Raw genomic sequence first — 115,343 nt, forward strand, 5'->3', positions numbered from 1 at the left:
CACCTCCCTGTATCTTCCCTCATCGTCAGTACGCAACGATTGCCGGGGTGATCCACTTTTGACTCAGGCACTCCCAGCCCTGTCGTTGAAGCGAAGCCCGATATTGGATAGTTTCCCGTTAGCACATTTTGAAAATAGTGAAGTGTCCGTCACGCACTGCGCAATAAAACCTGGCAGATGACGAATCAAAGTTTTTGATTGGAAGCAGAAGGAGGTTACTACAAGGAGGAGCGTTATGGAGGCAACCCCACCAGCCACACCCCGGCACACAATGTTCCCGCTGTGGCTGCTGCCTTCCGGCTCTGACCAGGTTCACGGGTAATCGTTGCGGGGGGACCGATGGGGTCACCATAACGACGCTGGCCTCTCGGCAAGCCGCGCCATTGTACCGATCTGATCGGAAGTTACAACCGTTAGTGCGGGATTAAAAAATGAAGAGGTTCAAGCACTTGCCCTAACCGCCCGGATCTCTCCTTCATGCCTGTGCCTGCAGGGCCTCATCCGCCCTGCCGCCCTCTTCCTGGATGACCAGGTGAATGAAGTGCAGCTTGGCGATCACTGCCGGTGGCAGTACGAAGGGGTAGAAATCCGGCTGGCCCATGGCGCGGGACAGTTCGTTGAGCATGCCGGCCAGTTCGATCCAGGCGTTGACGAATGACAGGAACGCCGCGCCGCCGGGGTGTTCGGGGTCGTAGAGGGTGGTGCGGGGGAACGGCTGGTAATCCAGGTCCATTTCGCGGGCGCTCATGCCGAAGCCCAGAGCGGTGTCGACGGCGTCCATCATGTGCAGGTAATGCGCCCAGGTTTCGGCCCAGTCTTCCCAGGGGTGCATGGTGGCGTAGGCGCTGACGCAGGTGTGGTGCCAATCCGCGCGCGGGCCGTTCTGGTAGTGCTGGTCGAGGGCGTCGGCGTAACTGGCGCGTTCGTCGCCGAACAGGTGGCGAAACGCTGGAAGCCAGTGGCTGTTGGCGATCAGCCGATCCCAATAGTAATGGCCGACTTCATGGCGAAAGTGGCCGAGCAAGGTGCGGTACGGTTCGCGCATCTGCACGCGGATTTTTTCGCGGTGGGCGTCGTCGGCTTCCTTGATGTCGAGGGTGATCAGGCCGTTGGCATGGCCGGTGGTCGGCGCATTGCCTTCCAGGTCGATGCCAACGAAGTCGAAGGCCAGGCCGTTGTCTTCGTCGACGCTTTTGGGCACGACCTGCAAACCCAGGCTGATCAGTTGCGCCACCAGCCGGCGCTTGGCGGTCTCGACCTTGCCCCAGCGCTCGGGGTTTTCTGCGATCGACAGGTCGGGAATGGTGCGATTCAGGCTGCACGCCACGCACAGCGCGGCGGTGCTGTGGGCGGGAATCAGCCAGTTGCAGGCGGCCGGGCTGTCGAGGTTGGCGCAGCGGCGGAAAGCGCCGGCGTCGGGGTTGTCGTCCAGCAGCCAAGTGTCGACGACCGGGCCCGCGTGCAATGAAGACAGGCGGCTTTGTTGCGGTGGGTAGCCGAGCAGCGCCGAGCAGGCCAGGCATTGGCTGTTGCGAAAGAACAGCGACTGGCCACACCGGCACTGCCAGACCTTGCTGTTGCGCGAGGATTCGGCCATGAACGGTGCGGCGATGCGCGAACTGAGTTGCTCGAAGAAGCGGTACATGGCGATCTCTCCCGGGGTGACGAAGACTAGATCATTTCGCGCCCGGGATCGTTCCACTTTCTTCGAAGGGCCGCTTCGCAGCCCAGCGGGAGCAAGCGCCCGCGCCACAAGAAGTTGTCAGACAGTGATGTTGTGCCGAGCCAGAAAGTCCACGAAGGCGTCTTCGTCCAGAACCTTCAGGCCCAGTTCGCTGGCCTTGGCCAACTTCGAACCGGCACCCGGCCCGGCCACCACGCAATAGGTTTTCGCCGACACCGAACCGGCCACCTTGGCGCCGAGGCTTTCGAGCTTGTCCTTGGCCACGTCGCGGCTCATCCGCTCCAGCGAGCCGGTCAGCACCCAGGTGTGCCCCGCCTCCGGCAAACCTTCGATCACTTTTTTCGCGCTCTGCCAGTGCATGCCGAATTCCTCGAGTTGCTGCTCGATGGCCAGGGCACGCTGGGCGTGGTCGGGGTTATCGAAGAACTCGCGCACGGCCTTGGCCTGCTTCTCGGGCAGCGCCTGGCGCATATCGAGCCAGTCGGCCTTGATCACGCCTTCGAGGGAGCCGAACTTGTCCGCCAGTTTCTGCGCGGCGCCGGGGCCGACGCTGGGCACGTTGAGTTTGTCGAGCAAACCGCCGAGGGTGGTGCTGGCGGCGAACTCCGCGCTCAGGTCGCCTTGGTCCTGCAGTTGCAGGCCGCACTTGTCCGGCGCCAACAGCGCGCCGATCACGTCCTGGTTGTGGCGGTCTTCAAAGAAGCTGTGGATCTCGTGCGCCACTTCCAGGCCCACGTCCGGCAGGTACGTCAGCACTTCCGGCAAAGCGCGCTGCACGCGCTCCAGGGACGCCAGGGAGCGCGCCAGCACCTTGGCGGTCTCCTCGCCCACGTCGGGAATGCCCAGGGCGTAGATGAAACGTGCCAGGGTCGGCGTCTTGCTGTGTTCGATGGCGCTGATCAGCTTCTTGCTGGAGACATCGGCGAAGCCTTCCAGGTCGATGATCTGTTCGTACTTGAGCATGTACAGATCCGCCGGCGAGGCGATGAGTTTTTCGTCGACCAATTGCTCGATGGTCTTGTCGCCCAGGCCGTCGATGTCCATCGCCCGGCGCGAGACGAAATGGATAATCGCCTGCTTGAGCTGCGCCCCGCAGGCCAGGCGACCGACGCAGCGGTACACCGCGCCTTCGCTGACGGTTTCCTTGCCCTTGCTGCGCTTGACCAGTTGCGTGCGCTCGACGTGGGAGCCGCACACCGGGCAGCTTTCCGGAATATGCACCGCGCGGGCGTGTGCCGGGCGGCGCTCGGTGACCACCGAGACGACCTGCGGGATCACGTCCCCGGCGCGGCGGATGATCACAGTGTCGCCGATCATCAGGCCCAGGCGCGCCACTTCATCCATGTTGTGCAGGGTGGCGTTGGACACGGTCACACCCGCGACCTTGACCGGTTTCAGACGCGCCACCGGGGTGACGGCGCCGGTGCGGCCGACCTGGAATTCCACGTCGAGCAGCTCGGTCAGCTCTTCCATGGCCGGGAATTTGTGCGCGATCGCCCACCGCGGCTCACGAGCGCGGAAACCCAGTTCGCGCTGGGAGGCAATGCTGTTGACCTTGAACACCACGCCGTCGATTTCATAGGGCAGGTTACTACGCCGCTCGCCGATATCGCGGTAGTAGTCCAGGCATTCCTGGATGCCCTTGGCCAGTTTCAGCTCATGACTGATCGGCATGCCCCACTTCTGCAACTGCTGCAAATTGCCGATGTGGGTGTCGCTGATATCCGCCGTCACCTGGCCAATGCCGTAGCAGCAGAACTCCAGCGGGCGGCTGGCGGTGATTTTCGAATCCAGCTGGCGCAGGCTGCCGGCGGCGGCGTTGCGCGGGTTGGCGAAGGTCTTGCCGCCGACTTCCAGCTGCGAGGCGTTCAGGCGCTCGAAACCGGCCTTGGACATGAACACCTCGCCGCGCACTTCCAGGGTCGCCGGCCAACCACTGCCGTGCAGCTTCAACGGGATATTGCGCACGGTACGCACATTCACGCTGATGTCTTCGCCGGTGGTGCCGTCGCCCCGGGTGGCGCCGCGCACCAGTTCGCCGTTCAGATACAGCAGGCTGACCGCCAGGCCATCCAACTTCGGCTCGCAGCTGTATTCCACCGCAGCACCGCCGCCAAACAGGTCGCCGGCCGGCAGGTCGAGGCCTTCGGTCACCCGGCGATCGAACTCGAGCATGGTGGTTTCATCAAAGGCGTTGCCCAGGCTGAGCATCGGAATCTCATGCTTGACCTGGGTGAACGCCGACAACGCCGCACCGCCGACCCGCTGCGTCGGCGAATCACGCGTGACCAGCTCCGGATGCTCGGCCTCCAGGGCCTTGAGTTCCTGGAACAAGCGATCGTACTCGGCGTCCGGGATGCTCGGCTCGTCGAGGACGTAATAACGGTAGTCGTGCTGATCCAGTTCAGCGCGCAATTCGAGGATGCGGGTGTGGGCGGCGGTCATGGGTGTTCTCTCATAAAGCAAAAGAGCAGCCGAAGCTGCTCAAATGTTGGTGCGCTTATTCTATCGACAACGCTTGAGGCCAAACCTCAGCGTTTCTGTGTCAGGGCGCGACGCTCGAACTCGACGATGCGCTGACGGTAGTGTTCGATGGTCTGGGCGGTCAGGACGCTGCGCTGATCGTCCTTCAGTTCGCCGTTGAGCTCCTGGGACAGCTTGCGCGCTGCGGCAACCATCACGTCGAAGGCCTGTTTCGGATGACGCGGACCCGGCAGGCCGAGGAAGAAGCTCACCGCCGGGGTGCTGAACAGGTCGATGTCGTCCAGGTCGAAGGTGCCCGGCTTGACCGCGTTGGCCATCGAGAACAGCACTTCGCCATTACCGGCCATGCTTTCGTGGCGGTGGAAGATATCCATCTCGCCAAAGCGCAGGCCGCTTTCCAGGATGTTCTGCAACAGTGCCGGGCCCTTGAAGCCAGCGGCGTCGCGGCAGATCACGCTGATCACCAGGACTTCTTCGGCGGCCGGCTGATCGTTCACCGACTGGCGCGGCGCACTCTTGGCCGGGCTCTCGTCAGGGAAATCGTCATCGCGGCTGCTGAAGCTCGGGCCGTCGTCCACGCCCAGGTTCAGGTCGCCCTGATGCGGCTCGGCGGCGGCGGCACTGCCACGTTTGCCACGCTTGGAAGACGGCTCGCGGGCTTCGCGCACAGGGGCGCTCATGGACGGCAAGTCATGTTCGTCCAGTTGCGGTTCCTTGTGGGTATCCAGCACACGGGGCGGCCCCAGCAGCTCGGCGCTGCCGTCGTCGTCGGGCAAGTTGGACAGGTTGCGGTCCAGACGGAACTTGAGCTTGCCCTTGCCGCCGCGCATACGGCGCCAGCCATCAAAAAGAATACCGGCAATGACAATAATGCCGATGACGATCAGCCACTCGCGCAGACCGATTTCCATGTAATCCCGTGCCTCTAATAAAAAATGCTGAAAAATAAGGGGTTTAGCACCGTGCAAACCGCTTTAAAACGTGGCGCCAACTCTATGTTCTGACTGACGTTTTGCCCACGCATACGAAAAATTGACATTAAACTAGCACGACCAAAGATAACTTTACACCGTCTGTCAAAATGCCTTGAACAAATATGCCAATTTGCCACTTTCGTCAGACCGGTAAACCGCCCTACATCGCGCTGATAATCTTCGTTGCCGGCATGGCTCAGGAATCCACCATCGCCATCGCCTCTTCGACATCCACCGCCACCAATCGCGAACAGCCCGGCTCGTGCATCGTCACCCCCATCAACTGATCCGCCATTTCCATGGCGATCTTGTTGTGGGTGATATAGATGAACTGCACGGTCTGGGACATCTCTTTGACCAGGCGTGCGTAACGTCCAACGTTAGCGTCATCCAGTGGCGCGTCAACTTCATCGAGCATGCAGAACGGCGCCGGGTTCAACTTGAAGATGGCAAACACCAGGGCCAATGCGGTCAGGGCTTTTTCGCCGCCGGACAACAAATGGATGGTGCTGTTCTTCTTGCCCGGAGGCCGCGCCATGATCGTTACCCCTGTATCGAGTAGATCTTCGCCCGTCAGTTCCAAGTAAGCGCTGCCGCCACCGAAAACTTTTGGGAATAACGCCTGTAAACCGCCGTTAATCTGATCAAAGGTATCTTTGAAGCGGTTGCGGGTTTCCTTGTCGATCTTGCGGATCACGTTTTCCAGGGTGTCCAGGGCTTCCACCAGATCGGCGTCCTGGGCGTCCAGATAACGTTTACGCTCGGACTGTTGCTGGTATTCGTCGATGGCGGCGAGGTTGATCGCACCGAGTCGCTGGATACGCGCGGCAATCCGCTCAAGTTCTTCTTCGGCGTCTTTCTCGTTGGCCTGGGCGGTCAGGGTGTTGAGCACCCCGTGCAGGTCGTAGCCGTCTTCGAGCAGTTGGTCCTGCAGGGTTTTGCGGCGCACGGTCAGGGCCTGCCATTCCATGCGCTGTTGCTCGAGCTGGCCGCGAATCAGTTGGGATTGCTGCTCGGCCTGGGTGCGGCGTTTTTCCGCGTCGCGCAGTTCGCGGTCGGCGTCTTCCAGGGCGATTTGCGCGGTCTTGAGTTCTTCGTCGACGGTCATGCGCTTGTCGAGCAGTTCTTCGAGCTTGAGCCGCAACTCTTCCAGGGGCGCTTCGCCCTCCTCCAGGTTGAGGCTCAGTTGCTCACGCTTTTCGGTCAGGCGCTCGGACTGCATCTCCAGGCGCTCCAGGGCCTGGCGCGTGGAATCGTGCTGGGCGCGCAGGGAGCCGAGGCGCACCGCCAACTGGTGGGCATGGTCCTTGTGCTGGCGCGCTTCCTGGCGGACCCGGTCGAGGCGTTCGCGCAGGCTGTCGCGCTGGGCCAGCAGCAATTCGCGCTGCTCGGTGTCGACGGCCATGCTGTCGAGGGCTTCCTGCAATTGCAGGCGCGCCTCGCCGATCTGTTCGTGTTCGAGGGCGCGCTGCTCGCCCATCTCGGCCACTTCTTCGTCGAGGCGAGTGCGGCGCAGGGTCAGTTGCTCGACCTTGGCCTTGCTCGCCGACAACTGGGCTTTCAATTCGCCCTGCTGGCGCGCTTCGTCCTGCAACAGGCGGCGCAGGTGTTCGCGGCCGGTCTCTTGCTGGCGCTGGGTGGCGCGCAGGGTCTGCAGTTCGGTTTCCAGGCTTTCCAGGGTGGCTTCGCGCTCTTCACGCTCGGCGATCAGCTTGACGATTTCCTGGCCACGGGCCAATACGCCACTTTCCGCCTCACTGGCGCGGCGCACCCGCAGGAAGTGGCGGCCGACCCAATAGCCGTCGCGGCTGATCAGGCTTTCGCCGGCGCCCAGTTGACCGCGCTGGGCCAGCGCCTGCTCGAGGGATTCCACCGGTTTGACCTGGCCCAGCCACGGCGCCAGGTCAAGCGCCGCCTCGACTTTATCCAGCAGGCTACCCGGCACGCGCGCGCCATCGGCGGCGGGGCTGAGCAAGCGCAGATCGCCCTGGGCAAAACCGGCCAGGTCGAAGCCGGCAAAATCATCCACCAGCACCGCTTGCAGGTCGGCGCCGAGCACGGTTTCCACCGCCAACTCCCAACCGGCCTCGACCTTCAAGCCCTCCGCCAGACGCGGGCGTTCGGCCAAGTGCTGGTCACGCAGCCATTCGGCGGTGCCGGTGCCAGGGTCCAACGCGGCCTGCTGCAAGGCTTCGAGGGACGCCAGGCGCCCGTTGAGCCGCTGCAGATCGCCTTGGGCCTGTTGCTGGGCCTGGGTCGCCTGTTGCAGTTGCTGACGCAATTGCTCCAGGCGCTCCACTTGCTGTTCTTCGCTGGCTTCCAGCTCTTCGAGGGTCATTTCGCTTTCGGCGAGTTGCTCGCTCAGCTCCAGGATCGCCGCGTCTTCCGGGTCGGCGGCGAGCAGCACGCGCTCTTCCTGCAAGCGACGCTGGCGCTCGGCCAGGCGCTCCATGCTGGTTTCCAGTTGCTGGATGCGCGACTGCTGCACCTCAGCCTGGCGGCGCGGTTCGGCGGAGCGCAGGTTAAAGGTGTCCCACTGCTCCTGCCAGCCGTGCATGGTGGTCTCGGATTCTTCCAGAGTGGCGGCGGCTTCTTCGGCAGCAGCGCTGGTGATTTCCTGTTCGGGGGTGAGCATGTCCAGCTCTTCGCCGAGGGTCAGCAGCAAGGTGCGGTCGTGGCCGAGGTGGGACTCGGTCTCCAGGCGCGCGCGCTCGGCTTCCTTCAGATCGTCCTGCAACTGGCGCAGACGTTGCTGGCCGTGCTGGATGCTCTGCTCGACCCGGGCGATGTCGCCGCCCACCGAATAGAAGCGGCCCTGCACCAGATTGAAGCGCTCGGACAGGTCATGATGCCCGTCGCGCAGGCGCTCGATGCTGGCGTCGGCGTTGCGTTGTTCGGCCACCAGGGCTTCGAAGCTGATTTCCTGGGTGCCTATGATCGCTTCGCGCTGGCCGACCTGATCGTTCAGCGCCTGCCAGCGCAGGGCCGACAGTTGTGCCTTGAGCTGACGCTCTTCGCCCTTGTATTCCTGATACTTCTCGGCGGCCTGGGCCTGGCGGTGCAGGCGCTCCAACTGGCGCTCCAGCTCTTCGCGCAGGTCGGTCAGGCGGGCGAGGTTTTCATGGGTGCGGCGGATACGGTTTTCGGTCTCGCGACGGCGCTCCTTGTACTTGGAGATGCCGGCAGCTTCTTCGATAAAGTTACGCAGGTCTTCGGGCTTGGCTTCGATCAGCTTGGAGATCATGCCCTGTTCGATGATCGAGTAGCTGCGCGGGCCAAGGCCGGTGCCGAGGAAGATATCGGTGATGTCCCGACGGCGACACTTGGTGCCGTTGAGGAAGTAACTGTTCTGGCTGTCGCGCGTCACTTTGCGGCGGATGGAAATTTCCGCGTAGGCCGCGTATTCGCCGACCAGGGTGCCGTCAGAGTTGTCGAACACCAGTTCGATGCTGGCCTGGCTCACCGGCTTGCGACTGGTGGAGCCGTTGAAGATGACGTCGGTCATCGACTCGCCACGCAGGTTTTTTGCCGAGCTCTCGCCCATCACCCAGCGCACGGCATCGATGATGTTCGACTTGCCGCAGCCATTGGGCCCGACCACCGCCGCCATGTTACTGGGGAAGTTCACCGTGGTCGGGTCGACGAAGGATTTGAACCCCGCCAGTTTGATGCACTTGAGCCGCACGCTTAGGCGTCCGCCAACGCAGCGATCACCAGCGAGCAACTGCGCTGGCCGTAGGCCGACAGCACCAGGCGAATCTGCGGCAAGTCACGGGCGAGCACGGCGGCGAGCAATTGCTCGAACAGCGCGAGGTATTCGCTCATGGAAGCCTTGCGTTGATCCAGGGCCAGGTAATAGGCGCGGTTCATCGCCGGCTGCAGGTTCTCGACGGTTTCCTGCAAATACGGATTGTTGGCGAAGGGGTACGCGGCACGCATCACATTGAAGCTTTCTGCGACGAAGGCGCGGATGTCCTGGCGTTCGAAATTGCTCACCAGGCGCTGCTGGATCTGCACGAACGGCGCCATGTCGGCCTGGGTCTGCCAGCCCTGCGCCACCGCATTGCCGAGCAGGATGTACAGCTCGGCCATCAACGTACACAGGCTCTGCACCTTGTGCGCGGTGAGTTCGGTGACGTGGGCGCCACGGCGCGGCAGGATCGCGATCAGGTGGCGACGTTCGAGGATCAGCAAGGCTTCACGCACGGAACCGCGGCTGACATTGAGTGCCAGCGTAACCTTCTGTTCCTGGATCCGTTCCCCAGGCTTGAGATCGCCGCGAATGATACGTTCGGCGAGGTGGTGAGCGATTTGCTCGGCGAGACTGTCCGGCGCCTTGAACGTCATGTTTTCCCTTCAAAATCTTCTATCGATACAAGCGCGCCAGTGTAGCGCAAATGCCCGCTGATGGCGCTCGGCCCACCTTCAAGAATTTGGCATGAAATAAGCAGCGATGAACCGCCAGAAGCCCCCAAAAACGCCGGTTCCAGAAGACTGGACCATAATTGATAGGGTTGTGACCGCATTTTCTTGACCCTTAGGTCAGAAAATCATTGACCGAAAAGTCAGACATGACTAGATTCGGCGCAAAGCGGTTAACAACAATAATGAGTCTGTGAGGCCTTCCGTGATCCAGTTTTTACTTAACCAGGAACTCCGTAGCGAGCACGCCCTGGACCCCAACCTGACCGTGCTCAACTACCTGCGCGAGCATGTGGGCAAACCCGGCACCAAGGAAGGCTGTGCCAGCGGCGATTGCGGCGCCTGCACCGTGGTGGTCGGCGAACTGCACAGCGATGAGCAGGGCGAGCGGATTCGCTATCGCAGCCTGAATGCGTGCCTGACGTTCGTGTCGTCGTTGCACGGTAAACAGTTGATCAGCGTCGAAGACCTCAAGCACCAGGGCCAACTGCACAGCGTGCAACAGGCGATGGTGGAGTGTCACGGTTCGCAATGCGGCTTCTGCACCCCCGGTTTTGTGATGTCGTTGTTCGCCCTGCAAAAAAACAGCGATGCGCCCGACCGCGACAAAGCCCATGAAGCCCTGGCCGGCAACCTGTGCCGCTGCACCGGCTATCGCCCGATCCTCGCCGCCGCCGAACAGGCCTGCTGCAACAAACCCCAGGATCAGTTCGACAGCCGCGAGGCCCAGACCATCGCCCGCCTCAAGGCTATCGCGCCGACGCACACCGCTGAACTCAACAGCGGCGACAAACGCTGCCTGGTGCCGCTGACCGTCGCCGACCTGGCCGACCTCTACGACGCCTACCCCCAGGCCCGCCTGCTGGCCGGTGGCACCGACCTGGCGCTGGAAGTCACGCAGTTCCACCGCACGCTGCCGGTGATGATCTACGTCGGCAATATCGACGAGATGAAGCGCATCGAGACGTTCGACGATCGCCTGGAAATCGGCGCCGCCACCGCCCTCTCCGATTGCTACACCGCGCTGCGCCACGAATACCCGGACTTCGGCGAACTGCTGCAGCGCTTCGCCTCCCTGCAAATCCGCAACCAGGGCACCCTGGGCGGCAACATCGGCAACGCCTCGCCGATCGGCGATTCGCCGCCGCTGCTGATCGCCCTCGGCGCGCAGATCGTGCTGTGCAAGGGCAACGTCCGTCGCACCCTGGCGCTGGAAGATTACTTCATCGACTACCGCGTCACCGCACGCCAAGACAGCGAGTTCATCGAGAAGATCATCGTGCCCAAGGGCCACACGGGGTTCCGGGCGTACAAGGTATCCAAGCGCCTGGACGACGATATTTCCGCGGTGTGCGCGGCGTTCAACCTGAAGATCGACGACGGTGTGATCAGCGACGCCCGCGTCGCCTTCGGTGGTATGGCCGCCACGCCCAAACGCGCACAACACTGCGAAACCGTGCTGATCGGCGCGTCCTGGAATGCCGCCACCGTGGAGCACGCCTGCGCCGCCCTGGCCGAGGATTTCACCCCGCTGTCGGACTTTCGCGCCAGCAAGGAATACCGCCTGCTCAGCGCGCAGAACCTGCTGCGCAAATACTTCATCGAGCTGCAAACGCCGCACATCGAAACTCGGGTGACCGCTTATGTCTAACCATCACGCCGTGGCAAAAAACCAGGCCGAACTGGCCGAGCTGTTTTCTCAGGACCTGACCTCCGGCGTCGGCCGCAGCGTCAAGCACGACAGCGCCGCCAAGCACGTATCCGGCGAAGCGCAGTACATCGACGACCGCCTGGAATTCCCCAACCAGCTGCACCTGTATGCGCGCCTGTCCGACCGCGCCCACGCCAAAATCCTCAACATCGATACCGCGGCCTGCTACGCCTTCGACGGCGTGCGTATCGTCATCACCCACGAAGACGTGCCGGGGCTCAAAGACATCGGCCCGCTGCTGCCGGGTGATCCGCTGCTGGCCATCGACACCGTGCAGTTCGTCGGCCAGGTGGTGCTGGCCGTGGCCGCCCGCGACCTGGAAACCGCACGTAAAGCGGCGCTGGCCGCAGTGATCGAATACGAAGACCTGGAGCCGGTGCTGGACGTGGTCGAGGCCTACCGCAACCAGCATTTCGTGCTGGACAGCCACACCCATCAACGCGGCGATTCGGCAACGGCGCTGGCGGCCGCGAAGCATCGCATCCAGGGCACGCTGCATATTGGCGGCCAGGAACACTTCTACCTGGAAACCCAGATTTCCTCGGTGATGCCCACCGAAGACGGCGGCATGATCGTCTACTGCTCCACGCAAAACCCCACCGAGGTGCAGAAGCTGGTGGCCGAAGTGCTCGACGTGTCGATGAACAAGATCGTCGTCGACATGCGCCGCATGGGCGGCGGTTTCGGCGGCAAGGAGACTCAGGCCGCCAGCCCCGCGTGCCTGTGTGCGGTGGTCGCGCGCCTTACCGGGCAGCCGACCAAGATGCGTCTGCCGCGCGTCGAAGACATGCTGATGACCGGCAAGCGCCACCCCTTCTATATCGAATACGACGTCGGCTTCGACGACAGCGGGCGCTTGCACGGCATCCAGCTGGAGCTGGCGGGTAACTGCGGCTGTTCGCCGGACCTGTCGAACTCGATTGTCGACCGCGCCATGTTCCACGCCGACAACGCGTATTACCTGGGCGATGCCACGGTCAACGGCCATCGCTGCAAGACCAACACCGCGTCCAACACCGCGTACCGCGGCTTCGGCGGCCCGCAAGGGATGGTCGCCATCGAAGAAGTCATGGACGCCATCGCCCGTCATCTGGCCCTCGACCCGTTGGCGGTGCGCAAGGCCAACTATTACGGCAAGACCGAGCGCAACGTCACCCACTACTATCAGACCGTCGAGCACAACCTGCTCGAAGAGATGACTGCCGAGCTTGAGGCCAGCAGCCAATACGCCGAGCGCCGCGAAGCGATCCGCCGCTACAACGCGCACAGCCCGATCCTGAAAAAAGGCCTGGCGCTGACCCCGGTGAAATTCGGCATTTCCTTCACCGCCAGCTTCCTCAACCAGGCCGGCGCGCTGATCCATATCTACACCGATGGCAGCATTCACCTGAACCACGGCGGCACCGAGATGGGCCAGGGCTTGAACACCAAGGTCGCGCAAGTGGTGGCCGAGGTGTTCCAGGTGGACATCGACCGTGTGCAGATCACCGCCACCAACACCGACAAGGTGCCCAACACCTCGCCGACCGCCGCCTCCAGCGGTGCCGACCTGAACGGCAAGGCCGCGCAGAACGCCGCCGAAACCATCAAGCAACGCCTGGTGGAATTTGCCGCGCGCCACTACGCGGTGAGCGAAGCGGACGTGGCATTCCACAATGGCCATGTGCGCGTGCGCGAGCAGATACTGAGCTTTGAAAGCCTGATCCAGCAGGCGTATTTCGCCCAGGTGTCGTTGTCGAGCACCGGCTTCTACAAGACCCCGAAAATCTTCTACGACCGCAGCCAGGCGCGCGGTCGGCCGTTCTACTACTTCGCGTTCGGCGCGGCCTGCTGCGAAGTGATCGTCGACACCCTGACCGGCGAATACAAGATGCTGCGCACCGACATTCTCCACGACGTCGGCGCATCGCTGAACCCGGCCATCGACACCGGCCAGGTCGAAGGCGGCTTTATCCAGGGCATGGGCTGGCTGACCATGGAAGAGCTGGTGTGGAACGACAAGGGCAAGCTGATGACGAACGGCCCGGCCAGCTACAAGATTCCGGCCGTGGCCGACATGCCCTTGGATTTGCGCGTGAAGCTGGTGGAAAACCGTAAGAACCCGGAAGACACGGTGTTCCATTCCAAGGCCGTGGGCGAACCACCGTTCATGCTCGGGATTGCCTCGTGGTGCGCGATCAAGGATGCGGTGGCGAGCCTAGGTGACTATCGCCACCAGCCGAACATCGATGCGCCGGCGACGCCTGAGCGGGTGTTGTGGGGCTGTGAGCAGATGCGGAAGTTGGGGGCTGCGAAGGCGGTTGAGGCTGAAACCGAGATGGCTTCGCTCTGAATCGAGGCGCTGCCATCGGGGGCAAGTCGAATCGTCGCACCGCCCCTCCCACATTTTTGATCTGTGAATACATTCAAGTATGGGAAGGGGCTTGCCCCTCCCACATTTTTGATCTGTGAATACATTCAAGTGTGGGAGGGGGCTTGCCCCGATGACGGTAGAACTGACAACAGAAATGTTGAGGTAGACATGAACAACTGGATCAGCGCCCTCGCCAACCTGCAAAACCAGGGCGAACCCTGCGTGCTGGTGACCATCATCGAAGAGCTCGGCTCCACGCCGCGCAATGCCGGTTCGAAGATGGTCATCAGTGCCGCACACACGTTCGACACCATCGGCGGCGGGCACCTGGAATACAAAGCGATGCAGATCGCCCGCGACATGCTCGCCCGCGGCCAGCAACACACCCATCTGGAGCGCTTCAGCCTCGGCGCGAGCCTGGGCCAGTGCTGCGGCGGCGCGACCGTGCTGCTGTTCGAACCCATGGGCCAGGTGCAGGCACAGATCGCCGTATTTGGCGCCGGCCACGTCGGCCGCGCCCTGGTGCCGTTGCTGGCGAGCCTGCCGTGCCGGGTGCGCTGGATCGATTCGCGCGAGCAAGAGTTCCCGGAATACATCCCACAAGGCGTGCGCAAAATCGTCAGCGAAGAACCGGTCGACGAAATTGCCGACCTGCCCGTAGGCAGTTACTGCATCGTGATGACCCACAATCACGCGCTGGACCTGGAACTCAGCGCCGCCCTGCTCAAGCGCAATGACTTTGCCTACTTCGGCCTGATCGGTTCAAAGACCAAGCGCGTCAAGTTCGAGCACCGCCTGCGGGATCGCGGCGTCGACGCCGCACAACTGCAACGCATGCGCTGTCCCATGGGCCTTAGCGAAGTGAAGGGCAAATTGCCGGTGGAAATCGCCATCTCCATCGCCGGCGAAATCATCGCCACCTATAACGCCCATTTCGGCCAGCACACCGCGAGCGCCGAACCCATTGCCCAACTGCTGCCGGCTTCGCGTCGCAGCCAAGCTATCTAAATTGAGATCACCATGCCTTCGACTCGCAAAGCCTACCGCGCCGCCATCCTGCACAGCCTCGCCGACCCCGCCGAAGTGGGGATTGAGGCGTCCTATGAGTATTTCGAAGACGGCCTGCTGGTCATCGACAACGGCCGGATCAGCGCCCTGGGCCACGCCCACGACCTGCTGCCGCACCTGCCCGCCGAGGTCGAAATCACCCACTACCAGGACGCGCTGATCACCCCCGGGCTGATCGATACGCATATCCACCTGCCGCAAACCGGCATGGTCGGCGCTTATGGCGAACAGTTGCTGGACTGGCTCAACACCTACACCTTCCCCTGCGAGCGCCAGTTCGCCGACAAGGCCCATGCTGAGGACGTCGCGGAGATTTTCATCAAGGAACTGCTGCGCAACGGCACCACCACCGCGCTGGTGTTCGGCAGCGTGCATCCGCAATCGGTGCAGGCATTCTTCGAGGCCGCCGAAAAACTCGACCTGCGCATGATCGCCGGCAAGGTGATGATGGACCGCAACGCCCCCGACTACCTGACCGACACCGCCGAATCCGGCTACCAGGAGAGCAAGGCGCTGATCGAACGCTGGCACGGCAAGGGCCGCCTGCACTATGCGGTGACGCCGCGCTTCGCACCTACCAGCACGCCGCAGCAATTGGCGCTGGCCGGGCAACTGCTGGGCGAATACCCCGACCTGTACATGCAGACGCACATCAGTGAGAACAAGCAGGAAGTCGAGTGGGTCAACGAGCTGTTCCCCGAGCGCAGCGGCTACCTGGATGTGTACGACCACTACCAGCTATTGGGCGAACGCTCGGTGTTTGCCCACGGCGTGCATCTGTGCGATGACGAATGCGCGCGGTTGGCGCAGACCGGCTCGGCAGTCGCATTCTGCCCGACCTCGAACCTGTTCCTCGGCAGCGGGCTGTTCAACCTGCCGATGGCCGAGAAGCACAAACTCAACGTGGGCCTGGGCACTGACGTCGGCGGCGGCACCAGCTTCTCGTTGCTGCAGACGTTGAACGAAGCCTACAAGGTCATGCAACTGCAAGGCGCGCGACTGAGCCCGTTCAAGTCGCTGTACCTGGCCACCCTGGGCGGTGCGCGGGCGCTGCGGTTGGAGGACAAGATCGGCACGTTGCAGCCGGGTACCGATGCGGACTTCCTGGTGCTGGATTACAACGCCACGCCACTGCTCAGCTATCGCATGAAGCAGGCCAAGGACATTGCCGAGAGGTTGTTTGTATTGATGACGTTGGGGGATGACCGGGCGGTGTTGCAGACCTATGCGGCCGGTAATCTGGTCCACCAACGCTAATTTCAGATATGCCACAAACCCAAATGTGGGAGGGGGCAAGCCCCCTCCCACATTTTTTGATCGGGCTTAGAGTTTGACCGACGAACGCCCCGGCTTCTTGCTCTGCAACAAATGCGAGAACACCGCATGCAAATCATCCGACGCGCTTTCCTCGTCGAGGTTGAGCTTGCTGTCGATATGATCCATGTGATGCATCATCAAATTCACTGCCAGCGCCGCGTCTCGGGCTTCGATCGCATCAATCAACTGACTGTGTTCATCGTAGGAACAGTGCGAGCGGTTGCCGCTTTCGTACTGCGCGATGATCAATGAGGTCTGGGACACCAGGCTGCGCTGGAAGCTGATCAGCGGCGCGTTCTTCGCCGCTTCGGCCAGCTTCAGATGGAATTCGCCGGAAAGGCGGATACCGGCACCGCGATCGCCGCGGGAGAAGCTGTCGCGTTCGTCGTTGACCATCTGCCGCAACTCGGCCAACTGCTCCGCCGTGGCGTGCTGCACCGCCAGCTCCGTGATCGCCCGCTCGACCAGGCGCCGGGCCAGGAACACCTGGCGCGCTTCTTCGACACTCGGGCTGGCCACCACCGCGCCGCGATTGGGCCGCAGCAGTACCACGCCTTCATGGGCCAGGCGCGACAGCGCGCGGCGAATGATGGTGCGGCTCACGCCAAAGATTTCGCCGAGTGCCTCTTCGCTCAATTTGGTACCGGGTGCCAGGCGTTGTTCGAGAATCGCCTCGAAGATATGCGCGTAGACGATATCGTCCTGGGTTCCGCTGCGGCCGGTCTTGCTGGCTCGCGGTTGTTTCTTGAGAGGTTGCAACTGTTCGTTCATGGGCACTCGGATCGGGAGAACGGCGGCGAATTAACGGTAATACGGCAACAAAGAGGCGCTGGCAAGTATCAGCTAAAATCAGCGCACATTGTACACAACCCCATGCGCCAACACACTGTACGGCTGTTTGCGAGCCCGGCTGTATTGCAATGAGTCGTTACGTTTGAGTTTAGGCTTGAATCTGCGCCTTCACTGGCAAACTCCCAGGTAAAAGGAACACCTCGCCATGACCGACGCCACCCAAGCGCCCTTGCGCCCACTGGCCGACACTTCTCCCTCGGCCATCGTCGCCGGTTTCATCGCCATGATGACCGGCTATACCAGCTCCCTGGTGCTCATGTTCCAGGCCGGCCAAGCCGCCGGTTTGACCAGCGCGCAGATTTCCTCGTGGATCTGGGCGATTTCCATCGGCATGGCGGTGTGCAGCATCGGCCTGTCCCTGCGCTACCGCACACCGATCACCATTGCCTGGTCGACACCCGGCGCAGCGCTGTTGATCACCAGCCTCGGCGGCGTCAGTTACGGCGAAGCCATCGGCGCCTACATCACCTGCGCGGTGCTGGTGACGCTCTGCGGGCTGACCGGCAGCTTCGAAAAACTGGTCAGACGCATCCCGGCGTCGCTGGCGGCGGCCTTGCTGGCGGGGATTCTGTTCAAGATCGGCAGCGAGATTTTCGTCGCCGCGCAGCATCGCACCGGCCTGGTGCTGGGGATGTTTTTCACCTACCTGCTCATCAAACGCCTGTCGCCGCGGTATGCGGTACTCGCCGCGCTGGTGATCGGCAGCGTGCTGTCCGGGCTGATGGGGCTCCTGGATTTCAGCGGCTTTCACCTGGAAGTGGCAACGCCGGTCTGGACCACACCGCACTTCTCGCTGGCGGCGACCATCAGCATCGGCATCCCGCTGTTCGTGGTGGCGATGACCTCGCAAAACATGCCGGGCGTCGCAGTGTTGCGCGCCGACGGCTATAACGTGCCAGCGTCGCCGCTGATCACCGTCACCGGCCTGGCCTCGCTGGTGCTGGCGCCGTTCGGCTCCCACGGCATCAACCTGGCGGCGATCAGTGCGGCGATCTGCACCGGACCCCACGCCCATGAAGACCGTAACAAGCGCTACACGGCGGCAGTCTGGTGTGGCGTGTTCTACGGCATTGCCGGGGTGTTCGGCGCCACATTGGCGGCCTTGTTCGCAGCATTGCCCAAGGAACTGGTGCTGTCGATTGCGGCATTGGCGTTGTTTGGCTCGATCATCAATGGCTTGAGCATCGCCATGAATGAGCCGAAGGAACGGGAAGCGGCGCTGATCACCTTTATGGTCACCGCGTCAGGCTTGACGTTGTTTTCCATCGGGTCGGCGTTCTGGGGGATCGTGGCGGGGGTGTTGACGCTGCTGATTCTGAACTGGCGCAAGGCATAAAAAAACGGCGACCCTCAGGTCGCCGTTTTGTTTAGTATCACTTAGCCGCGTTGATCGGCTTTTCCGGATACCACACGTCCATCAACGGGCTGACTTCAGCCTTGGTCAGCTCGGAACGGGTTTTCAGCCAGGCGTCAACGGCAGCACGCTGCGCTTCGGAGACCGAGCCACGCTTCTGCAGGCAAACCAGACCGTAGTCATCGCCGCCGACATAGCCCAGACCGTTGGCTTCCATGGCTTCTTTGATGAATGCTTCGAGGAAAGCGTCGATAGCTTCTTCACTCAGGCCTTCGTTGAAGTCCAGGTTCAGTTCGAAACCCAGCTCTTGAAATTCATCAACGCACAGTTTTTTGCGCAGACGCTGGGAACGGTTAGTCGCCATTGGAACAATCCTCATAAGTAATAACGGGCGGCACTTTAGCAGCTTAAGGCAGCGATTGCCCGACTCTCTGGGACAGGCGGCGAAATGCCTGGAAAAAAAACCCCGATTAGCAGCTATCGTTCAGCTACAAGTGGTTCCAGCTTGGGGCATAATGCCGACACTTTCATGACTACTGAGGGATTTTCTTACATACCCCTCGCCTTTTTCACCCTCCTCAGCAGTAGGGTTTTATTCCTTATGATCAAATCTTTGCGTCCATTGCTCCTTGCCGGCGTTCTCCTGCCGCTGGCTTTTTCCGCCACCGCCGCCCCGATCAATAACACCCTGCCACCCAACGTTGCACAGGCCCTGCAGAAGGCCAAGTTGCAGAACACCGCATTGTCCCTGGTGATGCTGCCGTTGAACGGCCCCGGCCCCCCCACCGTCTTCAATGCCGACGTCTCGGTGAACCCGGCCTCCACCATGAAGCTGGTCACCACCTACGCAGCCCTGGAAATGCTCGGCCCCAACCACCAGTGGAAGACCGAGTTCTACACCGACGGCACCCTCAGCGGTGGTGTATTGCGCGGCAACCTGTACCTCAAGGGCGGCGGCGATCCCAAGCTGAACATGGAAAAACTCTGGCTGCTGATGCGCGACCTGCGGGCCAATGGCGTGCAGCAAGTCACCGGCGATCTGGTGCTGGACCGTAGCTTCTTTATCCCGCCGCAACTGCCGGAATTCAATGACGACGGCAATGACGAGAACAAACCGTTCCTGGTCAAGCCCGATGCCTTGCTGGTCAACCTCAAGGCCCTGCGCTTCGTGACCCGCAACGATTCGGGACGCGTGATCGTGTCGGTCGAGCCGCCGATCGCCAGCATTCGCATCGACAATCAGGTCAAGGCGTCCAACGCCAAGCAATGTACCGGCGACGTGCGCTACAACCCGGTGACGGCGGCGGATGGCAGCATCACCGTGACCGTCAGCGGCCAGTTGGGCGATGGCTGCAGCTCGCAGACCTACTTGTCGTTGCTCGACCACGCCACGTACACCGCCGGCGCCGTGCGGGCGATCTGGCAGGAGTTGGGCGGCACCATCCAGGGCCGTGACATCCAGGCACCGGTGCCCAAGGACGCCAAGGTACTGGCGCGGGCCTTCTCGCCGGACCTGGCGGAAATCATCCGCGACATCAACAAATACAGTAACAACACCATGGCCCAGCAGTTGTTCCTGAGCCTGGGCGCGCAGTTCCGCAACGACGCCGACGGCGACGATGCCAAGGCCGCGCAACGCGTGGTACGCCAGTGGCTGGCGAAAAAAGGCATCACCTCACCGCACCTGGTGATGGAGAACGGTTCGGGCCTGTCCCGTGCCGAACGCGTCAGCGCGCGTGAGATGGCAGCCATGTTGCAAGCCGCGTGGAGAAGCCCCTACGCCGCGGAATACATCAGCTCGATGCCAATCGCCGGCACCGACGGCACCATGCGTAAACGCCTGAAGACCACCGCCATGCGCGGTGAAGCCCACGTCAAGACCGGTACCTTGAACACCGTGCGCGCCATCGCCGGGTTCAGCCGCGACAACAACGGCAATACCTGGGTGGTGGTGGCGATCCTCAACGATCCGAAGCCGTGGGGTGCGTCGTCGGTGCTCGACCAGGTGCTGCTGGACCTGTACCGCCAGCCGAAGCTGGCGGCAGCGGCGCCAGTCCTCTAGACACCGCCACAACCTGTGGGCAAACCCGCGCCCACAGGTTGTGTACGACGTCGACATTCACACCGGCAAGCGTTCCGCTTCGACCCGATCCCTGCCCGCCTGCTTGGCCACGTACACCGCCGAATCCGCGCGCAGCAGTAACCCGTCGATCCCCTCATCGACCCGCCAACTGGCCACCCCGAAGCTGGCGGTGACGACTCCCACCGTCCCCATCGGCGCATCGCGCAGCGCCCGCCATAGCTCCATCGCCAAACCGTAGGCCTGGGCGCCGTCGGTGTTGGGGCACAACACCATGAACTCCTCGCCACCCAGGCGACAGAACACATCGGAGCGGCGCAAGCGCTGGCTGATGCGCTTGCACAGTTCCTGCAACACCCCGTCGCCGACCGCATGGCCGTACTGGTCGTTGATACGCTTGAAGTGATCGATATCCAGCATGATCACCGACAACGCCCCCGAGGTGCGATTGAGGCGGACCATCTCAGCCTTGAGACGATCCTGGAAATACCGACGGTTATGGATCCCGGTGAGGGCATCGGTGATGGACAGCGCGCGCAGTTCTTCTTCCACGCGCTTGAGATCGGAAATGTCCGACACATAGCCATGCCACAGCGTACCGCCGCCCGGCAGTTCTTCCGGCGTGGCCTCACCGCGAATCCAGCGCAGGCCCCGTTGCGGCAATTGCACGCGGTACTCTTCGCGCCAGTGGCTCAATTGCAGCGCGGATAAGCGGATCGACGCACGCACCCGCTCGACGTCCAGCGGGTGGATGCGCTCCAAGACCTGCGTTGCATCCCGTTGCAGCACCCCTGTGTCGATCTCATAGATATCGCGCATGCCATCACTGGCGTAGACAAACCGCCACTTGTCCTGGGGTTCCAGAGTGAATTGGAAGATCCCGCCCGGGACATGGGCGCTGAGCTTTTTCAGCAGACGGTCGCGCACGGCCAGGGCCTCGTAGGCGCGTTTTTGCTCGGTGACATCCAGGTACATCGCCAGGTGCCCGACCCATAAGCCATGGTCATCCAGCAACACGGTGCCCAACATATTCACCGTCAAACGGCTGCCATCCTCGCGCACCAAGGTCCACTCGCGCGCCTCGTGCGGGCTGCCCGGGCTTTCCACCAGCATCGCCTGGCTCGGCGGGATTCGCCGGCCCAATGCAATGCTCAGACTCGCCGCACGCACATCCAGCTCCGCCGCCACATGCAGGCTCTCCAGGGTCGAGCGGCCGAGTATGTGCTCGGCCTTGAACCCCAGCATCTGCTCGGCACCGGCGTTGAAGGTGTTGATCACGCCGTGCAAGTCGGTGGCAATGATCGCAACCTGCGTCGCGGCGTTCAGCACACTGCGTAACTGGCCATGGGCGCTGCGCAGTTCCTGCTCGCGCAGGCGTAGCTGCACGGTACGCTGCTCCACCAGTTTCAAGGCGCGCTGACGCTGGCTGACCAACATATAGAGCAAGACACTGAGCAACAGGCTGAAGAGCCCGCCCACGGCCAGGATCGGGACCAACGACGAGCCGTTGCCCTGTTCGAACACCTGGCTGGGGCGCAGGTTCAGGGCGTAGACATGATCGCCGAGGGTGAGGCGACGCGCGGCGACCAGATCGCTGTCGGCCAGGGCATTGCTGGATTCGTACAACAGGCGCCCTTGCTGGTCGGAAGTGTCGACGATCTGCGTCACCAGATTATCGCGATCCGACTTGGGCAAGCCGTCGGCCATCAACTGGCGCATGCTGATCACGGCCATCACAAAGCCGTAGGGTTCTGTTCCGCCCGGGGAGACGACCGGCGCGACCAATAACACCCCGGTGGCATAGGCCGGTTCCACCCCCACCAACTGCATGGGCTGGGACACGGCCAGCTTGCCGCTCGCTTGTGCGCGCTCCAGGGTCGAGCGCCGCAGCGGCTGGGCCAGCAGGTCAAAGCCCAGCGGCGAACCGAGCAGGCTTCGGGTCTGGCTGTACAGGACCGGCACGTATTCATCGCGCTCCACCGCCGGGGCCAACTCACCGCGTGAATTCAGTTCCCGTATGCTGAACGGCAGACCGCGCTGGCGCGATACGTCCTGTTCAAACTGAGCGCGCTGATCACGCATAACCCGCGGCGCCCAGGCGTAGGCCCGGGAACGCAGCAGCAAAGGCTGGGCGAAACCGTCGAACTCGTCGCGGGACACATCATTGGAATTGACGAAGAAGCGTTGCAGGCTGGTCAGGCGTTGCTCCTGATCCTCGAAACGCTCCTGCAGACGGGTGAATCGCTCATTGACCAACAGCTGGAAACGCTGGCGCCCCTGCTGTTGATAGAGGTCGGATGTCGCCCAGGCGACGATGATCGTCAAGGCGCTACCGCCCAGAAACACCACCAATGCCATCAACCAAGCCGATACCTGCTCATTGATAAAACCTAGGATCTTCGGGCGAACGGCTTGCAACGGCATAGGCAACACTCACAACGCCAGCGTGTGGGGGGATCACTTTGGCCGGACATTTAGTTATAGCGAGCGGCCCTCCGTTTGACCAGCGTAAAAAAGCCGCAAGACCGGATAATTCCAGGCTTGCGGCTGATGGGTGGAGCAATCAGCGAGCAGTGATTTTCCAGGCCCGATGGATCTTCGCGTTACGCGCAAAATCCGGGTCGAGGGTCTTGTCGCTGATCTCCTCGACCGCGTAGCGTTCGCTGAGGTTGTCCTCAAGCACGAACTTGCGGAAGTTGTTCGAGAAGTACAGCACGCCGCCCGGTGCCAGGCGCGCCATGGCGAGGTCGAGCAGTTGCACGTGGTCGCGCTGCACGTCGAAGATCCCTTCCATGCGCTTGGAGTTGGAGAAGGTCGGCGGGTCGATGAAGATCAGGTCGAACTCATCGCGACTGGCTTCCAGCCACGCCATCACATCACCCTGCTCCAGGCGGTTCTTGTCGGAGAAACCGTTGAGGGAGAAGTTGCGGCGCGCCCAGTCCAGGTAGGTCTTGGACAGGTCGACGCTGGTCGTGGTGCGCGCGCCGCCCTTGGCCGCATGCACGCTGGCGGTGGCGGTGTAGCAATACAGGTTGAGGAAACGCTTGCCGGCCGCCTCTTTCTGGATACGCATACGCATCGGCCGGTGGTCGAGGAACAGGCCGGTGTCGAGGTAGTCGGTGAGGTTGACCAGCAGCTTCACGCCGCCTTCGCTGACCTCGGTAAACTTACCCTGGGCGCTCTGGCGTTCGTACTGCTTGGTGCCGCTCTGACGCTCGCGGCGCTTGACCACCACGCGGCTCTTGTCGATGTTCAGCGCCTGGGGAATGGCCGCCAATGCGTCGAACATGCGCGCGGAGGCTTTTTCCGGGTCGATGGATTTCGGCGCGGCGTATTCCTGCACATGGACCCAATCGTGATACAGGTCGATGGCCATGGAATATTCCGGCATGTCGGCATCGTAGACGCGGTAGCAATCCACGCCCTCACGCTTGGCCCACTTGCCCAGTTGCTTGAGGTTCTTTTGCAGGCGGTTGGCAAACATCTGCCCGCCTTCGCTCAGGCGCGCCTGTTCGACCACAGGGGCCGGCGCCGGTGCAGGTTTGATCGGGTTGCCGTTCTTGTTGTACTGACGCTCTTGCGGCTCGGTCGGGGCCTGGTCGTAGGCGGCTTGTTCACGTTCGGCCTGGCGCTGCTCCGGGGTGCGGCGCTCGCCGGTGACGAACTGGTCCGGGTTGACCTTGATCAGCAGCAATTTGCACGGCAAAGCGCCGTTCCAGAACGAATACTGCTTGTGACTGCGGATGCCCATGCGCTTGCCCAGGTCCGGCGCGCCGGTGAATACCGCCGCCTCCCAGCCCATGCATGCCTGGCGCAGACGCTCGCCGAGGTTCTGGTAGAGGTACAACAGGCTCGCTTCGTCGCCCAGGCGCTCGCCGTAGGGCGGGTTGCAGATCACCAGGCCTTTCTGGTTCTGGTCCGGGCGCGGCTCGAACGTGCCGACTTCGCCCTGGTACACCTTGATCCAATGGCTGAGACCGGCACGCTCGATGTTGTTGCGAGCAGGCTGGATCAAGCGCGGATCGGCTTCGTAGCCACGAATCCACAACGGCGGCTTGTTCATGCCGATGGCAGCGCGCTCGCTGGCCTCGGTGTGCAGTTTCTTCCACAACGCCGGGACGTGACCGAGCCAGGTGGTGAAACCCCACAGTTCGCGATTGAGGTTGGGCGCCATATCGGCGGCGATCATCGCGCCTTCCACCAGGAAGGTGCCGACGCCGCACATCGGGTCGGTCAACGCGCCGCCTTCCGCAGCGATGCGCGGCCAGCCGGCACGGATCAGGATGGCTGCAGCGAGGTTTTCCTTCAACGGTGCCGCGCCCTGCTGCAGGCGGTAACCGCGCTGGTGCAGGCTGTGGCCGGACAGGTCGAGGGAGAGAATCGCTTCGCCACGGTCCAGGCGCAGGTGGATGCGCAGGTCCGGGTTGATCTTGTCGATGGACGGACGCTCGCCGGTCGGGGTGCGCAGCTTGTCGACAATCGCATCCTTGACCTTCAGCGCGCCGAAGTGGGTGTTGTCGATGCCCGAGCCGTGACCGCTGAACTCCACCGCCAGGCTGCCGTCCGGGACCATGTGATCGGCCCAGTCGATATCCAGCACGCCATGGTAGAGGTCTTCGGCGTCCTTCATCGGGAAGCGCTTGAGGACCAGCAACACGCGGTTGGCCAGGCGCGACCAGAGGCACAGGCGGTAGGCGGTTTCCATGTCGGCCATGCCGCGCACGGCCGAGGTGTGCTCGCGGGCTTCCTCAAGGCCAAGCCCGACGGCTTCCTCGATCAGCAGGCCTTCGAGGCCCTTGGGGCAGGTGAGGAAGAGTTCAAAACGGTCCGACATGGGCAATCCAGGCTTTTCAGCAATAAATGAACGGGCGACGCATCGCCGGCTCGGTTTTCAATCAAGCACTTTTCTTGAAGAGTGCCCGCGTGGCACGAATGTGCCGTCCCACCCCGTCTGGCGGGCCTGTGGGCCTTGATTGACGGGGCAGAGAGATAAGTTATGCAACAAAAAGAAATATTCAGACCCTTCGTCGAATAATAACCGACTGCAACGGGCGGGCTTTTTCAGCAAGGGATTAAGCCATTCTCTTCGTAAGGCACATCATAGCCGGCTTTGCCCAATAAAAGGGGCGAAAAGCCATCCCAGCTTATGGCTATAACATCGTTATTGTTACGTGCTTATGACAAAACGATCATTGAATCCATGTGACCTATTGGTTAGAACTCAACACAGGTCAGCGCCACAACGGCACTGGCACATTGGCTCGCCACGCCGGCAGCGGGCCGCACCAACGGCAGAAAAACTCTGCCCGGCCTCAGACGAGGCCGAAGGATATCAAGACAGTCAACAAGTGAGGGAAACACCCTATGAGAAGACTTAAGCGTGATCCGTTGGAAAGAGCATTTTTACGCGGATATCAATACGGCGTTCATGGCAAATCCCGTGAGCTTTGCCCATTTACTCTACCGTCGGTACGCCAAGCCTGGATCAACGGCTGGCGAGAAGGACGCGGCGACAACTGGGACGGTATGACAGGCACTGCGGGCATCCACAGACTCAACGAACTTCACGCGGTCGGCTAATCAAGGGCATTCAATTCCGACACCAGCACGAATATAGCTAACGACTTAACCACGCACGCCCTATCCAGGCGGCGGGCTTCGGCCCAGGGGCTCCTCTTGAGGAGCCCTTTTTATTGGGCGTGTGTCAGGCCTTTTTGGGCAATGCCGCGATCGCGTCCACCGCCTCGCGAATCAGCGCCGGGCCTTTGTAGATAAAGCCGGAATACAGCTGCACCAGGCTCGCACCAGCGGCGATCTTCTCGGCCGCGTGCTTGCCTTCGGTGATACCGCCGACCGCGATGATCGGCAAGCGCCCGGCCAGCTCGGCGGCCAGCACCTTGACGATGTGCGTGCTCTTGTCACGCACTGGAGCGCCCGACAAGCCGCCCGCCTCGTCGCCATGGGCCAGGCCTTCAACGCCGACACGGCTGAGGGTGGTGTTGGTGGCAATCACCGCATCCATGCCTGACTCTACCAGGGCCTGGGCGACCAGCACGGTTTCTTCATCCGTCATGTCCGGGGCGATCTTGATCGCCAACGGCACACGCTTGCCATGGCGCACGGCGAGGTCTTCCTGGCGCAGGCGCAAGGCTTCGAGCAATTGCTTGAGGGAGTCACCGAACTGCAGGCTGCGCAGGCCCGGGGTGTTGGGCGAGCTGACGTTCACCGTGACGTAGCTGGCGTGGGCGTAGACCTTGTCCAGGCAGATCAGGTAGTCATCCACCGCGCGCTCCACCGGCGTATCGAAATTCTTGCCGATGTTGATCCCGAGGACGCCCTTGTACTTCGCCGCCTGGACCCGCGACAGCAGGTGATCGACACCGAGGTTGTTGAAGCCCATGCGGTTGATGATCGCCTCGGCCTCCGGCAGGCGAAAGATGCGCGGCTTGGGGTTGCCCGGTTGAGGGCGCGGGGTCACGGTGCCGATTTCGACGAAACCGAAACCCAACTGCGCAAAGCCATCGATGGCCGTACCGTTCTTGTCCAGGCCGGCAGCCAGCCCGACCGGGTTGGGAAAGTCGAGCCCCATCACCGAAACCGGCATTTTCGCCGGTGCCTTGCATACCAGGCCATTGAGCCCCAGGCGGCCACCGGCACCGATCAGGTCCAGGGACAGATCATGGGAAGTCTCCGGGGAGAGTTTGAACAACAGCTGGCGGGCCAGGGTATACATGGGCGGGCTAGACTCGGATGGCGGCGATAAGTGGCGGCGATTATAGCCGGGCTGGCGGCCTGCGTGCGAGGCGTGCCGCCCAATCGTCAGTAGCGATGCGCGACCAACGCTTCGTAACGGGCCCAGACCTTCTGTGCGTACTGCAAGCGCAACGCCTCACGCTGTGGACCCGGCCCCGGGCCTGCGTTGTAGGCGCCGATGGCCGTCCAGTTATAGCCGAAGCGCTGAACGAACTCGGCAAGAATCGAGGCCCCGACCTCTATTGACAGGCACGGCTCACTCAACAGCCGGTCTTCGGTGATGCCTAATTTGAGCAAGCGGGGCAAGTGAACGCTGTTGATCTGCATCAGGCCGATATCGCGGGAGCCGTTGCGATTGTTGTAATTCATCGCGCCCGCACGGTAACCCGACTCTACGGCGGCAATGGCCTGCAGCAATTCCGGCTCAAGATCGTAGCGACTGGCCACCTCGTCCCAACAATACGCCAGCGCCTTATTGCTGCCCATCAGCACCACCAGCAACAGGCCCTTGCGCCACGCATTGCGCATCCCGGGGCTACCTGCCACAGGCCGAACAAACATCGATAGGCTGCAACGAGGCGCGCTCGGCTGGCCGCACCGGGCATGTAAAGCGATAGCCCCTGCCATAGATCGTCTTGATAAACCCTTTGTCGGCGCGCAGATGTTTACGCAACGAATAAATGCAGCGTGTCAGCGATTCCTCCGACACCTCCCCCTGGCGCCAAGCCATTTCAAGCAAACAGTCTTTGGTCATCAGCGCACCACCGGACACCAACAACAAGCGCAGCACTTGCCATTCCTTGGGCGGCAACTGGATATCCGCGTCCTCGCCGGTCAAGCGTCCATCGCCATGCAGGGTCCAGCGGCCAAAGACCAGGGAAATCGTCATCCCTCCATCATTCACCACGGCCATACACACCTCTGCATCCAACCACTGACATTGAAATCCTGATTTCCAGAAATGGCGCATACGCCGACTGCACGACTATAAAAAAAGCCTCCCCGAGCCACCCTAGGAGAAAGCCCATATCAGCAGGGCTTTCCGGAATCGCCTTGTAAGAAATCTCACTGGAACTGATAACTAAGGCGATACCCACTCCTGGTAGACCTCAAGCAGCTCAACCCCCAGGCGGTCTTCCAACTGCACCAGCTCGCCCAGAGCCAGTAACTGACCGTTGACGCGCACTTCCACGCAATGGATGACCTCCGGTGCCAGCGGCAGCACTTTCCCCGGTGCAAACAACGCCAGCCGCTTGCGCGTGATCAGTTGTTCCTGCAAAAGAATTTCCAGATGCATGACGAGCGCCTACCTCATTGATCGACATCGCGAATCGACCGCGCAAACGCACGGTGCACCCGTTCGTATTGCGGCTGAGTCAGCGGTGGCGGCCCGACGGTGCCATCCAGGGTCTTGAGCTCGTTGCCCACGGCCCGGGCCTGAATCACAAACAGCCGTACTTCGGCACGCTGGCCAGGCGCAGTGGCACGCCCCTGCGCATCAACATCCCGGCGAAACCCGCCCAACCACAGGCGTTTCCCCTGTGGCATCCGAACGACACTGCTGACGCTGACCCGCCCGACTGCGGTCATTTTCTGACGCCGCCCCGCCTCGCCCATCTGGCGGTCATCCTCAAGGCTCAGCAGCATCTCGATCTCGTTCGCCTCGGCAAACCGCGGCAACGCGCTGACCTGGGTGCCATAGCGTATGGGTTTCCAGTCGGTGCGAGCGGCGGCGGGCCCCGGCACGTAGAGTGTGTGGTTATCCTGGAACACCGCAGGAACGTTCTCCTGGGTGAGAATCACCGGCAGTGTCACCACCCGCGCGCGCCGTCGTCGCTCCAGCACGGCGATCTGCGCCATCAGGCGATTGTCCTCCAACGGCTCCAGCACCCGGGTCGCCGAAGTTGATGTGTGGGTTTCCTCGGCCCAGGCCTGGTCGATTTTCTTCAGTTCGTCACGGTCCACATCCACCAGCCACAGCGAAACCTCGATCGCGCGCTTGGGCACATCCAGCTCCGCCACCAATTGCTCGATAAAACGCACCTGGGCAGGCTTGCCCTTGATCAGCAGGCTGTTGGTATCCGGGTAAGGAATCACGGCCAGGCTCTTGTCGGCCAGCAAGCCGGGCGGCCGTTGCGCGGGCGCCTGTTGTTCGCGGGAAAGCACGGTCTCGATCAGCGACGCCATGCCCGGCACATTGACCTTTTCCTCGCCCATGACGTACTCGCGGTCCGCCACATGGGTATTGAGCACCTGCACCACGCCAAACGCCTGCTGGCCCACACGGAGCGCGGCCCGCTGGCGGTCCATCAATTGCGTAAGGTGCAGCACCTGGTCGACATAGTTCGCCGGCCCGGACACATAGAACATCCGGCCCCCGCTCTCCCGCAGCGGGTAGCGGGACTCATCGAGCCCCGAGCGACGCATGAACTCGCGCAGCCTTGAGACGGAAATATGCCGCAGCGTCACCGCCGAGCTCTTCGCTTCATCTGCTGCGTAGAGGTAGAGCACCTGCCCGTCGCTGTACCAGATCAGGTGATGCTGCTCGGCTACCGCCTCCAGCACCTGCTGTGCCCGGCTGAAATCGTAGGTTCCGTCTACGCGTTGCCGAGCCGCCGCCCGGCTGACAACGACCGGCAGGCCGAGAGGCAGCGACAACGCGCTGAAAAACGTGTGCAGGCTTTCGTCCCGCGCCTGGTAAGTCTCACCCCGGGCAGACGCACAGCCCAGCATCAACACCGCGTAAAACAGCCAGCGGCACAGCCGATGGGCGGCCATCGTTGTCGGAGAATCAGCGTACACCGTGGGGTTTCCTGGGCAGTCTGGCATAGGGAAGCGGCCATACTGAAAGCCTGTGGCGTTTCAATCTTGATGGAAAGTTGACGGCGTAACACGCCGTTCCGCCCGTGGCATGTGCCTTGCTATGCACTCTGTATCAGAGCGCGCGCCAACGTCGGAGCGGGCTTACGGACAAAGGCGTCGTTACCCGCAATGGCTCGCGCCGCCATCTGAGGGAGCGACGCTTTTTTTTGAACGAAAAGGTAGGTGTTGATGAACGATTCGGACGGCAACAGCCCGATAAACGACCCGCTGGCCTGGGTCAACGGCAGTGACGCCCCGGAAAAGAGCAGCCTCGACCTGGGCTTCATGGCCTTGAGCGATTGCGCCTCGCTGGTGGTCGCGGCCACCCAGGGCTTCGCGCAACCCTATGGCTTGACACTGAACCTCAAGCGTCAGTCGTCGTGGGCCAACCTGCGCGACAAACTGGTCAGCGGCGAACTGGATGCCGCCCACAGCCTGTATGGGCTGATCTACGCCGTACACCTGGGCATCGGCGGCGTGGCCGCCACCGATATGGCGGTACTGATGGGGCTGAACCAGAACGGGCAGAGCATCAACCTGTCCCACGACCTGCAACAGCAAGGGGTGGTCACTCCTGAGGCACTGGATCGCCACGTGCACCAAAGCCGAACAAAACTGACCTTCGCCCAGACGTTTCCCACAGGCACCCACGCCATGTGGCTGTATTACTGGCTGGCGAGCCAAGGTATCCATCCATTGCAGGATGTGAACAGTGTGGTGGTACCGCCACCGCAAATGGTGGCGCACCTATTGGCCGGGCGCATCGACGGTTTTTGTGTCGGCGAACCCTGGAGCGCCAGTGCGGTGAAGCAGAACCAGGGCTTCACCCTGGCAACCAGCCAGGCGATCTGGCCGGACCACCCGGAAAAGGTGCTCGGCTGCACCCAAGCGTTCGTCGACCAATACCCCAACACCGCCCGCGTACTGGTGATGGCGATTCTGGAGGCCAGCCGCTTTATCGAGGCGAGCCACGAAAACCGCCGTTCCACCGCGCAGCTGCTCAGCGCCCGCGAGTACCTCGACGCGCCACTCGACTGCATAGAGCCGCGTCTGCTCGGGACTTACGACGATGGGCTTGGCAACCAGTGGCAAGATCCCCACGCACTGCGCTTTTTCGCCGATGGCGAGGTGAACGTGCCCTACCTCTCCGACGGCATGTGGTTCATGACCCAGTTTCGCCGCTGGGGCCTGTTGCGCGAAGACCCGGACTACCTCGGCATTGCCCGCCAAGTGCAGCAACTGGAGCTGTATCGCCAGGCAGCCGATGCCGTCGGCGTCACCGCGAACGTCCAGGACATGCGCAGCAGCCAACTGATCGACGGCAAGATCTGGGATGGCTCCGCCCCCGCCGCCTACGCCCGCAGCTTCCGCCTGCATGCCCTGGCTGACCACACCAGCCGCCACGCCTTGCGCTGACAGGAGGACCGATATGTTGCGAATCCTGTTGATCAACGACACACCGCGCAAGGTCGGGCGCCTCAAGGCGGCACTGACCGAGGCCGGGTTTGAGGTGATCGATGAGTCGGGCCTGACCATCGATCTGCCTGCGCGCGTCGAAACGGTGCGGCCGGACGTAATCCTGATCGATACCGAGTCACCCGGCCGCGATGTGATGGAGCAAGTGGTGCTGGTCAGCCGCGACCGACCGCATCCGATCGTGATGTTTACCGACGAGCACGACCCGGACGTCATGCGCCAGGCCATCAAATCCGGCGTCAGCGCCTACATTGTCGAAGGTATCCAGGCCCAACGCCTGCAGCCGATCCTCGACGTGGCCATGGCCCGCTTCGAAAGCGACCAGGCCCTGCGCGCCCAGCTGCAGGCCCGCGATCAACAGCTGGCCGAGCGCAAGCGCATCGAACTGGCCAAAGGCATGCTGATGAAAATGAAGAACTGCAACGAGGAAGAGGCCTACACCCTGATGCGCCGCCAGGCCATGAGCCGCCAGCAGAAACTGATCCAGGTGGCGGAGCAGATCATCGCCATGAGCGAGTTGCTGGGCTAACCCTCCTCGACAGCGGCTACGGCAGATTGGCCCAGGACTTGCTAAGTATTCAACACAGGTAACCAACGGCGGTTGCCCCTTCACGACAAAGACGTCGCACACCCGGTTTGCCCTCGCGAACCCGGTGGCGGCGTTTTTTTGTTTTGGCCCTTTGACACGGGGCCGGTGGGGCGGCCGTAGCCGGCTGTTCCATCACCAGGCCTTCTTACAAGACTCCCAACCGTTGAGGTGCGTGATGAAATCAAGCTTCTGGAAATCCGGGCACACCCCGACCCTGTTTGCCGCGTTCCTGTATTTCGACCTGAGCTTCATGGTCTGGTACCTACTGGGCCCGCTGGCGGTGCAGATCGCCGCCGACCTGCACCTGACCACGCAACAACGCGGCCTGGTGGTGGCGACCCCCATCCTGGCAGGCGCAGTGCTGCGTTTTCTGATGGGCATGCTGGCGGACAGACTCTCGCCCAAGACCGCCGGGCTGATCGGCCAGGTGATTGTGATCGCCGCACTCTTCGGCGCCTGGAAACTCGGCATCCACAGCTATGAACAAGCCCTGTTGCTGGGGCTGTGCCTGGGGATGGCCGGAGCGTCCTTCGCGGTCGCCCTACCGTTGGCGTCCCAGTGGTATCCCGCGGAGCACCAGGGCAAAGCCATGGGCATCGCCGGCGCCGGCAACTCGGGCACTGTGTTCGCAGCCATATTGGCACCGGTGCTTGCAGCGGCGTTCGGCTGGAGCAATGTGTTCGGTTTCGCCCTGATTCCGTTGATCCTGACCCTGATCATCTTCGCCTGGCTTGCGCGCAATGCCCCCGAACGCCCGAAGGCCAAATCCATGGCCGATTACTTCAAGGCCCTCGGCGACCGTGACAGCTGGTGGTTCATGTTTTTCTACAGCGTGACCTTCGGCGGCTTTATCGGCCTGGCCAGCGCCCTGCCCGGCTACTTCAACGACCAATACGGCCTGAGCCCGGTGACCGCCGGCTACTACACCGCCGCCTGCGTGTTCGGCGGTAGCCTGATGCGCCCACTCGGCGGCGCCCTGGCCGACCGATTCGGCGGGATTCGCACGTTGCTGGGCATGTACAGCGTGGCGGCGATCTGCATCGCTGCGGTGGGTTTCAACTTGCCCAGCTCCTACGCGGCCCTGGCACTGTTCGTCTGCACCATGCTCGGCCTTGGCGCCGGTAATGGCGCGGTGTTCCAGTTGGTGCCCCAGCGTTTCCGCCGTGAGATCGGCGTAATGACCGGCCTGATCGGCATGGCCGGCGGTATCGGCGGCTTCGCCCTGGCGGCGGGCATGGGTGCGATCAAACAAAGCACCGGCAGCTATCAACTGGCCCTGTGGTTGTTCGCCAGCCTCGGCGTACTGGCCTGGTTCGGCCTGCACGGCGTCAAGCGCCGCTGGAGAACCACCTGGGGCTCGGCTGCCGTGACCGCCGCGCGCGTCTGATGAGCCTGCACCTGAGCGTCGCCCAGGCCAGCGCCATCGGCCCGCGCGCCGAGAACCAGGACGCCCTGCGTGTGGTCACGCCCCTGGCGGAGCTGGCCGCGAGCAAGGGTTACCTGTGCGCCATCGCCGACGGTGTCAGCCAATGCGCCGACGGCGGTCTGGCCGCACGCTCGACCTTGCAGGCGCTGGCCCTGGACTATTACGCCACGCCGCAAACCTGGGGTGTGGCCCAGGCGCTCGAACGTCTGTTGCTGGCGCAGAATCGCTGGCTGCGGGCCAATGGCGGTGGCCAGCCGTTGCTGACCACCCTCAGTGCCCTGGTGTTTCGCGGGCAACGCTTCACCTTGGCCCACGTCGGCGATTGCCGGGCGTATCGCTGGCTGGACGGCGAATTGCAGCGCATCAGCGAAGATCATGTATGGGAACAGCCGGGCATGCAGCATGTGCTCAAGCGCGCGCTCGGCCTGGATCAACACCTGGTGCTGGATTTTCTCGACGGCCAATTGCGCGAGGGCGAATGCTTCCTGCTGCTCAGCGACGGTGTGTGGGCGACTTTGGGTGATCACAGCATCAGTGCGATCCTGCGCGAGCAGACCGACCTCGATCTGGCGGTACACACCCTGGTCACCGCCGCACACCTGGCCGGCAGCCAGGACAACGCCAGTGCCCTGCTGGTACGCATCGATAAACTCGGCGCCGCGACCCTGGGCGACGCGCTGGTGCAATTGCAGCAATGGCCGCTGCCACCCGCGCTGAAAGCCGGGCAACAGTTCGAAGGCTGGCAGGTGGAAAGCGTATTGGCGCAAAGCCGCCAGTCGTTGCTGTACCGGGTCCGCGATGCCCAGCAGCAACCCTGGTTGCTGAAAACCCTGCCCCTCAGCCGTGACGATGACAACGACGCCGGTCAAGCCTTGCTGTCGGAGGAATGGTTTCTGCGGCGGGTGGCCGGGCGCGCGTTTCCTGAAGTCCACGCGGCCAGCGGGCGTCAGCACTTGTACTACGTGATGCGTGAATATCCGGGGCAAACCCTGGCGCAATTATTCCTGCAACAGGGCCCATTGCCCCTGGCGCAATGGCAATTCGTGGCCGAACGTTTACTGCGGGCGGTGGGTCTGTTGCATCGTCGGCAAATACTGCACCGTGACATCAAACCGGAGAACCTGCTGCTGGGTGACGATGGTGAGTTGCGCGTACTGGATTTCGGCCTGGCCTACTGCCCGGGTCTCTCCGAGGATCGCGCGCATGTACTGCCCGGCACACCAAGCTTTATCGCGCCCGAAGCGTTCCAGGGCGACCGTCCCACAGCCCAACAAGACTTATACAGCGTAGGTGTCAGCCTCTATTACTTGCTGACTGGGCATTACCCCTACGGTGAAATTGAGGCTTTCCAACGGCCCAGATTCACCCAACCGGTCAGCGCCAGCCGCTACCGCCCCGACCTGCCGGACTGGTTACCGCTCAGCCTCGAGCGCGCGGTGGCGGCTCAACCTGCACAACGCTATGAAACCGCCGAAGAATGGCTGCTGGTGCTGGAGCAGGCAGACCGACGGGAACTGAGTGTCCGCCCCCGGCCGTTGTTGGAGCGGGAACCCTTGAAGGTCTGGCGCACCCTGGGGTTGCTCTCGATGCTGATCAATCTGACGCTTCTTTACTTACTCTTTCACCGCTGACGTCATCTCTAGACGAGGGAAAACACATGAACGCAAAAGTCTGGCTGGTGGGCGCGGGCCCTGGCGACCCGGAGCTGTTGACCCTCAAGGCGGTTCGGGCGATGAACTGCGCCGATGTGGTGCTGATCGATGATCTGGTCAACCCGCAGGTACTGGAACACTGCACGGCAGCGCGGGTGATCACCGTCGGTAAACGTGGGGGCTGCCGCTCAACGCCGCAGGACTTCATCCACCGCCTGATGTTGCGCTACGCCCGCCAGGGCAAGTGCGTGGTACGGCTCAAGGGCGGCGACCCGTGCATTTTCGGGCGCGGTGGCGAAGAGGCGATGTGGCTGCGCGAACGCGGCGTCGAAGTCGAGTTGGTCAACGGGATCACAGCCGGGCTGGCGGGCGCGACGAACTGCGCGATTCCACTGACCTTGCGTGGTGTCAGCCGCGGCGTGACGCTGGTCACAGCGCACACCCAGGACGACAGCAGCCTTAATTGGCGCGCGCTGGCGGAAGGCGGGACGACACTGGTGATCTATATGGGGGTGGCGAAGCTGGAAGAGCTTCGTCAGCAGTTGCTGGAAGGCGGGATGGCCGCGGATATGCCCGTGGCAATGATCGAAAATGCCTCATTGCCGCAGCAGCGGGAGTGCCGTAGCCATTTGTCGCAGATGCACGAGGATGCACAGGCGTTCGCCCTGAAGAGCCCGGCGATCCTGGTGATCGGCAGTGTCGCCGCCACCTCGCAAGCAGCGAGCGTCGCAGCGGCAGCCAGCGCCTGAGGCAAACCCCAGGCGAAAAAAAACCCGGCCGAAGCCGGGTTTTTTTCTACTACTCAGTAATTACTGAGCAGCTTGAGCTTCAACAGCAGCTTCTACGCGACGGTTGATAGCGCGGCCAGCTTCAGTTGCGTTGTCAGCAACTGGGCGGGATTCGCCGTAACCTACCGAGCTAATGCGGCTAGGAGCTACGCCGTCTTTAACCAGGACTTGCTTAACAGCGTCAGCACGACGCTGGGACAGCTTCTGGTTGTAGGCGTCTGGGCCCACGGAGTCAGTGTGACCAGCCACTTCTACGTGGGTAGCTGGGTACTGCTTCATGAAGTCAGCCAGGTTTTTCACGTCGGCGTAGCTGTTAGGCTTAACCACGGACTTGTTGAAGTCGAACTTAACGTCCAGCTCAACACGAACAACGTTGGCAACCGGTGCTTCTGGCTCTGCAACTGGCTCTGGAGCTGGTGCTGGGGTAGGAGCTGGAGCAACTGCGCCAGCGTTACCGCCGAAGTTCACACCCAGGCCGACCAGTGCGGAGTAATCCCACTTGCCGTTGTCCAGTGCGTAGTCAGCTTCAACACCGGCACGAGCGTACAGGTTGTTGGTGAAGTAGTACTTCACGCCAGTACCAGCGATGAGCTGGGTAGTTTGGTCGCGACCGCTGTGGCCGTCAGCACGAACGTTGCCACGGCTCTGGTGACCGACACCGCCTTCTACGTATGGACGCAGGGAGTCGACGCCAGCTTGACCGAAGTGATACTGGGCCACGAGGCTGGTGGTATCGCCTTTGATCTTCTGGCTACCGGTACCGTCGTTCGAACGGGTGTGGTTGGTCTTGTCGTAGGACAAGTCCAACGACAGGTCGTCGGTCAGGAAATAACCAATGCGAGCGCCTGGGTTGAAGCCGTCTTCGATATGATTGACGCTATCGTTGTACTGCTTCTTGTAGAACAGCTCGCCTTCAACTGCGCCTTGGCCTTGTGCCAGAACGCCGAAAGAAGTAGCGGCAATAAGAGAACCAATGGCCAAGCCCAAGGTGTTTTTCAGTTTCATCCGTTAAATCCCCATCTGGTGATTGTAAAGCAGTCCCACAAACCGGGGGACAACTCGGCGACAAGTCTAACAGAACTTGCCTACACGTAAGAGATATTTGCCACGCACTAAGTTTCAGTCTCGCCCGCAAATTTCTCACGTAATTTATCAAGAGCACGTTTGTAACGCATTTTTGTAGCACTCAAACCCATATGCATGATGTCAGCGATTTCCTGAAATTCCAGCTCTGCGACAAAACGTAGCACCAGAATTTCGCGGTCAATCGGGTTCACATGCACCAACCAGCGATCAAGTCCGCCCTTCTCCTCGGGTGCCGGCGTCTTTTCTTCAGACGCCTCCTCAAGGGGGTCCAGACTCAAGGCGTCCATCAAGCGACGCTTTCGCCGTTCCTTACGATACTGCGTGATGCACTCGTTGTACGTGATGCTGTAGAGCCAGGTCTTGAACTTCGATTTGCCCTCGAAGTTCTTCAGGCCATACAACACCTTGAGCATCACTTCCTGACAGACATCATCCGCATCTCTATCGTTCCCTAAATACCTTGAACAAACGTTGAACAGAGTGCGTTGATATCTGCGCATCAATTCTTCATACGCGCGTGTTACGTGAAACAGCTCCGTGTGCGAGCGCGCGACCAACTCCTCATCAGAGAGCTCACGGGGGTCATAGCGCGTGGACAGCGTTTGGGCTTTATTCAAAACAAGTCGTGCCGACAGTCAGGTCAATGTCCGCCACAGCCCGGTCACCCGGGTTCGCGGCGGCGTACATTAGCAGGGTTTGCCGGGTTAGCGGCTACTGACCTGCTGCTCCAGGAGAATCCGATTGGACAGCGACACCAGATCGCCGTCATCGGTCAGCACAGTTGTCTTGACCGTACCGATCTCCTCGATTTGCCCCTCGACCTCGCCCACACGCACGTGCTGCCCTACCTGATACAACTCACGCACATAGATTCCCGCCAGAATCTGACCGGCAATTTCCCGACTTCCCAGACCCATGGCCAGCGCAACGGCCAGACCAACGGTAATCAAAACAATCACAATCACGTGGTTGAGCAGGTCAGTCTTGACCTCCAACTGGCTGATCGCGACGGAAATACTGATGATGATCACGAGCCCCTGGGCGATTCGCCCCAGGCCTGCCGCGTAGTCCAGCCCGACCCCTTCAGCGGCCCCGCGTACCAACCCGTTGGCTAATTGTGCGAGCAAAACGCCGACGAGAAGCACCAGCGCGCCGCCGAATACCTTCGGCAAATACAGTGCCAGCATGTCCAGCGTAGCTGAAACTCGCTCAAGGCCAAGGGATTGAGCCGCAGAAACCAGAAAAATCAACAAAACGAACCAGTAAACGATCTTGCCGATCAAGGTCGAGATCGGCACTTGCAGCCCGGCGCGGCCGAGCAGCTTGGTCAGGCCGGTGCCTGCCATCAAACGGTCCAGACCGAGTTTGGCGAGCAGCTTGGACAGCAGGGTGTCGAGCAGCTTGGCCACGACAAAACCCAGCAATACCAGGACCAGCGCCCCAAACAGGTTGGGAATGAAATTCGCCACCTTGGTCCACAATGCGGTCATCGCGGTGACCAGGCTCTGGGTCCAGAGATCAAGTTCCATATTCAATCAGCCTTATCAGCAGTGCGAGCAAGAGGTTTACGACGGGAAACCGGCGAGACGTGGGCCGAACCATTGTTCAGGGCCATCATCAACGCCGGCAGCCAACGACCGAGCAGACCGAACAGATCCCCCGCCCCGACCTGACGGTTGGCGGTTTTCAACACGCGGCCCAGGCAGGCATCGTCATCCCGGTTGGATGGCGAAGCATTGAGCATGTCACGCAAAGACTGTTCGAACGGATCGTGCATAAAGACCTCTCGCAAGTGTTTTAAAAGACGAGGGTTAAATTCCTGAGGTCACATCGGCCCCTTCCTACGTTCAGGTCATATTCAGCTCAAACCCAGCGCAATCGTCGAAATAGCCACCATTGTCCGAGCGCCACCGAGACCATCAACAGGCAGGCAATCACAAATCCATAAGGGCTGGCGGAGAACGGTATGCCCCCCACATTGATACCTAACAAGCCGGTCAGAAAACTCATCGGCAGGAAGATCCCGGTGATGATCCCGAAGCGGTACATTGTACGGTTCATGCGTACGCTCAAGCGCCGATCTTCGGCCTCCAGCACAAGCCCCACGCGCTCCCGGGTCAATTCGAGTTCTTCCAGGTAGCGGGTCAGGCTGTTGTTCAATTCGTTCCAATAGTCGGCATCGTCATCACAGAACCACGACAATTTGATCCGCGTCAGTTGGGCAAAGATATCCCGCTGCGGCGCCAGGAATCGCTTGAGCCCGGCCGCTCGCCGACGGATCTGCAAAATGCTGCCATGCTCCGGGGTATACCGTTCGTCGGTATCGAGTTTTTCTTCCTCTACGTCGACGATTTCAGACAGGTCGGACACCAGGTCCTGGACTTTGTGCGTCAGGTACTGCGCCATATACAGGATGAGTTCAGACGCGGTTTTTGGCCCCTTGCCATCCGCCAACTGCACCAGCAACTCATCGGTGGCGCGCAGCGGGCGCAAGCGCAGGGAAATCACCCGGCTGGCAGCGGCGAAGATACGCACCGAAACCATATCTTCCGGCTCGGCGCCAGGGTTGAGGTTGACCCCGCGCAGGAACAGCAGGAGTTCCGCGTCCGGCAACGGCAACAGGCGCGGGCGGGTGTTCTCCTCCAGCAGCAGGTCACAGGCGAACTCACTCAAGCCACTGGCCTTGCGCAGCCAGGTCTGGGTTTGTGGGTGGCTGCGATCCCAATGCAGCCACAGGCTTTCCTGGGGCTGCAGTTGCAATTGGTCAAGCTCAGTTCGGGCAATCGAACGCGCACCGCCTTTACCATCCAGCACCAGGGCATGCACCAGGCCCCACTGCGCGTTTTCTTCCTCGAACATCCTCACCCCTGTCGGTTATTGCGGTTTATTCAGGCATTTTCAGCGGGCTGGGCGACACGATCACGCCATTATTGTCGGCGTAGATGTATTCACCCGGACGGAATGTCACACCGGCAAAGGTCACTGCCACGTTCAAGTCGCCAATGCCGCGCTTGTCAGTCTTCATCGGGTGGCTAGCCAACGCCTGCACGCCGAGGTCGGTCTGGGCGACGACGTCGACATCCCGGATGCAACCGTAGATCACCAGCCCTTCCCAACCGTTTTTCGCGGCTTTCTCGGCGATCATGTCGCCCAGCAGCGCGCGACGCAGGGAGCCACCACCGTCGACCACCAGCACCTTGCCGGCGCCCGGCTGGTCGGCCTGCTCCTTGACCAGGGAGTTATCTTCGAAGCATTTGATGGTGACGATCTCGCCGCCAAAGGAATCGCGGCCGCCGAAGTTGCTGAACATCGGCTCGGCCACCTGCACCAGTTCCGGGTAGGCGTCGCAAAGATCGGGAGTGACGTAGTGGTTCATTGAAAATTTCCTTTCTGTCAAAGACGTGTCTTTCGAAAGAGGCGCCGGCCGAAGCAGCAGCAAAACATCCCATCCGTTTCGCCGTTACGCAATAGCCACTGCGCGACTGAATATGACCAGAAGCATTTAACGCGTCATATCTTAGCCGCAACCAAAGACGAGCGAAACGCCCTTGGCAGAGCGCTGCGTCAAACTACGACCAATGCATCAGCCTGAGCACCCAACAATGGTGTCAGCGGATCTTTCAGCCATTGCGCCACCAACGGCCAGACCTCGGCCTGGGCCGCTTTGCTGACCAACATCTCCACATGCCCGAAATCCCCGGTAAAACCTTGTTGGCGCCCCAGGCGCAGGTATTGCCGCGGCGCCGAGCCGACTTGTTCGTACAGCTTGCGGCAGGCCCAGTCCGGGTCCTGCTGGTCGCCGGCGGCACTGACGACCAGCAGCGGCACGTCGACTTCCGCCAGGCCTTTCCACCAATCACGGCCGGCCTCGCCAAAACGGCCGAAGAGGCCATGCCAGCGCATGCTCTCGATCATTACGCCCACCGGCTCGTCCTCGGGGCCGCGCTTGAGCCGCGGGCCGGACAACTGGCCAAAGCGCTTCAGGAGCAAGCGAGCGCCCCACTCCAGCGGTGGAATTTTCAACGGCCAGTAGGTGCGACTGACCTGGCTGCCGAACAGCGCCACTGAAGCCACCGCCGGCGCACCGAGGTACTGGCCACCCAAGGCCGCCGCCAGGGTGGTGCCGCCCAGGGAATGCCCGATCCAGTGGGGAATCTGCGCGCTCTGTTCGCGCACGAACGCACCGATGGCCGGCAAATCGTAGCGGGCGTAGTCCGCGACCCGATTGCGGGTGTAGTCCTGGTTGCGCTTGGACAGGCCGTGGCCGCGCATTTCCGGTATCCACACATCGAACCCCTGGCGTGCCAGGTAAGCGCCCAGGCCGACGCCTTTGGGCGAGTACCAGAAACGCCGGTTGGAAAAGCTGCCATGTAACAAAATCACAGGGATGCCGCGGTTTTGCGCGACATCGGCCAGGCCCAGACGCGTCACGGCCAGCTCGACGGTGCCGTCGGGACTGTTGCCGGGTTTGAGCCGGTACACATCTTCACTCAGGTCGCCACGACGTTCAGCGCTGATCAGGGCGACGGGAAACAGGTTGCTGCTGCTTTGCATAATGCTCTTGCACAAAAAAGGGCGGCGTCCGGAAGGAGTTCCGCCCTGTACAGATAAGAATGCCGGCCAACCTGACGATTGACCGGCACTTTTGACGCGTCGACCTTAGGCGGACGCTTGGCCTTCCGCCAGGAAGAACCAGGTTTCCAGCACCGAATCGGGGTTCAGCGAGACGCTTTCGATGCCCTGCTCCATCAGCCATTTGGCCAGGTCAGGGTGATCGGAAGGGCCTTGGCCGCAAATGCCGATGTACTTGCCGGCCTTGTTACAGGCCTGAATGGCGTTGGCCAGCAGCTTCTTGACCGCAGGGTTACGCTCGTCGAACAGGTGCGCGATGATCCCCGAGTCGCGGTCCAGGCCCAGGGTCAGTTGGGTCAGGTCATTGGAGCCGATGGAGAAACCGTCGAAGAACTCCAGGAACTCTTCGGCCAGAATGGCGTTGGATGGCAGCTCGCACATCATGATCACGCGCAGGCCGTTTTCACCACGGGACAAGCCGTTTTCGGCCAGCAGGTCCACCACCTGGCTCGCTTCGCCCAGAGTACGGACGAACGGCACCATGATCTCGACGTTGGTCAGGCCCATCTCGTTGCGCACGCGCTTGAGGGCGCGGCACTCGAGCTCGAAGCAATCACGGAACGCTTCGCTGATGTAACGCGAGGCGCCACGGAAACCCAGCATCGGGTTTTCTTCTTCCGGCTCGTAGAGCTTGCCGCCGATCAGGTTGGCGTATTCGTTGGACTTGAAGTCCGACAGACGCACGATGACCTTTTTCGGGTAGAACGCCGCGGCCAGGGTGCTGATGCCTTCCACCAGCTTCTCGACATAGAAGCCCACCGGGTCGTTGTAGCCAGCGATGCGCTTGTCGACGCTGTCCTTGATTTCCGGCGGCAGGCCGTCGTAGTTCAACAGGGCCTTGGGGTGGACGCCGATCATGCGGTTGATGATGAATTCCAGGCGAGCCAGGCCCACACCGGCGTTCGGCAGTTGCGCGAAGTCGAAGGCACGGTCCGGGTTGCCGACGTTCATCATGATCTTGAACGGCAGGTCAGGCATCGCATCGATGGAGTTTTGCTTGATGTCGAAGCCCAGCTCGCCTTCGAAGATGAAGCCGGTATCGCCTTCGGCGCAGGATACGGTCACACCCTGGCCATCCTTGAGCAGTTGGGTGGCGTTGCCGCAACCGACTACCGCAGGAATCCCCAGTTCACGGGCGATGATCGCCGCGTGGCAGGTACGCCCGCCACGGTTGGTGACGATGGCGCTGGCGCGCTTCATCACGGGTTCCCAGTCCGGGTCGGTCATGTCGGAGACCAGCACGTCACCGGGCTGGACCTTGTCCATCTCGGACACGTCCTTGATGATCCGCACCTTGCCGGCGCCGATGCGCTGACCGATGGCGCGGCCTTCCACCAGCACAGTGCCGGTTTCCTTGAGCAGGTAGCGTTCCATGACGTTGGCCGAAGTGCGGCTCTTCACGGTTTCCGGACGCGCCTGCACGATGTACAGCTTGCCGTCGTCGCCGTCTTTGGCCCACTCGATGTCCATCGGGCACTGGTAGTGCTTCTCGATGATCATCGCCTGTTTCGCCAGCTCGCTGACTTCAGCGTCGGTCAGGCAGAAGCGCGCGCGCTCGGCCTTATCCACGTCGACGGTTTTCACCGAGCGACCGGCCTTGGCCTCGTCGCCGTAGATCATCTTGATGGCCTTGCTGCCCAGGTTACGGCGCAGGATGGCCGGGCGACCCGCTGCGAGGGTGCCCTTGTGTACGTAGAATTCGTCCGGGTTTACCGCGCCTTGTACGACGGTTTCGCCGAGGCCGTAGGCGCCGGTGATGAACACTACGTCACGAAAGCCCGATTCGGTATCCAGGGTGAACATCACACCGGCGGTGCCGGTTTCCGAACGCACCATGCGCTGCACGCCGGCAGACAGGGCCACCAGCTTGTGGTCGAAACCTTGGTGTACACGGTAGGAAATGGCACGATCGTTGAACAGCGAAGCGAACACTTCCTTGGCTGCGCGGATCACGTTTTCCACGCCGCGGATGTTGAGGAAGGTCTCCTGCTGGCCCGCGAAAGAGGCGTCGGGCAAGTCTTCGGCGGTGGCCGAGGAGCGCACGGCGACAGCCATGTCCGGGTTGCCGGCCGACAGCGTGGCGAACGCCGTGCGGATTTCTTCGTTGAGTTTCTCGGGGAACTCGGCTTCCATGATCCACTGACGGATCTGGGCGCCGGTCTTGGCCAGGGCGTTGACGTCATCGACGTCCAGAGCGTCCAGCGCGGCGTGGATCTGGGCGTTGAGGCCGCTCAGTTCGAGAAAATCACGGTAAGCCTGGGCGGTGGTGGCAAAACCACCTGGCACCGAGACGCCAGCGCCTGCAAGATTACTGATCATCTCGCCGAGGGATGCGTTCTTGCCCCCTACGTGCTCCACATCATGGACGCCGAGCTTATCGAGGGAAACTACGTACTCTACCAAGGTGATCTCTCCACTTTCTGTATTGGAAAAGCTCAGGACGCCGGCTGCTCAGTAGGAGCATTCGCCAGCGCTTGTGGCCTGGACCTGGAAAATAAGTGAGAATGCGGCCCACAGAGGGACGGCAAAATCGCGCCTATCATATCCAAGATTCGCCATCAGCTTAAGGCCCAGGGCTCAAATGAAACGATCTGCTTTCTTTATTTCCGACGGCACCGGCATCACAGCCGAAACACTGGGCCAAAGCCTGCTCGCGCAGTTCGAAAACGTTACTTTCGCCAAATTCACGCGGCCGTATATCGACAACGCGGATAAAGCGCGGGCCATGGTACAACAAATCAATCTGGCGGCAGAAAAAGACGGCTTTCGTCCGATCATTTTCGACACCATCGTCAATCAAGACATTCGTGAGATCCTTGCTACGTCCAATGGTTTCATGATCGACATTTTCTCGAGCTTCCTGGCGCCGCTGGAACAAGAGTTGAGTGAACATTCCTCCTATTCCGTCGGAAAGTCCCATTCCATTGGGCATAACTCCAACTACATGGAGCGTATCGAGGCGGTGAACTTCGCCCTCGACAACGACGACGGAGCCCGCACCCACTACTACGACAAGGCCGACATCATCCTGGTGGGCGTGTCGCGCTGCGGCAAGACCCCGACTTGTCTGTACATGGCCATGCAATTCGGCATCCGCGCGGCCAACTACCCGCTGACCGAAGACGACATGGAACACCTGACGCTGCCGACGGCCCTGCGCGCGCATTCGCACAAGCTGTTCGGGCTGACCATCGACCCGGACCGCCTGACGGCCATCCGCAACGAGCGCAAGCCCAACAGCCGCTACTCCAGCTATGCCCAGTGCGAATTCGAAGTGCGCGAAGTGGAAAATCTGTTCCGTCGAGAGAACATTGCGCACATCAATTCCACGCATTTCTCGGTGGAAGAGATCTCGGCGAAAATTCTGGTGGAGAAAGGCGTCGAACGCCGCTTTAAATAATCTGCTTGTCTGAACCGACACCATCGCGAGCAAGCCCGCGCCCACAGGAGAATGCATTCCAAAGGTGGGAGCGGGTGGGCTCACGATGAACGATAACTCGGCGAACCCGCCTAAAGGTGGAAGCGCCCACCGCCCTGCCCCAACGCAGTGGCCAGCGCATCAAACCCCGCCCGCAACAACTGATCATCTCCCGACGTATTGCAGATACTCGCCCGGATAAACTGCGGCACTGCGGTCTGCCCCACGGCAAACGCCTCGGCGGTGGCGATCAGGTAATTATTCTGCTTGAGTTCCGCCTCGATTTCCGACGCTCGCCAAGGCTCCGGGACTTCAATCCAGAAGTGCGGGCTATTGAGGTGCGTGCGGTATTCCAGGCCGGCCAACAGGCCCTGCACCAACGCCTTGCGTCGGCTGATCTCGTTGATCTGCTGGCGCAGCAGGTATTCCGCCGTGCCGTTCTCGATCCACTGGGTCGCCAACTCCAGGGTCACCGGCGTGGCCATCCAGCAGGTCGAACGCAGCGCCGCTGAAATACGGCTGACCAATGCCGGCGGCGCATGCACATAGCCGACACGCAGCCCCGCCGACACGGCCTTGCTCAAGCTGCTGATCAAAATCGTACGCTCGGGCGCGAAATAACTCAGGGGCGGCGGTCGGTCTTCCACCAGCACACCGTGGGCTTCATCCTCAAGAATCAGCAGGTTGTGCTCACGACAGACTTTGACCAGCGCCTCGCGGCGTGCGACCGATAACACGGCAGTGGTCGGGTTCTGGATGGTGGGCGTGCAGTACAACGCCGAAACCCGGTGATTGCGACAGACTTCATCGAGTGCCCCGGGCAGCACACCTTCGTCATCCATCTCCAGGCCGATCAGGCGCACACCGAGCATGCGTGCGGCGGTGATCAGCCCTGGATACGTCAGTTGCTCGGTGACCACCGTGTCGCCAGCGCGCAGCAGCGCCATCATCGCGCAGAGCAACCCGTGCTGGCCGCCGTTGACGCAAATGACCTGCTCGGGGATGGGATGAAAATCGCGCTGCACCAGCCACTGCGCACCCGCTTCGCGGTAACGCGGCAGGCCGGCGTCCGGCGTGTAGGCACTGATATCCTGGAGAAACTTGGCGTTGGTCGACAGGGTCTGGAAACTCTGCGCCAGGAACACCGTCTCCTGCCCCGGAATATGCATGTTGCGGCTCATGTCGAAGTATTGGCGCGGCTCCTCGCTGAAGTTGCGGAAACCTTCATCCCGTTGGCGCTCCATCCCACGCTTGCGCACGAACGTGCCGTCACCTACCCGTGCCACCACCAACCCCAGGCGTTCCAGCTCGCCGTAGGCCCGGCTGATGGTGCCGATGGTCACCCCCAGATTGTCGGAAAGTACCCGATGGGGCGGCAGTTTCCGTCCCGGTTCAATCAAGCCCTCGAGGATGCCCCGTTCCATGACATCGGACAGGCGCTTGTACTTGACGCCCTGCCCATTGGACAACCCCTCACGCATAATTGACACCATGTCAATATTTGTTTTGACAGCCATCTTTAGCCCTAATAGTGTGCTTTTACGGGTTCAATCGCCGAAAAAAATAACTCATTACAAGTTCAATATAGAGTTCAATTCCGGCTCAGGGAAGCAATAAACGATGCCAATGTCCGCCGTTCTCGAAAACGCTGCAAAAACCAAAACTCAAAAACAGTGGTTGGCCGGCCTGGTGACCAGTGTGATGTTTCTCATCGTTTGCCTGAGTTGGGGTACCACTTGGCTCGGCATCAAAATCGCCGTGGAGAGCGTGCCGCCGCTGACCTCCGCCGGCTTGCGCTTCCTGATCGCGTTCCCGCTGTTCCTGTGTTTTGCCATGGTGCGCCGCGAGCCGATCCTGTTCCCTCGGGAAAGCCGTTGGTTCTTCGTGTTCGTGACCCTGTCCTACTTCAGCGTGCCCTATTACCTGCTCAACTACGGCGAAATGCATGTTTCGTCCGGCCTCACCGCGCTGCTGTTCAGTTGCATGCCGGTGTTCATCCTGATTTTCTCCGCGCTGTTCCTGCGCGAGCGCATCTACTTTTCCCAGGTGGTCGGCATCGGTATCGGCTTCGGCAGCCTTTACATGATCATCAGGAGCCAGGGCCTGCACCTGGACCACGCTGAGTTCTTCGGGGTACTGGCGATTCTGAGCGCCGCGATCATGCATGCCTTGTGCTACGTCATTACCAAGCAAAAAGGCAGCGCCATCAGCGTGATCACTTACAACACACTGCCCATCGGGATCGCCGGGCTGATGCTGTTCGTCGCCGGCCTGTGGTTTGAAACACCGACTTTCGAAGCCATCACCCTGCGTTCGTGGGGCGCCCTGTTCTACCTGGGCCTGGTCGCATCGGTGGGCGGGTTCATCGTGTATTTCATGCTGCTCAAGCGCCTGAGCCCGATCATCCTCTCGTTCGTGTTCATCATCTTCCCGGTGTTCGCGGTGATCATCGGCGCCTGGTACGAAGGCGTGGCGATTTCCCGCGACCTCATGCTGTATTCGGCCATTCTGCTGGCCGGTTTTGCGATCACCAAGTTGCCCATCGAAAAACTCATGGCCAAGAAAAATTGAGCCTCTTTGAACGCGAGAGAAACATGGACGTCCTCCGCCCAGAAGCCCTGGAACAGATCTATGCCCACGCCAGCCGCAGCTACCCCGAGGAATGCTGTGGTTTCGTCTTCGCCGACGGCAGCGTGTACCTGGGCCGCAATATCCAGAACGAGCTGCACCGCAAGAACCCCGAGATGTACCCGCGCAGCGCGGCCAACGGCTACACCTTTTCCGTGGCCGACACGCTGCTGCTGAACAAGGCACTTCGCAGCGACAACCCGGTGGTGGTGATCTACCACTCCCACCCCGACGTCGGTGCCTATTTCAGCGACGAAGACCAGGACAAGGCGCTGTTCATGGGCGAGCCGATCTACCCCGTCAGCTACCTGGTGGTGGATGTTCGCCAGGGCCAGGCCCTGGGCTCGAAGCTGTTTGCCTGGGATGGCAAGCATTTCGCCCTTCAACCCTTCAACGACCTGCACACGGAGTTGTCCATGAACGCTGTCTCTTTCCCCGACATTCTGGTTCGCGTGGCCAAGCTGCCGGAATCGACCCTTGAGGGCACCGGATCGACATTGCGCGAAGTCATTGAAAACCTCTGCGACAGCCACCCGCAGTTGCGTATGCACCTGTTCCACGAGAACAACAACCAGCTCAAGGAACACTTCCTCTTTACCGCCGAGGAAGCATTGATCGAGGCGGACGACCGGCTACCGGAAAAGGCCAGGATTGAAGTGTTGCTCGCCACCTCCGGCGGCATCGACGTCGACAGCCTGAGCAATGAAGAAGTGCAGCGTTACGTGCGCCATATCACCCTGCCCGGCGTCGGTCGCGAAGGCCAGTTGAACCTGAAAAAAGCCAAGGTGCTGATCATCGGCACCGGCGGCCTGGGCTCGCCCATCAGCCTGTACCTGGCGGCAGCCGGCATCGGCACCCTGGGGCTGGTGGATTTCGATGTGGTCGAGAGCAGCAACCTGCAACGCCAGATCGTCCACGGCAACAGCACCCTGGGCATGTCCAAGGTCGCGTCCGCCAAGCAACGCTTGCAAGACCTCAACAGCCACATCCAGATCAATGCCCACGACACCGCGCTGACCGCCGACAACGCCCTGGAACTGGTCGGCGCCTACGACCTGGTGATCGACGGCACCGACAATTTCGACACGCGCTACCTGGTCAACGACGCCTGCGTGCAGTTGGGCAAACCCCTGGTGTTCGGCGCCATCTACCGTTTCGACGGGCAGATCAGCGTGCTCAATTACAAAGGCGGGCCCTGCTACCGCTGCCTGTTCCCCAAGGCACCACCAGCGGAACTGGCGCCCAATTGCAGCGCTGGCGGAGTGATCGGCGTGCTGCCGGGGGTAGTCGGGATGATCCAGGCGACCGAGGCGATCAAGTTGCTGATCGGCATCGGCGAACCCTTGTCCGGCCGCTTGATGCGCTTCGATGCGCTGGCGATGAAATTCAGCGAGATCCGCTTCAAGCGCCGCGCCGACTGCCCGTGCTGTTCGGAACTGCGCCACAGCGCACCCCTCGCGCCGACAGTCTGCGCCGACGCCGTACCGAGCAAGCCCAGCCTGGCCGAAGAGCGCTACATCAAGCCGCGGGTACTCAAACAACTGCTCGAACGCCACAGCAGCGCCGACGTACTGCTGGACGTGCGCGACGCCAGCGAACTGGAGGTCTGCAAGTTGCCGGGCGTGGTGCATATCCCCCTCGCCGAACTGGACGGTCAGCTCGACAGCCTCAGCCGAGACAACACTCACTACCTGATCTGCTACGCCGGAACCCGCGCCGAGCAAGCGGCCAGCACCCTGCTGGCGGCCGGCTTCGCCAACACCAAAGTTCTGCAAGGCGGCATGAAACATTGGGTTCGCGACGTCGAACCCGATATGCCTTTGTACTGATCACGGCCCTGGGTAACGACCTGATGTTGCATAACTCAATTCTCGACGCCATCGGCCACACACCGATCGTGCGCCTGGCGCAGTTTTCCGAAGATCTCGGCATCGAGGTCTACGCCAAACTGGAATCGCTCAACCCCGGCGGCAGCCACAAGGCGCGCATCGCCTTGGGCATGATCCTCGACGCCGAGCGTCGCGGCGTGCTGATGCGCGACTCCGGGCAAACCATTATCGAACCCAGCGGCGGCAACACCGGCATTGGCCTGGTGATGGCTGGCAACGTGCTCGGCTACAAAGTGGTGCTGGTGATCCCGGATAACTACAGCCCCGAAAAGCAGAAACTGCTGCGCCTGTATGGCGCCAAGGTGGTGCTGTCGGACAGCCGCCTCGGCAACAATTCCCATGGCGAGAAATGCATGGAGTTGCAACTGGAAAACCCCAGCTACGTGATGCTCAACCAGCAACGCAACGGCGCCAACCCGCAGACCCACCGCGACACCACCGCGCCGGAGATCCTCAGCGCCTTCGGTGAGCAGCGCGTGGATTACTTCGTCAGCGGCATCGGCACCGGCGGCCATATCACCGGCATCGGCGAAACCCTCAAGGCCGCCTGGCCGGCCCTGCGCGTGATGGGCGTGGAACCGGAGGAATGCGACCTGCTGAAAAACCAGCACGCACCCCACCATATCCAGGGCCTGTCGATCGGCTTGATCCCGAGCATCCTCAACCTGGACGTGCTGGACGGCATGCTCAAGGTGTCGCGCATGGAATGCCTCGACATGATGAAACGCATCATGCGTACCGATGCCATCAGCCTGGGCCTGTCCTCGGCCGCCAATATGGTGGCCATCGCCAAGCTCGCCCCGGAGTTACCGCCCGAAACGGTGGTGTTGACCATGGTCTACGACAATGCCGACAGCTACCTGCCCAGTTTCGAATAACCGGTTATCCAACCATCCAGAATGCGGGGGTGCCTCCATGGGCGGCTTTATCGACATGCAACATCTGCACGATGAATTGCTTACCCACCTCATCAAGACCCTGACGCCCACGCAGATGAAGCAGCTGGAGCCGCACTTGGCGCCGTTGGTCCAGAGCGCCGCCCAGGCGGTGGCCGAGGACCTGATTGCCTACGCCTACCGCGACCCGGCGTCGCGCGGACGCGGCGAGTTGATCCTGGAATCCTATGCCTCGTTCAAGGCGGTGCTGTTCTACCGGCTGGCGCACCGGGTGTGGCATTTTCCCGACCAGACCAACGGGATGTTTTCGCGCATTGCCCTCAAGCTCAGCAACCAGGGCAAGATCCTCTCCGGCGCGGAGATTCACCCGGCAGCGCGCATCGGTCGGCGCTTTGTGCTCGACCATGGCTACGGCACGGTGATCGGTGAAACCTGCGAGATCGGCAACGACTGCTACATCCTCTGCGGCGTGACCCTCGGCGCTCGCGGCATCGCCAACAACCCCGACGGCAAGCGCCACCCGCGCCTGGGCAACAACGTCGAAATCGGCTCCGGCGCCCGCGTGCTGGGCTACGTGCAGATCGGCGACAACGTGTTCATCAGCCCAGCGTGCGTGATCACCCAGGACGTACCGGCGGGGACCAAGGTCAAGGTGGTCAACCAGATCCAATTGCAAAAGAACGACGAATCGGAGCACAGCAGCTACCTCGGCGCCTTCGCTCTCGATGAGCGCCTGCACGTGGTCGGCGAGATCAACGCCAACCACAAGGTCACGGTGCTGGACGCCGACTTTCACCCGTTGCAGGGGCTGATGCTCGAACCCACGGTGAAAGAACGCCATCACCTGCAATTTCGCCTGCGCCACATCGAAATGGGCGACCGCCTGCCACGCCTGCCGCTGAACCTGAAAGTCTGCGGGCCGGAATTTGAAATCACCCTGCTTTCCCCCCCTGGCTTGAGCGCAATGGTGCGTCACCTGCTGCAAGCCAGCCCATTGATTGTCGGAGGTTGAACATGTCTGTGCACACCATGGAAACCCTGGCGCTGTTTGACAGCGCGCCCTACCAGAACGCCTTCAGCGCCCGGGTGATTGCCGTCAGCGAACACGGCATCGCCCTGGAGCACACGCTGTTCTACCCTACCGGCGGCGGACAACCCGGCGACAGCGGCCACTTCACCCTGGACGACGGCACGCGCGTGGACATCCTCGGCACGGTGCGCGACCCGGTGCAGCGCTCGATCATCTGGCACCAGGTGGAACACTGTCCCGAGCAGTTGAGCGCCGGGGTCCAGGTGGATGCCAGCCTCGATTGGGAACGGCGCTACCAGCACATGAAAATGCACACCTGCCTGCACCTGCTGTGTTCGCTCATCGACGCCCCGGTCACCGGCTGCAGCATCAGCGCCGACAAAGGGCGACTGGATTTCGACCTGCCGGAAATGACCCTGGACAAAGACAGCATCACCCGCGATATCAACGCACTGATCGAACAGGCTCATCAGGTGAAAACCCTGTCGATGCCCGCGTCGGAGTACGCAACCCTGCTGCAGATCACCCGCACCCAAGCGGTAGCTCCGCCCGTGATCCAGGGCTCGGTGCGCGTAATTGAAATTGCCGGAATCGATATCCAGCCATGCGGCGGCACCCATGTGATCAACACCGAAGAAATCGGCCGGGTGTTTTGCGAGAAGATCGAGAAGAAGAGCAAGCATAACCGTCGGGTTATTTTGCGCTTTGAATGAATGTTCAGCAGAGCGGGGTCGATGCAGGTGCGGGCTTACCGCCCCACATTGACCCGTTTTTCTATCGCTGAACTTAACCCTTCAGCGCTTTGATCTGGTTATTCAGCTGCTCGATTTGCTTCTGCAGTTCGGAAATCACCTTGGAAAATTCAGCCATCATCTGGTCGATGCGTGTGCGAAGTTGCTCATTGTCGCGTGCGAGATCCTCGAGGGTACGAGGCGCCTGGTTTGATTCATCGGACCGGGCCGACGGGTTGCTTTCGTTGGACTGCGCCGCGCCTTGCTTGCCTTGGCCCGAAGAAGCCCCCTGATTGGCCTGACCCTGACCCTGCGCTGCGCCTTGCTTGCCCTGGCCGGAAGAAGCACCCTGATTGGCCTGACCCTGACCCTGCGCCGCGCCTTGCTTGCCTTGACCGGAAGAAGCACCCTGATTGGCCTGCCCCTGACCCTGTGCTGCGCCTTGCTTGCCCTGACCGGAAGAAGCTCCCTGATTGGCCTGCCCCTGACCCTGTGCTGCGCCTTGCTTGCCCTGACCGGAAGAAGCTCCCTGATTGGCCTGACCCTGACCCTGCGCTGCGGGAGGCATCCGGGTCTGGGGAGTATCCGCGCCCAACCTCTTACTCAAATCACCGATCTGGTCTTGAAGCCCTTTAACGACCGAATTGAAACCGGACTCCAGCTGATTGAGCCTATCGCCCAGTTGCTTATTTTCGGCAGTCAAGCGCTCAAGGGAGGGAGGAGCATCCCGCCCGGCCCCTTGTGTATTGTCCATACGGCCGCGCGCGTCAGGCGACGTGCCGCTCTGCTTCGCCGCAGGATCACCACGAGTACTGGGGTTCGACGGTGCCGCCTCTTTTCCAGACGCTGCCTTCACCTTGGGGTGCTGCGCAAGCTGGTTCACTTGCTCCTGAAGCTTCATGATTTGCGGCGTTAACTTGGCGACCATCTGATCATATTTTTCGGCCAACTGTTTGTTCTGGCCAGAGAGGTGTTCCAGATGAGCGGGTACCGCGTTTTTTGCCGCAGACGACGCCTTGGCCAGAGGACTGTCAGGTACTCTGAGGCTCTCGTCGGCGCGACGGAGCCTGGCGTTCGGCGACATGTCATAGCCGACGGTGTTGGGCATTGGCGGGCGATTGTTTACGCTATTCATAAAAGGGCCTTTTCAGATTCAGGTGTTTGATCCGCAAGCATCGCTTGCCAGATGACCTGCGCCTGCAGGGCATCTGACACCTGATTGGCTTCTATCTGAAAACGGTTCCGAAGATGTAGGACGCATCAATCGCAAAGTATGTCAGTGTCAAAACCTGCCCTTCGCGAGCGTGCGCAACCACGGCGCGTTCATATCACCCATAAATCCACAAAGCGATTCACCGGCGTCGCTTCAAGCCGCGCCTGATCCTTGCACAACGCAAAAATCTCGGCACTGCGCTGGGCCGTAAAGCGCGTCGCCAGGTTGGCCTTGAACTTGTCTTCCAGCAACGGAATACCGTCCACCCGGCGCCGACGATGCCCAATCGGGTACTCCACCGCGACCTGCTCGGTGTGGGTGCCATCGTTGAAGAACACCTGCACCGCGTTGGCGATGGAACGTTTGTCCGCCTCCAGGTATTCGCGGCTGTAGCGGGACTCTTCGACGATCACCATCTTTTCGCGCAGCTCGTCGATGATCGGGTGCGCAGCGTGGAACTCATCTTCGTACTGCTCGGCCACCAGCGTGCCGAAGGCCAGCGGCACGGCGGTCATGTATTGCAGGCAGTGATCGCGGTCGGCCGCATTGGCCAATGGGCCGACCTTGGAAATGATCCGAATCGCCGACTCATGGGTGGTGATCACGATGCGTTCGATGTCGTGCAGGCGATCCACAACCTGCGGGTGCAAGGTCACCGCAGCTTCGCAGGCGGTTTGCGCGTGGAACTCGGCGGGAAAGCTGATCTTGAACAGCACGTTTTCCATCACATAGGTGCCGTAGGGTTGGGACAGGCTGAAGGTGCGCTTGTCTTCGGGCTTGAGCGCCAGGTCCTTGTTGGTGTGGCTGAACAGCACGTCGTAGAAGCCCCATTGCGGCGCGCTCAACACCCCGGGGATGCCCATCTCGCTGCGCAGCGCGATGTCTGCCAGCCGCACACCGCGACTGGAGGCATCGCCCGCCGCCCAGGATTTGCGCGAACCGGCATTCGGTGCGTGCCGATAGGTGCGCAATGCCTGACCGTCGACAAAGGCGTGGGACAGCGCCGACAGCAGTTGCTCGCGGTTGGCGCCCATCAGCTTGGCGGTGACCGCCGTCGAGGCGACTTTCACCAGCAGCACATGGTCGAGACCGACACGGTTGAAGGCGTTTTCCAGGGCAATCACACCCTGGATCTCGTGGGCCATGATCATCGCTTCCAGCACTGCGCGCACGGTCAGCGGCGCGTCGCCATTGGCCACGCGTCGTTGCGAGAGGTGATCGGCCACGGCGAGGATGCCGCCGAGGTTATCCGAGGGGTGGCCCCATTCGGCGGCGAGCCAGGTGTCGTTGTAGTCGAGCCAGCGCACGATGCAGCCGATGTCCCAGGCGGCCTTGACCGGGTCGAGCCGGAACGACGTGCCCGGCACCCGCGCGCCGAACGGCACCACCGTACCCTCGACCAGCGGCCCCAGGTGCTTGGTGCATTCCGGGAACCGCAGCGCCAGCAGGCCGCAACCGAGGGTGTCCATCAGGCAGTTGCGCGCAGTGTCCAGCGCGGCTGGGGAGTCGATCCGGTAGTTGAGGACGTAGTCAGCGATGTCCTGCAAAACCTGGTCGTAGTCGGGGCGGGTGTTCTGGTCGACGTTGGCGCTCATGGCTGTTCTCCAAAGTGGGTGGGGGGTCAGTCCTCGGGCTCACGGTTACTGGAAGCAGATCTTCGATGCCTGCCTTGGAATAGAGATCCCTTGTGGGAGGGGGCTTGCCCCCGATGACGGTGGGTCAGTCAATGAATGTGTCGACTGGTACACCGCTATCGGGGGCAAGCCCCCTCCCACATTGGATGTGTATCGAGCCTTAGAAGGCGTCGCCTGGGACGCGTACAAAGCCTTCCATCAACACCCGCGCGCTACGGCTCATGATGGCCTTCTTCACCACCCATTCGCCGTTGACTTGAGTGGCTTCAGCGCCGCCCGCCGTCAGCGATGCCCTGCAAAACCTGGTCGTAGTCGGGGCGGGTGTTCTGGTCGACGTTGGCGCTCATGGCTGTTCTCCAAAGTGGGTGGGGGGGCAGTCCTCGGGCTCACGGTTACTGGAAGCAGATCTTCGATGCCAGCCTTGGAATAGAGATCCCTTGTGGGAGGGGGCTTGCCCCCGATGACGGTGGGTCAGTCAATGAATGTGTCGACTTCACACCGCTATCGGGGGCAAGCCCCCTCCCACAGGGGATTGGTGTTGGGTTTTAGAAGGCGTCGCCTGGGACGCGTACAAAGCCTTCCATCAACACCCGCGCGCTACGGCTCATGATGGCCTTCTTCACCACCCATTCGCCGTTGACCTGGGTGGCTTCAGCGCCGACCCGCAAGGTGCCGGACGGATGCCCGAAGCGCACCGCGTTGCGTTCCACCCCGCCCGCCGCGAGGTTGACCAAGGTCCCGGAAATCGCCGCCGCCGTGCCGATCGCCACCGCTGCGGTGCCCATCATCGCGTGGTGCAACTTGCCCATGGACAAGGCACGCACCAGCAGGTCGATATCGCCGGCCTTGATCGCCTTGCCGCTGGAAGCCACGTAGTCCGCAGGCGGTGCCACGAAGGCCACCTTTGGCGTGTGCTGACGCTGGGCGGCTTCGTCCAGATGCTTGATCAGGCCCATGCGCAACGCGCCATAGGCCCGCACCGTCTCGAACATCGCCAGGGCTTTCGGGTCGCCGTTGATCGCGCCTTGCAGCTCGGTACCGGTATAGCCCAGGTCTTGCGCGTTGATGAAGATTGTCGGGATACCCGCATTGATCAGCGTGGCCTTGAAGGTGCCGACGCCCGGCACCTCCAGGTCATCGATCAGGTTGCCGGTGGGGAACATCGAACCACCGCCGCCCTCTTCTTCAGCGGCCGGGTCCAGGAACTCCAACTGCACTTCGGCGGCCGGGAAGGTCACGCCGTCCAGTTCGAAGTCGCCGGTTTCCTGCACCGCGCCGTCGGTGATCGGTACGTGGGCGATGATGGTCTTGCCGATATTGGCCTGCCAGATCCGCACCACGGCCACGCCGTTGCGGGGCACGCGGGCCGGGTCGACCAGGCCCGCGCTGATGGCGAAGGAACCCACCGCCGCCGACAGGTTGCCGCAGTTGCCGCTCCAGTCGACGAACGGTTTGTCGATGGCGACCTGGCCGAACAGGTAGTCAACGTCATGCTCGGCGCGGCTGCTCTTGGCCAGGATCACGGTTTTGCTGGTGCTCGACGTGGCGCCGCCCATGCCGTCGATCTGTTTGTCATAGGGATCGGGGCTGCCGATCACCCGCAACAGCAGGGCATCGCGTGCGGCACCCGGGACCTGCGCCGACTCGGGCAGGTTCTGGACGCTGAAAAACACACCCTTGCTGGTGCCGCCACGCATGTAGGTGGCGGGGATCTTGATTTGCGGTACGTGTGCCATGGTTATCCTCTTCAGGCGGTCGCCGCCGATTCCAGGAAGTCCTGGGCAAAACGTTGCAACACGCCGCCCGCCTCGTAGATCGACACTTCTTCAGCGGTGTCCAGGCGGCAGGTCACCGGCACTTCGACACGTTCGCCATTCTTGCGGTTGATCACCAGGGTCAACTGCGCGCGCGGGGTGCGTTCGCCGACCACGTCATAGGTTTCGCTGCCGTCGATCTTCAACGTGTGACGGTCGGTGCCCGGCAGGAACTCCAGCGGCAACACGCCCATGCCCACCAGGTTGGTGCGGTGAATGCGTTCGAAACCTTCGGCGGCAATCGCTTCCACACCCGCCAGGCGCACGCCCTTGGCCGCCCAGTCGCGGGACGAACCCTGACCGTAGTCGGCGCCAGCGATGATGATCAGCGGCTGCTTGCGCTCCATGTAGGTTTCGATGGCTTCCCACATGCGTGTGACCTTGCCTTCCGGCTCGATGCGCGCCAGGGAACCCTGCTTGACCTTGCCGTTCTCGACGACCATTTCGTTGAACAGTTTCGGGTTGGCGAAGGTCGCGCGTTGCGCGGTCAGGTGGTCGCCGCGGTGGGTCGCGTAGGAGTTGAAGTCGACTTCCGGCAGGCCCATTTTCGCCAGGTATTCGCCGGCGGCGCTGTCGAGCATGATCGCGTTGGACGGCGACAGGTGGTCGGTGGTGATGTTGTCCGGCAGCACTGCCAGCGGGCGCATACCCTTGAGCGGCCGCGCACCGGCCAGCGCACCTTCCCAGTACGGCGGACGGCGGATATAGGTGCTTTGCGGGCGCCACTCATACAACGGCGCGACTTTCGGGCCGGTGTCTTCGTGGATCGCGAACATCGGGATATACACTTTGCGGAACTGCTCTGGCTTGACCGACGCCTTGACCACCGCGTCGATTTCTTCGTCGCTCGGCCAGATGTCTTTCAGACGGATTTCCTTGCCGTTGGCGTCGAGGCCCAGTACGTCCTTCTCGATGTCGAAACGGATGGTGCCGGCAATCGCATAGGCCACCACCAGCGGCGGCGAAGCCAGGAACGCTTGCTTGGCATACGGGTGGATACGCCCGTCGAAGTTGCGGTTACCCGACAACACGGCGGTGGCGTACAGGTCGCGGTCAATGATCTCTTGCTGGATCACCGGGTCGAGCGCACCGGACATACCGTTGCAGGTGGTGCAGGCAAAGGCCACCACGCCGAAACCGAGTTTTTCCAGTTCGTGCCCAAGGCCGGCTTCTTCGAGGTACATGGCCACGGTTTTCGAACCGGGCGCCAGGGACGATTTGACCCACGGCTTGCGGCTCAGCCCCAGCTTGTTGGCGTTGCGCGCCAGGAGGCCGGCGGCGATCACGTTGCGCGGGTTGCTGGTGTTGGTGCAACTGGTGATCGCGGCAATGATGACCGCACCGTCGGGCATTTGCCCCGGTACTTCTTCCCACTGGCCGGAGATGCCTTTGGCGGCGAGGTCGCTGGTGGCGACACGGGCGTGCGGGTTGCTCGGGCCGGCCATGTTGCGCACGACGCTGGACAGGTCGAAGGTCAAGCCGCGCTCGTATTTCGCGCCCTTGAGGTCGTCGGCCCACAGGCCGGTCTGGCGAGCGTACTGCTCGACCAGGGCGACTTGTGCGTCTTCACGGCCAGTGAGTTTCAGGTAGGCGATGGTCTGCGGGTCGATGTAGAACATCGCCGCGGTGGCGCCGTATTCCGGGGCCATGTTGGAGATGGTCGCGCGGTCGCCCAGGGTCAGTGCCGATGCACCTTCGCCGAAGAACTCGAGCCATGCGCCCACCACTTTCTGTTGACGCAGGAACTCGGTCAGCGCCAGCACCATGTCGGTGGCGGTGATACCGGGTTGCAGCTTGCCCGTCAGCTCCACGCCGACGCTTTCCGGCAGGCGCATCCACGAGGCGCGGCCGAGCATCACGCTCTCGGCTTCGAGGCCGCCGACGCCGATGGCGATCACGCCGAGGGCATCCACGTGCGGGGTGTGGCTGTCGGTGCCGACGCAGGTGTCGGGGAAGGCCACGCCGTCACGCACCTGGATCACCGGAGACATTTTCTCCAGGTTGATCTGGTGCATGATGCCGTTGCCCGGCGGGATCACGTCGACGTTCTTGAAGGCTTTTTTGGTCCACTCGATAAAGTGGAAGCGGTCTTCGTTGCGGCGGTCTTCGATGGCGCGGTTTTTCTCGAACGCGTCCGGGTCGAAACCACCGGCTTCGACGGCCAGGGAGTGGTCGACGATCAGTTGGGTCGGCACCACCGGGTTGACCTGGGCCGGGTCGCCGCCTTGCAGGGCGATGGCATCGCGCAGGCCGGCGAGGTCGACCAGGGCGGTCTGGCCGAGGATGTCATGGCACACCACCCGCGCCGGGAACCAAGGGAAGTCGAGGTCGCGCTTGCGCTCGATCAGTTGGCTCAGGGAAGCGTTGAGGGTGGCCGGGTCGCAACGACGCACCAGGTTTTCCGCGAGTACGCGGGAGGTGTAAGGCAAGGTGGCGTAGGCGCCGGGGGTGATTGCATCGACAGCCGCGCGGGCGTCGAAGTAATCGAGGCGGCTGCCGGGGAGCGATTTGCGAAATTCAGTGTTCATCGTCAGGACTCGGTCACGGTGATTACAAAAAGAACCCACTGATCCAGATTTGAAATGCGATTCAAATGTGGGAGGGGGCAAGCCCCCCCACCTTTTGACCTCATTTCAATCCTGGAATCGTCGGCCTTCAGCGACGTTCGATTGGCACGAACTTGCGCTGTTCGACGCCGATGTACTCAGCGCTTGGACGGATGATGCGGTTGTTGGCGCGCTGTTCGAACACATGCGCGGCCCAGCCGGTGAGGCGCGAGCACACGAAGATCGGGGTGAACAGCTTGGTCGGGATGCCCATGAAGTGGTACGCCGAGGCATGGTAGAAGTCGGCGTTGGGGAACAACTTCTTCTGCTCCCACATGACCTTGTCGATGGCTTCGGAGACCGGGAACAACACTTTGTCGTCCACTTCTTCGGCGAGCAGTTTCGACCAGCCCTTGATCACTTCATTACGCGGGTCGCTGTCTTTGTAGATCGCGTGACCGAAGCCCATGATCTTGTCCTTGCGCGCCAGCATGGCGAGGGTGCCGTCGACGGCGTCCTCGGCCGACAAGAAGCGCTCGATCATTTCCATCGCCGCTTCGTTGGCGCCGCCGTGCAGCGGGCCGCGCAGCGAACCGATGGCGGCGGTGATGCACGAATACAAGTCAGACAGGGTCGACGCGCAGACACGCGCGGTAAAGGTCGACGCGTTGAATTCGTGCTCGGCGTACAGGATCAGCGACACGTTCATCACTTTGACGTGCAACTCGCTCGGCGCCTTGCCGTGCAGCAGGTGCAGGAAGTGACCACCGATGGAAGGTTCGTCGGTCACACAGTCGATGCGTTTGCCGTCATGGCTGAAGCGGTACCAGTAGCACATGATCGCCGGGAAGGCAGCGAGCAGACGGTCGGTGACATCGCGCTGTACGCTGAAGTCCTGCTCCGGCTCGAGATTGCCGAGGAACGAGCAACCGGTACGCATCACGTCCATCGGGTGGGCGTCGGCCGGGATGCGCTCGAGCACTTCCTTGAGCGCCTGGGGCAGGTCACGCAGCTTGCTCAGCTTGGCGCTGTAGGCAGCCAGTTCGGTCTTGGTCGGCAATTCGCCGTACAGCAGCAGGTAGGCGACTTCTTCGAACTGCGCATCAGCGGCCAGTTCGCGCACGTCGTAGCCGCGATAGGTCAGGCCGGCACCGGCCTGGCCCACGGTGGACAGTGCAGTCTGCCCGGCCACCTGGCCACGCAGGCCAGCGCCGCTCAGTACTTTTGCTTCAGCCATGGTTACTCTCCAATTTTGTAGTTATCCGGGAGGCGCGTTCGTTACTTCTTGGCGGCGAACAGCGCGTCGAGCTTCTGCTCGAAGGTGTGGTAGTCGATGCGATCGTAAAGCTCCATGCGGGTTTGCATGGTGTCGATCACGTTCTGTTGGGTGCCGTCGCGACGGATCGCGGTGTAGACGTTTTCGGCGGCCTTGTTCATGGCGCGGAAGGCCGAGAGCGGGTACAGCACGATGGAAACATCGGCAGATTTCAGTTGATCGACGGTGTACAACGGGGTTGCACCGAATTCGGTAATGTTAGCCAGGATCGGCGCCTTTACCTTTGACGCGAACAGCTTGTACATGTCCAGCTCGGTGATGGCTTCCGGGAACACCATGTCGGCGCCGGCCTCGATGCAGGCGGCGGCGCGGTCCAGGGCGGATTCCAGGCCTTCGACGGCCAGCGCATCGGTACGCGCCATGATCACGAAGCTGTCATCGGTGCGCGCATCCACGGCGGCCTTGATGCGGTCGACCATTTCCTGCTGGGACACGATTTCTTTGTTCGGGCGATGACCGCAGCGCTTGGCGCCGACCTGGTCTTCGATATGGATGGCCGCGGCGCCGAACTTGATCATCGACTTGACGGTGCGTGCCACGTTGAACGCCGAGGAACCGAAACCGGTGTCCACGTCCACCAGCAGCGGCAGGTCGCACACGTCGGTGATGCGGCGCACGTCGGTCAGCACGTCATCGAGGCCGGTGATGCCCAGGTCCGGCACGCCGAGGGAGCCCGCGGCCACCCCGCCACCCGACAGGTAGATCGCCTTGAAACCGGCGCGCTTGGCCAGCAGTGCGTGGTTGGCATTGATCGTGCCGACCACCTGCAATGGGTGTTCGCTGGCGACCGCGTCACGGAAACGCTGGCCTGGAGTGCGGTTGTTATTGGAACTCATGACTCACCTCGCTGAGTGGCTGTCTGGGGAGCACCGCCTGGGAAGTGGCGGGCGATATTGCGTTTGGAGGCGCCGATGTGACGACGCATCAACAACTCGGCCAGTTCACCGTCGCGATCGGCGATCGCGTCAAGAATACGGTGATGCTCGGCAAAGGCCTGGCGTGGACGATTGGGGGTCGCGGAGAACTGGATGCGGTACATACGCACCAACTGGTACAGCTCGCCGCAGAGCATTTGGGTCAAGGTGCGGTTGCCCGCACCCTGGATGATCCGGTAATGAAAGTCGAAGTCGCCTTCCTGCTGGTAATAGCCGACACCCGCCTGGAACGCCGCATCCCGTTCGTGGGTGTGCAGCACCTGGCGCAGTTCTTCGATCTCCGCATCGGTCATGCGCTCGGCAGCCAGGCGGCACGCCATGCCTTCGAGGGATTCGCGGATTTCATAGAGTTCGATCAGTTCCGCGTGACTCAACGACACCACGCGAGCGCCCACATGGGGCACGCGCACCAGCAGGCGCTGGCCTTCGAGACGGTGAATCGCCTCACGCAACGGGCCGCGGCTGATGCCGTAGGTGCGCGCCAGTTCCGGCTCGGAGATCTTGCTGCCGGGGGCGATCTCGCCTTTGACGATAGCGGCCTGTATACGCCTAAAGACGTTCTCCGACATTGTCTGGGATTCTTCCGGGGAGACCACCGGAGCTTCCGATTGATCCAGCATATTGTCGACACCTTTAAAAGCAATGCCGCAAAAACTAGCCAATAAGCCCTACTTAGTCAAAGAATAAATCAACATTGTCGACAATCGTCTAATAACCGCCGTTGTAAGCAACAAGGGCATGGCCGCCTGCCAGCGCTGGCGCCAAAAAAGCATCATGTTAGAATAGACGCCGCTTTTGCCTGACATCTCTTGATGAAACGGCGCACGAGGGAGCTTGCGCAGCAATGCCAGTCGCCTTGAATTGAACATCGCACTGCACCGCCTCAGGATTTATGAGACTCAAGCCCTTCCCCCGATTGTTTTGCCTACTGTTCATACCAGGACTTATGCCGGGGCTATGCGCTGCCGCCGAGAAGACCGTGTATGGCCTCAACGAATACGCCAAGCTGGCGGATATCGACCTGGAAGTGGCGGCCAAACTCGACACCGGCGCCAAGACCGCCTCGTTGAGCGCCCGCGATATCAAACGCTTCAAGCGCAACGGCGAATCCTGGGTACGCTTCTACCTGGCCATCGACACTGCCCATTCCCACCCCATCGAACGCCCACTGGCCCGCGTCAGCAAGATCAAGCGCCGCGCCGGTGATTACGACCCCGATGAGGACAAGAACTACACCGCCCGTCCGGTGATTGCCCTGGATATCTGCATGGGCAGCGCTTTACGCAGCATCGAAGTGAACTTGACTGACCGCAGCGCTTTCCAATACCCGCTGCTGATCGGCTCCGAAGCGCTGAAACGCTTTGATGCGCTGGTCGACCCCAGTCTTAAATACGCAGCGGGCAAACCTGCCTGCGCCGCCGACGCTCATACCGCCGAGTAAACCGAATGCGCTCTCTGACCCTGCACCTGAAAATCCTCATCACCCTCCTGGTGGTGCTGGGTATTTCGGTCACCGCCTACCAGATCTTCGTGCTGGGCATTCCCGTCACCGAGGACGCCACCGACGACTTGTGGAACATCGACGCCAAGGTCGAGTTCGTCGCCAACCCGAAAGACCCGGTGAAGATCCAGATGTTCGTGCCGCCCCTAAGCCGCGACTTCGTCAGCCTCAATGAGAGTTTCATCTCGAATAACTACGGGGTCAGCGTCAACCGCATCGATGGCAACCGCAAGGTCACCTGGTCGGCGCGCCGGGCCAAGGGCAAGCAGACCCTGTATTACCGCCTGGTGCTGACCAAGCGTTACAGCGGTGAAAAGGTCAAGATCAAGGGCCCGACCTTCCGCGACAGCATCGCCGTGGAAGGCCCGGAAAAAATCGCCGCCGAAGCCCTGCTCGCGCCGATCCGCCAGCACTCGGCCGATGTGGAAACCTTTATTACCGAAGCCATCAAGCGCACCAACAACCTCAACGACGACAACGTCAAGCTGCTGCTGGCGGGCGACCCCTCGACGCCGCACAAGGCCAAGATCGTCGAACTGCTGCTGTCCATCGCCCACGTGCCGGTGGAAAAGGTCCACACCATCCGCCTCGTCGCCGACCAGCCGCAAACCCCGGAACTGTGGCTGCGCAGCTTCAATGGCAATGACTGGCTGTACTTCAACCCGGAAACCGGCGAACCAGGCCTGCCCGCCGACCGCCTGTTGTGGTGGACCGGCGATGAAAACCTGATCACCGTCGATGGCGGCAAGAAAGCCATGGTCACCTTCAGCCTGAACAACAGCGAAATGAACGCGATCCGCCTGGCCAAGCTGACCGACGAAAACACCGACGCCAACTTCCTCGAATACTCGCTGTACGGCCTGCCGCTGCAAACCCAGCAGACCTTCATGATCATGGTGATGATCCCGATCGGCGTGCTGGTGATCCTGATCCTGCGCAACCTGATCGGCCTGCAGACCCTGGGCACATTTACCCCGGTGCTGATCGCCCTGGCGTTCCGCGAGACTCAGTTGGGCTTCGGGATTGTGCTGTTTACGATCATCACCGCGCTGGGCTTGTCGCTACGCTCGTACCTGGAACACCTGAAGTTGCAGATGCTGCCGAGGCTGTCGGTGGTGCTGACCTTCGTGGTGGTGCTGATCGCGGCCATCAGCCTGTTCAGCCATAAACTGGGGCTGGAGCGCGGGCTGTCGGTGGCGCTGTTCCCGATGGTGATTCTGACCATGACCATCGAACGCCTGTCGATCACCTGGGAAGAACGCGGCGCCAGCCATGCGCTGAAAGTGGCGATCGGCACGCTGTTCGCGGCGTCCCTGGCGCACCTGATCATGAGCGTGCCGGAGCTGGTCTACTTTGTGTTCACCTTCCCGGCGATCCTGCTGATCCTGGTGGGCTTCATGCTGGCCATGGGGCGTTATCGCGGCTACCGCCTGACCGAGCTGGTGCGCTTCAAGGCCTTCCTCAAGGCTGACTCGTAATGTTCGGCTTCTGGAAGACCTGGAAGGCCCTGGAAGCGCGGGGCATCATGGGCATCAACCGGCGTAATGCGGACTACGTGCTCAAGTACAACAAGCGCAGCCTGTACCCGATCGTGGATGACAAGATCATCACCAAGGAACGCGCGCTGGCGGCCGGCATCCATGTGCCGGAAATGTACGGGGTGATTTCCACCGAGAAGGAAATCGACAAGCTCGACGAGATCATCGGTGGACGCAACGACTTCGTGATCAAGCCGGCCCAGGGCGCCGGCGGTGACGGCATCCTCGTCATCGCCGACCGCTTTGAGGGGCGTTATCGCACGGTGTCCGGCAAGATCATCAGCCATGAGGAAATCGAGCATCAGATTTCCAGCATCCTCACCGGCCTGTACTCCCTGGGCGGCCACCGCGACCGCGCGCTGATCGAGTACCGCGTGGTGCCCGACCAGATTTTCAAGAGCATCAGCTACGAAGGCGTGCCGGATATCCGCATCATCGTGCTGATGGGCTACCCGGTGATGGCCATGCTGCGCTTGCCGACCCGCCAGTCCGGCGGCAAGGCCAACCTGCACCAGGGCGCGATCGGCGTGGGCGTCGACCTGGCCACCGGCCTGACCCTGCGCGGCACCTGGCTGAACAACATCATCACCAAACACCCTGACACCACTAACGCGGTGGATGGCGTGCAACTGCCCAACTGGGACGGTTTCATGAAACTCGCCGCCGGCTGCTATGAGCTGTGCGGGCTGGGCTACATCGGCGTGGACATGGTACTGGACCAGGAAAAAGGCCCACTGATCCTCGAACTGAATGCGCGGCCGGGGCTGAATATCCAGATCGCCAACGACTGCGGCCTGACCCTGCGCACCCACGCGGTCGAGGCACGACTGGAAACCCTGAAAGCTGCCGGCGTGACGGAAACGCCGGAAGAACGAGTGAAATTCGTGCAGGCCATGTTCGGGCACATCCCCGCCGTCGAAGGCTGAGCCGGCCTTCGATCTGTCTATCCCCGACATCCCCCCTAGGACCAAATCCTACGGGGGTCTACAATCCCCTCCCCCACGCCATCAGCTGATCCACCCCGCATGTCGACCTGTTCCGTACACCCACTGCCCTACCGGGCCAACCCCGCCGAGTATTTTGCGGCGATTCGCCATGCCCCTGGCGCGGTGCTATTGGACAGCGGCCGCCCGACCGCCGAGCGGGGCCGTTATGACCTGCTCAGCGCCTGGCCCGAAGCGACGCTGGCGGTGCAGTCTGACGAGAGCGGCAGCGAGTTCCTGCAACGCCTGCGGGAAAACCTTACACAGTTGGGTGAGGCGGCATTGCCGGCCGGCTACGAGTTGCCGTTCGCCGGCGGCCTGATCGGTTACCTGAGCTACGATTTCGGCCGGCACCTGGAACAGTTACCGCACCACGCGGTGGACGATCTGCACCTGCCGGACGCACGTTTTGGGCTGTACGCCTGGGCCCTGGTCAGCGATCACCAGGCGCAGACCAGCCAGTTGGTGTTTCACCCGACACTGGCCGATGGCGAGCGGCAGCGACTGATCAAGCTGTTCAGCCAGCCAGCCGCCGAGATAGCCGCCAACTTCAAGCTCCACGGCCCCATGGCCCCCGACATCAGCGCCCAGACCTACGCGCAGGCCATCGCCCGCATCCACGACTATATCCGCGCGGGCGACTGCTACCAGGTCAACTTCACGCAGCGCTTTCGCGCAGCGTGCAGCGGCGATCCGTGGGCGGCCTACTGCGCCTTGCGCGAAGCCTGCCCGACGCCATTTTCCGGGTTCCAGAGCCTGCCGGATGACGGCGCGGTACTGAGCCTGTCGCCGGAACGTTTCGTCAGGATCAGCCAGCGCCAGGTCGAAACCCGCCCGATCAAAGGCACCCGCCCGCGCGGCCTGACGCCTGAAGAAGACGCCGCCAACGCCGCCGAACTGCTGGCCAGCCCCAAGGATCGTGCCGAGAACCTGATGATCGTCGATCTGTTGCGCAACGACCTCGGGCGCACCTGCCGCACCGGCTCGGTGAAAGTGCCGGAGTTGTTCAGCCTGGAAAGCTACCCCAACGTGCATCACTTGGTCAGCAGCGTCACCGGCGAATTGGCCGACGACAAGGACGCCCTGGATCTGATCGCCGGCAGCTTCCCTGGCGGCTCCATCACCGGCGCACCGAAGATCCGCGCAATGCAGATCATCGACGAACTGGAGCCAACCCGCCGCGGGCTGTACTGCGGCTCGCTGGTGTACCTGGACGTGCGTGGCGAGATGGACAGCTCCATCGCCATCCGCAGCCTGCTGGTCAAGGACGGCCAGGTGTGCTGCTGGGGCGGCGGCGGGATCGTCGCCGACTCGCAATGGCAGGCGGAATATCAGGAGTCGCTGACCAAGGTGCGGGTGTTGTTACAAACGCTGGAAAGCCTCTAGCGCAGCGCCCTTCCTGGCTTCGGGACGTAGCGCCCGAGCGCGGAAAAAACCTGAATCAGAACCGCTGTGGACGGCCTGTGAACCGGAGGATAGCGTCCGGTTTCGACCGTCCACCCGCCATCTGTGAAGGATCACATGAAGCGATTGCTTACTCGTCAGAAAATATTTCCAAGATTGCATCTGCACTTGCCTGAGCCTAATATCTCCCAAATTGGGAGGTCTGACTCATGCGGATAATCGCGTTCTCGGCCTTACGTCTCTTCTGGGAGAGCCACCCAGCTTGTATCGACGCCAAAACACCGCTGGTCGAGTTGTATCGCCATATGGAGAAGGCTGCATACCCAACGCCGCAAGCGCTCAAGGCGGAGCTCGGAACCGCGAGCATCCTCAAAGGCAGCAGGGTTGTATTCAACGTGGGCGGCAACCGGTATCGAGTGATCATGGCGATCAATTATCAGCGTCAGCTTGGGTTCATACGTTTCGTGGGAACCCACGCACAGTACGATCAGATCAACGCGGAGACCGTGTGATGAACATCAAACCCATACATTCCCAAGAAGACCTCACCGCCGCGCTCGCACGCGTCGAACAGATATGGGAAGCGCCAATCGGCTCGCCTGAGGGCGATGAGCTGGAAATTCTTGCGGTCCTCATTGAAAAGTATGAGGCCGAACATTATCCGATGCCGCCGTCGGACCCGGTGGAAGCCATCCGCTTTCGCATGGAGCAACTCGGCATGACGGCGCGCGACCTGGAGGCCTTCATCGGCACCAGCGGCCGGGTGTCCGAAGTGCTCAACCGCAAGCGCAAGCTGAGCCTGTCGATGATCAAGCGCCTGCATGAAGGCTTGAGCATCCCGTATGAGCGGTTGCTGGCAGGGGCTTAAGAACTCAGGCGGCTGTAGGCCCGCGCCCACATTCGACCGCGTTTCCAGAGGATAAACGCGGTCGAATGTGGGAGCGGGCTTGCTCGCGATGGGGCCGCCAACTGCGCGGAACGACTTACAGGCTCAACGGCCGGTTCGAAGCCTTGATGAACTCGTTCTTCAGCTCTTCAAACGTATGCACCGCCGGGAACTGCGGGAACTCGCGGATCACATTCTCCGGCGCATGGAACAGAATCCCGCGGTCGGCCTCGCCCAGCATGCTGGTGTCGTTGTACGAATCACCGGCAGCGATCACGCGGTAGTACAGGCTCTTGAACGACAGCACCGACTGGCGCTTGGGGTCTTTCTGGCGCAGTTGGTAGCTGACCACGCGGTCGGTTTCGTCAGTGATCAGGCGGTGGCACAACAGGGTCGGGAACCCCAGCTGGCGCATCAGCGGCTGGGAGAATTCGTAGAAGGTGTCCGACAGAATCACCACCTGGAAGCGCTCGCGCAGCCAGTTGACGAACTCGATGGCACCGTCCAGCGGCTTGAGGGTAGCGATCACTTCCTGGATATCGGCGAGCTTGAGCCCGTGTTCGTCGAGGATGCGCAGGCGTTGCTTCATCAGCACGTCGTAGTCGGGAATGTCCCGGGTGGTCGCCCGCAGGGATTCAATACCGGTTTTTTCGGCGAAAGCGATCCAGATTTCCGGAACCAATACCCCTTCCAGGTCGAGACAGGCAATTTCCACGAGACACTCCTATTTGTATTGTTCAAGTCGAGCGAGCAAAAAGACTGCCGAACTCTAGCGATTCAAGGCGGCGGCCGCAACGCAGGGCGGATTTTGATACCATCACTCTCCTATAGAGCGCTCAGCGCCACTGACCTGTAGGAACCGTCCTGATGAACCAAGCCTTCGATGTCGTTGAACTCGCCACGACCTATGCCAACAAATCTGCCCAGGACATTCTCAAGCTGGCGTTCAGCCAGTTCGGCGATGACCTGTGGATTTCCTTCAGCGGTGCCGAGGATGTGGTGCTGGTGGACATGGCCTGGAAGCTGAACAAGAACGTCAAGGTGTTCAGCCTCGACACCGGCCGCCTGCACCCGGAGACCTACCGTTTCATCGAACAGGTGCGCGAGTTCTACAAGATCGACATCGAGCTGATCTCGCCGGACCAGAGCAAACTGGAACCCTTCGTCAAAGAGAAAGGCTTGTTCAGCTTCTACAAAGACGGCCATGGCGAATGCTGCGGCGTGCGCAAGATCGAGCCGCTGCGCCGCAAGCTCTCCGGCGTGCGCGCCTGGGCTACCGGCCAGCGCCGCGATCAGAGCCCCGGCACCCGCAGCCAAGTGGCTGCGCTGGAAATCGACACGGCCTTCTCCACCCCGGAACGCACCCTGTACAAGTTCAACCCACTGGCGCAGATGACCAGCGAAGAGATCTGGAGTTACATCCGCATGCTGGAGCTGCCGTACAACAGCCTGCACGAGCGCGGTTTTATCAGCATCGGCTGCGAGCCCTGCACCCGCCCGGTGTTGCCGAACCAGCACGAGCGCGAAGGCCGCTGGTGGTGGGAAGAAGCCACGCAGAAGGAATGCGGGCTGCATGCCGGGAATCTCATCAGCAAGGCCTAAGCGCTGACGCAGTCAACCATGTGGGAGGGGGAGCAAGCCCCCTCCCACATTTGTTTTGTGCCGAGCGTAAAAATGTACACACAAATGTAACCATCGGTGCCATTTATGTGTGCAATCCATCGACCTTCGCACCAAAACGTAACATCTCCTCTCTGCCGCTGTTTATCCTCTAAACAGAGGTTCTGCCCCGTCAAAAATAAATACCTGTTCAAACGGTCAATTTATATCGCTTTGAATTCAGTCAGTTATTTATAGAACCTATAAAAACGAAATTAACCAAGGTTTTCATAGATCGAAAACTGGCACGTATGTGGCTTAAGGTGAAGTACGCTTTGTATACAATAAATACAAAACATACATACACTTTCCCGCTGCGGCTTTGCTGCAGCAGTGCTGGAGCCTGCCGGAATGCGTACACGCCTCTCGAACACCCTCGCACTGGATCTGCCCTCCTCCGCCCTCAACCCCGAGGCCGCGAGCCCCGGCCCGCTGGTACTCAGCCCGCGCCTGCACAACCGGGACCTGGCGCCGACCAAGGTCGAAGGCCGACGCTGGGGGCGCTACAGCATCTTTGCGTTATGGACCAACGACGTACACAACATCGCCAATTACTCGTTCGCCATTGGCTTATATGCGCTGGGCCTGGGTGGCTGGCAGATTCTGTTATCCCTGGGGATCGGCGCGGCGCTGGTGTACTTCTTCATGAACTTGTCGGGTTATATGGGGCAGAAGACCGGGGTGCCGTTTCCGGTGATCAGCCGCATCAGCTTCGGCATTCACGGCGCACAGATTCCGGCCTTGATCCGTGCGGTTATTGCGATTGCCTGGTTTGGTATCCAGACCTACCTGGCCTCGGTGGTGTTCCGAGTATTGCTGACGGCGATTCATCCGGGGTTTGCCGACTATGACCACAACTCGATCCTGGGCCTGTCGAGCCTGGGCTGGGCGTGCTTTGTGACGATCTGGTTCGTGCAACTGGTGATCCTGGCCTACGGCATGGAAACCGTGCGTCGCTACGAAGGCTTCGCCGGGCCGGTGATTTTGCTGACCGTCGCTTCGCTGGCCGGTTGGATGTACTTCCAGGCCGACGGCCACATCGCCTGGTCGATCCGCGAGCCGCTCACCGGTGGCGAGATGTGGCGCAATATCTTTGCCGGCGGCGCGCTGTGGCTGGCGATCTACGGTACGTTGATCCTCAACTTCTGCGACTTCGCACGCTCTTCGCCGTGCCGCAGGACCATCCAGGTCGGCAACTTCTGGGGCCTGCCGGTGAACATCCTGGTGTTCGCCGCCATCACCGTGTTGCTCTGCGGCGGGCAGTTCCAGCTCAATGGCCGGGTGATCGAAAGCCCGACCGAGATCATCGCGGCGATCCCCAATACGTTCTTCCTGGTACTCGGCTGCCTGGCGTTCCTGATCGTCACCGTGGCGGTGAACATCATGGCCAACTTCGTCGCCCCGGCCTTTGTGCTGAGCAACCTGGCGCCCAAGTACCTGAACTTCCGCCGCGCCGGGTTGATCAGCGCAGCCGTGGCGGTGCTGATCCTGCCGTGGAACCTCTACAACAGCCCGCTGGTGATCGTGTATTTCCTTTCCGGCCTGGGCGCGCTGCTCGGGCCGTTGTACGGGGTGATCATGGTCGATTACTGGCTGATCCGTAAAAGCCAGGTCGACGTGCCGCAACTGTACAGCGAAGACCCGAATGGCGTTTATTACTACAGCCGTGGCGTGAACATGCGCGCGGTGGCGGCATTTATTCCTGCGGCGGTGATCGCCATCCTGCTGGCGCTGTTGCCGGGGTTTGCCAGTGTCTCGCCGTTTTCCTGGTTGTTTGGCGCCGGTATTGCAGGGCTGTTGTACCGGCTGATCGCCAAGCGCCAAGCGTTCTACGCTGATGTCAGCGGTGAAAGCATTGCAGTCGATAACGTCAGTCATTAAAAAGGACATTCCATGCGTATCCTCGTGGTCAACGTCAACACCACCGAATCCATCACCCAGACCATCGCCGAGCAAGCGCGGTCCGTGGCCTCGCCGGGCACCGAGATTATCGGGCTCACGCCGTACTTCGGCGCCGAATCGGTGGAAGGCAATTTTGAGAGCTACCTGGCGGCCATCGCGGTGATGGACCGCGTGATGGCCTACGACCAGCCGTTCGATGCGGTGATCCAGGCCGGGTATGGCGAACATGGGCGCGAAGGCCTACAGGAATTGTTGAATGTGCCGGTAGTGGACATCACCGAAGCGGCAGCCACCACCGCGATGTTCCTCGGCCACGCCTACTCGGTGGTGACCACCCTGGACCGCACCGTACCGCTGATCGAGGACCGCCTGAAACTCGCCGGCCTGTATCAACGCTGCGCCTCGGTGCGGGCCAGCGGCATGGCGGTGCTGGAGCTGGAAGAACACCCGCTGGCGGCCATGGAGGCCATCGTGCGGCAGGCGGAACTGGCGATCCGCGAGGACAAGGCCGAGGTGATCTGCCTGGGATGCGGCGGCATGGCCGGGCTGGACGAACGCATTCGCCAGCGCACCGGGGTGCCGGTGGTGGACGGGGTAACGGCGGCGGTGACGATTGCCGAAGGGTTGGTGCGATTGGGGTTGTCGACGTCGAAGGTCAGGACCTACGCCACCCCGCGGCCGAAGACTGTCATCGGCTGGCCGCGCAGCCGATAGAACAGGTCGCGGCGATCAAATCGCGCTGAAGCGCTGCGCCAGTCCCGCGATTAAAAACTGCTCGAGGATGAAGTCGACAAACGCCCGGGTCTTGCCGGGCAGCAGTTTGTGTTCGGCGTAGTAGAGGGAGATGTTGCCGTCATCGACGTACCAGTCGGGCAGCACCCGCACCACCGCGCCACTGTCGAGGAACGGCACTGCCATCGGCATGCTCACCAGCGCAATGCCCATCCCCTGGGCACTCGCGCAACAGGCGGCCTCCGAGTCGCTCAGGGTCATGCGTGGCTTGAGCGCCAACGGACGCTGTTCGCGCTCGCGGCTGGTCAGTTGCCAGGAGCGCACGCGGCCGGTTTGCGGGGAGCGGATCAGGATGCCCAGGCAGCGCGCCAAATCCTCGGGCGCCAGTACCGGCGGGCGTTGCGCCAGGTAATCCGCTGACGCCACCAACACCCGGTGCGCGGGCGTCAGCTTGCGTGCAACCACGCCCTGGGGCAGCTCAAAACCACCGCCGATGGCCGCATCGAAGCCCTGGCCGATCAGGTCGACCTGGCGGTTGTCAAAATGCCAATCCGGGCTGATATCCGGAAAACGCCGGACGAATTCCCCCAGCAACGGCATGACATAACGATTACCGAACACCGTGCCCATGCTGACCTTGAGCGTCCCCACCGGCCGCCCCTCGGCGCTGGCCAGGTTGGCCACGGCGTTCTGAATGGTGATGAGGCTGTCGCTGACTTCGGCGAGGAACCGCTTGCCGGCTTCGGTCAGGGTCAGGCGCCGGGTGCTGCGCTGGAACAGCCGCACCCCCAGGCGCGCTTCCAGCTTGGCGACACTTTTGCCCACCGCCGCCGGGGTCAGGCTCAAGCGCCGGGCCGCTTCGGCAAAGCTGCCGCCTTCGGCGCTGCGCACAAAGCATTCGATACTTCCGAAGCTCTCCATATCCGCCCACTCTAAACTTTTGGTTTACACAGACTATAGCAATCCGGGTCTACCGACAGCGGCGGGTGAGGTCGATACTCGGCTGCATCCACAAGGCATCCCGCCTTGAACAGTGAGGAGATCAACATGACTACCCAGAACCTCAGCGGCAAAGTCGCCTTGATTCAAGGCGGTTCACGCGGCATCGGCGCCGCCATCGTCAAGCGTCTTGCGGCGCAAGGTGCGGCCGTCGCCTTTACCTACGTCAGTTCCGCCGCCAAGGCCGCAGAACTGCAGAACAGCGTGATCAGCGCCGGCGGCAAAGCCCTGGCGATTCAGGCCGACAGCGCCGATGCCACGGCGATTCGCAACGCGGTCAACGCCACGGTCCAAGCCTTTGGGCGCCTGGATATCCTGGTGAACAACGCCGGCGTGCTGGCCATCGCGCCGCTGGAAGACTTCAAACTGGAGGACTTCGACCAGACCCTGGCAATCAACGTGCGCAGCGTATTCATCGCCACTCAGGAAGCGGCCAAGCACATGGGCGAAGGCGGCCGCGTGATCAACATCGGCAGCACCAACGCCGAACGCATGCCCTTTGGCGGCGGCGGGCCGTATGCGATGAGCAAGGCGGCGCTGGTCGGCCTGACCAAGGGCCTGGCGCGGGACCTGGGGCCACGTGGCATCACCATTAACAACGTGCAGCCAGGGCCGGTGGACACCGACATGAACCCGGCGAACAGTGAGTTCGCCGAGAGCCTGATCGGGTTGATGGCGGTGGGCCGTTATGGCCATGTCGAGGAGATCGCCAGCTTTGTGGCCTACCTGGCCGGGCCGGAAGCGGGTTACATCACTGGGGCCAGCCTGACCATCGACGGTGGCTTCAGCGCATAACCGCCTGTAGGCGCCGGGTCAGGACATGGGCGGCAGGCCGTAGGCGGCGAGGTCGAAGTCCGCGAGTTTGCGGATGATCTGGTCGGCGTGGTGGTACTTGCTGTCGGCCATGGCTTCGTCGGGCACGGCGATGGCGGTCATCCGGGCCGCCTTTGCTGCGGTGACGCCGAACGGCGAGTCTTCAAACACCAGGCAATCTTGCGGCGCGATGCCCAGGCGCCGCGCGGCGGTGAGGAAGATGTCCGGCGCGGGTTTGGCGGCACCGACTTCCGGGTCGTCAGCCGTGACGATGGTGCCGAACAGGCCAAACCATTCGCGGTGCAGCGTGGTCTTGTGGCCAAAGGAGTTGCGCGACGAACTGGTGCCCACCGCAATCGGAATATTGTGCGCGTTCAGGTGCCGTACCAACGCTTCGGCGCCGGGCATGCCCAACGCCCTGGGGAAACGCTCGCTCATCAGCGGCTCACGGATTTCGAGGAACTCAGCCGCCGTGATCGGCAGGTCCAGCGCCTTGACCACGTAGTCGGCCAGGTCCTGGGCCCCGCGCCCGATGATGTGCTGTTTGATCCCCCAGTCATAGGTACGTCCGAAGCGTTCGGCGATGATCTGCGTCACTTCGGTGTAGATGCCTTCGGTATCCAGCAACAAGCCGTCCATATCGAAAATCACGGCCTTGATCGGACCGACTGCGCTACGCGGTGCATTCATCGTGACGAAACCCTGGAGGTAGGACTAAAAGGATTCAGCACAATAACGGCCACGCTTGTCGGCAGGCAACCTTTTAGGCTGTACACCTGATCAGGCCGGCGTGGGCAGGCAGCCCAGGCTGGTCAATGCGGCCTCCACCGCGTGCTCCAACGGCGTATGGGGTTCGTGGCCCAGGGCCGCAAGCAAGCGTTGGTTATCCATACGCAACGGGGTTTGCCACAGATAACGCATCTCCTGTATCTCGCGAAAGGTCACGACAAACGGCGCAGCCAACTTCAACAGCCACCAGGGAAATACGCCTACACGCGGTTGCAGGCCCGTCCTGCGTAACACTACGCGCTGGATCGCCTGGCTCATCTGCGTGCCATCACTGTCCACGTGCCCGGCCATATGAAAGCAGGCAAAGGCGTCGAGGGCGGCGCGGCGCTCAATCAACTCGAGCATGGTGCGCGCCACATCCGGCAGGTAGGCCCATTGGTGGGCGACGCCTGGCGCACCTGGGGCGCTGACCGCGCGCACCGGTTTACCGGGTTTGACCAGGCCTTGGGAGAACCAGTTGTTGGCCGCTCCGGCGCCGAAAAAATCCCCGGCACGCACGATCACTACACGAGCGCCCTCGCGGGAAGACTGAAGCAAGCGCTGCTCCAGTTGCACACGTATCGCGCCCTTGCGGGTCAGCGGGTGCTGGGGTGAGTCTTCGGAAAGCACCGGGAACGCATCCGGCCCGAAGTTGTAGACCGTGCCGGGCAACACGATGGTCGCGCGCTCGGCGATGGCGGCTGCAATGGTGTTGTCGATCATCGGCAGCACCTGCTCGGCCCAATTGCGATAGCCCGGCGGGTTCACCCCATGGATGATCACCGCGCAGCCACGGGCGGCAGCGATGACGTCCTGGCGATTGAGCGCATCGCCTTTGAGCCAGGTATAGGCGGCATTCTGGCTACGGGCCTTGGCGACATCCCGGGTCAACGCACACACCTGCCAGCCCGCCACGCTCAACTGTCGCGCCACTTCGCCGCCGATACCGCCGGTTGCACCCAATACCAGTACCTTGCTCATCACCCGCTCCCACATTGGTTGGAGCGGCCATTCTGTTCGTAGCCTGGTTATAGAGGAATTGCCGAAGACCATCCAGACGCTATACATTTACGCATGGCATTGAACATTGGTTGGGAGCTTTACCGATCGTTTCTTGGCGTACTCAAGGAAGGATCGCTGTCGGGGGCCGCACGGCAGCTCGGCATCACACAGCCCACCGTCGGTCGGCACATTGCCGCGCTGGAAACGGCCCTGGGCGTGGTGCTGTTCACTCGCTCCCCCACCGGCCTGCTGCCGACGGCAGTGGCTCACACCATGAGGGCCCACGCCGAGACCATGGAGCGCACGGCCGCCGCCCTGGAACGCAGCGCCTCCTCCCAGGGCGACGAAGTGCGCGGCGTGGTGCGTGTCTCCGCCAGTGAAGTGGTCGGCGTGGAAGTACTGCCGCCGATCATTACGCGGTTGCGCCAACAGCATCCTCAGCTCAAGGTCGAACTGGTCCTGACCAACCGCCTGAGCGACCTGCTGCAATTGGAAGCCGACATCGCCGTGCGGATGGTCCGCCCCAGCCAGGAGCAATTGCTGGCACAGCGCATCGGCCTGATCGAAGTCGGCCTGCATGCCCGCGACGATTACCTGCACCAGCACGGTACGCCGCAAGAGTTGAAAGACCTGACCGACCACGCGGTGATCGGCTACGACCGGGAAAACGCGTTTATCCGCAGCCTGGCCGTCAAAGGCTTCGAGCGCGGCACCTTCGCCCTCAGCAGCGACAGCGACTTGGCGCAACTGGCGCTGATCCGTGCCGGCGCCGGCATCGGCGGATGCCAGGTCAAGCTGGCCCAACAAGACACGCGCCTGCGCCGGGTACTGCCGGAGGCATTCGCGCTCAAACTCGACACCTGGGTCACCATGCACGAAGACCTGCGCAACAGCCCGCGCTGCCGGGCGACGTTTGATGCGCTGGTGGCGGGTTTGCAACGTTACGTACAGGATTGAGACAGCTTCGCTGAGGAACAATGAAAATCCCTCAATCCCTTCACAGCCGCCGCCATGACCGAAGCCTTCGAAGTCCCCAGCCCCCACGAAAAACACATCGAACACACCACCGAACATGCCCACGCGCGCGGTGACAATTTCGCCAGCCGCATTGCCGTGATGACCGCGCTGATGGCCACCCTTGGCGCCATGCTCAGCTACCAGGCCGGCTCCACCGAAAGCGAAGCGGCGATGGACAAGAACAACGCTGCCATTTTCAAGACCGAAGCCGCCAACCAGTGGAACTACTACCAGGCCAAATCCAGCCGGCAAAACCTGGCGGAACTGGCTACCCATATTCCCGGTGTGGACGCCGCGCATTACAAGGATGAGAGCGAGCGCTACAAGGGCCAGAAGGAAGACGTGCGCAAACAGGCCGAAAAGCTGGAGGCAACCTCACGGGAATGGGATCAGAAATCCGAAGAAGCCTTGCACCAGCATCACCGCTGGGCCCAGGCGATGACGGCGATTCAGATCGCGATTTCGTTGGCGGCGATCACGTTGTTGACGCGCAAGGAATGGTTGAAGCGCCTGTCGTATACCGCGGGCGGTGTGGCCTTGGTGCTGGGCGGCCTGGCGGGGCTGCATTTCTGATAATTTCGCTTGGGCGCCCAACACCCATCGCTATATAGTAAACCGCATAACGCTAACCACCGCACAAGGAGATACCGGTGTCCGTACTACCCAAAGAAGCCGTGGGCGCAGCCTACAGTATCGAATCCATGCGCTACGCCCAGGCCATGACCTGGCAGGCCATCGAACAACTGGCCCAACGCATCCGCCCCGGCATGCTCGAATCCGAAGCGCGCGAGTTGGGCAAACACGTCCTCGCCGACCTCGACATGCAGCGCATCTGGCACCCGCTGCTGGTGCGCTTCGGCGCCAATACCCTCAAGGCCTTCAAGCAACACTCCGACGGCGACCCGGTACTGGGTGAAAACGATATTTTCTTCATCGACATGGGCGCCGTCTGGCAAGGTCACGAAGGCGACGCCGGCGCCACGTTCACCACCGGCACCGACCCGGACATGATCGCCTGCGCCAACGCGGCCAAAGCGCTGTTCGACCGCGTGCAAGCGCGCTGGAAAAACGACCAGGTCATCGGCCTCGAACTCTACCGCTACGCCGAGGCACAAGCCCAGGCCATGGGCTGGCAGTTGAACCTCGACATCAAGGGCCACCGCGTCAGCGACTTTCCCCACGCGATCCATCGTGGCGGCAACCTCGGCGACTTCGAGCACTACCCGAATGCAGGGTTGTGGATTCTGGAGATCCAGATCGCTCACCCGAGCAAGCCGTATGGCGCATTCTATGAAGACCTCCTCGCTTAATCGTTCAAAGGAACCAGAATGGAACGCTACACCGAATTTCCCGTGCTGTTGTTTTCCTACGGCACCCTGCAGGACAAAGCCGTCCAACTCGCCAACTTCGGCCGAGAACTGGCAGGCCAGCACGACGCCATGTTGGGCTACTCGAAAAACTGGGTAGAAATTACTGACCCGCAAGTGCTGGCCACCAGTGGCAAGACCCACCACCCGATCGTCGCGCCGAGCACCGAACAAGGCGCCAGCGTTGAAGGCATGGTGTTTCAGATTAGCGCGCAGGAGTTGGCGGCGGCGGATGCGTATGAAGTGTCCGACTACAAGCGGGTCAGCGTGGCGCTGGCATCGGGCCTCACGGCTTGGGTGTATGTGCAAGCCTGAACGACGGGCGATTGATTTCAATCTGTTACAGGAGCGTTTAGAGTATCGCCCCCCGAGAATTGAATCTCGGGATTCAGTCCATGGAGTTACTCAGTGAAGTACGTCAGTAAAGTGGTTGCAGCAGCAGTTCTCGGTTTCACCCTCGCCGGCTGCACCGGCACCGCCATCAAATCCCCGCAATACGACAGCAGCCAATACACCGTGCTGGGTCACAGTGAAGCCAGCGCCACCGGCATCATGCTGTTCGGTGTTATCCCGATCGGCCAGAACAGCCGTTTCGTCCGCGCCCAGACGGCTGCCATCCAGGCAAAAGGTGGCGACGCGCTGATCAATACCGAAGTCCAGGAAAAATGGTTCTGGGCTTGGGTGCTGAGCGGTTACACCACCAAGATCTCCGGTGATGTGGTCAAGCTGAAAACTGCACACTAAGCCGGACGTTGCTCTATTTGCGCGGGATTTGACCTGAGCAAGCGACGTATCATGGGCCAACCTTTCGAGGATGGCCCATGAACCTCAGTATCCTTTACGCACTCGCCGCCGCCGCGCTGTTCGGCGCCAGCACCCCGCTCGCCAAAAGCCTCGGCCTGGGCCTCTCGCCCGTGCTGCTCGCAGGCCTGCTTTACCTCGGCAGCGGTGCCGGACTCGCCATCGTGCGCCTGATCCGCGATCGCGGCTGGACCCCCACCGGCTTGACCCCCTCCGAATGGCCCTGGCTGCTCGGCGCCATTGCGTTCGGCGGCATCCTCGGGCCCGTGGCCCTGATGTTCGGCCTGACCCGCACCTCGGGCGCCACCGCGTCGCTGATGCTCAACCTTGAATCGGTATTGACCGCGTTGATCGCCTGGCTCGTGTTCAGGGAAAACGCAGACCGTCGCATCGTCCTCGGGATGATTGCGATTGTGCTGGGTGGCGTGGCGTTGTCATGGCCCCAAGGCGGCGCCGACAGTCACGATTGGACCGGGCCGCTCGCCGTGGCGGTGGCCTGCCTGTGCTGGGGCATCGATAACAACCTGACACGTAAAGTGTCGGCCTCGGACGCATTGTTTATCGCCGGCGCCAAAGGCTTGATCGCGGGCGTGGTCAACTGCAGCCTGGCGCTGTATCTCGGCGCGCAGATCCCCGGCCTGGCGCAGCTCGCGCCGATCTTGCTGGTCGGGTTTCTCGGCTATGGCATCAGCCTGGTGCTGTTTGTGCTGGCCTTACGCGGGCTGGGCAGTGCGCGTACCGGCGCTTATTTCTCTACCGCGCCGTTCCTCGGCGCCGCGCTGGCCTTGCTGGTGCTGGGCGAGTCGGTGAACGGCGCGTTCTGGATTGCAGCAGCGCTGATGGCCGCCGGGGTGTGGCTGCACCTGACCGAGCGCCACGCCCATGCACATCAGCATGAGGCGACGGAACACGGGCATCGGCATGTCCACGATGAGCACCATCAACATGAACACCCGTTCGAGTGGGACCCGGCGATGCCGCACAGTCACGTGCATACCCATAGCCCGATCAAGCATAGCCATCCACATTTTCCGGATATTCATCATCGGCATCGGCATTAAAGGCTTGACCCGATAGCCACAGCCTCCCATCGAGCCTGCTCCGCTACCACCCGATTACGCCCGCTTTGCTTGGCCTGATACAAAAGCTGATCAGCCCTCTCCAGCACAGCGGATATCGAATCGCCACCGGGATGCCATAGCGCGACGCCCAGCGAAACGGTGATGTGCCCGACCGTTTCGATGTTGGCGGCATCGATCGAGGCACGCAGTCGCTCGGCGACATCCGTTGCAACCTGAAGCGAACTATTGGGTAACAACAACACGAACTCCTCGCCACCGACCCGACAAGGCAGGTCGTTGGACCGTGAATTCTGCTGCATGAGCCTCGCAATGGCGCGCAGCGTTTCATCGCCCACGCCATGGCCAAATGTATCGTTCACGCGCTTGAAGTGATCGATGTCCATGGACACGACCGCGAACGCCTTGTAGGCATCCTGCCAGCGCAACAGAACGTCCTGCATCGCCCGGCGATTGGCCAGCCCGGTCAACACGTCGGTTTGCGCTTGCTGGTTGAGTTTGCCGATCTTTTCCTGCAGCAGGGTGGCGCCGAGCAGCAGCGCTCTGCGAATCTGCCAGCTTTCGAAATAGCGCGTCGGGATTGCACTGATACGTTCGTAGCTGTCCGGCGAATCCAGCCGTTTGGCGCAATCGGCAAGCCTGGACAACGGCACCGAGATTCGCGCGCCCAGCCACCAGATCAACACGATTCCGAACAGCGCCAGCGGCGCGATGCCCTGCGCCACCTTGGCCATGGTGTGTCGCAGGATGGCTTGGATGTTATCGAGCGGCTGCTGCGAGATCACCCCCCAACCGCTGATGGGCACCCTGGCGAAACCGGCGAGCATTTGCACGCCATCGGCATCTATCGCCTGCAATGTTCCCCCGTCGCGACTGAGCGCCGCGTCGTCGATCAACCCCTTTCCAGCGACTGTCCCGATGTGCTCGGGATCGGAGTGATAGAGCACCCGGCGGGCGCTGTCGACAAGATAGACATGCGCCCCGTCCTTGCGCACATTGGTGTCCATCAGCGCCTGGAGCGTATTCCTCTGCTCAAGTCGGACACTGCCCCCGATCAGCCCCAGGTACTCTCCTTTCGCGTCGAATATGGGGTGGCTGACAAAGACCACCAGATTGCCAGCCATGGACTTGAACGCGTTGCTGATTATCGGCACGCGAAGGCTGAGAGGCTCGCGGTGTTGCAGCGTGCGCCCATCGAGGTGGAGGTTTTCGGGAGCCGAGGCAATGATTGTCCCCGTCGCATCGGCGATCAACACGGAGTTGAAACTGGCGTCTTGCCCAAACAGTCGCTGGGCTTCCTCCGTCAAATTCTGCTTATCGCCAAACGCTTTGCCAATGACGAACGAACTGTATTTCAATTTATCGAGGTCGGAATTGAGTACCTGCTCCACACTCCGGGCGATCCGAGAGGCGTAGGCCTTGTTCACTTCCAGCGCATTCTCGATCAACTCCTGCTTCTGAATCGTGAACGTCACCCAAAAACTGTTGGCCAGGGTTGCGATTGCCGAAAGCATTACAAAGATAAGAATCAGAATACGAAGGTTGAGTTTCGGCTTCGGTCGGGTGGTCATATTACGCAGTCCGGATGGGCGGAAGAATTGCAAACGATTCGATGCAGGATGAATCGTCCTTGTTTTCGCAGGCACCTCTTCGACCATCGTTGACCGAAGCAGCCCGTTTAACCAGCCTGGAAGCCCACCTGCCAATTCTGAACGCGCCGAGCGAGCGTGTCCGAAGGCTGACGGAAAAAAACAGCGTCAGTCCCACATTGGGCCTATATGGCCTTTTTTTCAGCCGCAAGAAACCACAAACCCCCGACTTTCACTAGGAAAATCAGGGGTTTGTGTTTGCAGAATGTGGCGGTGAAGGAGAGATTCGAACTCTCGATACAATTTCTTGTATACACACTTTCCAGGCGTGCTCCTTAAGCCACTCGGACACTTCACCGTATCTCGTCAAACCAGTTCAGTCTGTCGAGGCGCGCTAATGTAGTCGAAAGACTTGCTGATGGCAAAGGTTTTTTTCAGAATTTTCATGCGGTTAGACCGGTATTCCGTGACGGGCCAGGCGAGGGCGATGATTCTGCCATTCTCAGGCATCGACGGCACGCGTCTGGGACGGTTGCTGCGCCCTGCCCCAGGCGGTTTATCGCCGGGTATAGAGGGAAAGCCTGACTGGCCAGTCAGTCACAGCGCTTTACCAGGCCGGGCGTGGTGAGTAACGTCTGCGCATGCACCTCTATAACAAATCCTACAAGGAACCACGTCATGAGTGAGTTGATCTCCTACCACCTGGAAGACGGTATCGCGACCCTGACCTTGAGCAACGGCAAGGTGAATGCCATTTCTCCGGCGGTGGTCAGTGCATTTAATGAAGCGCTGGATCAGGCCGAGAAGGATCGGGCGGTGGTGATCATCACCGGAACGCCGGGGATTCTGTCGGGTGGCTATGATTTGAAAGTGATGACCGCCGGTCCTAAAGAGGCGATCGGCCTGGTGACGTCGGGCTCGACGCTGGCGCGGCGCCTGTTGGCGCATCCGTTCCCGGTGATCGTCGCGTGCCCTGGGCATGCGGTGGCCAAGGGCGCGTTCCTGCTGTTGTCGGCGGATTATCGGATCGGGGTCGAGGGCCCGTTCAGCATTGGCCTGAATGAAGTGGCGATCGGCATGACCATGCACCATGCGGGGATCGAATTGGCGCGCGATCGTCTGCGCAAGTCGGCGTTTCAGCGTTCGGTGATCAACGCCGAGATGTTCGACCCGCAAGGCGCATTGCAAGCCGGTTTCCTCGACAAGGTGGTGGCGCCAGAAGCGTTGCACACCGCGGCACTGGAAGCGGCGCGGCAGTTGAAGAAGCTCAATATGAACGCCCACAAGCAGACCAAATTGAAAGTGCGCAAAGCCCTGCTCGAAGCCTTGGATGAAGCAATCATCCAGGACCAGGGCCATATTTTGAGCTAAGCCGCCTGCATGTGCCGTATCAAAGCCCGACCTTGAGTCGGGCTTTTTCTTACAAAAACAACCGACTAATCCTTGGCCGCTCTAGTCTGCCCCTGCTGGCACTTATTGAAACATGTACTTAAACATCGCCTATCTCCTACCTCTATCGGGGCAATTGCCGAATACAGTGTACATCCGTACACTGCGCCACCTTTTGTCTCGATGGTGCCGTGTCGATGCTGTTTCTGTTGCGTATGTCGTTGATGGGCCTGCACTTTATCCTCGCCGGCGGCTTGGGCGTGTTGCTGGGGATCTGTCGGCCGTTCAACCCGGATAATAGCCGTCTGTGCGCGCGCCTGTATGCGCTGCCGGCGATGCGAATACTGGGGCTGCGCGTCAAGGCCGATGTCGATTCGCTGTGCAACAAGCCCGGCAGTTGTCTGATCATCGCCAACCACCAGTCCAACTATGACCTGTTTGTGCTGGGCACCGTGGTGCCGCACCGCACCGTGTGTATCGCCAAGAAAAGCCTGAAATGGGTGCCGTTGTTCGGCCAGCTGTTCTGGCTGGCGGGCAACGTGCTGATCGACCGCGGCAATGCGTACAAGGCACGCCGTGCGATGCTCACCACCACCCGGACGTTGCAGCATAAGGACACGTCGATCTGGGTCTTCCCGGAAGGCACGCGCAACCTGGGCAAGGGCCTGCTGCCGTTCAAGAAAGGCGCGTTCCACATGGCGATTGCCGCTGGCGTGCCCATCGTGCAGGTGTGCGTGAGCAATTACGTCACCCGTATGCAACTCAATCGCTGGAACAGTGGCGATGTACACATACGCTCGCTGCCGCCGATTCCTACCACCGGACTGACTGCGGATGACATCCCGGCGTTGATGCAAGCCTGCTACGCGCAGATGGATGAATGCATCAAGGCGATGGACCACGAACTGCAAAGTGCCATAACAATAGAACTCGCTTCCAGCTAAGCTGCCCAACATCTGTTCCCCTGATAAGAAGTGATCGGCACCATGGGTAGAGTTGTTGCGGCCGCTGTTTACAGCGCCGGAAAGAAAGTTACCGATATCACCCTCGACGAAGGCGCGGCCTGGGCCGCCAAACCCGGGCATTTTGTCTGGATCGGCCTGGAAGAGCCCGACGCCCGCGAGCTGGCCAACCTGCAACGCCAGTTCAACCTGCATGAACTGGCCATCGAAGACGCCCTGGAAAAACACAGCCGCCCCAAGCTGGAAACCTTCGGCGACGCGCTGTTTATCGTCACTTATTCTCCGGTGCGCGAGAACGGCAAGCTGGAATTTATCGAAACCCATATCTTTGCCGGCAACGGCTACATCATCACGGCGCGCAACGGGCACTCGGCGTCCTACGGTTTTGTGCGCCAGCGCTGTGAGGCACGGCCATTGTTGCTGGAGCATGGGGAAGATTTCGTACTCTATGCGCTGCTGGATTTCGTCACCGAAAACTACCAGCCGGTCAGCGAGGCGATCCACGCCGAGATCGATGAGCTGGAACGCAACGTGCTGTGCAGCTCACTCAATGAGCACGATATCCAGAACCTCCACGGCCTGCGCCGTGACGTGCTGCGCCTGCGCCGCTACGTGGCACCGATGGTGGAGATCAGCGAAGAGCTGCAGAAGCTGAGTTTTCCATTCATTGACAAGAACATGCGCCCGTATTTTCGTGATGTACAAATCCACGTCACACGGCAGATGGAAGACCTGGCCACCCTGCGCGACATCGCCAGCCAGACCATCGAGATCGGTGTGTTGCTGGAGGCGTCGCGCCAGAGCCTGGTGCAGCGCAAGTTCGCCGCGTGGGCGGCGATCCTGGCGTTCCCCACCGCGGTGGCAGGGATTTACGGGATGAACTTCCAGAACATGCCCGAGCTGCAATGGCATTACGGTTATTTTGGCGTGCTGGGGTTCATCGCCGTAGGGTGCAGCGGCTTGTGGGCCAGCTTCAAGCGTTCGGGCTGGCTTTAACCTTGGCTTCAGGCTTGTGCGCAACGAAGCGCATCATCCACTCCGCCACGGTCACACCGTGGTGGTCGCGCTCGAGGCTAGCCACGCCATTCTTGTAGACCTTCTCGCCCAAGGTTGTCTGAAGAATCTCCAACAGCTCGCGGGAATAGTCGTGGATGAACTCGGGGTGCCCCTGGAAGCACAGCACCTGATCGCCGATGTGGTACGCCGCAAACGGGCAAAACTCGCTGGAAGCGATGACCGTGGCATTGTCCGGCAAGGTGGTCACCTGGTCCTGGTGGCTGATCAACAACGTCAGCTCCGGTACCTCAGGGCTCATCCACGGCGCCTTGGCATCGATTTTGTAATCGTGGATGCCCATGCCCCAGCCCTGGCCGGCGCGCTCGGTCTTGCCGCCTAGCAGCAACGCCAACAATTGGTGACCGAAACAGATGCCCAACAACTTGTCGCCGCGCTCATAACGGTCGAGCAGGTAGGTTTTGAGCGTCTGAATCCAAGGGTCGGTGCCAAACGAATCGGCCTTGCTGCCGGTTACCAGATACGCGTCAAACACTTCATCATCCGACGGGTATTCACCCTGCACCACGTTGTACACGACAAACTCGGCCGGGATCGGCTGCTTGGAGAACAGGCGCTTGAACATCTGCCCGTAACCTTGGTACTGATCGATCAAGCCTGGACGCAGGATATCGGTTTCCAGGATGCAGACGCGTAGCGACATAAAAAATACCTGACACGGCGATGGGAATATTGAACACCTCCAGAGCCTGCCTTGAAATGTACCTGCAAAGCAAGCCCCGCATTGATCACCGAAATACTTCACCCTGTGCGGCTTTCTGCAGCAACAACGCCGGCGGCGAGAAGCGCTCGCCATACTGCTCGGCCAGGTAGCGCGCCCGTGCAATAAAGTCGTTCAAGCCGTACTGGTTGATAAATTGCAAAGCGCCACCACTCCACGCCGCAAAGCCGATACCGAAGATCGAGCCGACGTTGGCGTCCGCGGTGGACATCAACACGCCCTCCTCCACGCAGCGCACGGTTTCGATGGCCTGGATGAACAACAAACGGTCGCGCACGTCCTGCGCTGAAATGCGTTGGTCGGGGCGTTCGAAGCGGCTTTTCAGTTCCGGCCACAAATACTTCTGCCCACCTGCGGGGTACTCATAGAAACCGCCCCCCGCCGCCTTGCCCATGCGCTGGTATTCGTTGACCAACAGATCAATCACCTGCGTCGCCGGATGGGTTGGCACGGCTTTACCTTCAGCCTGCAGATCCTTGGCTGTCTGCTGTCGGATATGGCTCATCAGGCTAAGCGACACTTCGTCGGACACCGCCAGCGGCCCCACCGGCATACCGGCCTTGCGCGCTTCGGTCTCGATCATCGGCGCAGCCACGCCTTCGCCGAGCATGGCAATGCCTTCGTTGGTGAACGTGCCGAACACCCGCGAGGTGAAGAAGCCGCGACTGTCGTTGACCACAATCGGGGTTTTCTTGATTTGCAGGACGAAGTCGAAACCACGGGCCAGGGTTTCGTCCGAGGTCTGTGTACCCTTGATGATTTCCACCAGGGGCATCTTGTCCACCGGGCTGAAGAAATGCAGGCCGATGAACTTGGCCTGATCCGGCACGGCCGTGGCCAGGCCACTGATAGGCAAGGTGGACGTGTTGGAAGCGATCACCGCGTCCGGGCCGACCACGTTTTGCGCGGCCGCAGAGACTTTGGCCTTGAGCTCACGGTCTTCGAACACCGCTTCGATGATCAGGTCGCAGCCGGCCAGGTCGGCGTCAGACTGCGTAGGATGGATACGCGCCAGGGTGGCTTCGCGCTGCTCGGCGGTCAATTGCCCACGGCTGACCTTCTTGTCCAACAGTGTGGCCGAGTGCGCCTTGCCTTTCTCGGCGGCTGCGAGGTTGATGTCCTTGAGCACCACTTCAACGCCTGCACAGGCGCTGACATAAGCGATCCCCGCGCCCATCATTCCGGCACCGAGCACGCCGACCTTGCGCGTAAGGTAAGGCGCAAAACCCTCAGGGCGCGAACGCCCGGCGTTGATGTCATTGAGCTGGAACCAGAAGGTGCCGATCATGTTTTTCGCCACCTGCCCGGTGACCAATTCGGTGAAGTAGCGGGTTTCGATCAGGTGCGCGGTGTCGAAATCCACCTGGGCACCTTCCACCGCCGCGCAGAGAATTTTCTCCGGCGCCGGCAAGCAGCCATTGGTTTTGCTGCGCAGGATCGAGGGCGCGATGGCGAGCATCTGTGCGACTTTCGGGCTGGACGGCGTGCCTCCGGGGATCTGGTAAGCCTTGTTGTCCCACGGCTGCGCGGCGTCGGGGTGGGCGAGAATCCAGGCGCGAGCCTTGGCCAGCAGTTCGTCGCGATCCACTGCCAGCGCGTCGATCAAGCCCGCTTGCAGGGCCTGCCGTGGGCGGATCTTCTTACCTTCGAGCAAATACGGCAGGGCTTTTTCCAAGCCCAACAGGCGCACCATCCGCACCACGCCACCGCCGCCCGGCAGCAGGCCCAGGGTGACTTCCGGCAGCCCCAGTTGTAGCGACTGGTCGTCCAGCGCGACCCGATAGTGACACGCCAGGCAAATCTCCCAGCCGCCGCCGAGGGCCGCGCCATTGATGGCGGCGACCACCGGTTTGCCAAGAGTTTCCAGGCTGCGCAGTTGCGCCTTCAGTACCCGCACACTGTCGGAAAATTCCTTGGCGTGGGCCTTGTCGACCTTGATCAGTTCATTGAGGTCGCCACCGGCAAAGAACGTCTTCTTCGCCGAGGTGATGACCACGCCGGCGATCCCGTCCTTTTCCGCTTGCAGCCGCGCCACGGTGGCCGCCATGGCCTCGCGGTACACAGCGTTCATGGTGTTGGCGCTCTGGCCGGGCATGTCGAGGGTCAGGACCACGATCTGGTCCTGGCCTTTTTCGTAACGAATGGCTTGGGTCATGACAATTCCTTGGGCTCAGAGGCGTTCGATAATGGTGGCGATGCCCATGCCACCGCCGACACACAAGGTGGCCAGGCCGTAGCGTTGTTGGCGCACTTCCAGTTCGTCGAGCAAGGTGCCGAGGATCGCGCAACCGGTAGCGCCCAGCGGGTGGCCCATGGCGATCGAGCCGCCGTTGACGTTGACCCGGGCGGCGTCGATGCCCATGTCTTTGATGAACTTGAGTACCACCGAGGCGAACGCCTCGTTGACCTCGAACAGGTCGATGTCTTCGACGCGCAGCCCGGCCTTGGCCAACGCCTTGCGCGTGGCTGGCGCCGGGCCGGTGAGCATGATGGTAGGGTCGGTGCTGGTGACCGCCGTGGCGACAATCCGCGCCCGCGCTTGCAGGCCCAGCTCGCGGCCCTTGGCCTCGGAGCCGATCAACATCAACGCGGCACCGTCGACGATACCGGAGCTGTTGCCGGGGGTGTGGACATGGTTGATCCGCTCGACATGGCTATAGACCCGCAGCGCGGTGGCGTCGAAGCCCATCTGCCCGATCATCTCAAAGCTGGGCTTGAGCTTGCCCAGGCCTTCGAGGGTGGAGTCGGCACGGATAAATTCATCGTGGTCCAACAGCACAAGGCCGTTCTGGTCCTGCACCGCGATCAGCGACTTATTGAAGGAACCGTCTGCGCGCGCCCGGGCCGCTTTCTGCTGGGAATGCAGGGCGAAGGCGTCGACGTCCTGACGACTGAAGCCTTCCAGGGTCGCGATCAAATCCGCGCCAATGCCCTGGGGCGTGAAATGGCTGTGCAGATTGGTTTGCGGATCGAGCACCCAGGCGCCACCATCGCTGCCCATGGGCACGCGGGACATCGACTCGACGCCACCGACCACCACCAGGTCTTCGAAGCCGGAACGCACTTTCATCGCGCCCAGGTTCACGGCCTCGAGGCCCGAGGCGCAGAAGCGGTTGACCTGGACACCGGCGACGCTGACGTCCCAGTCCGCCACCAGCGCGGCGGTCTTGGCGATGTCGGCGCCCTGGTCGCCCACGGGGGTGACGCAGCCGAGGACGATGTCATCGACCTGGCGGGTATCGAGGTCGCTGCGCCGGGCCAGCGCCGTCAACAAACCCGCCACCAGGTTTACCGGCTTGACGCTGTACAAGGCACCGTCGGCCTTGCCTTTGCCCCGGGGCGTGCGTATCGCATCAAAGATCAAAGCTTGGGTCATGACATCCTCGAACCGCTGTGCATGTGTGCCCTTACCTTAGGCCCGATTGACACGGTTTCAATGACGGATGCGCTCATTGCGTTTGACCCCCTCGCTCGGACGAACGGTAGCAGATGAGTGCAACCGTTTGATTAATCGTTTTAGCGGTCTAGCCAAGGCATTGGCGCCAAGATGGCGATAGGCCTCATACCTTTTTCAGTAAAAAATATGACAAGTTGATATGAAATGGATCTAAGCCACGCAGAACGAGGGCTCTAAGGTTCACTCAGTAGGAAGTTGCTGCCGGGTTTTGCTGGAGCAGCTGTAAGAAAAGCGACACGTCACGTTGCGATACTGAAATAAACCGGCACGCATTTGACGCTCAGGAATAACAACAAAAGGCAGTCAGCCATGTTCAAGCATTCGAAAATACGTCAGGCGGGACTTATTCTGTTCGCCACCACACTGATTCTGATCTTGCCCAACCTGACCAAGGTGCTTGGGTGACGAATCACACGCGCCATTCTGTACATCAGGCTTGCAGTTTTTGGCAGCTCCTGCGAGGACATTGCGTATAGCGGTCCTGTTGCAGGGGCTGCCGTTTTGCCTGGGAATTTTCCGGTATCTTAGGCGCCACTTCTTCTCGCACCGGGCCTCTCTCTTGAAATCGATCCTCGCCCTCTTCGCCTTGTTCCTCGCCCTGCCCGTTGCCGCCGCGCAGTTGACCATCGAGCTGGACCACACCAGCAAGACCTGGCAGACCGAAGACCTGCTCAAGCACCCCGATGCACAGACGGTGCCTATCGTTGATGACGTTTCCTACAAGCGAAGCATGACGTATCGCGCAGTCCCACTGGCGGTACTCCTACCGGGTCTGCAGACGGAAAACCATCTGCAGGCCATCGCGCTCGACGGGTTCGCCGCCGAACTGAGCGCCGCGCCTTTGCTGGAAACACACGGCGCCCGCGCCTGGCTGGCGGTGGAAGATCCCACCGATCCGTGGCCCGCGCTGGCCGCCGACAAGCCGAGTGCCGGGCCGTTCTACCTGGTGTGGACGAACCCTCAGGCCGGGCACATCAGCCCCGAGCAATGGCCGTTCCAGATCTCCGGGATCAAGCAGTTGAAGACGGTTGCCGAGCGTTTTCCGGCGTTGTTGCCCGATCCGAAGCTGGGTGCGAATGATCCGGTCAACCAAGGTTTTGCGCTGTTCCAGAAAAACTGCCTGGCCTGTCACCGCCTCAATGGGGCTGGCGATGCACAGGTAGGGCCGGACCTGAACCTTCCCTACAACCCCACCGAATATTTCAGCGGCGATTTCCTCAAGCGCTATATCCGCGACCCACAAAGCCTGCGGCGCTGGCCCCAAGCGAAAATGCCAGCCTTCGCCGCCGGCGTGTTGCCCGACAGCGAGCTGACGTTGCTGGTGGGGTATTTGAAGCATATGGCCGGGCGTAAGCAGCAGCCCTGAGCTATTGCTGCTGCACCGAAACCAGCGGCGTCGGCGCCACCGACACCTTGGCATGCATCTGCTCATGCCCGCCGCCGCGCCGCATGCCGCGTACCGGGCAGGCGTCCAGATAATCCAGGCCCACAGCCAGTTTCAGGTGCCGCTCCGGCCGCGCCAATTGGTTGGTCACGTCAAAGCTGTACCAGGCGTCGTCCAGCCAGGCTTCGGCCCAGGCGTGACTGGCCAGGTGCGTGCTGTCCTCGGTGTACAAATACCCCGACACATACCGCGCTGGAATCCCCAGGCTGCGCGCGCAGGCCAGGAACGCGTGGGTGTGGTCCTGGCACACCCCCGCACGCCCCGCGAAGGCCTGCGCGGCGCTGGTGTCGACCTCCGTGGCGCCGGGCGTGTAGACCATCGAGTGGTTGAGCGCGTGCATCAGGTCGATCAAGGCGCTGCGGTCGCGGCGCTGATGGCAATGCTGCTCGGCAAAGCGGCGCAGGGCTTCGTCGGGCTCGGTCAGCCGCGTACTGCGCAGGAACGGGTAGGCGGACTGGCTCTCGTGCTCAGCCTCGCGCAACTCGTCGATATCGACCTGGCCCCGGGCGCCGATGATGATGGCGTCGTGAGGCTCGTCCAGTGTCAGCACATGCAGGATATTGCCGAACGGGTCGACCTGGGCGCGCACCGGACGCGGTAGATCCAGTTGCCAACTGAGTACGTGCTGGCGTTCGCTGTCGTGGGGCGTAAGGCGCAGGTACTGGATGCTGGCGCGCACCTGATCGTCGTAGTGGTAGGTGGTTTCGTGGCTGATGGAGAGTCTCATGCCGCCTCCAGGTAGGAACTGTAGATGGCGTCGCCCAACTGGCGGACCAAGGGAATAAAGTCGGTCAGCCAGGCATGCAGGCCTTCCTCGAGGATTTCGTCGATGGCGGTAAAGCGCAGGCGCGCATCCATTTCGGCGGCCAGGCGCTGGGCCGGGCGGCCGTTGAGGCCGGGCAGGCTGGCGAGGATCTGGTCGATCTCTTCGCTGCAGGCCCGCAGTGAGCGCGGCACATCGGCGCGCAACAGCAACAGCTCCGCCACTTGCCGAGCGCCGGGGGCGTCGCGGTAGATCTCGGTGTAGGCCTCAAACGACGACAACGCACGCAACAAGGCACTCCACTGGTAGTACGCGTGGGCCGTGCCATCGCTGACCGCTTCGGCCTGGTCGCCGGCCATTTCATAGCGTGCGTCCAGCAGGCGCAGGGTGTTGTCGGCGCGCTCGATGAAAGTGCCCAGACGGATAAAGCGGAAAGCATCGTTGCGCATGATCGTGCCGTAGGTCGCGCCGCGAAACAGGTGCGAACGCTCCTTGACCCACTCACAGAACCGGCTCATGCCGTAGCGGCTCAAGCCTTGCTGGGCGATGTCGCGGATATCCAGCCAGGTGGCGTTTATGTTTTCCCACATGTCGGCCGTGATTCGCCCACGCACCGCATGGGCGCTGGCCCGCGCAGCACCGAGGCAGCTGTAGATGCTGGCCGGGTTGGCCGCGTCCAGGGCGAAAAAGTGCAGCAGGCGTTCGGCGTGCAGCTCACCGTGTCGCGCGTGGTAGTCGTCCAGCGTGCCGGTGATCAGCAACGGCATGGCCAGTTCATGCAGGCCGTCGCCGCGCCCGTCCTGGGGCATCAGCGACAGCGAATAGCTGACGTCGAGCATGCGCGCGAGGTTTTCCGCGCGTTCGAGGTAGCGCGACATCCAGTACAGATCCGAGGCAGTTCTACTCAACATGGCATCAGTCCTCAACCACCCAAGTGTCTTTGGTGCCGCCGCCCTGGGACGAGTTGACCACCAGTGAACCTTCGCGCAGGGCCACGCGGGTCAGGCCGCCGGGCACCACGCGGGTTTCCTTGCCGGACAACACGAACGGGCGCAGGTCGATATGGCGCGGGGCGATACCGTTTTCGACGAAGGTCGGGCAGGTGGATAAACACAGGGTCGGCTGTGCGATATAGGCGTGGGGCTTGGCCTTGATACGCGCGCGGAAGGCTTCGATTTCCGCCGCCGTGGAAGCCGGACCGACGAGCATGCCGTAGCCGCCGGAGCCTTGGGTTTCCTTGACCACCAGGTGCGGCAGGTTAGCCAGTACGTGGGACAGTTCGTCGGGCTTACGGCATTGGAAGGTCGGAACGTTCTTCAAGATCGGTTCTTCATCCAGGTAAAAACGGATCATCTCGGTGACAAAGGGGTACACCGACTTGTCATCCGCCACCCCGGTGCCGATCGCGTTGGCCAACACCACATTGCCCGAACGATAGGCGGCAAGCAGGCCGGGGACGCCGAGCATGGAGTCCGGGTTGAAGGCCAGCGGGTCGAGAAACGCATCGTCGAGGCGGCGATAGATCACGTCCACGGCCTTGGGGCCGTCGGTGGTACGCATGAAAACGCGGTCATCGCGCACGAACAGGTCGGCGCCCTCCACCAGTTCCACGCCCATTTCCCGGGCGAGGAAAGCATGCTCAAAGAACGCACTGTTGAAACGCCCGGGGGTCAACACCACCACGCTGGGGTTATCCAGGGGGCTGGCGCTTTTCAGGGTGTCGAGCAGCAAGTTGGGGTAGTGGTCGATCGGTGCGATACGCTGGGCCGCGAACAGTTCGGGGAACAAGCGCATCATCATCTTGCGGTCTTCGAGCATGTAGCTGACGCCGCTGGGCGTGCGTAGGTTGTCCTCCAGCACGTAGTAAGTGCCGTCACCATCACGCACGAGATCGACACCGGAGATGTGGGAATACAGATCGCGGTGCAGATTCAAGCCCTGCATAGCCAACTGATACTGCTCGTTGGCCAGCACCTGTTCGGCGGGAATGATCCCGGCCTTGATGATGCGTTGTTCATGGTAGAGGTCGGCGAGAAACATGTTCAGCGCCTTGACCCGCTGAATGCAGCCACGTTCGACAATCCGCCATTCACTGGCGGGAATGCTGCGCGGGATGGTGTCGAAGGGTATCAGGCGCTCGGTGCCCTGCTCATCCCCGTAGAGGGTGAAAGTGATCCCGGCGCGGTGAAACAGCAAATCGGCTTCACGCCGGCGCTGGGCCAGCAGTTCAGCGGGGGTTTCGGCCAACCAGCGGGCGAACTCGCGGTAATGAGGGCGAACCTGCCCTGCCCCATCGTACATTTCGTCGTAATAAGTGCGGATCATGCCGTACTCCTTGTCACCCGGACGCAAGAATCATCGCAAGGCCCGTGCCAGCGGCATAAACACTTAAAAATCAGTGAGTTAAATAATAGCGGGGAGTTAAGCGCACCATCCTGGTGCGCGGAATGCCCGGTGTCTTGTCGCGCGCTTCATCACAATGCGGGCTTTGACTATCAACAGCATAGCCAGTGTTGATTTCACTGCCCGCCCCCCGGTGCGGATAATCACCGTCATCTGCTGAACAGGACTCGTCCTACAGCCTTACCCATCGCGCAATCGGTACCGTGTGATCTCGTGTATCGACCGACTCCTCCGGTCTTCCCTTTCGACCACCCCACTCGGGTGGTTTTTTTTGCCTGGAAATACCGCGCGAGTTGCGTCTGATTTCAGACGCCACAAACAAAATCGGCCGACCCAAAGGTCAGCCGATACGCTGTGTTTCTCATACTGCTACATGGGTAACCCACGCACCTCCTGCTTGACGCCCCATCCTTCGATGATCCCGCCCAGCGGCTCGACCACCGCTTCAAAGTCTTGCTCGAAGTCTCCTATGCCGTCGTAGGTTGCAAACATGATCTTGCTCAGTTCCAGGTACCAGGCGCCATCGTCGCGCGCGCTGACCTGGGCATTCAGGGATTCGCCACGAAACCGACCCGCAGCCCTGCGCGCCCGTTCCTCGTCCGGGAAAATGGCGTAGAACTCGATGGGGTGGAACCGTGAAAAATCGAAGCCGCCTTCTTTCATGCGGCGCAGAACGTTGGTGCTGATGTCTTCTTGATAGGCTGTGCTCATGAAACGTCCTCCTCAAACCGATGGATAGACTTTCCGTGCTTCCCGAAGCCCACGCCTTACTGGCGCGGGTACTACGGCAATGACATCACCGCTGGAAAACAAGCATGTAGCTGACAAGACCAGACCTTAGCGATTCATTCGCTGATCTCACTTGCAGAGTAGCGCGAAGCTATCACCTCCACCAGAGGCGCTTGAATGGCAGACAGGGAATGTTCAGACGACGGGAGAGATGTCGAGGATCTGGATACTGTTCTGGTCTTTGAGGATCTTGACCGTCGGTTCGGGTTTACGGCCTTCCAGGTCATTGAGGTCCAGTTCGGCGGCCACCGGCACCAGCTTGTCGCGAATCAAGTGTGCCGCATCTTCGAGGCTGGGCTTGCGCTCGCAGGTGAACTGCTCCACGGACTGCACGCCGTGATCATCAACGAAGGTAATCTGCCACTTTTGCATCGGTGCCTCCTCGATAAAGCCCGCGTGTGGGCTTACCTCTATCTGGACCTTGAGGGCTCGCTAAACGTTCCACTCAAGGTCGCAGGCACCGGGTCTACCGCGCTTACTTCTCGGCGCGTTCCCTGAGGGCTTTCAAGGTGTTGAACGGGGCGTCCACCACGAACTTGTTGGCCAACCACGAAGGCACGCTGCCGCCTGGCTCGGTGTGTACCTGGTAGGTCACTTCGGTTTCGTTGGCGCCTTTAGGCACCAGTTTCCAGTAGCCGTCGACCTGGGCCACGCGCACATAACCCTTCACTTCCGGCTGATAGGTCGGCACTTCCAGCAGCGCGCGGGTCACGCTGCCGTCGGCGGCCTTGGACGTGGTGATTTCCAGGATCGAATCGCGGTCGGTCACTGGGAACGGGGCCTTGAATTGGGTGTAGGTCCAGCTCTTGACGCCCTCCTGCTTGAGCAGTTTTTGCGACTTGCAGTCATGAATCCAGGCGCAGGCACCGACCGCATCTTCCTGCAAGGCCTCGATCTTGGCCACGGGGGCCTTGATCACTGTCACACCGCGATACGCCTTGTACTTGGAACCGGCGACTTCGCTCAGCGACACCTTGATCCCGTCTTCATCCTTGGCGACTTGCCAATCCTCAGCCTGAGCAGTGGCAGCAAACAACACCGTAAAACCGCACAACACAGCCATTCGTTTCAGCGAACCCATTGTTGTATTCCTTATTGTTGAAGTTCCGATAGTAAAGCCATCAAGCCGCCGTCATCTGCTCCCACCAGCCGATCAACCTGATCGCATCGGCCTGGTCGGTGCCGCAGACCTCGATATCCGCCTTGAAATCACTGCACACCGCCGGCCGTTCCGGTTGTCCGAACAGCAGGCATAACTGTTCGACCGACAGGTGCAGGCAGCGTTCGCCCGCGGGTTTGCCGTGGGGCATTCCCGGCAGCGGTGAACTGATGGAGGGGGCGATGCAGCAAGCGCCACAGCCTTCACGGCATTTCATGAGCAACAGGTCCTCGACGGCTCAATAGGGACGGCCGGGCTAGAGTACGCCCTTAAACAGCCGTTTTAAAATGGTCTAACAGGGGTTTTTCGCAGAAAATAAAAGTGACTGACCAGTCTGCGACAGATGGTCGGGTGTCGACGTCACCTTCGTCGGAAAAGTTTATTGTTTGAATTCGAAATCCAGCGCCGCGCCTTCCACCTCACGCCGTTCTTCGTTGCGCAGTTGCAGCTTCATCTCATTGCTGAGCAGGCGACCGTTGATCTGGAACGCACTGTTGTCAGCCGGCTTTTCACCAAACATCGGCGGCAACAACGGTACGTTTTTTGGCGCGGGCATGCTGCCGATGGGCTGCAGGTGCCTGACCATGTCGGAAGGCAGGGACAAATCCAACTGTGCCGGTGGCAAGTGGGTCTGGGCCACTTCGCGGGCGGACTTGGACTTGCTCGCAATCGGCGCGCGTTTTTTTGCCGACGCGTTTTTTTTGTTGGTCGCCGGGGCTTTTTTCGCCGGGGTCGGTTTTTTTGCGGGGGTTGTGTGCTCGGTACTCGCGGTCGGTGCGGGGTCCGCCACAGGCGTCGCCGCCAGCGTGACGCCGACGTGACTCAGGCTGAACAGGCTAATCACTAAAACAGCGCGAAAAATAGAAGTCATATTGCCAACAGCTTTAACGGCAGAAGGCCATATGCTCGCTTGTTGAGGGCAGCATGACAAGCGCGGTGATTGGCCAGCTATCAGAACTGGCTGCTTGGCGAGCCTCACAAGCCGGCCGCTGTCTCCAGGCATAACTGACTGGCGAGCATCCCCAAAGTCATCAGCGCCCGCTCTGCCTCGCGATTCCACGGCGTGCCGCAGTTCAGACGAATACAGTGGTTGAACTGTTCCGTATTACTGAAGATCAACCCCGGTGCGATGCTGATGCCCTGCTGCAATGCACGCACGTGCAGTTCCTGGGTATTGACCCGCCCCGGCAAACTGACCCACAGGATAAAACCGCCGGTCGGACGGGTCATCTGGGTGCCTTCGGGAAAATACTGCTGAACCGCCAGTTGGAACGCGCTGAGGTTCTTGCGGTACTCCTGGCGGATGTAACGCAGGTGCCGATCGTAACCGCCGTTCTCCAGGTACGCGGCGACACCCATCTGGGTGACGCTGCACGCCGAATGGGTGCTGAACATCTGCAAACGCTGGATTTCCTGCTGGTACTTGCCGGCGATCATCCAGCCGATACGCACGCCGGGTGACAAGGTTTTGGAAAAGCTCGAGCAATAAATCACGCGGTCGAGGCGATCGTAGGCTTTCAGGGCTTTGGTGCGCCCCAGTTCGAACATCAGTTCGCCGTAGATATCGTCTTCGACGATCTGGATATCGAAATCCGAGGCCAGGCGCAGCAAGTGTTTCTGGCGCTCCTCGGGCATGGTGCCGCCCAACGGGTTGCTCAGGCGCGTGGTCAGCACCAGGGCTTTGATCGACCACTGGTTAGCGGCCAATTGCAGGGCTTCCAGGCTCATGCCGGTGGCGGGGTCGCTGGGGATCTCGATGACCTTGAGGCCCAGCAGATCCGCCAATTGCAGCAAGCCGTAATAGGTCGGCGACTCGGCGGCGATCAGGTCGCCCGGCCGCGTCAGCACCCGTAACGACATCTGCAGGGCATCGACGCAGCCGTGGGTGATCACCACTTCGGAGGGGTCCACCACCACGCCGGCATCGCGCATGCGGATCGCCACCTGGCGGCGCAACGGCTCGAAGCCGGGGCTGAACATGTAGCTGAACGCCCGCGGGCTCTGGAAGCGCGTGACCTTGGCCAACTGCTGGTGCAGTGCGCGTACCGGCAAGTAATCCACACTCGGCACGGCCGCGCCCAGCGGGAATACGCCTTCGCGACGCGACTCCACCAACACTTGCTGAATGATGCTGCTGCGCGTCACCAACCCCGGGCGCTCGACCCGGGCGATATCCGGCGTCGGCGCCGTCAGCGCCGGTGTCTGGTGTACGTAATACCCGGACTGCGGCCGTGCGCGAATCAAGCCCTGATCTTCCAGGTTGGCGTAAGCCTGCAACACCGTGGCATGGCTGACGTTGAGCTGGGAGCTCATCTTGCGCACCGAAGGCACGCGCTCGCCCGGTTGATAGACACCGCGCCGGATATCCTCAGCCAGTTGCTGGGCGATACGTTGGTAAAGCAACAGATTGGTCATGACGCAGCACTCGATTTCACGGCTATTTTATTTTTGTGTGAAACATACCGGCACAGTTTAGAAGTGTACGGGGACAGTTGCCACAATAGTCGAGCGCGAGCGGCAGTGATAGAAAAAACTGTAAGGGTGGCCTGAGGCGTTTCGGGTACCCCGAAAAAAATGTGGGAGGGGGCGCCCCCTCCCACATTTTGCTTGCGCCAGGTTCCTAGCGGGCGGCGCCCAACTGGCCCTTCGCGTCGGAGAACACGATCTCTACCCGGCGGTTCTGCGCGCGGCCGCGCTCGGAAGCATTGGCCTCCACCGGGTACTGGTCGCCATAGCCTTCGACCTGGATGCGCTTTTCGTCGATCCCCAGGTCCACCAGCACATCCGCCACCGATTGCGCGCGGTCGCGGGACAGTTGGAGGTTTTCCTGCTCGCCGCCGGTGCTGTCGGTGTAACCCTCGATACGCACGATGCGCTTGGGGTTCAGTTGCAGGAACTGGACGATTTTCAGCACGGTGCGGTTGGCCGAGTTTTTCAGTTCGGCTTCACCGGTGTCGAACAACACGTCGCCCAGGGTCATCACCAGGCCGCGATCGGTCTGGGTGGTGGCCAGGCTGGCGATCTGTTCCTCGAGCCATTTGCCCTGCTGCTGCACGCTGATCAGCTTGCTCTCGCGCAGGGCCAGTTGCAGGCGCTGGCGTTCCAGTTCGAGTTTGGTGCCGCGTTCCTGATTGAGCGCCTGCTCGGTGTGTTCGCGGGCGATCGCGCTGTAGCGCTGGCTGAGGTAGGCGTAATGCACCACGTCGGCACCGCTGCCCCAATAGCTGGACAAGCGATCGGCACGGGCCAGGGACTCTCCGGCGCGGATCACGTCCTTGGGCGCGAAGCGCAGCACGTTGGCGTCTTCCTTGACCTTCTGGAAGTCGCTGCCCGCCTGTTGCAGGGCCTGCTCGCCATTCGGGTGGCTGGCGCAACCGCCCAGGGCCGCGCTGCCCAGCAGCACGACGCAACTCAAGCCACGGATCATCGGGCTCATTGGGCTTCTCCCAGCTGCAATTGCTTGCGCAGGCGGGTGATACGGGTATTGAGCACGTTCAGTTGTTCCTGACTCTTGCGGGTCAACACTTGGGCTTCGGCGAGACGCGCATCCAGCTCGGCCTGTTCGGCCTGCATGCGCGCGTTCTTGTAGGACTGGTCGGCCATATCAGCCTGAGCCTGGGCGAATTTACCTTCAGCCAGTTTCAGTTCGGACGATTCATCGGAGTTGGCACCCACGGCGCTGGCTTGTTCCAACGCTTGCTGGGTGAGGCGTATTTGTTCATTCGGCGCAGGATCGGCTGCACATCCCGCCAGAGCAACAACGGCGAGGGCCGCTAAAAAAGGTCGAAAAATCACTGAAAATCCCTACTTTGTTGGGGTGCCGACGGGTTGTTGCAATTGCGCTTTCCAGCGCTCCAGATTGCGCTGCAGCGCAGCTTGCGCCACACCAGACCCGGACAATTCTGTCATCTTTTTCGCCAGCTGTCCGCGCAGCCAGGGGTCATTGCACGCGGAGTTGTGGGAAATCGCCAGGTACAAGCCAGGCTGATCGACGGGCACGTCGCGGGCGAACAGGTCATTGCTCATGCCCAGGGTCTCGGCCATGGCCATGCCGGAGTAACGCCCGGCGAGTACGTAGTCCACTTCCCCCAGCAGCAGTTTCTGAAACGCCGGAGTCAAGGTGGGCAGGCGTTGCAGGGTCAATTGCTGGGCGGCGAAGGTTTCAAAGTCGTGGCTCAACCGCGCCCGTTCCGACACCGCGCCCTGATGGCCGTGCAGGTCGGCGGCCGTGGCATAGGCCAGCGCCGAGTCCTTGCGGGTCCAGACCAGATAGTCGATCTGCACCAGCGCCGGGTGGAGGTAGTCGAGGGTTTCCAGCTCGCCGATATTCAACGGCGCATCGGCCAGCAGATCCATGCGCCCGCTGCGCACTTCGTCCAAGGCCTGGGAACGCTTGCCGCCATAGAGCAGGTCGATTTTCAACCCAAGGTCCTGGGCCACTTGCTGCAACATGTCGGCGGTGGCGCCGATCAAGTGCGTGGGGTCCTGGGGATCGCGCCAGAGCAAAGGCGGAGCGTCCGGGCTGCCGGTAGCCACCAGGCGCTCGCATTTGCCGGCCGCCAGCGACAGGGTCGGCAGCAACAGTGTGAAACCCAGCAGTGTGGCCCAGGGGCGCAATTCCATGGCGAGGTGCTCCGATAATAAAAAGCCCGGTCAAAAGACCGGGCTCTTTATAAGTGAAGCGACTGGATTAGACCAGCTTCTCCAATTCAGGTACGGCTTCGAACAAGTCCGCCACCAGGCCGTAATCAGCCACCTGGAAGATCGGTGCTTCTTCGTCCTTGTTGATCGCTACGATCACCTTGGAGTCTTTCATGCCGGCCAAATGCTGGATCGCGCCGGAGATACCGACGGCGATGTACAGCTGTGGCGCAACGATCTTGCCGGTCTGGCCGACCTGCATGTCGTTGGGCACGAAACCTGCGTCGACCGCAGCGCGGGAAGCGCCGACGGCAGCGCCCAGCTTGTCGGCCAGGGCGTACAGGTGCTTGAAGTTGTCGCCGTTCTGCATGCCACGCCCGCCGGAAACGACGATCTTGGCAGCGGTCAGCTCAGGACGATCCGACTTGGCCAGCTCTTCGCCGACGAAGCTGGAAATGCCCGCGTCATGGGCCGCGGAGACGGCTTCAACGGCGGCCGAACCGCCTTCGGCGGCAACCGGGTCGAAACCGGTGGCGCGCACGGTGATGACCTTGACCGCGGCGGTCGATTGCACGGTGGCAATGGCGTTGCCGGCGTAGATCGGGCGCTTGAAGGTGTCGGCGCTTTCGACCGAGATGATCTCGGAGATCTGGTCAACGTCCAGTTGCGCGGCAACCCGCGGCAGGATGTTTTTGCCGTTGGAGGTGGCAGCAGCCAGGATGTGGCTGTAGCCAGCACCCAGCTCGGCGACCAGAGGCGCGACGTTTTCCGGCAGTTGGTGAGCGTAAGCGGCGTTGTCGGCCAGCAGTACTTTGCTCACGCCAGCGACTTTCGCCGCGGCTTCAGCCACGGCGCCAGCGCCCTGACCTGCAACCAGCACGTGGATGTCACCACCGATTTTCGCCGCGGCGGCCACGGTGTTCAGGGTGGCCGGAGCCAGTACCTTGTTGTCGTGTTCAGCGATTACCAAGATAGTCATGATTAGATTACCTTCGCTTCGTTTTTCAGTTTCTCGACCAGTTCAGCCACCGACTTGACCTTGATGCCCGCGCTGCGTGCAGCCGGCGCTTCGACTTTGACGGTCTTGTTGGTAGAGGCGGTGGAAACGCCCAAAGCATCCGGAGTCAGCACTTCGAGAGGCTTCTTCTTGGCTTTCATGATGTTTGGCAGAGACGCGTAGCGCGGCTCGTTCAAACGCAGGTCGGTGGTGACGATGGCCGGCAGTTTCAACGAAACTGTCTGCGCGCCGCCGTCGATTTCGCGGGTCACGGCAACGCTGTCGCCGCTCACTTCGACTTTCGAGGCGAAGGTGCCCTGGCCGTAACCGGTCAGTGCAGCCAGCATCTGGCCAGTCTGGTTGTTGTCGCTGTCGATGGCCTGTTTGCCGAGGATCACCAGCGATGGCTGTTCCTTGTCGACAACGGCTTTGAGCAACTTGGCCACGGCCAGGGAGGTCAGTTCTTCAGCGGACTCGACCAGGATGGCGCGATCAGCGCCCAGGGCCAGAGCGGTACGCAGCTGCTCTTGAGCAGTGGTCGGGCCGATGGTAACCACGACGATTTCAGTCGCCACGCCTTTCTCTTTCAGGCGCACGGCTTCTTCCACGGCGATTTCGCAGAAAGGGTTCATCGACATCTTGACGTTAGCGAGGTCGACGCCGGAATTGTCCGCCTTGACGCGAACTTTCACGTTGTAATCGACAACGCGTTTGACAGCTACAAGAACCTTCATGGATTCCTCGTTACTCTCCGGTGAAAAGAAAGTCGCCTAGGCGAACCTGGCGGTTGATGCTCATCGGCACACAAGGGCACCTTCAAAACCTTCGGCAAGTGACGCAGCGATGGAGAGTGATGACCGTTCGTCAGTGGTGACTGGGAGGTCATTCATGATCGCGACGTGTAAACTGCGCGCCAGCATTGGGCACGCGTCACTCTTTTTCGCCTTCGCCTGTCTTTAAAGGTGCTCTTGAAACCTACAGTCAGCCTACGGCGAGCGCAAAACCGACCGTATCTTGACCGGAACGCCTATTCTGGTCAATACGGCAAAATGGCCAGTCATAAGCCCCGTTGCTTTGATTTACCTAGCTTCCAAGCAATTCAAACAAACGTTTGTATTGGACGCTGAGAGTGGTGTAGATATAATGCGCCACCTAGAGAGAAAGGTGGTCATCCGCCTGCCCAGTGAACGCAGCGATGACGCTTACGACACCCAACCTCCACCCATTAGAAAAAAAGCCTGTGAGCCTGAGTAGGAGATAGCCTGTGGAACGCGAATACATGGAATTCGACGTGGTCATCGTCGGCGCTGGCCCGGCGGGCCTGTCTGCCGCCTGCCGACTGAAGCAGAAGGCCGCCGAAGCCGGTAAGGAAATCAGCGTCTGCGTGGTCGAGAAAGGCTCCGAGGTCGGCGCACATATCCTTTCCGGTGCCGTGTTCGAACCACGCGCCCTGAACGAACTGTTCCCGGACTGGAAAGAACTCGGCGCTCCGCTCAACACCCCGGTGGTGCGCGATGACATCTATGTGCTGCGCAGCGCCGACACCTCGACCAAGGTGCCTGACTTCTTTGTGCCCAAGACCATGCACAACGAAGGCAACTACATTATCTCCCTGGGCAACCTGTGCCGCTGGCTGGCTCAGCAGGCCGAGAACCTCGGCGTGGAAGTCTACCCAGGCTTCGCCGCGCAGGAAGCGCTGTTCGACGAAAACGGCGTGGTGCGCGGGATCATCACCGGCGACCTCGGCGTCGACCGCGAAGGCAAGCCGAAGGAAGGCGTCTACACCCCCGGCATGGAACTGCGCGGCAAGTACACGCTGTTCGCCGAAGGCTGCCGTGGCCATATCGGCAAGCAACTGATCCAGCGCTTCAAGCTGGACAGCGACGCCGACGCCCAGCACTACGGCATCGGCCTGAAGGAAATCTGGGAAATCGACCCGGCCAAGCATCAACCCGGCCTGGTGGTCCACACCGCCGGTTGGCCGCTGGACATCATGAGCAACGAGAACACCGGTGGCTCGTTCCTCTATCACCTGGAAAACAACCAGGTGGTGGTCGGCCTGATCGTCGACCTGTCCTACAGCAACACTTTCCTGTCGCCGTTCGATGAGTTCCAGCGCCTCAAGCATCACCCGGTGCTGGCCCAGTATCTGGAAGGTGGCAAGCGCGTCAGCTACGGCGCGCGCGCGCTGGCCAAGGGCGGCATCAACTCGTTGCCGAAGATGGTGTTCAAGGGCGGCGCATTGATCGGCTGTGACCTGGGCACCATGAACGTGGCCAAGATCAAAGGCAGCCACACCGCGATGAAGTCCGGCATGCTCGCCGCCGACGCCGTGGCCGAGCGCCTGTTGGCCGACGCCGAAGGCGGCGACGAGCTGACCAACTACGTCGACGCGTTCAAAGCCAGCTGGCTCTACGAAGAACTGTTCGCCACCCGTAACTTCGGCCCGGCGATGCACAAGTTCGGCCCGATCATCGGTGCCGGCTTCAACTGGTTCGACCAGAACATCCTCGGCGGCAAAATGCCGTTCACCCTGCACGACACCAAGCCGGACTACGCCTGCCTCAAGCTGGCCAAGGACTGCCAGAAGATCGACTACCCCAAGCCCGACGGCAAGCTGAGCTTCGACAAACTGAGCTCGGTGTTCATCTCCGGCACCAACCACGAAGAAGAACAGCCGTGCCACTTGAAACTCAAAGACCCGAGCATCCCGATCGGCACCAACCTGCCGCTCTACGATGAACCGGCGCAGCGCTACTGCCCGGCCGGCGTGTATGAAGTGGTGACCAAGGAAGACGGCGAGAAGCGCTTCCAGATCAACGCCCAGAACTGCGTACACTGCAAGACCTGTGACATCAAAGACCCTTCGCAGAACATCACCTGGGTCACGCCGGAAGGCGCAGGTGGGCCGACTTACCCGAATATGTAAAAGGGTTGCATGACCCAGGAGGCTCCCAGATCGGGAGCCTTTTTTGTGGCTGGCATCAACTCAATGTGGGAGGGGGCTTGCCCCCGATAGCGGTGGAACAGTCAGCACATCGATGGCTGACCCACCGTCATCGGGGGCAAGCCCCCTCCCACATTTTTAATCCCGTTGAGCCAGGGAGAATCAGGCAGCGCGCTCTTCGCCCGGGTTGCGCTCGAAGTAGCGCTTATATTCGCGGCTGAACTGCGACGTACTCTGATACCCCACCCGATGCGCCGCCTGTGCCACGCCCATGCCTTCCACCAGCAACAACTGCTGCGCCTTGAGCAAACGCAAACGCTTCAGATACTGCACCGGCGACAACAAGGTGCAGCGCTTGAAGTGTTCATGAAAGGTCGACGCACTCATGTGCGCGTAACCTGCCAACGTCTCGATATTCAGCGGCTCGGCGTAATGAGCATGCAGGTGATTCAACGAGGTGGCGATCCGCGAGAACTGCCCCTGCTGTTCCACCAACGCCCGCAACACATCGGCCTGGGGCCCGCGCAAGGCGGTGAAGAGTAATTCGCGCACACGCGCCGGGCCCATGATCCGGCTTTCCAACGGATCATGCAGGCATTGCAACAGGCGCTCGACGCAACCGCGCATGGCGTCATCCAGCACCACCGAACTCATCGACTCCAAGGTCTGCGCCGTCGGCGGCGGCCCGGCCTGCATGCCCATGGCCATCACCAATTCGCCCAGTACCACCCGATCAATCCCCACCGTCACCCCCAGCAGCGGTGCGCCGGGCGCCAGGGCGAACGTCTCGCATTCGAACGGCACCGGCATCGCCTGGATCAGGTAGTGCCCCGCGCCGTACTCCAGGGTACGCGGGCCCAGGTATGCGACTTTGCTGCCCTGGGCGACGAACATCAGGCTCGGCTCATAGATCTGCGGCCCGCGTGCGACGTCGCAACTGGCGCGCAGCACCTGCACGCCCGGCAGGTGGGTCGGGGAGAAACCGTCGCAGGGCGTCAGCCTCTCGATCAAGGAAACCAGGGTGGCGTTGGCGTCGAGATGGCGGGTCAACAACATGGCAAAAAACTTCGCGAATAAGGGATGAGAGCATCATCGCAGGTCTGGCGCGCCGTGCATCCAAACCAGGCGTACTGCCGGACGAATAGGCATGAGACTCGGAGCAATCGCCATGGCCGCCTCCGGGGTCGGCGCGGAAAATGGCCCACCTCACTTGTCACTGCTTCTGCGAGGTTCACTCATGTACACCGCTATCGGTTATGCCGCCCAGTCGGCCACCACTCCCCTCGCCCCCATGTCGTTTGAACGCCGCAGCCCGCGCGCCGATGACGTGGCGATCGAAATTCTGTACTGCGGCGTCTGCCACTCTGACATCCACCAGGCCCGCAACGAATGGGGCATCGCCGTGTACCCGCTGATGCCGGGCCATGAGATTGTCGGCAAAGTCACCGCCGTCGGCGCCAGCGTCACCGCGCATAAGGTCGGTGATCTGGTCGGCGTCGGCTGCATGGTCGACTCGTGCCGCCATTGCGACGCCTGCCAAGCGGACCTGGAGCAATACTGCCTCGAAGGCCCGACCATGACCTACGCCACCCCGGACCGTGTGGACGGCAGCAACACCATGGGCGGCTACTCCGACAGCATCGTGGTCAGCGAACACTTTGTGGTGAAGATCCCGGCCAAGCTCGACCTGGCCAGCGCAGCACCGCTCCTCTGCGCCGGCATCACCACCTACTCGCCGCTCAAGCACTACGGTGTGAAGGCCGGCGATAAAGTCGGGATTCTCGGCATGGGCGGCCTGGGCCATATGGGCATCAAGTTCGCCAAGGCGATGGGCGCCGAAGTCACGCTGTTCACCCGCTCCGCGAGCAAGGCCGAGGAAGGCCGCCGCCAGGGCGCGGATCATGTGATCGTGTCCACCGACGCCACGCAAATGCAAGCCGCCGCCGGGCACTTCGACTTCCTGCTGGACACCATCCCGGTGCAGCACGACCTGAACCCCTACCTCGATGTGCTGCGCTTTGACGGCGTGCATATCCTCGTTGGCCTGATCGAGCCGGTGGACCCGCCCGTCAACGCCGCCAAGCTGGTGCTGGGGCGTAAAATGCTCGCCGGTTCGCTGATCGGCGGCATCGCAGAAACCCAGGAAGTCCTGGATTTCTGCGCCGAGCATGGCATCACCTGCGACATCGAAATGCTCGACATCCGCCAGATCAACGAGGCGTTCACGCGCATGATCGCCGGCGATGTGAAGTACCGCTTTGTCATCGACATGGCGACCTTGAAGGCCTGATCAGGCCTTCGCGCCCAACTCCGCGGACAGCCGCGCCGCAACCTGTTTGATCACAGGAATCAGCTCGGCCATTTTCTCCAGCGGCATGTAGGGCACGGTACTGGCGATGCTGATGCCGGCGACGATTCGCCGGCTGGCATCGCGCACCGGTGCCGCCACGCAGCGGATCGACGGTTCGTTGTCTTCCAGGTCGAACGCATACCCGCCCAGCACATACTCATGCATGCGCTGCTCGAACTGCGCCCAGGATTGCTCGGGGTGTTGCGGCCACTGCAGGTGTTTCCCTGCCGCCGGCTGGCTGACTTCGTACAGGCGCTGCCACTCTTCGACGCTGTCATCCAACAGCAACGCCTTGCCGATGCCGGTCCGCGCCAGCGGCATGCGGTGGCCGACCCGCGAGCGCATTTCCGGACCGTTGCGCCCGGGGTTCTTGTGCAGGTAGAGCACGTCGTCGTCTTCGCGAATCGCCAGGTGGATGGTGTCACCGGTCAGCGCCGACAACTCATCCAGGTACGGCACCGCCAGGGTCACCAACGGCAACTCTTCGCGCGCCTGAAACCCCAGCTCGATCAGCTTCGGCCCCAGCAGGTAACCGACTTGCGGCACCACGCGCAGGTAGCGCTCCTCCACCAGGCAACTGGCCAGGCGGTGCGTGGTGCTGCGGGTGGTGCCGATGCGCCGGGCGATCTCTTTCAGATCCCGCGCACCAGCCGCCACCGCCTGCACCACGCCCAAGCCACGCAGCAAGGTCTGGGTGCCAGTGGGGGCGGCGTCTTTGACGGGGGTGTGGGCGGTTTCCTGCATATCGAGCCTATGTGGTGGTACGAAAACGAGCGGCATTATGGCAAATACCGAACCTCAATACAGTTGAGATCCAAATGTGGGAGGGGGCTGGCCCTCGATAGCGGTGTGCCAGTCTGCACATCTGTTACTGATAGACCGCCATCGGGGGCAAGCCCCCTCCCACACTTAGACCTTCACATGGCATGAATTCAGCGCTGCTTCATGCGGTCGATAATAACCGCCAGCAGCAGGATCGAGCCGCGGATCACGTACTGGTAGAACGTGTCGATGTTCTTCAGGTTCATCGCATTCTCGATGATCGCCAGGATCAGCACCCCAGCGATCACATGGCGGATCATGCCGATGCCACCGCTGAGCGACACCCCGCCCAGCACGCAGGCGGAAATCACCGTCAGCTCGAAGCCCTGGCCGATCATCGGCTGGCCCGAGGTCATGCGTGACGCGAGGATCACCCCGGCCAACGCACCGATCAGGCCATGCACGGCAAAGATCAGGATCTTCGTGCGGTCCACGTTGACCCCGGCCAACAGCGCGGCTTCCGGGTTGCCGCCGATGGCCATGGTGTTGCGCCCGTAGGTGGTGTAGTTGAGCAGCCAGCCGAAGAACAGGAAGCAGACGATGGTGATCAGGATCGGCACCGGCACGCCCAATAACTGGCCGTTGCCGAACACGAAGAACTGATCCTGGGACACCCCCACCGCCTTGCCGTCGGCAAAGATATAGGCCAGGCCGCGTACGATCTGCATGGTCGCCAAGGTGGTGATCAGTGCATTGACCCGCAGCTTGGCGATGACGATGCCGTTGATCAGCCCGACAATCAGGCCCATCAGCAGCGCCGCGCCGATGCCGAGCATGACGCTGTCGGTGTCGCGCATCACAATCGCGGCCACCACCCCGGCGCAGGCGATCACCGAACCCACCGACAAGTCGAAGTGCCCCGACGCCAGGCAGAACAGCATGGTGCAGGCGGCGATGCCCACGGTGGAAATCGCCAGGCCCAGCCCGCGCATGTTCAGCGGCGAGAGGAAGTTGTCGATCAGCAAGGCACACAGCAGGAAAATCGCCAGCGCCGCGAGCAGCATCGCCCAGTTGTCGAGCAGCGCGCGCAGGTCCAAGGGTTTGCGTGCCGTCGGCAACGCGTTGTGTTGGGTCGTCATAGTCGTCTCTCAGTTCGCCAGGCCACGCGGCAAGGCCAGTTGCAGCAAGTTGGATTCAGTGGCGTGTTCGCGCCGTTGTTCGCCGCGCAAAGCGCCTTCACACAGCACCAGAATGCGATCGGAAACCCCCATCACCTCCATCAAGTCGCTGGACACCACAATCACCGCGATGCCGCTCGCCGCCAGGTCATGGATGATCTGGTAGATCTCCGACTTGGCGCCGATGTCGATGCCCCGCGTCGGCTCGTCCAGCAGCAGCACCTTCATCGGCATCGACAGCCAGCGGCCGAGAATGGCCTTCTGCTGATTGCCGCCGGACAGGTACATGATTTTCTGCGCGGCGCTCGGCGTCTTGACCTTCATCCCGCGGATTTGCTGCTCGGCGTTGCCCTGCTCCCAGCCCTCGCGCAGCAGCCAGCCGAACCGGGAATGGGCGCCGCGTGCGCTGATGTTGATGTTCTCGGCCACGCTGCCCAGCGGGATGATGCCCTCCTTCTTGCGGTCCTCCGGGCACAGCAGCACGCCGGCGGCGATGGCGTCGCGCGGGGAGCGCAATTGCAGCGCTTGCCCGCACAGTTCCAACTGCCCCGCCGTGGCGCGCTGCAAGCCGCTGAGCAGGCGAAACAGCTCGGTGCGCCCGGCGCCGACCAAGCCGAACAGGCCGAGGATCTCGCCCTTGCGCACCTCAAAGCTGACCGGCTCACGCAAGCCCGGGCCGAGCAAACCGTCGACCTTGAGCGCCACCTCGCCGTGCTCGCGCGGCCGATAGTCGTAAATGTCCTGGATATCGCGACCGACCATGCAGGTGACCAACTGGTCGTGACTCAGCGCACGCATGTCGTCGAAGGTACGCACGTAGCGGCCGTCCTTGAACACCGTGACCGCGTCGCAGATGCGGAACACTTCTTCCATGCGATGGGACACGTACAGCACCACTTTGCCCTCGTCGCGCAGGCGCGTGATGATCGCCATCAGCCGGTCGATCTCGCGGGCCGACAGGCTGCTGGTGGGTTCATCGAAGGCAATCACATGCGCGCCACGCGACAGCGCCTTGGCGATTTCCACCAGTTGGCGCTGGCCCAGGGACAGGCGCCCGAGCTTTTCCTGCGGGTCGATTTCATCGGCCAGGCCCTTGAGGCACGCCAGCGCCCGCTGGCGCAACTGGCCGCGGTTGACCACGCCGAAACGCGCCGGCAAATGCCCGAGGAACAGGTTCTCGGCGACGCTCATTTCCGGCACCAGATGCAGCTCCTGGTGGATCACCGCGACGCCGCTGGCAATGCTGTCGGCCGCGCATTTGAAGGCCATGGTCTGCGCGCCGATCTGCACGCTGCCGCTGCTCGGGATGTAGGCGCCGCCGAGGATCTTCAGCAGCGTCGACTTGCCCGCGCCGTTCTCGCCCATCAACGCGTGTACCTGCCCCGGGTGGGCAGTGAAACTGATGCTGTCCAGCGCCTTGACCCCGGGGAAGGTTTTGCCGATGCCGTCAAAGCGCAGTGCCGCTGCGGTCATTTCCACAGCCCGATCTTGGTCAGTTCTTCCTGGAAGTTGGCGCGGGTGATCAGCGTCACTTCGTCCATCGCGGTGTACTTCGGCGGTTCCTTACCGGTGGTGACCCACTCGTACATCATCAGCGCGGTGTTGTAGCCCTCGATGTGCGGGCTGGGCAGCATCGAACCGAAGAAGCCGCTGTTGGCTTTCTTCAACTCGCCGATGGCGTCGGTGCCGTTGATGCCGATGCCGATCACGTTGGCGGCTTTGAAGCCGGCGCTTTCGGTGGCGCGCACGCCGCCGAGCACGGTGTTGTCGTTCATGCCGCCGATGATCAGGTTCTTCGCGCCGCTGGGCAGCTTGACCAGCGCCGAGTTGGTGGCGTCCATGCTGCCGGGCACGTCGAGGGTCTTGAGCGCGGCGGTGAGGATATGGTCTTTGGGGATGCCGGCTTCTTCGAGGGATTTGATCGAACCGTCGGTGCGTTTTTTACCGGTGTCGAGCTCGTTGAAGGTGTTGATCACCGCGTAGGTGTCCTTCCAGTCCCAACCGCGTTTCTTCGCCTCGGCGGCCATCGCCGCGCCTTGCTTCTGGCCGACTTCGAACGCGGCCATGCCCAGGTACGGCACGTCTTCCATGAAATTGCCCTTGGCGTCGACGAAACGATCATCCACGGCCATGACTTTCAAGCCGTTGACCTTGGCCTTGGCGACAATGGCCGGGCCGAGGGACACGTCCGGCGGGCAGATCACAAAGCCCTTGGCGCCGTTGGCGGCCAGGCTGTCGATGGCCGAGAGGGTCTTCTCGCCGTCGGGCACGGCGATCTTGATCACAGTGAAACCATGTTCCTTGCCGGCTTTTTCGGCGAAGGCCCATTCGGTCTGGAACCAGGGTTCTTCGGCTTGTTTGACCAGGAAGCCGATTTTTACGGGTTCGGCAACGGCCAGACTGCTGAAGCCGCTTAACGCAATGGCGGCGGCGAGTACGCGGAGTGTTTTTTTCATGAACGGCACCTCTTGTTGTTATTGGAGAGTGACAAGTTCTAGTCGTGGTACATCACCGACCGTCCGCCATCGATCATCAGGCAGGTGGCGTTGATAAAGGGCGCCTCATCGGTGGCCAGAAACAGCGCGCTCATCGCCACCTCCACAGGCTGGCCGATGCGCTTGGGCGGGTGCAGGTCGAATGCGCGCTGGCGCTCGGCGTGGGGGTCGGGGAAAGTGTTCCAGTAGTCGACGTTGAGTTGGGTTTCGATATAACCCGGGGCGATGGCATTTACGCGGATGCCCTTGGGCGCGTATTCGATGCCGAGGGCGCGGGTCAGGCCGAGCAGGCCGTGTTTGGCGACGGGGTAGGGAAAACAGCCGGGAATGATGTGGCTGGAATGGGTCGAAGCGATGTTGATGATGTTGCCGATGCCCTGCTCGATCATGTGCGGCAACACCGTGCGGCAGCCATACCAGGCGCCGTCGAGGTCGATGGCGAAGCAGTGCCGCCAGTCTTCGTCGGTCATCTGCAACGGGTCGCGGAACACGTTGACCCCGGCGCAGTTGACCAGCACATCGACACGGCCGAAGCGCTCGATGGCCAGGTTGACCAGCGCCTGCCATTGCGCCTGGGACGTGATGTCGACCGGTTGCGCGTAGATCTCGGCGCCGCGTTCGCGCCAGTGGGCGGCGACTTGCTCGACCTTTTCGCCCTGGATATCGGCGATCACCAAACGTGCCTGCTGCGCCTGGAAGCAGGCCACGATCGCCTCGCCAATGCCTTGGGCCGCGCCGGTGACGATCACCACCTTGTGCTTGAGCCGCTCGCCATAAGTCGGTTCGGGCACGGCGGGGAGTGACAGAGGTTGTGCCTGCATCGCTTCACCTGTTTTATTTTTGGTAGTGAGTGCTGATGCAGCCGACTATAAACCCAGACCTTTAAATATCTCAATATATAAATTTACATCCCATATAGTGAGAATACATATAAAAAAACCGGCGTCGGGACGCCGGTTTTCACCGGGTACTTGATCAGCCCTGGGCGAAATCCCGTAGCGCATCGCCCTCCATGCGGTAGCGCACCCACTCTTCCTGGGGCTGGGCGCCGATGGATTTGTAGAAGGCAATCGCCGGTTCGTTCCAATCCAGCACGCTCCATTCGAACCGCCCGCAACCGTTGTCGCAGGCGATCTTCGCCAGGTGGCGCAGCAACTTCTTGCCGGCCCCGCCGCCGCGTTGCTCGGGGTTGATGTAGAGGTCTTCGAGGTACAGGCAGTTGCTGCCCAGCCAGGTGGAATAGCTGAAAAAGAACACCGCGAAGCCGATGGGCAAACCGTCGCGCAGGCAGATCAGCCCATGGGCGGTGGCGCCTTCGCTGAACAGGCTGCGCTCGATATCCGCCACACTGGCGATCACTTCATGACGGGCTTTTTCAAACTCGGCAAGCTCGGTGATGAAAGTCAGGATCTGCGCAGCATCGCTGGGCACGGCGGGGCGAATCTCGATGGTCATGGGCGCGCCTTGGGCAAATTCAAAGGCCACATACTAAGACGGTTTGATGACAGATTGCAGTGCAATTTCGGGAGCGCCAGGCCACCTTACTCCGTTGCGGGCTAAAGCAAGCACCAGCAACCACAGAACAATCCGCCCTGACACGCATGGTAGAACGTGGCCATAACTCCAATGATTCCAAGGCGTGCTCATGAACTCCACACCTCCGGTGGGCGGAAAACTATTCGTCCTGTTTTGCCTGGCCAGCTTCCTGTTGTCCTTGTCCTACGGCTCGACGTTTCTGCTGTCGTTGCTGATTCACTCGCGCGGTGGGAATGAGCATGACGCCGGCAGTGTGATTTCCACGGCGATGCTCAGTACCTTCGTCGCGGTAGTGCTCTCCGGGCATTTGGCCGATGCAGTGGGCGCGGCACGGGCGATTGCGGGAATGGGCGTGTTGCTGGTGGTGGCCTGCCTCGGTTTTGCCCTGACGCCGGGGTTTGGCCAAGGCTTGATGCTGTTCGGGCTGGCCCTCGGCTTGGGTTGGGGGGTGTTCTACACGCTGGGCCCGATCATCGTGACCTTGCTGGTCGAGCCCAGGCAGCGGGCCAAGTACTTTGCGCTGCTGTCGGGCAGCATGTTGAGCGGGATCGGTTCCGGGCCCTTGCTCGGACGAGCCACCAGTGCGCTGGACCTGCCCCTGACGACCGCCTTCTATATCGCTGGGGCGGCCAGCCTCGTTGGGGTGCTGATGTTCTGGCGACTGGGCGCACAACTCAAGCACCATGCGAATGCGCCGACGTCGAGGATTTCCCTGGCCGCCAGCCGCCGGGTGCTGTCGTCCAGGGCGGCGTTCGCCATCCTCATGGTCGGCCTGGGCGGTTGCGTGTTTGGCGGGCTCTCATCGTTCCAGACCAGCTACGCGGCCGCGCATGGGTTGGATTATTCGCTGTTCTTCGCGGGGTTCCTGAGCGCCGCGATCACCAGCCGTCTGTTGATCGCCGGCTTCGTGGTCAAGCGTGATGCCTACCGGGCCGCCTGTGTGTTGTCCGGGATCATGCTCGGCTCGATTGCACTGTTTGCTTTTGGTGTGAGCGGTAACCTCAGCTACCTGCTGGCGGCTGCCACGCTGGGGGTGGGTTACGGCCTGACGTATTCGGTGATCAATGGGCTGGTCGCCCACGAAGCGCCGTCCGGCACGACGTCCCAGGCGTTGCTGCTGTTCAGCCTGGCGTATTTTGTCGGCGTCTTCGGGTTTCCCTGGCTGGCGGGCAGGATCATCGTCGACTACGGCCTGTCGACATTGATGATGGGCGTACTGGCCATCGCTGCACTGAACTGGATGATCACCGTGGCACGCCTGATAGCGCGCCAGCTCTCGGCGCACAAAACCTTACAGGTGTCCTGATACCGCTCGTCGGCATCCAGGCGCGATCATCGACAACGGCGCCGACCCGCACATCGATAGCCAGGCGAACACCGCTCAAAATGCGGGGGCTTATCCAGCGAGGAATGCGTCGACTTCCGCAGCGCCGGGAGCAGTCGCCGGCCCCCAGCGCGTCACCGCCAGGGCTGCCGCCGCATTGGCACGGCACGCCGCGTCGAGCGGTTTCAAACCGTTGGCCAAACCGGCGATGAACACGCCGGCGTGGGCATCTCCCGCGCCATTGCTGTCGACCGCCTGCACCTTGAAGCCGGGCACAGGCTCAAGCGCATTCGCCCGCCCGACCCAGCAACCGTTCGGCCCATCGCGCACCACCCGCAGTGTGTCGGCGGGCAGATACTGGTTGAGCTTGATCAGCGCCTCGGCCATATCCGCCGCGCCGGTGAACGCCAGGGCTTCCGGGCCGTTGCTGGTCCAGATATCGATACGCGGCAGCAGCGCGCGCATCAACGCCGAGTCGGGCGCCTGGACCAGCGGGCCCGGGTCGAACACCACCGTAATCGCCCGTGGCAGCGCCAGTAGCCAGTCGATCAGCGCCTGGGCCTTGCCGTCGAGAAGCAGGCTGTAGCCACTCACGTACACGTAGTCATCGGCACGTGGCGCGACGTTGGCCAAGTCCTCGGCGCTCAGCTCGCCCTCGGCGCCCAGATGGGAGATGAAGGTGCGCTCGCTGCTGGCTTCGGTCAGCGCCACGCACAGGCCGGTGTCCTTGCCGGCGCTGGCGGGCAGCGCGATGTCGATGCCTTCGGCGTGCATCGCCGCACGGGCCAGGTCGCCGAAACGGCCGCTGCCGTGGCGCCCCAGGTAGACCACCGGCAGCCCGTTGCGCCGCGCCGCCGCCATCACATTAAAACCGCCGCCGGCTTCGAAACGAGCCGATTGCGCCAGCACGTCGCCGCCGCTCGCCGGCAATTGATCGAGGGCCATGACCAGGTCGACGATGACCTGGCCGGTGTGCAGCAACCTAGGCATTGGCACGCTCGACCAATGCCGGACGCCGGTCAGCCGCGCCGCCGAGCAACGCATATATCCCGCCGGCCACCACGAAAGTCACGATCCAGCCCAGGCCGTTGTGGCCCAACCAGGAATCGGACAACGGCCCGGCGAACCAGATGTTGTCGGCGGTGGTGCCGATGGTAGTGAAACTGAACCCCAGCCCGATCGCCACGGCCCACGCCCCCAACGCGCGCCATTCCACGCCGCCGCGATACCAGTAGGCGCTGCTTGGGCTGACGTTCAGCAGGTCGTCGGGGCTGTAGTA

Annotated in this window: 102 protein-coding genes, 1 tRNA gene, 1 other RNA gene and 1 pseudogene (1 of these 105 only partly in view); 41 read left to right on the forward strand and 64 right to left on the reverse strand. The window is 61.6% G+C overall.

Annotation, left to right across the window (positions count from 1 at the left end; translation table 11 throughout):
• Positions 1-245 precede the first annotated feature (245 nt).
• From ffs to JN756_RS24145, 6 genes are all read right to left on the reverse strand, one after another.
• Positions 246-342: signal recognition particle sRNA small type (ffs, locus tag JN756_RS24120), an RNA gene on the reverse strand.
• Positions 343-475: 133 nt separating this feature from the next.
• Positions 476-1,645 carry a zinc-binding metallopeptidase family protein gene (locus JN756_RS24125; protein WP_046382447.1) on the reverse strand — a complete coding sequence of 390 codons (1,170 nt, stop codon included), beginning with the start codon at positions 1,643-1,645 and terminating at the stop codon, positions 476-478.
• Between the two features lie 117 nt (positions 1,646-1,762).
• Positions 1,763-4,129, reverse strand: coding sequence for an NAD-dependent DNA ligase LigA (gene ligA / locus JN756_RS24130; protein WP_128192308.1), 2,367 nt, complete (start codon positions 4,127-4,129; stop codon positions 1,763-1,765).
• Positions 4,130-4,215: 86 nt separating this feature from the next.
• A complete protein-coding gene (gene zipA, locus JN756_RS24135) occupies positions 4,216-5,079 on the reverse strand; it encodes a cell division protein ZipA (protein WP_017845234.1) in 864 nt (287 codons plus the stop codon).
• Positions 5,080-5,338: 259 nt separating this feature from the next.
• Positions 5,339-8,827, reverse strand: coding sequence for a chromosome segregation protein SMC (gene smc / locus JN756_RS24140; RefSeq protein WP_046489415.1), 3,489 nt, complete (start codon positions 8,825-8,827; stop codon positions 5,339-5,341).
• A 2-nt stretch (positions 8,828-8,829) separates the two neighbouring features.
• Positions 8,830-9,489, reverse strand: a complete 660-nt coding sequence (locus JN756_RS24145; protein WP_017845232.1) for a GntR family transcriptional regulator — start codon at positions 9,487-9,489, stop codon at positions 8,830-8,832.
• Between the two features lie 280 nt (positions 9,490-9,769).
• On the opposite strand from JN756_RS24145, the gene xdhA reads away from it, so the two are divergent.
• The 4 genes from xdhA (at position 9,770) to guaD (ending at position 15,953) form a co-directional block, all read left to right on the forward strand.
• Complete coding sequence (xdhA, locus tag JN756_RS24150; protein ID WP_201021435.1) at positions 9,770-11,215, forward strand: xanthine dehydrogenase small subunit; 1,446 nt, start codon at positions 9,770-9,772, stop codon at positions 11,213-11,215.
• Complete coding sequence (gene xdhB, locus JN756_RS24155; protein ID WP_201021436.1) at positions 11,208-13,607, forward strand: xanthine dehydrogenase molybdopterin binding subunit; 2,400 nt, start codon at positions 11,208-11,210, stop codon at positions 13,605-13,607. Before xdhA ends, xdhB begins: the two co-directional genes overlap by 8 nt.
• A gap of 189 nt (positions 13,608-13,796) precedes the next feature.
• Positions 13,797-14,636: a xanthine dehydrogenase accessory protein XdhC gene (gene xdhC, locus JN756_RS24160; RefSeq protein WP_108524751.1), complete on the forward strand. Its 840-nt coding sequence runs from the start codon at positions 13,797-13,799 to the stop codon at positions 14,634-14,636.
• 12 nt (positions 14,637-14,648) lie between these two features.
• Complete coding sequence (guaD, locus tag JN756_RS24165) at positions 14,649-15,953, forward strand: guanine deaminase (protein WP_057003812.1); 1,305 nt, start codon at positions 14,649-14,651, stop codon at positions 15,951-15,953.
• A gap of 66 nt (positions 15,954-16,019) precedes the next feature.
• On the opposite strand, the gene JN756_RS24170 is transcribed toward guaD, so the two are convergent.
• Positions 16,020-16,784: a GntR family transcriptional regulator gene (locus JN756_RS24170; RefSeq protein WP_046382440.1), complete on the reverse strand. Its 765-nt coding sequence runs from the start codon at positions 16,782-16,784 to the stop codon at positions 16,020-16,022.
• Between the two features lie 226 nt (positions 16,785-17,010).
• On the opposite strand from JN756_RS24170, the gene JN756_RS24175 reads away from it, so the two are divergent.
• Positions 17,011-18,201 carry a benzoate/H(+) symporter BenE family transporter gene (locus tag JN756_RS24175; RefSeq protein ID WP_046382439.1) on the forward strand — a complete coding sequence of 397 codons (1,191 nt, stop codon included), beginning with the start codon at positions 17,011-17,013 and terminating at the stop codon, positions 18,199-18,201.
• Positions 18,202-18,238: 37 nt separating this feature from the next.
• On the opposite strand, the gene JN756_RS24180 is transcribed toward JN756_RS24175, so the two are convergent.
• Positions 18,239-18,583 (reverse strand): YggL family protein, encoded by a 345-nt coding sequence (locus JN756_RS24180; protein ID WP_046382438.1) that lies wholly within the window; start codon positions 18,581-18,583, stop codon positions 18,239-18,241.
• A gap of 237 nt (positions 18,584-18,820) precedes the next feature.
• On the opposite strand from JN756_RS24180, the gene dacB reads away from it, so the two are divergent.
• Positions 18,821-20,281: a D-alanyl-D-alanine carboxypeptidase/D-alanyl-D-alanine endopeptidase gene (dacB, locus tag JN756_RS24185; RefSeq protein ID WP_201021437.1), complete on the forward strand. Its 1,461-nt coding sequence runs from the start codon at positions 18,821-18,823 to the stop codon at positions 20,279-20,281.
• A 57-nt stretch (positions 20,282-20,338) separates the two neighbouring features.
• Here dacB and JN756_RS24190 read toward each other — a convergent pair whose 3' ends face one another.
• Together JN756_RS24190 and rlmKL are read right to left on the reverse strand one after the other, a co-directional pair.
• On the reverse strand, positions 20,339-22,723 hold the full coding sequence (locus tag JN756_RS24190) for a sensor domain-containing diguanylate cyclase (RefSeq protein WP_201021438.1): 2,385 nt from the start codon (positions 22,721-22,723) through the stop codon (positions 20,339-20,341).
• A gap of 139 nt (positions 22,724-22,862) precedes the next feature.
• Positions 22,863-25,133 (reverse strand): bifunctional 23S rRNA (guanine(2069)-N(7))-methyltransferase RlmK/23S rRNA (guanine(2445)-N(2))-methyltransferase RlmL, encoded by a 2,271-nt coding sequence (gene rlmKL / locus JN756_RS24195; RefSeq protein WP_017845222.1) that lies wholly within the window; start codon positions 25,131-25,133, stop codon positions 22,863-22,865.
• A 530-nt stretch (positions 25,134-25,663) separates the two neighbouring features.
• Between rlmKL and rmf the strand changes: the two genes are divergently transcribed.
• Positions 25,664-25,879, forward strand: a complete 216-nt coding sequence (rmf, locus tag JN756_RS24200; RefSeq protein WP_002553055.1) for a ribosome modulation factor — start codon at positions 25,664-25,666, stop codon at positions 25,877-25,879.
• Between the two features lie 124 nt (positions 25,880-26,003).
• On the opposite strand, the gene JN756_RS24205 is transcribed toward rmf, so the two are convergent.
• The 5 genes from JN756_RS24205 to sctC all read right to left on the reverse strand — a co-directional run bounded on the left by JN756_RS24205 (position 26,004) and on the right by sctC (position 29,830).
• Positions 26,004-27,032, reverse strand: a complete 1,029-nt coding sequence (locus JN756_RS24205; protein ID WP_046382434.1) for a quinone-dependent dihydroorotate dehydrogenase — start codon at positions 27,030-27,032, stop codon at positions 26,004-26,006.
• Between the two features lie 86 nt (positions 27,033-27,118).
• Complete coding sequence (locus JN756_RS24210) at positions 27,119-27,580, reverse strand: transglycosylase SLT domain-containing protein (RefSeq protein ID WP_046382433.1); 462 nt, start codon at positions 27,578-27,580, stop codon at positions 27,119-27,121.
• Positions 27,581-27,587: 7 nt separating this feature from the next.
• Positions 27,588-27,965: a winged helix-turn-helix domain-containing protein gene (locus JN756_RS24215; protein WP_057003808.1), complete on the reverse strand. Its 378-nt coding sequence runs from the start codon at positions 27,963-27,965 to the stop codon at positions 27,588-27,590.
• A gap of 168 nt (positions 27,966-28,133) precedes the next feature.
• On the reverse strand, positions 28,134-28,349 hold the full coding sequence (locus JN756_RS24220; RefSeq protein WP_017845218.1) for a FliM/FliN family flagellar motor switch protein: 216 nt from the start codon (positions 28,347-28,349) through the stop codon (positions 28,134-28,136).
• Positions 28,350-28,363: 14 nt separating this feature from the next.
• Positions 28,364-29,830, reverse strand: coding sequence for a type III secretion system outer membrane ring subunit SctC (gene sctC, locus JN756_RS24225; RefSeq protein WP_057003807.1), 1,467 nt, complete (start codon positions 29,828-29,830; stop codon positions 28,364-28,366).
• 273 nt (positions 29,831-30,103) lie between these two features.
• Between sctC and JN756_RS24230 the strand changes: the two genes are divergently transcribed.
• The 5 genes from JN756_RS24230 to cobA all read left to right on the forward strand — a co-directional run bounded on the left by JN756_RS24230 (position 30,104) and on the right by cobA (position 35,806).
• Positions 30,104-31,330, forward strand: coding sequence for a CmpA/NrtA family ABC transporter substrate-binding protein (locus JN756_RS24230; protein ID WP_017845216.1), 1,227 nt, complete (start codon positions 30,104-30,106; stop codon positions 31,328-31,330).
• A gap of 13 nt (positions 31,331-31,343) precedes the next feature.
• Positions 31,344-31,919, forward strand: a complete 576-nt coding sequence (locus JN756_RS24235; protein WP_046382429.1) for an ANTAR domain-containing response regulator — start codon at positions 31,344-31,346, stop codon at positions 31,917-31,919.
• Between the two features lie 235 nt (positions 31,920-32,154).
• Positions 32,155-33,366, forward strand: coding sequence for a nitrate/nitrite transporter (locus JN756_RS24240; RefSeq protein WP_017845214.1), 1,212 nt, complete (start codon positions 32,155-32,157; stop codon positions 33,364-33,366).
• Positions 33,366-35,036 (forward strand): bifunctional protein-serine/threonine kinase/phosphatase, encoded by a 1,671-nt coding sequence (locus JN756_RS24245; RefSeq protein WP_046382428.1) that lies wholly within the window; start codon positions 33,366-33,368, stop codon positions 35,034-35,036. Before JN756_RS24240 ends, JN756_RS24245 begins: the two co-directional genes overlap by 1 nt.
• A gap of 26 nt (positions 35,037-35,062) precedes the next feature.
• Positions 35,063-35,806: a uroporphyrinogen-III C-methyltransferase gene (cobA, locus tag JN756_RS24250; RefSeq protein WP_017845212.1), complete on the forward strand. Its 744-nt coding sequence runs from the start codon at positions 35,063-35,065 to the stop codon at positions 35,804-35,806.
• A 60-nt stretch (positions 35,807-35,866) separates the two neighbouring features.
• On the opposite strand, the gene JN756_RS24255 is transcribed toward cobA, so the two are convergent.
• The 8 genes from JN756_RS24255 to ppsA form a co-directional block, all read right to left on the reverse strand.
• Complete coding sequence (locus JN756_RS24255) at positions 35,867-36,850, reverse strand: OmpA family protein (RefSeq protein WP_046382426.1); 984 nt, start codon at positions 36,848-36,850, stop codon at positions 35,867-35,869.
• A 107-nt stretch (positions 36,851-36,957) separates the two neighbouring features.
• Positions 36,958-37,548 carry an RNA polymerase sigma factor SigX gene (sigX, locus tag JN756_RS24260; protein ID WP_046382425.1) on the reverse strand — a complete coding sequence of 197 codons (591 nt, stop codon included), beginning with the start codon at positions 37,546-37,548 and terminating at the stop codon, positions 36,958-36,960.
• A gap of 87 nt (positions 37,549-37,635) precedes the next feature.
• Complete coding sequence (locus tag JN756_RS24265; protein WP_017845209.1) at positions 37,636-38,460, reverse strand: mechanosensitive ion channel family protein; 825 nt, start codon at positions 38,458-38,460, stop codon at positions 37,636-37,638.
• 2 nt (positions 38,461-38,462) lie between these two features.
• Positions 38,463-38,708: a hypothetical protein gene (locus tag JN756_RS24270; protein WP_005790375.1), complete on the reverse strand. Its 246-nt coding sequence runs from the start codon at positions 38,706-38,708 to the stop codon at positions 38,463-38,465.
• Positions 38,709-38,794: 86 nt separating this feature from the next.
• Positions 38,795-39,790 (reverse strand): divalent cation transporter CmaX, encoded by a 996-nt coding sequence (gene cmaX / locus JN756_RS24275; RefSeq protein WP_017845208.1) that lies wholly within the window; start codon positions 39,788-39,790, stop codon positions 38,795-38,797.
• Positions 39,791-39,815: 25 nt separating this feature from the next.
• Positions 39,816-40,307, reverse strand: coding sequence for a ribonuclease E activity regulator RraA (gene rraA / locus JN756_RS24280; RefSeq protein WP_017845207.1), 492 nt, complete (start codon positions 40,305-40,307; stop codon positions 39,816-39,818).
• A 188-nt stretch (positions 40,308-40,495) separates the two neighbouring features.
• Complete coding sequence (locus tag JN756_RS24285) at positions 40,496-41,485, reverse strand: alpha/beta fold hydrolase (RefSeq protein WP_046382424.1); 990 nt, start codon at positions 41,483-41,485, stop codon at positions 40,496-40,498.
• A gap of 105 nt (positions 41,486-41,590) precedes the next feature.
• The gene (ppsA, locus tag JN756_RS24290; RefSeq protein ID WP_026139809.1) at positions 41,591-43,966 is read right to left on the reverse strand and encodes a phosphoenolpyruvate synthase; all 2,376 of its coding nucleotides are present in this window, start codon (positions 43,964-43,966) and stop codon (positions 41,591-41,593) included.
• A gap of 178 nt (positions 43,967-44,144) precedes the next feature.
• On the opposite strand from ppsA, the gene ppsR reads away from it, so the two are divergent.
• Positions 44,145-44,963 carry a posphoenolpyruvate synthetase regulatory kinase/phosphorylase PpsR gene (gene ppsR, locus JN756_RS24295; RefSeq protein ID WP_046382423.1) on the forward strand — a complete coding sequence of 273 codons (819 nt, stop codon included), beginning with the start codon at positions 44,145-44,147 and terminating at the stop codon, positions 44,961-44,963.
• Positions 44,964-45,073: 110 nt separating this feature from the next.
• Here the strand turns inward: ppsR and JN756_RS24300 are convergent, their stop codons facing one another.
• Entirely contained in the window at positions 45,074-46,498 is a 1,425-nt protein-coding gene (locus tag JN756_RS24300; RefSeq protein WP_026139808.1) for an aminotransferase-like domain-containing protein, read from the reverse strand.
• A gap of 160 nt (positions 46,499-46,658) precedes the next feature.
• Between JN756_RS24300 and JN756_RS24305 the strand changes: the two genes are divergently transcribed.
• Genes JN756_RS24305 through JN756_RS24325 form a run of 5 tightly spaced genes read left to right on the forward strand, consistent with a single transcriptional unit; the run spans position 46,659 to position 52,137 of the window.
• Positions 46,659-47,552, forward strand: a complete 894-nt coding sequence (locus JN756_RS24305) for a DMT family transporter (RefSeq protein ID WP_162231523.1) — start codon at positions 46,659-46,661, stop codon at positions 47,550-47,552.
• Between the two features lie 23 nt (positions 47,553-47,575).
• A complete protein-coding gene (moeB, locus tag JN756_RS24310) occupies positions 47,576-49,438 on the forward strand; it encodes a molybdopterin-synthase adenylyltransferase MoeB (RefSeq protein WP_079444510.1) in 1,863 nt (620 codons plus the stop codon).
• Positions 49,439-49,461: 23 nt separating this feature from the next.
• Positions 49,462-50,376, forward strand: a complete 915-nt coding sequence (locus JN756_RS24315) for a PLP-dependent cysteine synthase family protein (RefSeq protein ID WP_046385199.1) — start codon at positions 49,462-49,464, stop codon at positions 50,374-50,376.
• A gap of 37 nt (positions 50,377-50,413) precedes the next feature.
• On the forward strand, positions 50,414-51,406 hold the full coding sequence (locus JN756_RS24320; protein WP_046382420.1) for a serine O-acetyltransferase: 993 nt from the start codon (positions 50,414-50,416) through the stop codon (positions 51,404-51,406).
• Between the two features lie 2 nt (positions 51,407-51,408).
• Positions 51,409-52,137 (forward strand): alanyl-tRNA editing protein, encoded by a 729-nt coding sequence (locus JN756_RS24325; protein ID WP_104902640.1) that lies wholly within the window; start codon positions 51,409-51,411, stop codon positions 52,135-52,137.
• Between the two features lie 73 nt (positions 52,138-52,210).
• On the opposite strand, the gene JN756_RS24330 is transcribed toward JN756_RS24325, so the two are convergent.
• The 8 genes and pseudogenes from JN756_RS24330 to JN756_RS24365 form a co-directional block, all read right to left on the reverse strand.
• The gene (locus JN756_RS24330; protein ID WP_250690861.1) at positions 52,211-53,290 is read right to left on the reverse strand and encodes a hypothetical protein; all 1,080 of its coding nucleotides are present in this window, start codon (positions 53,288-53,290) and stop codon (positions 52,211-52,213) included.
• A 188-nt stretch (positions 53,291-53,478) separates the two neighbouring features.
• Positions 53,479-54,963, reverse strand: a complete 1,485-nt coding sequence (prpD, locus tag JN756_RS24335) for a 2-methylcitrate dehydratase (protein WP_201021440.1) — start codon at positions 54,961-54,963, stop codon at positions 53,479-53,481.
• A 199-nt stretch (positions 54,964-55,162) separates the two neighbouring features.
• Positions 55,163-55,276 (reverse strand): annotated as a pseudogene (locus JN756_RS32140) (PrpF domain-containing protein); the annotation flags it as partial.
• A gap of 271 nt (positions 55,277-55,547) precedes the next feature.
• The gene (gene prpF, locus JN756_RS24345) at positions 55,548-56,738 is read right to left on the reverse strand and encodes a 2-methylaconitate cis-trans isomerase PrpF (RefSeq protein ID WP_201021441.1); all 1,191 of its coding nucleotides are present in this window, start codon (positions 56,736-56,738) and stop codon (positions 55,548-55,550) included.
• A gap of 11 nt (positions 56,739-56,749) precedes the next feature.
• Complete coding sequence (acnD, locus tag JN756_RS24350) at positions 56,750-59,344, reverse strand: Fe/S-dependent 2-methylisocitrate dehydratase AcnD (protein WP_046382417.1); 2,595 nt, start codon at positions 59,342-59,344, stop codon at positions 56,750-56,752.
• A 127-nt stretch (positions 59,345-59,471) separates the two neighbouring features.
• Positions 59,472-60,599: a bifunctional 2-methylcitrate synthase/citrate synthase gene (gene prpC, locus JN756_RS24355; RefSeq protein ID WP_046382416.1), complete on the reverse strand. Its 1,128-nt coding sequence runs from the start codon at positions 60,597-60,599 to the stop codon at positions 59,472-59,474.
• Positions 60,600-60,640: 41 nt separating this feature from the next.
• Positions 60,641-61,534, reverse strand: coding sequence for a methylisocitrate lyase (prpB, locus tag JN756_RS24360; RefSeq protein ID WP_017848474.1), 894 nt, complete (start codon positions 61,532-61,534; stop codon positions 60,641-60,643).
• A complete protein-coding gene (locus tag JN756_RS24365; protein ID WP_046382415.1) occupies positions 61,531-62,253 on the reverse strand; it encodes a GntR family transcriptional regulator in 723 nt (240 codons plus the stop codon). Before JN756_RS24365 ends, prpB begins: the two co-directional genes overlap by 4 nt.
• A gap of 272 nt (positions 62,254-62,525) precedes the next feature.
• Between JN756_RS24365 and rloA the strand changes: the two genes are divergently transcribed.
• The 6 genes from rloA to JN756_RS24395 all read left to right on the forward strand — a co-directional run bounded on the left by rloA (position 62,526) and on the right by JN756_RS24395 (position 67,927).
• The gene (gene rloA / locus JN756_RS24370) at positions 62,526-63,074 is read left to right on the forward strand and encodes a retropepsin-like aspartic peptidase RloA (RefSeq protein WP_026140213.1); all 549 of its coding nucleotides are present in this window, start codon (positions 62,526-62,528) and stop codon (positions 63,072-63,074) included.
• Positions 63,075-63,079: 5 nt separating this feature from the next.
• On the forward strand, positions 63,080-64,612 hold the full coding sequence (gene rloB / locus JN756_RS24375; RefSeq protein ID WP_046382414.1) for an osmotic stress tolerance membrane protein RloB: 1,533 nt from the start codon (positions 63,080-63,082) through the stop codon (positions 64,610-64,612).
• Entirely contained in the window at positions 64,612-65,598 is a 987-nt protein-coding gene (locus JN756_RS24380) for an alpha-L-glutamate ligase-like protein (protein ID WP_079444515.1), read from the forward strand. Before rloB ends, JN756_RS24380 begins: the two co-directional genes overlap by 1 nt.
• Positions 65,599-65,697: 99 nt before the next feature.
• Positions 65,698-67,041 (forward strand): aminodeoxychorismate synthase component I, encoded by a 1,344-nt coding sequence (pabB, locus tag JN756_RS24385; protein WP_201021442.1) that lies wholly within the window; start codon positions 65,698-65,700, stop codon positions 67,039-67,041.
• Positions 67,042-67,268: 227 nt separating this feature from the next.
• Entirely contained in the window at positions 67,269-67,571 is a 303-nt protein-coding gene (locus JN756_RS24390; RefSeq protein WP_126588832.1) for a type II toxin-antitoxin system HigB family toxin, read from the forward strand.
• Entirely contained in the window at positions 67,571-67,927 is a 357-nt protein-coding gene (locus tag JN756_RS24395) for a helix-turn-helix domain-containing protein (RefSeq protein WP_017848481.1), read from the forward strand. Before JN756_RS24390 ends, JN756_RS24395 begins: the two co-directional genes overlap by 1 nt.
• Before the next feature lie 115 nt (positions 67,928-68,042).
• Here the strand turns inward: JN756_RS24395 and thrH are convergent, their stop codons facing one another.
• Complete coding sequence (gene thrH / locus JN756_RS24400) at positions 68,043-68,660, reverse strand: bifunctional phosphoserine phosphatase/homoserine phosphotransferase ThrH (RefSeq protein WP_017848482.1); 618 nt, start codon at positions 68,658-68,660, stop codon at positions 68,043-68,045.
• 152 nt (positions 68,661-68,812) lie between these two features.
• Here thrH and JN756_RS24405 point away from each other — a divergent pair, with 152 nt between their 5' ends.
• The 3 genes from JN756_RS24405 to JN756_RS24415 all read left to right on the forward strand — a co-directional run bounded on the left by JN756_RS24405 (position 68,813) and on the right by JN756_RS24415 (position 72,220).
• The gene (locus JN756_RS24405; RefSeq protein ID WP_017848483.1) at positions 68,813-69,547 is read left to right on the forward strand and encodes a phosphoadenylyl-sulfate reductase; all 735 of its coding nucleotides are present in this window, start codon (positions 68,813-68,815) and stop codon (positions 69,545-69,547) included.
• Positions 69,548-69,955: 408 nt separating this feature from the next.
• On the forward strand, positions 69,956-71,485 hold the full coding sequence (locus JN756_RS24410) for an NCS1 family nucleobase:cation symporter-1 (RefSeq protein WP_046382408.1): 1,530 nt from the start codon (positions 69,956-69,958) through the stop codon (positions 71,483-71,485).
• 12 nt (positions 71,486-71,497) lie between these two features.
• On the forward strand, positions 71,498-72,220 hold the full coding sequence (locus tag JN756_RS24415; protein ID WP_046382407.1) for an aspartate/glutamate racemase family protein: 723 nt from the start codon (positions 71,498-71,500) through the stop codon (positions 72,218-72,220).
• Between the two features lie 15 nt (positions 72,221-72,235).
• Here JN756_RS24415 and JN756_RS24420 read toward each other — a convergent pair whose 3' ends face one another.
• A complete protein-coding gene (locus JN756_RS24420) occupies positions 72,236-73,159 on the reverse strand; it encodes a LysR family transcriptional regulator (RefSeq protein ID WP_017848486.1) in 924 nt (307 codons plus the stop codon).
• A gap of 126 nt (positions 73,160-73,285) precedes the next feature.
• Between JN756_RS24420 and JN756_RS24425 the strand changes: the two genes are divergently transcribed.
• Positions 73,286-74,032, forward strand: a complete 747-nt coding sequence (locus JN756_RS24425; RefSeq protein WP_017848487.1) for a 3-oxoacyl-ACP reductase family protein — start codon at positions 73,286-73,288, stop codon at positions 74,030-74,032.
• 18 nt (positions 74,033-74,050) lie between these two features.
• On the opposite strand, the gene JN756_RS24430 is transcribed toward JN756_RS24425, so the two are convergent.
• Together JN756_RS24430 and JN756_RS24435 are read right to left on the reverse strand one after the other, a co-directional pair.
• Positions 74,051-74,740, reverse strand: coding sequence for an HAD-IA family hydrolase (locus tag JN756_RS24430; RefSeq protein ID WP_017848488.1), 690 nt, complete (start codon positions 74,738-74,740; stop codon positions 74,051-74,053).
• A gap of 90 nt (positions 74,741-74,830) precedes the next feature.
• Positions 74,831-75,799: an NAD-dependent epimerase/dehydratase family protein gene (locus tag JN756_RS24435; RefSeq protein WP_057003798.1), complete on the reverse strand. Its 969-nt coding sequence runs from the start codon at positions 75,797-75,799 to the stop codon at positions 74,831-74,833.
• A 93-nt stretch (positions 75,800-75,892) separates the two neighbouring features.
• Between JN756_RS24435 and JN756_RS24440 the strand changes: the two genes are divergently transcribed.
• From JN756_RS24440 to JN756_RS24465, 6 genes are all read left to right on the forward strand, one after another.
• Positions 75,893-76,777 carry a LysR family transcriptional regulator gene (locus JN756_RS24440; protein WP_046382404.1) on the forward strand — a complete coding sequence of 295 codons (885 nt, stop codon included), beginning with the start codon at positions 75,893-75,895 and terminating at the stop codon, positions 76,775-76,777.
• 54 nt (positions 76,778-76,831) lie between these two features.
• Positions 76,832-77,410: a DUF4337 domain-containing protein gene (locus JN756_RS24445; RefSeq protein WP_017848491.1), complete on the forward strand. Its 579-nt coding sequence runs from the start codon at positions 76,832-76,834 to the stop codon at positions 77,408-77,410.
• A gap of 77 nt (positions 77,411-77,487) precedes the next feature.
• Entirely contained in the window at positions 77,488-78,147 is a 660-nt protein-coding gene (locus JN756_RS24450; RefSeq protein WP_046382403.1) for a M24 family metallopeptidase, read from the forward strand.
• Between the two features lie 18 nt (positions 78,148-78,165).
• Complete coding sequence (locus JN756_RS24455) at positions 78,166-78,519, forward strand: gamma-glutamylcyclotransferase family protein (protein ID WP_201021443.1); 354 nt, start codon at positions 78,166-78,168, stop codon at positions 78,517-78,519.
• A gap of 93 nt (positions 78,520-78,612) precedes the next feature.
• Positions 78,613-78,948 carry a hypothetical protein gene (locus JN756_RS24460; RefSeq protein WP_046382401.1) on the forward strand — a complete coding sequence of 112 codons (336 nt, stop codon included), beginning with the start codon at positions 78,613-78,615 and terminating at the stop codon, positions 78,946-78,948.
• Positions 78,949-79,025: 77 nt separating this feature from the next.
• Positions 79,026-80,066 (forward strand): DMT family transporter, encoded by a 1,041-nt coding sequence (locus JN756_RS24465; protein WP_046489348.1) that lies wholly within the window; start codon positions 79,026-79,028, stop codon positions 80,064-80,066.
• Here the strand turns inward: JN756_RS24465 and JN756_RS24470 are convergent.
• Together JN756_RS24470 and JN756_RS24475 are read right to left on the reverse strand one after the other, a co-directional pair.
• Positions 80,063-81,655, reverse strand: a complete 1,593-nt coding sequence (locus JN756_RS24470) for a sensor domain-containing diguanylate cyclase (RefSeq protein ID WP_046382399.1) — start codon at positions 81,653-81,655, stop codon at positions 80,063-80,065. The genes JN756_RS24465 and JN756_RS24470 overlap by 4 nt on opposite strands.
• Positions 81,656-81,941: 286 nt before the next feature.
• Positions 81,942-82,031 (reverse strand) — tRNA-Ser (locus tag JN756_RS24475).
• A gap of 320 nt (positions 82,032-82,351) precedes the next feature.
• Between JN756_RS24475 and JN756_RS24480 the strand changes: the two genes are divergently transcribed.
• The 3 genes from JN756_RS24480 to JN756_RS24490 all read left to right on the forward strand — a co-directional run bounded on the left by JN756_RS24480 (position 82,352) and on the right by JN756_RS24490 (position 85,020).
• On the forward strand, positions 82,352-83,044 hold the full coding sequence (locus tag JN756_RS24480) for a crotonase/enoyl-CoA hydratase family protein (protein ID WP_017848500.1): 693 nt from the start codon (positions 82,352-82,354) through the stop codon (positions 83,042-83,044).
• A gap of 215 nt (positions 83,045-83,259) precedes the next feature.
• Positions 83,260-84,006: a lysophospholipid acyltransferase family protein gene (locus JN756_RS24485; RefSeq protein ID WP_201021444.1), complete on the forward strand. Its 747-nt coding sequence runs from the start codon at positions 83,260-83,262 to the stop codon at positions 84,004-84,006.
• Positions 84,007-84,048: 42 nt separating this feature from the next.
• The gene (locus tag JN756_RS24490) at positions 84,049-85,020 is read left to right on the forward strand and encodes a magnesium and cobalt transport protein CorA (RefSeq protein WP_201021445.1); all 972 of its coding nucleotides are present in this window, start codon (positions 84,049-84,051) and stop codon (positions 85,018-85,020) included.
• On the opposite strand, the gene JN756_RS24495 is transcribed toward JN756_RS24490, so the two are convergent.
• The 3 genes from JN756_RS24495 to JN756_RS24505 form a co-directional block, all read right to left on the reverse strand.
• Positions 84,998-85,741, reverse strand: coding sequence for an amidotransferase (locus tag JN756_RS24495; protein ID WP_017848503.1), 744 nt, complete (start codon positions 85,739-85,741; stop codon positions 84,998-85,000). The two genes, JN756_RS24490 and JN756_RS24495, sit on opposite strands and share 23 nt — an antisense overlap.
• Before the next feature lie 85 nt (positions 85,742-85,826).
• Positions 85,827-87,974, reverse strand: a complete 2,148-nt coding sequence (locus tag JN756_RS24500; RefSeq protein WP_057003794.1) for a 3-hydroxyacyl-CoA dehydrogenase NAD-binding domain-containing protein — start codon at positions 87,972-87,974, stop codon at positions 85,827-85,829.
• A gap of 15 nt (positions 87,975-87,989) precedes the next feature.
• Entirely contained in the window at positions 87,990-89,195 is a 1,206-nt protein-coding gene (locus JN756_RS24505) for an acetyl-CoA C-acetyltransferase (RefSeq protein WP_046382396.1), read from the reverse strand.
• Positions 89,196-89,835: 640 nt separating this feature from the next.
• Here JN756_RS24505 and JN756_RS24510 point away from each other — a divergent pair.
• Entirely contained in the window at positions 89,836-90,642 is an 807-nt protein-coding gene (locus tag JN756_RS24510; RefSeq protein WP_201021446.1) for a c-type cytochrome, read from the forward strand.
• A 1-nt stretch (position 90,643) separates the two neighbouring features.
• On the opposite strand, the gene JN756_RS24515 is transcribed toward JN756_RS24510, so the two are convergent.
• The 14 genes from JN756_RS24515 to JN756_RS24580 all read right to left on the reverse strand — a co-directional run bounded on the left by JN756_RS24515 (position 90,644) and on the right by JN756_RS24580 (position 102,206).
• Positions 90,644-91,447 (reverse strand): transglutaminase family protein, encoded by an 804-nt coding sequence (locus tag JN756_RS24515; RefSeq protein WP_017848508.1) that lies wholly within the window; start codon positions 91,445-91,447, stop codon positions 90,644-90,646.
• Positions 91,444-92,394, reverse strand: coding sequence for an alpha-E domain-containing protein (locus JN756_RS24520; protein ID WP_026140215.1), 951 nt, complete (start codon positions 92,392-92,394; stop codon positions 91,444-91,446). The genes JN756_RS24515 and JN756_RS24520 overlap by 4 nt, the downstream gene beginning before the upstream one ends.
• A 4-nt stretch (positions 92,395-92,398) precedes the next feature.
• Positions 92,399-93,808, reverse strand: coding sequence for a circularly permuted type 2 ATP-grasp protein (locus JN756_RS24525; RefSeq protein ID WP_046382394.1), 1,410 nt, complete (start codon positions 93,806-93,808; stop codon positions 92,399-92,401).
• A gap of 447 nt (positions 93,809-94,255) precedes the next feature.
• Positions 94,256-94,597 carry a ribonuclease E inhibitor RraB gene (locus JN756_RS24530; protein WP_003193463.1) on the reverse strand — a complete coding sequence of 114 codons (342 nt, stop codon included), beginning with the start codon at positions 94,595-94,597 and terminating at the stop codon, positions 94,256-94,258.
• A 213-nt stretch (positions 94,598-94,810) separates the two neighbouring features.
• Entirely contained in the window at positions 94,811-95,047 is a 237-nt protein-coding gene (locus JN756_RS24535) for a hypothetical protein (RefSeq protein WP_046382393.1), read from the reverse strand.
• 103 nt (positions 95,048-95,150) lie between these two features.
• Positions 95,151-95,756: an START domain-containing protein gene (locus JN756_RS24540; protein ID WP_057003791.1), complete on the reverse strand. Its 606-nt coding sequence runs from the start codon at positions 95,754-95,756 to the stop codon at positions 95,151-95,153.
• 40 nt (positions 95,757-95,796) lie between these two features.
• Positions 95,797-96,051, reverse strand: coding sequence for a YkgJ family cysteine cluster protein (locus JN756_RS24545; RefSeq protein ID WP_017848513.1), 255 nt, complete (start codon positions 96,049-96,051; stop codon positions 95,797-95,799).
• 162 nt (positions 96,052-96,213) lie between these two features.
• Positions 96,214-96,705 (reverse strand): hypothetical protein, encoded by a 492-nt coding sequence (locus JN756_RS24550; protein ID WP_057003790.1) that lies wholly within the window; start codon positions 96,703-96,705, stop codon positions 96,214-96,216.
• Between the two features lie 104 nt (positions 96,706-96,809).
• Entirely contained in the window at positions 96,810-98,249 is a 1,440-nt protein-coding gene (locus JN756_RS24555; protein ID WP_017848515.1) for an aminotransferase-like domain-containing protein, read from the reverse strand.
• Between the two features lie 205 nt (positions 98,250-98,454).
• A complete protein-coding gene (locus tag JN756_RS24560) occupies positions 98,455-99,270 on the reverse strand; it encodes an OmpA family protein (protein WP_057003789.1) in 816 nt (271 codons plus the stop codon).
• Complete coding sequence (locus JN756_RS24565; RefSeq protein WP_108524803.1) at positions 99,267-99,629, reverse strand: DUF4398 domain-containing protein; 363 nt, start codon at positions 99,627-99,629, stop codon at positions 99,267-99,269. The genes JN756_RS24560 and JN756_RS24565 overlap by 4 nt, the downstream gene beginning before the upstream one ends.
• Before the next feature lie 9 nt (positions 99,630-99,638).
• Positions 99,639-100,457, reverse strand: a complete 819-nt coding sequence (locus JN756_RS24570; protein ID WP_046382389.1) for a substrate-binding periplasmic protein — start codon at positions 100,455-100,457, stop codon at positions 99,639-99,641.
• A gap of 67 nt (positions 100,458-100,524) precedes the next feature.
• Positions 100,525-101,454 (reverse strand): electron transfer flavoprotein subunit alpha/FixB family protein, encoded by a 930-nt coding sequence (locus tag JN756_RS24575; RefSeq protein ID WP_017848519.1) that lies wholly within the window; start codon positions 101,452-101,454, stop codon positions 100,525-100,527.
• A gap of 2 nt (positions 101,455-101,456) precedes the next feature.
• Complete coding sequence (locus JN756_RS24580) at positions 101,457-102,206, reverse strand: electron transfer flavoprotein subunit beta/FixA family protein (RefSeq protein ID WP_017848520.1); 750 nt, start codon at positions 102,204-102,206, stop codon at positions 101,457-101,459.
• A gap of 530 nt (positions 102,207-102,736) precedes the next feature.
• On the opposite strand from JN756_RS24580, the gene JN756_RS24585 reads away from it, so the two are divergent.
• The gene (locus JN756_RS24585; RefSeq protein ID WP_017848521.1) at positions 102,737-104,401 is read left to right on the forward strand and encodes an electron transfer flavoprotein-ubiquinone oxidoreductase; all 1,665 of its coding nucleotides are present in this window, start codon (positions 102,737-102,739) and stop codon (positions 104,399-104,401) included.
• Between the two features lie 180 nt (positions 104,402-104,581).
• Here the strand turns inward: JN756_RS24585 and JN756_RS24590 are convergent, their stop codons facing one another.
• Complete coding sequence (locus JN756_RS24590) at positions 104,582-105,475, reverse strand: AraC family transcriptional regulator (RefSeq protein ID WP_046382388.1); 894 nt, start codon at positions 105,473-105,475, stop codon at positions 104,582-104,584.
• A gap of 181 nt (positions 105,476-105,656) precedes the next feature.
• Here JN756_RS24590 and JN756_RS24595 point away from each other — a divergent pair, with 181 nt between their 5' ends.
• Complete coding sequence (locus JN756_RS24595; RefSeq protein ID WP_201021447.1) at positions 105,657-106,709, forward strand: NAD(P)-dependent alcohol dehydrogenase; 1,053 nt, start codon at positions 105,657-105,659, stop codon at positions 106,707-106,709.
• Here the strand turns inward: JN756_RS24595 and JN756_RS24600 are convergent, their stop codons facing one another.
• The 6 genes from JN756_RS24600 to JN756_RS24625 all read right to left on the reverse strand — a co-directional run bounded on the left by JN756_RS24600 (position 106,710) and on the right by JN756_RS24625 (position 112,659).
• Positions 106,710-107,513, reverse strand: a complete 804-nt coding sequence (locus JN756_RS24600; protein ID WP_046489321.1) for an IclR family transcriptional regulator — start codon at positions 107,511-107,513, stop codon at positions 106,710-106,712. It abuts the gene before it with no gap.
• Positions 107,514-107,701: 188 nt separating this feature from the next.
• Positions 107,702-108,670, reverse strand: a complete 969-nt coding sequence (araH, locus tag JN756_RS24605) for an L-arabinose ABC transporter permease AraH (RefSeq protein ID WP_079444527.1) — start codon at positions 108,668-108,670, stop codon at positions 107,702-107,704.
• A 9-nt stretch (positions 108,671-108,679) separates the two neighbouring features.
• Positions 108,680-110,182 (reverse strand): L-arabinose ABC transporter ATP-binding protein AraG, encoded by a 1,503-nt coding sequence (araG, locus tag JN756_RS24610; protein WP_250690892.1) that lies wholly within the window; start codon positions 110,180-110,182, stop codon positions 108,680-108,682.
• Positions 110,179-111,165: a substrate-binding domain-containing protein gene (locus JN756_RS24615; protein ID WP_046489315.1), complete on the reverse strand. Its 987-nt coding sequence runs from the start codon at positions 111,163-111,165 to the stop codon at positions 110,179-110,181. Before JN756_RS24615 ends, araG begins: the two co-directional genes overlap by 4 nt.
• 38 nt (positions 111,166-111,203) lie before the next feature.
• Positions 111,204-112,025, reverse strand: a complete 822-nt coding sequence (locus JN756_RS24620; protein WP_201021448.1) for an SDR family oxidoreductase — start codon at positions 112,023-112,025, stop codon at positions 111,204-111,206.
• A gap of 154 nt (positions 112,026-112,179) precedes the next feature.
• Complete coding sequence (locus JN756_RS24625; RefSeq protein WP_057005494.1) at positions 112,180-112,659, reverse strand: GNAT family N-acetyltransferase; 480 nt, start codon at positions 112,657-112,659, stop codon at positions 112,180-112,182.
• A gap of 190 nt (positions 112,660-112,849) precedes the next feature.
• On the opposite strand from JN756_RS24625, the gene JN756_RS24630 reads away from it, so the two are divergent.
• Positions 112,850-114,046 (forward strand): MFS transporter, encoded by a 1,197-nt coding sequence (locus tag JN756_RS24630; RefSeq protein WP_057005495.1) that lies wholly within the window; start codon positions 112,850-112,852, stop codon positions 114,044-114,046.
• Between the two features lie 90 nt (positions 114,047-114,136).
• On the opposite strand, the gene JN756_RS24635 is transcribed toward JN756_RS24630, so the two are convergent.
• Together JN756_RS24635 and JN756_RS24640 are read right to left on the reverse strand one after the other, a co-directional pair.
• Positions 114,137-115,054: a PfkB family carbohydrate kinase gene (locus tag JN756_RS24635; RefSeq protein WP_201021449.1), complete on the reverse strand. Its 918-nt coding sequence runs from the start codon at positions 115,052-115,054 to the stop codon at positions 114,137-114,139.
• Positions 115,047-115,343: the end of a purine-cytosine permease family protein gene (locus JN756_RS24640; RefSeq protein WP_201021450.1), read on the reverse strand. The gene runs 1,170 nt beyond the window's last position; 297 of the gene's 1,467 nt are visible here — the last part of the coding sequence; its start codon lies off the right edge, out of view — the gene reads right to left on this strand; it ends in the stop codon at positions 115,047-115,049. Before JN756_RS24640 ends, JN756_RS24635 begins: the two co-directional genes overlap by 8 nt.

This window comes from Pseudomonas sp. Y39-6, from assembly GCF_023651955.1.
Classification (GTDB): Bacteria; Pseudomonadota; Gammaproteobacteria; order Pseudomonadales; family Pseudomonadaceae; genus Aquipseudomonas; species Aquipseudomonas veronii.

Excerpts from the sequence above, each read along its gene's own strand:
- JN756_RS24490 (WP_201021445.1), top strand. The coding sequence starts at position 84,049 with ATGGGTAGAGTTGTTGCGGCCGCTGTTTACAGCGCCGGAAAGAAAGTT.
- JN756_RS24500 (WP_057003794.1), bottom strand. The coding sequence starts at position 87,974 with ATGACCCAAGCCATTCGTTACGAAAAAGGCCAGGACCAGATCGTGGTC.
- prpC (WP_046382416.1), bottom strand. The coding sequence starts at position 60,599 with ATGGCTGAAGCAAAAGTACTGAGCGGCGCTGGCCTGCGTGGCCAGGTG.
- JN756_RS24540 (WP_057003791.1), bottom strand. The coding sequence starts at position 95,756 with ATGGGTTCGCTGAAACGAATGGCTGTGTTGTGCGGTTTTACGGTGTTG.
- JN756_RS24410 (WP_046382408.1), top strand. The coding sequence starts at position 69,956 with ATGCGTACACGCCTCTCGAACACCCTCGCACTGGATCTGCCCTCCTCC.
- zipA (WP_017845234.1), bottom strand. The coding sequence starts at position 5,079 with ATGGAAATCGGTCTGCGCGAGTGGCTGATCGTCATCGGCATTATTGTC.
- JN756_RS24285 (WP_046382424.1), bottom strand. The coding sequence starts at position 41,485 with ATGCAAAGCAGCAGCAACCTGTTTCCCGTCGCCCTGATCAGCGCTGAA.
- JN756_RS24315 (WP_046385199.1), top strand. The coding sequence starts at position 49,462 with ATGTTGCATAACTCAATTCTCGACGCCATCGGCCACACACCGATCGTG.
- rmf (WP_002553055.1), top strand. The coding sequence starts at position 25,664 with ATGAGAAGACTTAAGCGTGATCCGTTGGAAAGAGCATTTTTACGCGGA.
- JN756_RS24240 (WP_017845214.1), top strand. The coding sequence starts at position 32,155 with ATGAAATCAAGCTTCTGGAAATCCGGGCACACCCCGACCCTGTTTGCC.
- JN756_RS24180 (WP_046382438.1), bottom strand. The coding sequence starts at position 18,583 with ATGGCGACTAACCGTTCCCAGCGTCTGCGCAAAAAACTGTGCGTTGAT.
- JN756_RS24300 (WP_026139808.1), bottom strand. The coding sequence starts at position 46,498 with ATGGCTGTCAAAACAAATATTGACATGGTGTCAATTATGCGTGAGGGG.
- JN756_RS24255 (WP_046382426.1), bottom strand. The coding sequence starts at position 36,850 with ATGAAACTGAAAAACACCTTGGGCTTGGCCATTGGTTCTCTTATTGCC.
- JN756_RS24465 (WP_046489348.1), top strand. The coding sequence starts at position 79,026 with ATGAACCTCAGTATCCTTTACGCACTCGCCGCCGCCGCGCTGTTCGGC.
- JN756_RS24430 (WP_017848488.1), bottom strand. The coding sequence starts at position 74,740 with ATGAATGCACCGCGTAGCGCAGTCGGTCCGATCAAGGCCGTGATTTTC.
- JN756_RS24620 (WP_201021448.1), bottom strand. The coding sequence starts at position 112,025 with ATGCAGGCACAACCTCTGTCACTCCCCGCCGTGCCCGAACCGACTTAT.
- xdhB (WP_201021436.1), top strand. The coding sequence starts at position 11,208 with ATGTCTAACCATCACGCCGTGGCAAAAAACCAGGCCGAACTGGCCGAG.
- JN756_RS24625 (WP_057005494.1), bottom strand. The coding sequence starts at position 112,659 with ATGACCATCGAGATTCGCCCCGCCGTGCCCAGCGATGCTGCGCAGATC.
- JN756_RS24380 (WP_079444515.1), top strand. The coding sequence starts at position 64,612 with ATGTTCGGCTTCTGGAAGACCTGGAAGGCCCTGGAAGCGCGGGGCATC.
- JN756_RS24470 (WP_046382399.1), bottom strand. The coding sequence starts at position 81,655 with ATGACCACCCGACCGAAGCCGAAACTCAACCTTCGTATTCTGATTCTT.
- rraA (WP_017845207.1), bottom strand. The coding sequence starts at position 40,307 with ATGAACCACTACGTCACTCCCGATCTTTGCGACGCCTACCCGGAACTG.
- JN756_RS24215 (WP_057003808.1), bottom strand. The coding sequence starts at position 27,965 with ATGGCCGTGGTGAATGATGGAGGGATGACGATTTCCCTGGTCTTTGGC.
- JN756_RS24480 (WP_017848500.1), top strand. The coding sequence starts at position 82,352 with ATGAGTGAGTTGATCTCCTACCACCTGGAAGACGGTATCGCGACCCTG.
- JN756_RS24210 (WP_046382433.1), bottom strand. The coding sequence starts at position 27,580 with ATGCGCAATGCGTGGCGCAAGGGCCTGTTGCTGGTGGTGCTGATGGGC.
- JN756_RS24205 (WP_046382434.1), bottom strand. The coding sequence starts at position 27,032 with ATGTATACCCTGGCCCGCCAGCTGTTGTTCAAACTCTCCCCGGAGACT.
- JN756_RS24220 (WP_017845218.1), bottom strand. The coding sequence starts at position 28,349 with ATGCATCTGGAAATTCTTTTGCAGGAACAACTGATCACGCGCAAGCGG.
- JN756_RS24555 (WP_017848515.1), bottom strand. The coding sequence starts at position 98,249 with ATGACCAATCTGTTGCTTTACCAACGTATCGCCCAGCAACTGGCTGAG.
- JN756_RS24615 (WP_046489315.1), bottom strand. The coding sequence starts at position 111,165 with ATGAAAAAAACACTCCGCGTACTCGCCGCCGCCATTGCGTTAAGCGGC.
- JN756_RS24445 (WP_017848491.1), top strand. The coding sequence starts at position 76,832 with ATGACCGAAGCCTTCGAAGTCCCCAGCCCCCACGAAAAACACATCGAA.
- xdhC (WP_108524751.1), top strand. The coding sequence starts at position 13,797 with ATGAACAACTGGATCAGCGCCCTCGCCAACCTGCAAAACCAGGGCGAA.
- JN756_RS24595 (WP_201021447.1), top strand. The coding sequence starts at position 105,657 with ATGTACACCGCTATCGGTTATGCCGCCCAGTCGGCCACCACTCCCCTC.
- JN756_RS24485 (WP_201021444.1), top strand. The coding sequence starts at position 83,260 with ATGCTGTTTCTGTTGCGTATGTCGTTGATGGGCCTGCACTTTATCCTC.
- rloB (WP_046382414.1), top strand. The coding sequence starts at position 63,080 with ATGCGCTCTCTGACCCTGCACCTGAAAATCCTCATCACCCTCCTGGTG.
- JN756_RS24270 (WP_005790375.1), bottom strand. The coding sequence starts at position 38,708 with ATGCACGATCCGTTCGAACAGTCTTTGCGTGACATGCTCAATGCTTCG.
- araG (WP_250690892.1), bottom strand. The coding sequence starts at position 110,182 with ATGACCGCAGCGGCACTGCGCTTTGACGGCATCGGCAAAACCTTCCCC.
- cmaX (WP_017845208.1), bottom strand. The coding sequence starts at position 39,790 with ATGTTCGAGGAAGAAAACGCGCAGTGGGGCCTGGTGCATGCCCTGGTG.
- JN756_RS24435 (WP_057003798.1), bottom strand. The coding sequence starts at position 75,799 with ATGAGCAAGGTACTGGTATTGGGTGCAACCGGCGGTATCGGCGGCGAA.
- JN756_RS24420 (WP_017848486.1), bottom strand. The coding sequence starts at position 73,159 with ATGGAGAGCTTCGGAAGTATCGAATGCTTTGTGCGCAGCGCCGAAGGC.
- JN756_RS24530 (WP_003193463.1), bottom strand. The coding sequence starts at position 94,597 with ATGAGCACAGCCTATCAAGAAGACATCAGCACCAACGTTCTGCGCCGC.
- JN756_RS24600 (WP_046489321.1), bottom strand. The coding sequence starts at position 107,513 with ATGCAGGAAACCGCCCACACCCCCGTCAAAGACGCCGCCCCCACTGGC.
- JN756_RS24575 (WP_017848519.1), bottom strand. The coding sequence starts at position 101,454 with ATGACTATCTTGGTAATCGCTGAACACGACAACAAGGTACTGGCTCCG.
- JN756_RS24125 (WP_046382447.1), bottom strand. The coding sequence starts at position 1,645 with ATGTACCGCTTCTTCGAGCAACTCAGTTCGCGCATCGCCGCACCGTTC.
- JN756_RS24245 (WP_046382428.1), top strand. The coding sequence starts at position 33,366 with ATGAGCCTGCACCTGAGCGTCGCCCAGGCCAGCGCCATCGGCCCGCGC.
- JN756_RS24520 (WP_026140215.1), bottom strand. The coding sequence starts at position 92,394 with ATGTTGAGTAGAACTGCCTCGGATCTGTACTGGATGTCGCGCTACCTC.
- JN756_RS24560 (WP_057003789.1), bottom strand. The coding sequence starts at position 99,270 with ATGAGCCCGATGATCCGTGGCTTGAGTTGCGTCGTGCTGCTGGGCAGC.
- rlmKL (WP_017845222.1), bottom strand. The coding sequence starts at position 25,133 with ATGTCGGACCGTTTTGAACTCTTCCTCACCTGCCCCAAGGGCCTCGAA.
- JN756_RS24535 (WP_046382393.1), bottom strand. The coding sequence starts at position 95,047 with ATGCAAAAGTGGCAGATTACCTTCGTTGATGATCACGGCGTGCAGTCC.
- JN756_RS24230 (WP_017845216.1), top strand. The coding sequence starts at position 30,104 with ATGAACGATTCGGACGGCAACAGCCCGATAAACGACCCGCTGGCCTGG.
- JN756_RS24550 (WP_057003790.1), bottom strand. The coding sequence starts at position 96,705 with ATGACTTCTATTTTTCGCGCTGTTTTAGTGATTAGCCTGTTCAGCCTG.
- JN756_RS24175 (WP_046382439.1), top strand. The coding sequence starts at position 17,011 with ATGACCGACGCCACCCAAGCGCCCTTGCGCCCACTGGCCGACACTTCT.
- JN756_RS24405 (WP_017848483.1), top strand. The coding sequence starts at position 68,813 with ATGAACCAAGCCTTCGATGTCGTTGAACTCGCCACGACCTATGCCAAC.
- JN756_RS24415 (WP_046382407.1), top strand. The coding sequence starts at position 71,498 with ATGCGTATCCTCGTGGTCAACGTCAACACCACCGAATCCATCACCCAG.
- acnD (WP_046382417.1), bottom strand. The coding sequence starts at position 59,344 with ATGAACACTGAATTTCGCAAATCGCTCCCCGGCAGCCGCCTCGATTAC.
- JN756_RS24190 (WP_201021438.1), bottom strand. The coding sequence starts at position 22,723 with ATGCCGTTGCAAGCCGTTCGCCCGAAGATCCTAGGTTTTATCAATGAG.
- JN756_RS24590 (WP_046382388.1), bottom strand. The coding sequence starts at position 105,475 with ATGTTGTTGACCCGCCATCTCGACGCCAACGCCACCCTGGTTTCCTTG.
- JN756_RS24570 (WP_046382389.1), bottom strand. The coding sequence starts at position 100,457 with ATGGAATTGCGCCCCTGGGCCACACTGCTGGGTTTCACACTGTTGCTG.
- JN756_RS24630 (WP_057005495.1), top strand. The coding sequence starts at position 112,850 with ATGAACTCCACACCTCCGGTGGGCGGAAAACTATTCGTCCTGTTTTGC.
- guaD (WP_057003812.1), top strand. The coding sequence starts at position 14,649 with ATGCCTTCGACTCGCAAAGCCTACCGCGCCGCCATCCTGCACAGCCTC.
- JN756_RS24495 (WP_017848503.1), bottom strand. The coding sequence starts at position 85,741 with ATGTCGCTACGCGTCTGCATCCTGGAAACCGATATCCTGCGTCCAGGC.
- JN756_RS24455 (WP_201021443.1), top strand. The coding sequence starts at position 78,166 with ATGGAACGCTACACCGAATTTCCCGTGCTGTTGTTTTCCTACGGCACC.
- JN756_RS24440 (WP_046382404.1), top strand. The coding sequence starts at position 75,893 with ATGGCATTGAACATTGGTTGGGAGCTTTACCGATCGTTTCTTGGCGTA.
- cobA (WP_017845212.1), top strand. The coding sequence starts at position 35,063 with ATGAACGCAAAAGTCTGGCTGGTGGGCGCGGGCCCTGGCGACCCGGAG.
- JN756_RS24320 (WP_046382420.1), top strand. The coding sequence starts at position 50,414 with ATGGGCGGCTTTATCGACATGCAACATCTGCACGATGAATTGCTTACC.
- JN756_RS24235 (WP_046382429.1), top strand. The coding sequence starts at position 31,344 with ATGTTGCGAATCCTGTTGATCAACGACACACCGCGCAAGGTCGGGCGC.
- ligA (WP_128192308.1), bottom strand. The coding sequence starts at position 4,129 with ATGACCGCCGCCCACACCCGCATCCTCGAATTGCGCGCTGAACTGGAT.
- JN756_RS24635 (WP_201021449.1), bottom strand. The coding sequence starts at position 115,054 with ATGCCTAGGTTGCTGCACACCGGCCAGGTCATCGTCGACCTGGTCATG.
- araH (WP_079444527.1), bottom strand. The coding sequence starts at position 108,670 with ATGACGACCCAACACAACGCGTTGCCGACGGCACGCAAACCCTTGGAC.
- JN756_RS24145 (WP_017845232.1), bottom strand. The coding sequence starts at position 9,489 with ATGACGTTCAAGGCGCCGGACAGTCTCGCCGAGCAAATCGCTCACCAC.
- JN756_RS24425 (WP_017848487.1), top strand. The coding sequence starts at position 73,286 with ATGACTACCCAGAACCTCAGCGGCAAAGTCGCCTTGATTCAAGGCGGT.
- pabB (WP_201021442.1), top strand. The coding sequence starts at position 65,698 with ATGTCGACCTGTTCCGTACACCCACTGCCCTACCGGGCCAACCCCGCC.
- JN756_RS24325 (WP_104902640.1), top strand. The coding sequence starts at position 51,409 with ATGTCTGTGCACACCATGGAAACCCTGGCGCTGTTTGACAGCGCGCCC.
- rloA (WP_026140213.1), top strand. The coding sequence starts at position 62,526 with ATGAGACTCAAGCCCTTCCCCCGATTGTTTTGCCTACTGTTCATACCA.
- JN756_RS24330 (WP_250690861.1), bottom strand. The coding sequence starts at position 53,290 with ATGAATAGCGTAAACAATCGCCCGCCAATGCCCAACACCGTCGGCTAT.
- JN756_RS24545 (WP_017848513.1), bottom strand. The coding sequence starts at position 96,051 with ATGAAATGCCGTGAAGGCTGTGGCGCTTGCTGCATCGCCCCCTCCATC.
- moeB (WP_079444510.1), top strand. The coding sequence starts at position 47,576 with ATGGACGTCCTCCGCCCAGAAGCCCTGGAACAGATCTATGCCCACGCC.
- JN756_RS24515 (WP_017848508.1), bottom strand. The coding sequence starts at position 91,447 with ATGAGACTCTCCATCAGCCACGAAACCACCTACCACTACGACGATCAG.
- JN756_RS24525 (WP_046382394.1), bottom strand. The coding sequence starts at position 93,808 with ATGATCCGCACTTATTACGACGAAATGTACGATGGGGCAGGGCAGGTT.
- JN756_RS24170 (WP_046382440.1), bottom strand. The coding sequence starts at position 16,784 with ATGAACGAACAGTTGCAACCTCTCAAGAAACAACCGCGAGCCAGCAAG.
- prpF (WP_201021441.1), bottom strand. The coding sequence starts at position 56,738 with ATGGCACACGTACCGCAAATCAAGATCCCCGCCACCTACATGCGTGGC.
- JN756_RS24265 (WP_017845209.1), bottom strand. The coding sequence starts at position 38,460 with ATGGAACTTGATCTCTGGACCCAGAGCCTGGTCACCGCGATGACCGCA.
- prpD (WP_201021440.1), bottom strand. The coding sequence starts at position 54,963 with ATGAGCGCCAACGTCGACCAGAACACCCGCCCCGACTACGACCAGGTT.
- JN756_RS24505 (WP_046382396.1), bottom strand. The coding sequence starts at position 89,195 with ATGACCCAAGCTTTGATCTTTGATGCGATACGCACGCCCCGGGGCAAA.
- JN756_RS24390 (WP_126588832.1), top strand. The coding sequence starts at position 67,269 with ATGCGGATAATCGCGTTCTCGGCCTTACGTCTCTTCTGGGAGAGCCAC.
- sctC (WP_057003807.1), bottom strand. The coding sequence starts at position 29,830 with ATGGCCGCCCATCGGCTGTGCCGCTGGCTGTTTTACGCGGTGTTGATG.
- prpB (WP_017848474.1), bottom strand. The coding sequence starts at position 61,534 with ATGAGTTCCAATAACAACCGCACTCCAGGCCAGCGTTTCCGTGACGCG.
- dacB (WP_201021437.1), top strand. The coding sequence starts at position 18,821 with ATGATCAAATCTTTGCGTCCATTGCTCCTTGCCGGCGTTCTCCTGCCG.
- ppsR (WP_046382423.1), top strand. The coding sequence starts at position 44,145 with ATGAAACGATCTGCTTTCTTTATTTCCGACGGCACCGGCATCACAGCC.
- JN756_RS24580 (WP_017848520.1), bottom strand. The coding sequence starts at position 102,206 with ATGAAGGTTCTTGTAGCTGTCAAACGCGTTGTCGATTACAACGTGAAA.
- JN756_RS24365 (WP_046382415.1), bottom strand. The coding sequence starts at position 62,253 with ATGCTGGATCAATCGGAAGCTCCGGTGGTCTCCCCGGAAGAATCCCAG.
- JN756_RS24395 (WP_017848481.1), top strand. The coding sequence starts at position 67,571 with ATGAACATCAAACCCATACATTCCCAAGAAGACCTCACCGCCGCGCTC.